We start from the raw sequence: 113,769 nt of genomic DNA, 5'->3' as shown, positions 1-113,769 counted from the left end.
GGTTCATCGCCGTAGCTGCTGCTGTTGCCCAGACCGGACAGCGAAATGCCGTCCGACTGTTTTTGCAGCCCGTACTGCAACAGGCCGACGCCTGTCGAGTAGATCGGGTTGCGCACGACATCAGCGAGCCCCTTGATGCTATGCGGCACGCCAAGGCGTACCGGCATGTGGAAGATTTCCTCGGCCAGTTCGACCGCGCCTTCCATTTTCGAGGTACCGCCGGTCAGCACGATGCCGGCCGGGATCAGGTCTTCATAACCGCTGCGGCGCAATTCGGCCTGGATCAGGGTGAACAGCTCGTCGTAACGAGGTTCGACCACTTCGGCCAGGGCCTGACGCGACAGCTCGCGAGGTGGACGGTCGCCCACGCTCGGTACTTTGATGGTTTCCCCTGCACCGGCCAGTTTGGCCAGGGCGCAGGCATAACGAATCTTGATTTCTTCGGCGTACTGGGTCGGTGTACGCAATGCCATGGCGATGTCGTTGGTGACCTGATCGCCCGCGATCGGGATCACGGCGGTGTGACGAATGGCGCCTTCCGTGAAGATCGCGATATCCGTGGTGCCGCCACCGATGTCCACCAGACAGACGCCCAGTTCCTTCTCGTCATCGGTCAGGACCGAATAGGCAGACGCCAGTTGTTCGAGAATGATGTCATCCACTTCCAGGCCGCAGCGACGGACGCACTTCTCGATGTTCTGGGCGGCATTCACCGCGCAGGTCACCACATGCACCTTGGCTTCCAGGCGAACGCCGGACATGCCCAGAGGCTCGCGCACGCCTTCCTGGTTATCGATCACGTAGTCCTGGGGCAAGGTGTGCAACACACGCTGGTCCGCAGGAATCGCAACGGCCTGTGCGGCGTCGAGAACCCGCTCCAGGTCCGCAGAGCTGACTTCACGATCGCGAATCGCAACAATGCCGTGGGAGTTCAGGCTGCGGATGTGATTGCCCGCCACACCGACGAATGCCGAGTGAATGCGGCAGCCAGCCATCAACTGTGCCTCTTCGACCGCGCGCTGGATCGATTGCACGGTCGACTCGATATTCACCACCACGCCCTTCTTCAGGCCACGGGATGGATGGGTACCGATACCCACGATTTCCAGCGAGCCATCGGCCGCGACTTCGCCTACCAGCGCCACCACCTTGGAGGTACCGATATCCAGCCCGACGATCATTTTGCCGCTTTGCACATTTGCCATGGTCCAGCCTCTTATCAATTCTTCGCGACGGCGGGTTTATCCACCGTCGGCGCTACCTGCTCACGCCATCCGACCGCAAGGCCGTTGGCGTAACGCAGATCGATGCGCGCAATATTCGTGATTTGTTCTTTAAGCGTTCTGTCGTAAATCGCGATGAAGCGGCGCATTTTTTCCACAAGGTGATCGCGTCCCAGCAACAACTCGATACCCGGACCGGCACTGCCGGCACCGGTGGTCAGGAACCAACTGCCACGCTCACGTAACTCCAGGCGTGCGATGGAGAACCCCATGGGGCGCAACATCTGGCTCAACACCTGGTACTGCTGCATCACCTGCTGCTGAGCCCGCTGCGGGCCGAACAACTGGGGAAGGTGTTCATAATTGGACAGCTCACGCGGCGTGAAGGCCTGACCCTGGTTGTTCAACAACGCCTCATCCCCCCAGCGTGCGACCGGCAGTTGCTCTTCCAGGCGGATCACCACCTGATCGGGCCACACACGCCGAACTTCGGCATGGGCGATCCAGGGCATCTGCTCCAGTTCGGTACGCATGCCGGCCAGATCGATGGTGAAGAAGCTGGCCGCCACATACGGAGCGATTCGCTGCTGCACCGCTTGCTGGCTGATGTAACTCAAGTCGCCCTGCACGTTGATCCGGGTGATCGGACGGTCGACATACGGCAACAGGCGTTGCGCGCCTTCATAGGTGCCGAACCCCAGAACCACCAGCAGCACCGGCCAGAACAGGCTTTTCAGGAAACCGAAGCCTGGCTTGGGCAGCCGCGACGACAGGGGTTCCTTGGCCACCATTCGACTGGCACCACGCGGCACTGGCTTGCGACCAGGAGCAGGTGGCTGATGACGTGCCGATGCGCCGTACATGCTTAACCTCTCACCTGAACGCTGTCGGCCAGAATCGCCAACACCAGTTGCTGGAAGTCCAGCCCGGCCGCACGAGCGGCCATGGGCACCAGACTGTGATCGGTCATGCCGGGCACGGTGTTGACTTCCAGCAGCCAGAATTTGCCCTCGGCATCCTGCATGACATCCGTGCGGGCCCAGCCGGCGATGCCGATGGCCTCGCAAGCGCTGGCTGTCAGTTGCTTGAGTTCCTGTTCCCGGGCATCACTGAGCCCACACGGAATCCGGTACTGGGTATCGGAAGCCAGGTACTTGGCATCGTAATCGTAGAAACTGTGAGGAGTGCCCAGGCCTATGGGCGGCAACACCTGGCCACGCAGGCACGCGACCGTGAACTCCGGACCCTGGATCCATTGCTCGACCAACACTTGCGAATCGTAGGTACTGGCTGCTTTCCATGCGGCGATCAATTCGTCGACGCCGGTCACCTTCGCCATACCGATACTTGAACCTTCATGGGCCGGTTTGACGATCAAAGGGAAGCCCAGTTCCGTCGCCGCAGAAATACAATCGGCCTCACTGCACAGGACGGCATGCCGTGGCGTCGAAAGACCCAGGCTCTGCCAGACCTGCTTGGTGCGCAGCTTGTCCATTGCCAGCGCAGAAGCCAGCACACCGCTGCCGGTGTAAGGAATGCCCAGGCACTCCAGCAGGCCCTGCATCGTGCCGTCTTCACCGCCACGGCCATGCAGCACGATAAAGGCACGATCGATCCTTTCGCTGACCAGGCGTTGCAGGAAGTCATCGCCGACATCGATGCCGAATGCATCCACACCGGCGTCGAGCAATGCTTCCAGCACCGCACGTCCCGACTTCAACGAAACCTCCCGCTCAGCGCTCTTGCCACCGAAGAGCACGGCAACGCGGCCGAAGCTTTTCGGCTCAAGTGTCGAGCGCAGGGAAGATTGCGAAGTCGCTGTCATTTGAGCTTCCCTTCGGTCGGGGCTGCAACGGCGCCAGCGAACAGCGGGCTCTTGAGCAGTTGCGGGGCCAGGCCACCGATGTCACCGGCACCCTGACACAGCAGAATGTCGCCGGCGCGCAGCAGCGGTTTGACCAGCGGTGCCAGCTCGGCACCACGCTCGATGTAGATCGGGTCCAGTTGCCCGCGCTGACGAATGCTGTGACACAGGTTGCGACTGTCCGCACCCGGGATCGGCTCTTCGCCTGCCGGATAGACTTCCATCAGCAGCAGTACATTGGCGTCGGCCAGCACCTGCACGAAATCGTCGTACAGGTCACGGGTGCGGCTGAAACGGTGCGGCTGATAGACCATGACCAGACGGCGATCCGGCCAGCCGCCACGCACGGCGTTGATGACGGCAGCGACTTCACGCGGGTGGTGACCGTAGTCGTCGACCAGCATCACGTTGCCACCTTCGACCGGCAGCTCACCATAGACCTGGAAGCGACGTCCCACGCCCTGGAAGCCAGACAGGCCCTGAACGATGGCCTCATCGCTGATGCCTTCGTCCGTGGCGATGGCGATGGTTGCCAGCGAGTTGAGCACGTTGTGGTTGCCCGGCATGTTCACGGACACGTCCAGCGGCTCACGGTCACGACGCAGAACGGTGAAGAAGGTCTGCATGCCGTCCTGACGCACATTGATCGCACGCACGTCGGCCGATTCGTTGAAGCCATAGGTCATGGTCGGACGCTTGACCAGCGGCAGGATTTCACGCACCACCGGATCGTCGATACACATCACGGCCAGACCGTAGAACGGCAGGTTGTGCAGGAATTCGACGAAGGTTTTCTTCAGCTTGTTGAAGTCGCCTTCATAGGTGGCCATGTGATCGGCGTCGATGTTGGTGACGACAGCGACCAGCGGCTGCAGGTGCAGGAAGCTGGCGTCGCTTTCATCGGCTTCGGCGATCAGGTAACGGCTGGTGCCCAGTTGCGCGTTGGTACCGGCAGCGTTGAGACGGCCACCGATCACGAACGTCGGGTCCAGGCCACCGGCCGCAAACACGGAGGCGATCAGGCTGGTGGTGGTGGTCTTGCCATGGGTACCCGCAACGGCGATGCCATGGCGATAGCGCATCAGCTCGGCCAGCATCTCGGCACGTGGCACCACAGGAATACGACGTTCCAGCGCTGTCGCCACTTCCGGGTTGGAGGTGTTCACGGCGCTGGACACCACCAGCACGTCGGCTTCGGCGGCATTCTCGGCACGATGGCCAATGAAGATATGTGCACCGAAGGATTTCAGACGCTCGGTGACAGGCGAATCCTTCAGGTCCGAACCCGACACTTCATAACCGAGGTTCATCAGCACTTCGGCAATGCCGCACATGCCGACCCCGCCGATACCGACGAAGTGGATACGACGGATGCGGCGCATTTCAGGTTGCGGCATGGCACGCTGGCTCTCAACCATGGGCCACCTCCACACAGGCATCGACAACAGTGTTGGTTGCATCGGGCCGGGCCAGCCTGCGGGCGGTACGGGCCATGTTGTTCAATTGCTCGGGTTGCATCAAAACCTCTTTCAGACGTTCGGCCATTTCGGCTACGCCAGTTGTCGCTTGCGGCATGACGAAGGCTGCGCCTTCGCGGGCCAGATAGTCAGCATTACGGGACTGGTGGTCATCGATCGCATGGGGCAGCGGTATCAGCAGCGACGGCAAGCCGGCAGCCGCCAGCTCACTCACGGTCAATGCGCCTGCACGACAGACCACCAGATCGGCCCAGCCGTATGCCTGGGCCATGTTCTGGATAAAGGGCGCGACTTGCGCCTCGACACCGGCACTGCGATAGCGCTCGGCGGTCACTTCGTCATGTTTCTTGCCAGCCTGATGGAACACCTCGGGACGAATCTCCTGAGGCACTTGAGCCAGGGCTTCGGGCAACAGCTTGTTCAGGGGTTCGGCCCCCAGGCTGCCGCCCAGGACCAGCAGACGCGCCTTGCGTCCGGCCAACGCCTGACGGGGTGTTTCAAGAAACAGTTCGACCCGCACCGGGTTACCCGTGGTCCGACGCTTGGCGGACGCACTGAAGGTGTCCGGAAATGCCTCGCAGATACGGCTGGCAAAGGACGCCAGACTACGGTTGGCCGTGCCGGCAACGGCGTTCTGCTCATGAATGATCAGAGGCACACCCGCCAGCTTCGCAGCCAGCCCGCCCGGACCGGTGACATAGCCTCCAAAGCCCACGACACAGACCGGCTTCAGGTCGCGCACAATTCGGCGTGCCTGCCTCAGAGCCTTGAGCAGCATGAAAGGTGCCTTGAGCAACGACAGCTTGCCCTTGCCGCGCAAACCGGTGGCGTCGATCAGGTGCAGCGTCAATCCGGCCTGCGGCACCAGTTCGTTTTCGATACCGCGAGGCGTACCGAGCCAGTGAACCTTGTAGCCACGCGCCTGGAACTCCTGCGCACAGGCCAGTGCCGGGAAGACATGACCACCAGTCCCGCCAGCCATGATCAGCACATTAGCGTCCATAAGGCGGCTCCTCGGCGAAGTCGCTCTCTTTGAATTCTGTTTCCTCACTGCCCATGTTGTTGCGCGACTCCCATTCGATCCGCAGCAGCAAGCCGAGGCTGGCACAGCAGATCACCAACGAACTGCCGCCGTAACTGAGGAATGGCAGAGTCAGGCCCTTGGTAGGCAGCAACCCCACGTTTACACCGATATTGATCAGGAACTGGCCGATCCACAGGAAAGAAAGACCGTAGGCAACGTAAGCACCAAAGAACTGTTTGGCCCTTTCTGCCCACATACCTATGTACATGCCACGAATACTGACGAACAGGAACAAGGCGACCGTGAGCAAAGACCCTACGACACCCAGCTCTTCGGCCAGAACCGAGAACACGAAGTCGGTATGAGCTTCCGGCAGATAGAACTGTTTCTGGACGCTGTTGCCCAGACCGACGCCGAACCATTCGCCGCGACCGAAGGCGATCAGCGCCTGGGTCAACTGGTAACCGGAACCGAACTGGTCGGCCCACGGGTCGGTAAAGTTGGTCAGACGTGCCATCCGGTAAGGTTGTGCCTGTACCAGAACGACCACGGAGACCACTGCAAGCACCACCATCAAGGAGTAGCGGAACAGGCCGACACCACCCAGGAACAACATCGCAGCAGCCGAGCCCATCATCACAACCGTGGCACCGAAGTCAGGCTCCATCAGCAACAGGCCCGCCATCGGCAGCAGCACGATAAATGGCTTGAAGAAACCCATCCAGCTTTCACGGACCTCTTGCTGGCGACGAACCAGATAGCCCGCCAGGAAGATCACGACGAAAACCTTGGCGATTTCAGACGGCTGTACGTTGAACGCACCGAAGCCGATCCAGCGCATCGAACCGTTTACCTCGCGCCCGATACCGGGCACCAGCACCAACAACAGCAAACCGAAGGCCCCGGCCAGCATCAGCCAGCCCATGCGTTGCCAGGTCGCGACCGGAATCATCATCGTCGCGCCACAGGCACCCAGGCCGATCAGCAGGTAGATCAGGTGCCGGGTCATCATGTACAGCGTATTGCCCGACTGCACGGCCGCCACTTCCGACGAAGCGGAAGTGATCATCACCAGCCCCAGCCCCAACAGTGCCAGGCAACCGGCCAGCATCGGGAAATCGAGGTCTATGCCACGGCCGCTGATCAGCGGCGACGGGTAAGGCTTGATCACGCCAAAGATCATGACAAGCCCTCCACGGCCCGGGCAAACAGATGCCCGCGCTCTTCGTAGTTCTTGAACATGTCCAGGCTCGCGCAGGCTGGCGAGAGCAGTACCGCATCGCCTTCCCGGGCCAGCTCTGCGCTGCGTTGTACGGACTCTTCCAGCGTATTGACCCGAACCAATGGCACGGCATCGCCCAGTGCCTGGGCAATACGTTCGGCATCGCGTCCCAACAGGACCACAGCCCGGCAATGTGCAGCGACGGCCGCACGCAGATCACTGAAGTCTGCGCCCTTGCCGTCGCCACCGGCAATCAGCACCAGCTTGCCGGAGATATCAGCCCCCAGACCTTCGATAGCCGCCAGAGCAGCGCCAACGTTGGTGGCCTTGGAGTCGTTGTAGTAATCCACACCTGCAAGCTCGCGCACCCACTGGCAGCGATGCTCCAGGCCGCTGAACGTGCGAAGAGTGGCCAGCATGGCCGCGAACGGAAGACCAACGGCACGCCCCAGCGCCAGTGCAGCCAGGGCGTTCGCCTGATTGTGTGAGCCCCGGATTTTCAGCTCGCTGACCGGCATCAGGTTGTCGAACTGGAAGGCCAGGTATTTTTCGCCGTTGTCTTCACGCAGGCCAAAACCGTTGAAATCCGGTTTATTGAGGCCGAAGGTCCAGCAGGGCAAGCCCTCACCGATCAGCGGCCTGGACAGTGCATCCTGACGATTGACCACCACTTGCCGGGCCCCCCGGAAAATCCGGTGCTTGGCCAGATGATAAGCAGGCAGACCGCTGTAGCGATCCATGTGGTCTTCGCTGACGTTCAGCACGGTGGCGACTTCGGCGTTGAGCCCGTCAGTGGTCTCGAGCTGGAAGCTGGACAGCTCCATCACGTACAGATCGACATTGTCATTGAGCAGATCCAGCGCTGGCATGCCAAGGTTGCCGCCGACGGCCACACGTTTCCCTGCGGCCTTCGCCATCTCGCCGACCAGCGTGGTCACGGTGCTTTTCGCATTGGAGCCGGTGATTGCAATGATCGGTGCCTTCGCGTAACGCGCGAACAGGTCGATATCACCGGACATCCTGACGCCACGGGCATGAGCCTCTTGCAGGGCAGGCGTCGCCAGGGCCAGGCCGGGGCTGACATACAGCTCGTCGGCCCGGCAGAGAAACTCCACGTCCAGCTCGCCACAACGCACGTCCACCTGAGGGTAATCGCGACGCAAGGTCGCCAGCTCAGGGGGATTCTCCCGCGTATCGGCCACGGCAAACGCAACGCCCCGCTTCGCCAGGAAGCGAACCAGGGACATGCCACTTTTGCCAAGACCGACAACGATACGGAAGCGGTCGGAAACGATCAGAGACACTCGTTTTACCTCAGTTTCAGCGTTGCAAGGCCGATCAGCACCAGAATGACGGTGATGATCCAGAAACGGACGATCACACGCGGCTCCGGCCAACCCTTGAGTTCAAAGTGGTGATGGATGGGCGCCATGCGGAACACACGGCGACCGGTCAGTTTGAATGAGGCCACCTGAATGACCACTGAAAGGGTTTCCATCACGAACACACCGCCCATGATGAACAGCACGATTTCCTGACGGACGATCACCGCCATGGTGCCCAGCGCCGCACCCAGCGCCAGCGCACCGACGTCGCCCATGAACACCTGGGCCGGATAAGTGTTGAACCACAGGAACCCGAGCCCCGCGCCAATCAGCGCACCCGAGAACACGATCAGTTCACCCGCCCCCGGGACATAGGGAATCAGCAGGTATTCGGCAAATTTCACGTTACCCGACAGGTAGCAGAAGATACCCAACGCCCCGCCCACCATGACAGTCGGCATGATGGCCAGGCCGTCCAGGCCGTCAGTCAGGTTGACCGCGTTGCTGGAGCCGACGATGACGAAATAGGTCAGGACAATGAAACCGACCATGCCCAGCTGGATCCGGACATCCTTGAGCATCGGCACGATCAGCGTGGTTTCAGTTGGTGAAGCCGCAGTCGTATAAAGGAAGATCGCCGCGCACAGGCCGAATACCGACTGCCAGAAATATTTCCAGCGGCTCGGCAGCCCACGGGAGTTCTTCTCGATCACCTTGCGGTAATCGTCCACCCAGCCGATGGCACCGAACAGCAGCGTGACGAGCAGGACAACCCAGACATAGCGGTTGCTCAAGTCAGCCCACAGCAGGGTGCTGATACCGATGGACGACAGAATGAGCGCGCCCCCCATGGTCGGGGTACCGGACTTGGAAAGATGCGATTGCGGACCATCGTTGCGTACGGCCTGGCCGATCTGGCGAAGCTGCAGGGTACGAATCATCCAGGGGCCCAGCCACAAAGACAGGGTCAAGGCCGTCAGCACGCCGAGAATCCCGCGCAACGTCAGGTATTGAAAGACCGCAAAGCCTTTGTAGAACTGTTGTAAAAACTCGGCCAACAGCAGCAGCATCAATGTTTCTCCAGGCTAGAACCGCATAAGGCAGCCACGACGTTTTCCATCGCGGCACTACGCGAGCCCTTGATCAGTAAAGTGGTGTTTGGTTCTTGCTCGGCGCCCAGCGCCGCAATGAGTTCGGCCTGACTGGCAAAATGGCGCGCATGCTCGCCGAAGGCGTTGACGGCGTGAACCATCAGCGGACCAACGGCATACAACGCCGAAACCTTGCCGGCGGCATAAGCGCCCACATCGTGGTGGCCCTGCTCGGCCCAGTCGCCCAGTTCACCGATATCGCCCAGCACCAGAACGGTACGGCCCGGGAAATCGGAAAGCAGATCGACAGCAGCATTGATGGAAGAGGGGTTCGCGTTGTAGGTGTCATCGATCACCCGCACGCCATTGCTGGCGATGTGCGCAACGGTGCGCCCCTTGACCGGCTGCACATTGCTCAGGCCGGTCACGATGCCTTCCAGCGTAACGCCCAGTGCATGGGCTGCTGCCGCAGCGGCCAGCGCATTGGTCACGTTATGCTGGCCCAGCAGATTGAGTTGCACACGGGCAGTACCCAACGGGCTGTGCAGGGTAAAGGTCGGGCATCCACGAGCATCTCGCCCGAGGTCACTGGCATACAGGTCGGCCAGGGTGTTGGTCAGTGCAAAGCTGACGATTTTCCGCTCACCGACACGGGCACGCCAGACAGGGAACGCCTTGTCATCCAGATTCAGAACGGCAACGCCGCTGGCATCGAGCCCCTCAAGGATTTCGCCCTTGGCTTCGACGATTCTGTCCGGGCCACCGAACTCACCGACGTGAGCGGTTCCGGCGTTGGTAATCACCGCAACATGGGGTTTGGCCAGGCTGACCGTGAAGGCGATTTCTCCGACACGCGAAGCGCCCAGCTCAATGACCGCCGAGGAATATTCCGGAGCCAGTTCCAGCAGGGTCAGCGGAACACCCAGCTCGTTGTTCAGGTTGCCACGGGTCGCCAGGACAGGCCCGCGCGTGCGCAGGATACTGGCCAGCATTTCCTTGACCGTGGTCTTGCCGCTGGAACCGGTCACGGCTGCGACCGGCCTGTCGACAAAAGCGTTACGGTTGATGGCCCCCAGTTGTGCCAGAGCCTTGCGGGTATCGAGCACCACCAGTTGCGGCAAGTCAGAGCCTTCCACTTCGCGCTCGACCAAAGCCCCGACCGCCCCTTTGGCCGCGACCTGATCCAGGTACTCGTGACCGTCGAAGCGAGGTCCGGTCAGGGCCACGAACAACTGGCCCGGCAAAATGCCGCGGCTGTCGGTACTCACGCCGGTAAAACTGCAATCGCCCACGCGACGGGCATCCAGTGGCGCAACCAGTTCGCTGAAGGTCAATGCTTTAAGCATGTTTGGGCTCCCATGCGTTCAAGGCCCTGGCGGCTTCTTCCAGATCGGAGAACGCGTGACGCTGGCCGTCTATTTCCTGGTAATCCTCGTGCCCCTTGCCCGCCAGCACCACAACATCGGCTGCGTCGGCACCGGCGATCAGTTCGGCAATCGCCTGGGCACGCCCTTCGACGAAGTGCGCAGCTTCAGGCCTGGCAAAGCCCGGACGAATGTCATCGAATATCCGGGCAGGGACTTCTGTCCGCGGGTTGTCATCGGTCACCCACACGCCATCGGCAAGACGCTCGACCACTTCGGCCATCAGCGGACGCTTGCCACGGTCACGATCGCCACCGCAACCAAACAGGCACAGCAAGCGGCCTTTGGCATGCGGACGCAATGCATCGAGCACTTTTTCCAGCGCATCGGGGGTATGAGCGTAATCGACGACCACCAATGGCTTGTCGGCGCCGCCCAGGCGCTGCATGCGACCGACCGGGCCTTCCAGCTTTGGCAGCACCTTGAGAATTTCGTCCAGCGCATACTCCAGACCCAGCAAGGCGCCAATGGCGGCCAATACGTTGCTCAGGTTGAAGCGGCCCAACAGACGACTGCGCAGCAGGTGCTCGCCCTGCGGCGTCACCAGCGTGGCCCGCACGCCATCGTCATCGAACTTCGCATCGCGGCAATACAAGGAAGCGCTGCTGTCCTGGAGGCTGTACGTCACAAGACGCGACGTGTGCCTGATCGCAGCCAGTTCACGACCGAATTCGTCGTCCAGGTTGATGACCCGGCAACGCAGCTCTGACCATGCAAACAGTTTGGCCTTGGCGGCCGCATAGGCCTCCATCGTCCCGTGGTAGTCCAGATGGTCGCGGGACAGGTTCGTCAATACCGCGACATCGAAATCCAGGGCCGTGGCACGTCCCTGATCCAGACCGTGGGACGAGACTTCCATCGCCACTGCCCGAGCACCGGCCTTCTTCAGGTCGGCCAGGGTTGCCTGTACGGAAATCGGATCGGGCGTGGTGTGGCGACCACTTTGCAGCGCGCCATAGAAGCCTGTGCCCAGGGTGCCGACAATGCCGCAGTGCTGCCCCAGCAGATCAAGGGCCTGAGCCACCAGCTGGGTAACGCTGGTCTTGCCGTTGGTACCGGTCACACCCACCAGATTCAGGCCGCGGCTCGGCTCGCCATAGAAACGACCGGCAATGGCTGACAACTGCCCGGCCAGCCCCTTGACCGGAATCAAGGGCACATCGGTGATCGGCAGCACGGTCGCGCCTTCGGCTTCATAAGCCACGGCCGCTGCGCCACGTTGCAGCGCATCGGCGATGTGCGCACGGCCATCGAGCCGGATGCCGGGTACGGCCAGAAACAGATCGCCCGGACGGACGTTGCGGCTGTCGAGGGTCAACTCGCGAATCAGCGGATCGCGATCGGTTTGCGCGAAAATCTTGCTCAGATTGAATGCCATCAGCCACGCCCTCCTTTCACTACTGGGGCAACATTGACCTGCTCTTGTGGTGTGGCAGAGAGGTTGTCAGGCGTTACGTTCATCAGACGCAACGTACCGGACATGACCTTGCTGAATACCGGGGCAGAAACCAGGCCACCGAAATAGCCACCCTTGCTCGGCTCGTCGATCACGACGACGATCGCGTAGCGCGGGTTGCTCATCGGACCGAAACCGGCAAACAGGGAGCGATAGGAGTTTTCCGCATAGCCCTTGGTGCCAATCGAGGTCTTGCGCGCCGTACCGCTCTTGCCGCCGACGTGATAGGACGGCACACGGGCGCGATAAACACCACGCGGGTCCTCGATCACTTGCTGCAACATGCCTTGCAAGGTCTTGGCAGTGTTTTCCGGAATGGCCTGCACCGCCGTCGGCGGCGTATCGCTTTTCAGAATCGTGAGCGGCACGATGCGGCCATTATTGGCCAGCGCGCCATAGGCATGCACCAGTTGCAGAGCCGTCACCGACAGACCGTAGCCATAGGACAGGGTCGCCGTTTCGGCCTTGCGCCATTCACGGTAGTTCGGCAGGTTGCCGACACGCTCGCCCGGGAAGCCCAGGCCGGTGTACTGACCGAAACCGACACGCTGCATGGTGCGGAAAATGGCTTCGCCCCCCACATCGAAGGCGATCTTGCTCATGCCCACGTTACTGGAGTTGATCAGGATTCCCGTCAGATCGAGGATCGGCCCTTCGGTCTTGGTCACGTCGCGAATGGTGTATTTGCCGATCTGCAAGGTGCCCGGATAGACCTCGACCTTGTCGGTCGGCTTCCAGCGGCCGCTGTCCAGCGCTGTTGTCATGGAAATCGGCTTCATGGTCGAGCCCGGCTCGAACACGTCGATGATCGCCCGGTTACGCATGGCGGCAGGCACCATGGTGCGGCGGTTGTTCGGGTTGTAGGTCGGCTGGTTGACCATGGCCAGCACTTCGCCGGTCTTGACGTCCATGATCACCAGGCTACCGGCCTTGGCTTCGTTCTCGACAATGGCGTTGCGCAGTTCGCGGGTCGCCAGGTACTGCAGGCGCAGATCAATAGACAAAGCCAAGGTCTTTCCAGCCTTGGCGTTTTTGGTGACCTGGACGTCCTTGATCAGCCGCCCTCTCCTGTCCTTGATGACCTGCCGCTTGCCGGGCACCCCGGCGAGCCAGTCGTCATAGGCCAGCTCGACCCCTTCGCGACCATGATCATCGAGGTCGGTGAACCCCACCATATGAGCCGTTACATCACCGGCCGGATAGAAGCGCCGGAACTCCTCGATGCCGTAGACCCCCGGCACTTTCAAGTCCAGCACCGACTGCCCCTGCTCCGGCGTCAGGCCGCGCACCAGATAGATGAACTCCTTGGTTGCCTGAGCGTCCAGACGCTCGGTCAACGCCTTGAGGTCTTGCCCCAGCGCAGCAGCCAGCACAGGCCACTTGGATTTGTCCTGCTGCATTTCACGCGGATTGGCCCACAGCGTGGTCACAGGCGTACTGACGGCCAGCGGCTCGCCGTTACGGTCGGTGATCAGGCCACGGTGAGCCGGAATGGGAATATGGCGGACGCTACGAGCATCACCCTGTTCCTTGAGGAACGTGTGATCGATGACCTGCAGATCGACGATGCGCCAGCAAATGGCAAGCACCAGCAGGACGAGCAGCCCCACCACCACGCGGAAACGCCACGGATACAGGGCACCCTCGAGCTTCATCATGGCGCCACCATCCGCACTTCGGCAGCGTTGGGGATGCGCATTTTCAGCTGTTCGGTGGCCAGGTTCTCGATACGGCTGTGGGCTGTCCAGGTGCTTTGTTCAAGAATCAGGCGCCCCCACTCGGCCTGCGCCTTGTCGCGCACGCTCATTTCTGAATAGAGGGAGTTGAGCAACTGCCGGTTCCAGTGGGCGCTGTAGGACACACCGATTGCCGAAATCAGGACGGCAATGAACAACAGCAGCATGATGAAACTGCCGCCGGGCAGAGGCTTGAGGAACACACGGCTCACCTGAGCTTCTCCGCCACACGCATGACCGCACTGCGCGAGCGTGGATTGGCACTGGTTTCGGCGTCAGAGGCAAATTGCGCCTTGCCGATGAGCTTGATCTTCGGCTCGAAGGCCTTGAACTGGATCGGCAGATTGCGCGGCATGTTGTCGGCTTCGCCCTTGACGAGCTTGCGCATGAACAACTTGACGATACGGTCTTCCAGGGAGTGGAAACTGATGACCACCAGACGGCCACCCACTTCCAGAGCATCCAGTGCCGCTTCAAGGCCAGCTTCCAGATCACCCAGTTCGTTATTGACGTGAATGCGCAGCCCCTGGAAGGCGCGCGTCGCCGGGTTCTTGCCTTTCTCCCACGCGGGGTTGGCCACCTTGAGCACTTCCGCCAGATCGGCCGTACGCTCGAAAGGCTGAACCTCACGACGTTGAACCACGGCATTGGCCATGCGTTTGGCGAAACGCTCTTCGCCGTATTCCTTGAATACCCGGGCGATCTCTTCGGCAGGAGCCGTGGCAATGAACTCGGCGGCACTCATACCGCGAGTCGGGTCCATGCGCATGTCCAGCGGGCCATCATTCATGAAACTGAAGCCACGCTCGGGGTCGTCCAGCTGCGGCGAAGAAACGCCCAGGTCCAGCAGAACACCGCTGACCTTGCCCGCCAGACCACGCTCCTGAGTCTCGGAACCCATCTCGGCAAAGCTTCTCTGCACAATGACAAAGCGGCCGTCTTCGGCCGCCAGCGTTTGCCCGGTGGCAATCGCTTGTGGATCCTTGTCAAAACCCAGCAGCCGGCCATCCGGCCCCAGATGTTGCAATATCAACCGACTGTGCCCGCCACGACCAAACGTGCCATCCAGATAGCAGCCATCGGCGCGCACGGCGAGAGCCTCGACGGCTTCTTCGAGCAGCACGGTGATGTGGGTAAAACTGCTATTCATAGTCACAGGATCAGGTCACGTAATTCGTCGGGCATCGCGCCAGGTTGTTGAATGGCTGCAAGGTCGGCATCGGCAAGAGCGTTCCAGGCATCCTCGTCCCACAGTTGAAACTTATTAAGCTGTCCAACCAACATCACACGCTTATCCAACCGGGCATATTCACGAAGACGCGGCGGAACGAGAAAACGCCCGCTGCCATCAAGCTCCAGATCGACAGCATTACCAATCAGAAGCCGTTGCAGCCGGCGGTTCTCTTCACGAAACGTGGCGAGCTCACGGAGCTTCGCCTCAATCAATTCCCACTCGGACAGCGGATAAAGACACAAGCAGGGGTCAACGGCATCAATGGTCACGATAAGTTGGCCAGCGCTACGCGAATCGAGCTCGTCACGGTACCGGCTCGGCATAGCGAGACGGCCCTTGGCATCGAGATTGATTGCGTTTGCACCACGAAACACAGGCGCACTCTCCGAATATTATCTTTTTGCGCTAAAAAAACCCACTTCGTGCCACTTTCTGCCACTTGCGCACACTATAGGAATGCGCCCACCACACCGTCAAGGCACGGTCTTAAGGAAACCCCTTACATTTCGGAGATTTAGGAGTGGTATTGGAGGGCGCGGGATAAATTCACGAAGGTTTTGACGAGCAAACACGAAGTCGCTCAAATGATTGCGACACGAACTTAAAGTAATTTATTAACTGTAAGATTTTTTTTGCATTACGGAGGGGAAAAACAGCTGCAGATAGAGCAGAAGAGAAAAAGGTGGAGAGTCGATCTGTAAGCCGGGTTCTGTCGAGGACAGTCATTCCTCTACGACGGCCATCACTGGACGTCTTTAGCAACCTACCCGGTTCCAGCGCGGGCCACGCCTAGGAACCCTATTTGGTCTTGCTCCGAGTGGGGTTTACCTTGCCACGACCTGTTGCCAGACGTGCGGTGCGCTCTTACCGCACCTTTTCACCCTTACCGGCACCGAAGTGCTTAGGCGGTTATTTTCTGTGGCACTTTCCGTAGGCTCGCGCCTCCCAGGCGTTACCTGGCACTCCGCCCTATGGAGCCCGGACTTTCCTCCCCCCCCTGTTGCGGAACAACAAGAGGCAGCGACTGTCCAATCGACTCTCCGGCGCCAAGGTTAGCGGTACGAGCCCTCAAGAACAAGCATTAAAAGCCCGAGAGGCGTATGCCCATCATGCAAAAAGGGGTCTATTCACCCTTCTGTTTGTCCAATGCGACCTGATAAAGCAGGTTCTTGCGCACCCCGGTAATTTCCGCCGCCAACGCTGCGGCACGCTTGAGCGGCATTTCCTGCAGCAGCAGATCCAGAACCCTGCGCGCCTCCGCCCCGATGACATCCTCTTCTTCCGACTGGGTCCAGCCCGCCACCAGCACCACGCATTCCCCCCGCTGCTGATTGCTGTCCCCTTCGACAAACGCACGCAACTGAGCCAGTGGCAGCCCCTTGAGCGTTTCAAAGGTCTTGGTCAGCTCTCGTGCCAGCAAGGCTGGCCGGTCAGGCCCGAAAACCTGTTCCATATCTTCCAGACATTCGAGAATGCGGTGCGGCGCCTCATAGAAGATCAGCGTGCGCGGCTCTTCCCGCAACATTTCAAGGCGCCCTCTGCGCCCGACAGCCTTGGCCGGCAGAAAGCCTTCAAAGATAAAACGATCGGAAGGCAGCCCTGCCGCCGACAAGGCCGCAATCAATGCACAGGCACCCGGCACAGGAATCACCTGCACACCGGCAGCTCGCGCCTGCCTGACCAGGTGATAGCCAGGATCGGAGATCAGCGGCGTACCGGCATCGGAAATCAGCGCAACGTCATCGCCCGCCAGCAAACGGGTGATGAAGCGACTGCCCTCATCCCGTTCGTTATGTTCATGGCAGGCAGCCAGAGGTGTCGTTATTCCAAAGTGCTGCATCAGACGCGCCGAATGACGCGTATCCTCGGCAGCGATCAGTGCCACTTCGCGCAACACTTTCAAGGCCCGAACGCTCATGTCATCCAGATTGCCGATAGGGGTCGCCACGACATAAAGCGAACCCATGGTGGAATTCGAAACAACCGGAGCAGTCAAAGCGCAGACCTCATTTCTGATAGTTGAAAGTCTGCATTGTACAGACTACGACCCTGACGAATGGGTTAACGCATTCCGGGACGGTGATAAAAAGGCAGTAAAAGCATGATTCAACCTTACAGCAAGATACTGAAACACTCTCGAATCAGGCGTACAGGCCGATAGAACCCCGTATCGAGATCAATATCACTGCTTTGAACACCTTCGAAGTCGCACCCCGGCCAGTGCTTGGGTACAATTCCCCGCTAACTTGCTTGAGTATCAGGAACACATCAATGATCGCCTGCCTGCGGCTGTTCTCTGCCCTCTGCCTCGCTGCCCTGCTTGCAGCCTGTGCCAGCTCGCCCTCATCCAGTCTTGGCGAGCTTCCTCGCACTCCCGACGCCAGCATCGAGCAACTGCTCGAACAGGCGGCGGCCGCCAAGATGCCGGATCAGGCCGCCACCCTGCGCCTGAGCGCTGCCGATCTGGCCAACCGCCAGAATAACCCCGGGCGTGCAGCCCAGATCCTGGCGCAAGTTCCGCTGGATCAACTGAAGCCCGGCCTGCAGGTATTTGCCAGCACCCTGAGCGCAGAACTGGCCATGGGCCGCAACCAGCCGAAGGCCGCGCTGACCGCGTTGAATCACCCAAGCCTGCAACGTCTGGGCGAGCTTTCGGTGGAACAACAGGTCCGCACCCACAAGGTTCGTGCCCGCGCCCTTGAAGCCGACGGTCAAACCATGGCCGCCGCCCGCGAACGCGTATTTGCCGGCCCTCTGCTGCAAGGCACCGAAGCCAGCGCCAACAACGACGCCATCTGGGCACTTGTTTCCTCGCTGCCAGCCGACCAGTTGCAAAGCACCACCACCGACGAAATGGGTGGCTGGCTGAACCTGGCCCGCTCGGTCAAGACCGCCGGTACCCTGGAGCAGCAACAGGCCGCGATCGACACCTGGAAAGCGCAGAACCCGCAACACCCTGCCGCCTTGCAACTGCCAACGGCACTGGCCCAGCTTCGCGCCCTGACCAGTGAACCTCTGACCCGGATTGCCCTGCTGCTGCCACAGGATGGCCAACTGGCTTCCGTGGCCAAGGCCTTGCGCGAAGGTTTCATGGCGGCCCACTATCAGGCCCAGCAAGCCGGCCAGAACCCGCCTGCCATCCAGTTGTTCGACAGCTCCCGTGTCACCTCCATGGACGAGTTCTACCGTCAGGCCAAGGCCGCAGGCGTACAGCTGGTCGTCGGCCCGCTGGAGAAGAATCTGGTCAAACAGTTGAACAGCCGCCAGCAACTGCCGATCACCACACTGGCCCTGAACTACAGCGACTCCAGCGCCGAAGGTCCGGCAGAGCTGTTCCAGTTCGGTCTCGCCGCCGAAGACGAAGCCCGCGAAGTGGCCCGTCGCGCCTGGGCCGACGGCAAGCGCAGCGCTGTCGCCATGGTGCCGAAGGGCGAATGGGGCGACCGCGTACTGGATGCATTCCGTAAAAGCTGGCAGGCCAAAGGCGGCAAACTCATCGCTGCCGAACACGTCGACCAGCCTGTAGCCCTTGCCCAGCAAATTGCCGACCTGTTCCAGCTGCGCAATAGCGAAGGCCGCGCCCAGCGCCTGCAGAGCACTGTCGGCTCGCAGGTCGCCGCACAGCCGACCCGCCGTCAGGATGTGGACTTCATGTTCCTGGCCGCGACGCCTCAGCAAGCCCAGCAGATCAAGCCGACCATGGTGTTCCAGTACGCAGGTGACGTGCCCGTCTATGCGACCTCGCACCTGTTCACCAACAGCAACGATCAGGCCCAGTACATGGACCTGAACGGCGTGCGCTTCTGCGAAACGCCCTGGCTGCTGAATGCCAACGACCCTCTGCGCCAGCAAGTCACCGCTCAATGGCCACAGGCGTCCGGTAGCCTGGGCCGCCTTTACGCCATGGGCATCGACGCCTATCGCCTGGCACCCCGCCTTGGCCAGCTCAAGACACTGCCCGAGAGCCGTATCGACGGCCTGTCCGGCAGCCTGAGCATGGGGCCTGGCCGCCGCGTCGAACGCCAGCTGCCATGGGCTGAATTCGTTGACGGCAAAGTCCAGCGCCTGCCGGACACCAGCCATTGATGCAAGGCGTTTCCCGGCAACAGGCAGGGCGTGAAGCCGAAAGCTACGCCCTGCTGTACCTGCAACAACAAGGCCTGCGTCCCGTTGCGCAAAACTGGTCATGCAAGCGCGGCGAGCTTGATCTAGTCATGCTCGACGGCGATACAGTAGTATTCGTCGAAGTTCGCTACCGCCGCCATTCCGGTTGGGGCGGCGCCATGGAAAGCGTCGACTTTCGCAAACAGGAAAAGCTCATTGCCGCCGCACAGCTTTTCCTGCAACAAGAGTCACAGTGGGCCAGTTATCCCTGCCGTTTCGATGTAATAGCTATAGAGGGAGAGCCCGGCAAAGCCGCTCCCCTGAACTGGCTCAAGCATGCATTCGACAGTTGATTCGCCAGGAGCACAGGCACCGGCAATCAAAACCCTGACGGGCAGTAACACCCTTTATTACCCATTTTGCTATTTGCTTTGCGGGCTGCACATTCAGTGTGCGGGGAGCCGCCGGGAAGACCCGAAGCGCCCTCGACCAGCCGCCGTACGCTCTCATTAAGGTCACATTGATGGACATGCAATCCCGAATTCGCCGGCTTTTCCAGGCCAGCATCGACACCAAGCAACAGGCGATGGACGTGCTTGCACCGTTTATCGAGGAGGCCAGCCAGGTGATGGTCAACGCCCTGCTCAACGAAGGCAAGATGCTGGCTTGCGGCAACGGCGGCTCCGCTGGCGATGCCCAACACTTCTCCTCTGAGCTGCTGAACCGTTTCGAGCGCGAAAGACCCAGCCTGCCGGCCATCGCGCTGACCACGGACAGCTCGACGATCACCTCGATCGCAAACGATTACAGCTACAACGAAATCTTCTCCAAGCAGATCAGAGCCCTGGGGCAACCCGGCGATGTGCTGCTGGCCATTTCCACCAGCGGCAACTCGGCCAACATCATTCAAGCCATCCAGGCCGCACATGATCGAGAAATGATTGTCGTAGCATTGACGGGACGCGACGGTGGCGACATGGCATCGCTATTATTGCCGGAGGACGTGGAGATCCGCGTTCCCGCCAATGTCACGGCACGTATACAAGAAGTCCATCTGCTGGCGATCCATTGCCTTTGCGATCTGATCGACAGCCAATTGTTCGGGAGTGAAGAATGACCCCTAATCGCCTCAGCCTATTGGTTCTTACACTGTGCCTCGGCATCAGTGGATGCAGTTCGGTTCTGACAGCCACTCGTGACACACCGATTGAGGATGACCGCGGAACAAGGACTTTCGGCAGCAAGATCGATGACTCGCTCATCGAAACCAAAGCCGCCGTGAACATCTCGAAAGCACACCCTGATCTCGCCGAAGGCTCGCATATCGTCGTGACCAGCTTCAACGGCATCGTCCTGCTGGCAGGCCAGACACCTCGCGCAGACCTCAAGGCCATCGCCGAACAGGCCGCCAGCTCCGTGCAGCGGGTCAAGAAGGTCAATAACGAACTTCAGGTCATTGCGCCATCGTCCCTGCTGGCACGTAACAACGATGCCTGGCTGACCACCAAGATCAAGACCCAGATGCTGGCGGACAACTCGATCCCCGGCTCGCGCATCAAGGTCGTGACCGAAAACGGGATCGTCTTCATGCTGGGTCTGGTGACACAGGATGAAGCCAATCGCGCCACCAATCTGGTGCAAGGCGTATCCGGCGTTCAGAAGATCGTGAAACTGTTCGAGTACATCGACTGACGATCGATTCAGGCCCGCCGCAAAAGACGGCAGTCATGCGCTCAGGACTTGAAGGTCCTGGACGCATGCTCCGGCATTGATTGACGCGACGAGCCAGATCAGCTCGCCGCGCAACCCAAGACAGAATCAATACTTCCAGCTCACCGACGCGGTCAGGTTACGCGGCGCGCCATAACTGGCGGTGGTGGCATTGTTATAGAGAGACAGCAGGTATTTGCGGTCGGTGACATTGTTCAGGTTCAGCGATGTGCTCCAGTGGCTGTCAATGTCGTAGCTGGTCATCAGGTCAACCAGGCCATAGGCATTCTGATGAATCGCGCTGTTGGTGTCGTTTTCCACAGCGGTCTGCCAACTGACACGAGCCCCCACCTTCATCTGCGGAATGCCTGGCAGGCGGTAGGTAGCCATGCCGCGGAAACTGTGAGTCGGTACGTACTTGCGTGCTCTCTCACCATCGTTATCGTCGATAGTCACATAGGTATAGCCGCCGAGCAGATCGAGGCCGGGGGCCAATTCGCCAGAGGCTTGCAACTCTACGCCACGGCTCTTGAAATCACCCGGAGTGTAGACTTGCTGAACCCCGTTGAAGCCTGCACTCACGGCCACATTGCGCTGCTCGGTCTTGAATAGCGCTGCGGTCACGTGAAGACGCTCGTCCATCACGCTGCCCTTGATGCCGAGCTCCATGCTCTTGCCTTCCAGCGGATCAAGCAGTGAACCATCGGTGCCGACCACGTTGTATTGCGGGTTGTAAATCTTGGTCCAACTGCCGTAAACGCTCCACACATTACTCAGGTCGTAAACCAGCCCCGTGTAAGGCGTGACCTTTCCGTGGACGCGGGTGTAGCGCTCGGCACCGTAGCTGTTCCCGTCGCTGTCAGCACTGAGCATACGCGCACCGGCAATCCAGTGCAGGTCATCGGCCAGGCTGAAACGGCTCCCCGCAAACACACTCTTTTGCGTGTCCTGATAGTTCTGCGACAGGCTTTCGCTGGTAACGCCAAAGGTTGGCATCGGCGCAATACCCGCCAGAATGCCCGAGAACGAGGTATTGAAGGCGCTGTTATTCACTAGGTCTTCGTCGTACTCATGACCTTTCTGGTGAGTACGCCCATAAGCCGCACCGAAGGTCAGCTCATGTTCACGACCGAACAGACTGAAAGGACCTTGAACCTTGGCCTCTCCTAGAAGGTGATGGGCCTCACTGCCGGTATGGTTAGCGTACGCCAGGGCATCGTCGCCGGTGACGGAGCCGACGTAAAGCATATTGGTGCTCTGCTTTTCCTGAACACCGGTGGCGGTGATCGTGGCGTTCCAGTCATTGCCGAAATCATGCTTGAGTTCGACGAAAGTACGCTGTGTGTGCAGGTTCCAATACGTCCACGGCTGGCCGATGTTATTGCTGCGGCTACTGTAGTGAATGGCATTGCCGTCACTGTCTACCAGCGGCAGGTTACCCCAGGTACTTCCGTTGGAGTCACTGTTGTGCTGAGAGAACCCAACAGTCACGGTATCTGCGTCAGACAGATCGAACGCCAGCAGCCCGCTTACAACGTTGCGTTCGTGGCTGTACCGGTCCATCCATGAGTTGCCTTTATCGTGGGAGTAGATAAAACGGCCACGCACATTGCCGGTATCGCTCAACGGGCCTGCAACGTCGACATCTACGCGACGGCTATCCCAGGAACCGACACTGGTGCCGATCTTCGCCTGAAAGGTCCTGGTCGGGCGCTTGCGCACGAAGTTGACCGTGGCGGAAGGGTTTCCGGCGCCACTCATCAGGCCATTGGCACCGTGAAGCACGTCAATCTGCTCATACTCGGCCAGATCCTGATCGCCAACCAGCGCGCTACCGACCAAGGGCATGCCCATACCGTCGAATTCAAATGTGTTGATGTCGAAGCCGCGCGAGGTGAATTCGGTACGGTCGGTCTCTGTCTGCTCAACCGTCACCGACGGTGCCGCACGCAGGGCATCCTTGATGCCGGTGATCTTGAAATCGTCCAGCCCCTGCCGGGTTATGGTGGTCACTGCCTGAGGTGTCTGCTTGTCGGTCAGCCCCAGCTTGGTTGTGCTGGACGACGCCTTGCCTTCATAGCCCTGGCTTACGCCATCATCACTTTCGATGCTGCTCTCGATCTGGGTAGCGGGGAGCGTAAGGTCTTCGGCCGCATGAGCAATGGGCATGGCGCAGCAAACGCCGGTCTGCAAAAGGCCGACAAGGATGTGACGTTTCAAGGGAATGTCCTATAAGAAGAAATAGTAACAAGATGTGTTTCGTAATATAAATGAGAATCTAACTCATTACATGTGCGAGTTTCGACATTTTTTTCACATTTCTTCACATTCTTTATCTCCCCCCCTAGCGAGACATGTGCCAGGCAGAAGAAAAACCGAGAGATTGTGGCCATGAAGAAGGATGGCGGAGGGAGGAGGCAGGACAATTCGGATGAAAAAAAATAGCCCTCGAATTGAGGGCTATCAGTAAGCTTTGTGCATGAGCCTAAGCTGCACTTTTTATTTCACCACTTTCAAACTCGGCCTGCCGCTAGGGCGCGGTGGCTCGCTGTCTGGTGGCGGCGCATCGTCTTCCATTTCGATCTCGTCATCCTCCTCGGCAGGAGGCTCCAGATCGAAAACCATTCCCTGACCGTTTTCCCGGGCATAAATACCCAGAATGGCACCAATGGGAACATACAACGCGTGCGGCACACCGCCGAAACGACCTTCAAAACTGACCGCATCGTTGTCCATGTGCAAATGACGCACGGCACTGGGCGAAACGTTCAGGACAATCTGCCCATCATTGGCAAAGCCCTGGGGGACCTGCACCGAGGGGTATTCCGCATTGACCAGCACATGCGGTGTGCAATCGTTATCGACGATCCACTCATAGAGAGCACGAATCAGATAAGGGCGACTGGAGTTCATCAACGGCTCCTTAAGCCTTCAGCGCATTTCACGTTCAGCGGCAGACAGACTTGTCTGAAATGCCTCGCGCGCAAATTGGCGCTCCATGTAATCAAGCAACGGCTTGGCAGGCCGTGGCAATTCGATACCCAAGATCGGCAAACGCCAGAGTATGGGCAGTAGACAGCAATCGACAAGGCTTTGCTCGTCACTCAGGAAAAAAGGCTTTTCCGCGAACAGCGGAGAAACCCCGGTCAGACTCTCGCGCAGCTCCTTGCGGGCCTGTACGCGGGCTGACTCCTTGGTGCGCGAATCCAGAATCAGATCCACGAGACCACACCAGTCACGCTGAATACGATGGATCAGCAGACGACTGTTGGCACGCGCCACAGGGTAAACCGGCAGCAAGGGCGGGTGCGGGTAACGCTCATCCAGATATTCCATCACCACCGTTGACTCGTACAACGCCAGATCGCGATCGACCAGTGTTGGTACGCTGCCATACGGGTTCACCTCGATAAGCTGAGGCGGATGGCGATCCGCAACAACATCGATGATCTCGGCGCTGACACCTTTCTCTGCGAGCACGATGCGCACGCGGTGGGAATAGTGGTCGGCGGGGTCGGAGTAACAGGCCAACCGATTGGTCACGCCCATGGCGATCCTCCTCGCTTGTTGAAATTTATAGGACAGACAAACGAACGCGCCCCAGTGGCGCCTCCAACAATGACAGAAAAAAGGCAGGTCATCGTCGCGGGCGACAAGATAGCTCATTTACGCGAAGTAAATTCTGCAATCTTGCGCCGCCACTATACCCGCCTCGCAATCACTGTCCGAATGGAGATACCACTGGAGCGCTTGTGTCAGGGCGAAACTACAGCCCTATCAATGAACATCCTTCCAGTATTCGCGCTTGAGCAGGTAAGCGAACACGAAGAAGAAGGCCAGATAGAGCAACACATAAGCGCCTATGCGCTGATGCTGCAGTTTAACCGGATTGGCTGAATAGGCCAGAAAGGTCACCAGATTCTTGACCTTCTCGTCGAACTGCTCTTCGGTCAGGCTGCCGGACTTGGGCACGATCGTCAGTTGATCACAGGCTTCATGAGTCAACGGCGAACCGGTCAGCGGGTCATATTGCTTCTTGCCGTCTTCGACCACCTGAACCTGTTTGCACCCAACCACCTGGCGCCCCTGAAGCCCGACCAGCACGTTCGGCATGCCGACGTTAGGGAAGACCTTGTTGTTCACACCCCATGGGCGCGCCGGATCTTCATAGAACGAGCGCAGGTAGCTATACAGCCAGTCGGTACCACGAACACGCGCCACCAGGGTCAGGTCGGGCGGAGCCGCGCCGAACCAGGCCTTGGCGTCGTTTGGCTGCATGCCGATGCTCATGTGATCACCGATCTTGGCACCGGTGAACACCAGCTTATCCAGCATCAGTTCATGGGGGATGCCCAGATCGTCGGCCACTCGCTCATACCGTTGGTACTTGGCGCTGTGACAGCCCATGCAGTAGTTGGCGAACGTCCGTGCGCCGTCTTGCATGGCTGCCTTGTCGGAAACGTCGATATCAACCTTGGCCAGCTCTGGGCCACCATGGTCGGCGGCAAACGACAAAGCAGGCAGAATCGCGAGAATCAATACAGCAAATAGCTTTTTCATCAGCCAGTCACCCTTTCTGGAACCGGTTTGGTCTTCTCTAGCCGGGTATAGAACGGCATCAGAATGAAGTAGGCGAAGTACAGAAAGGTGCAGATCTGCGACAGCAGTGTGCGCTCGGGAGTCGGAGCAAGAACGCCCAACACACCCAGGATCACGAAAGCCACACAGAACAGCAGCAGCCATATCTTGCTCAACCATCCCTTGTAACGCATCGATTTGACCGGGCTTCGATCCAGCCACGGAAGCACGAACAGCACCGCGATGGCCGCCCCCATGGCAATGACGCCCATGAGCTTGTCCGGAATCGCCCGCAAGATCGCGTAGAACGGCGTAAAGTACCAGACAGGCGCGATATGCTCAGGCGTCTTGAACGCGTTGGCCGCCTCGAAGTTGGGTTTTTCGAGGAAATAGCCGCCCATTTCCGGGAAGAAGAACACAATCGAGCAGAAGACGAACAGGAACACCACCACGCCGACAATGTCTTTCACGGTGTAGTACGGGTGGAAAGGAATGCCATCCAGAGGGATGCCGTTTTCGTCCTTGAGCTTCTTGATATCCACACCATCGGGGTTGTTGGAACCCACTTCGTGCAGCGCCAGGATGTGCAACACCACCAGCCCCAGCACCACAATCGGCAGAGCCACGACATGCAATGCGAAGAAGCGGTTCAGGGTGATGCCGGAAATCAGGTAGTCACCGCGAATCCACTGGGTCAGGTCATCACCGATCACCGGGATGGCACCGAACAGCGAAATGATCACCTGCGCGCCCCAGTAGGACATCTGTCCCCAAGGCAGCAGATACCCCATGAACGCTTCAGCCATCAAGGCCAGGTAAATCAGCATGCCGAATACCCAGACCAGTTCGCGCGGCTTCTGATATGACCCGTAGAGCAGGCCACGGAACATATGCAGATAGACCACGATGAAGAAGGCAGAGGCACCCGTGGAGTGCAAGAGACGCAGAATTGCGCCGTACTCGACATCCCGCATGATGTATTCGACAGAAGCGAACGCCTCTTCAGCCGACGGCGTGTAGCTCATGGTCAGCCAGACGCCGGTGAGGATCTGATTGACCAGAACCAGCAGCGCCAGGGAACCGAAGAAATAGAAGAAGTTGAAGTTTTTTGGAGCGTAATACTTGCTGAGATGGTCTTCCCACATCTTGGTGGCGGGGAAGCGGGCATCGACCCAATCCATGAACTTGCTCATCACGCACCCTCCTTATCGACGCCAATGACAATGACACTGTCCGACTCATAGGAATGCGGGGGTACTGGCAGATTCAAGGGGGCGGGTTGCGACTTGTAGACCCGACCGGCCAAATCGTAATGAGAGCCGTGACAAGGACAGAAATAGCCCCCTACCCAGTCCTTGCCAAGATCGACAGGTGCCACTTCAGGACGGAAAGTTGGAGAGCATCCCAAGTGAGTGCACAAACCGACCAGCAGCAGGATTTCCGGCTTGATCGAGCGCATCACTGGGTCAACATAGGCAGGCTGAACAGAAGCCTTGGATTCTGGATCGGATAGCTGGCCAGTGATCTTGCCCAGGTTATCCAGGATTTCTTTGGTGCGACGAACAATGAATACCGGCTGTCCACGCCATTCAGCAATCATCTGCTGTCCGGCTTCGATCTTGCTGATATTCACCTTGACCGGTGCCCCCGCGGCTTTCGCCTTGGCACTGGGGAACCATGACCCCACGAACGGGACCGCAGCCCCCACCGCTCCTGCTGCACCAACCACGGATGTGGCTGCCACGAGGAAGCGACGCCGGCCTGCATTCACGCCGTCATTGCTCATTCCGTCCTCTCCCATCAGCTATATGTGGCCTGTTTGGTCAGGCATCTACTTAATATCAATCTAGCTGTTATAGATTTGGCCGGATGGTAAATAAAAACCCTTCAATTAACAAGGTAATAAGACCGCACAAAAAGTAGGAAACCTTGTAAATCAAGGCTTCCAGCCGTGTGTCACGTTGTCACACATATTTAACGCCCATAAAAAAACGCCCAGTTCCACAAGGGAGCTGGGCGTTCTTTTTGAACGAAGAGCGAATTAACGCTTCGAGTATTGCGGACGCTTACGCGCTTTACGCAGACCGACTTTCTTACGTTCAACTTCACGAGCGTCACGAGTAACGTAACCGGCTTTACGCAGGGCGCTACGCAGAGTTTCGTCGTATTGCATCAGAGCGCGAGTGATACCGTGGCGGATTGCGCCAGCCTGACCACTTACACCGCCACCGATAACGGTGACATAGATGTCGAATTTCTCAACGGTTTCGGTCAGTTCCAGTGGCTGACGAACTACCATGCGGGCAGTTTCGCGGCCGAAGAACACGTCCAGAGAACGGTTGTTGATGGAGATGTTACCAGTGCCCGGACGCAGGAAAACGCGTGCGGTTGCGGTCTTGCGACGGCCAGTGCCGTAATTTTGAGTCGCCGACATAATGAACTATTCCGTTAAAACTTCAGTTCTTGGGGCTGCTGAGCAGTATGAGGGTGTACAGCGCCCGCATAGACTTTCAGCTTACGATACATGTCGCGACCCAGCGGGTTCTTAGGCAGCATGCCTTTGACCGCGGTCTCGATCACGCGCTCGGGAGCTTTGTCGATCAGCTTTTCGAAGTTGATCGATTTGATCCCGCCCGGAAAACCGGAGTGAGAGTAGTAGATCTTGTCGGAAGCTTTAGCACCGGTAACACGGATTTGCTCAGCGTTGATAACGACGATGTAATCGCCAGTATCGACATGCGGAGTGTATTCCGGTTTGTGCTTGCCACGCAGACGGCTCGCGATTTCGGTGGCCAGACGACCCAGGGTCTGACCAGCAGCGTCGACGACGAACCAGTCGCGCTTAACTGTTTCCGGTTTAGCAGTAAAAGTTTTCATTCTTTATAGCCTCAGGGGCCGCCTGAAAATGAGACGGCGGATCTTACTGAATAGTGCGTACTTTGACAAGTCAAAGGCAGCCGGAAACAGACGCTATCGGGGGCTCGGGTCAGCGCGTCCGTTATACGGCAAGATTCTTCGGCAGACGGCGCATCACTTCCACTGCAAAGAGCTGGCGGATTATACAGGCTGACAAAATAACCTCAACCTGATTTTTGACTCATGCCACCGTTCATCCCCCATGAGAAACAGACGGTAAGGCTTTCAGCCCTCCGAAGCGCCCCCAAGGCTGGACACACCTTAAAAAAAATAAGACGATTCAGCCGTTGATTGACCACTATTCCCTATAAGAACAAAAGATTATGCCGATCCAGAAAACCGCCCTGTTGCGGCGCGTGAGCATTCTTGCCACCGATAAAGTGTTTGCCTCCACCCTGATGCAAGCCAAGGACTTCTTTCACCTGGCCAGCCTGCGGTACAGCAAACAGCTTGGCCATGGCCTCAAGCCAGCCTTCGAGATCCGACTGGTGAGCCCGGACGGGCTGCCCGTCAACAGTTTCAGCGATGTCACCCTTCCCGTAGACGGCCCGCTTTGCCAAAGCGACATCATTGTCCTTCCTGCCTTCTGGGACGATTTCGACACCCTGCTCCAGCACTATCCACAAGTGTTGCCATGGCTGCGCGAGCAGCATGCCAACGGAGCTGTCCTGTGCGGCGAAGCCACTGGGGTTTTCTGGCTTGCCGAAGCCGGCCTGCTGGATGGCAAGGAAGCCACGACCTACTGGCGCTTCTTCAATGCATTTTCCGAGAGGTTTCCCAATGTCCTGCTCAATCAGGAAAAACACCTGACAGATGCGGATAATCTGTACTGCGCAGGCGGAACCACCTCGGCCTGCGACCTCTACATTTATCTGATCGAACGTTTCTGCGGCTCGAACGTGGCCCAGGCCGTGGCACGCGACATTCTTTATGAAGTACGTCGCAGCTATTCACCGGGAAGAATCGGCTTTGGCGGTCAGAAACTGCATCAGGACGTCATCATCCTGCAGATCCAGCACTGGCTCGAAGAACATTTCGCGGACAAGTTCCGCTTTGAGGATGTGGCGCGAAACCATGGCATGAGCATCCGCAACTTCATGCGCCGCTTCCAGGCCGCAACCGGAGACAAACCGCTGCACTACCTGCAACGGCTGCGTATCGAAACCGCAAAAGGCCTGCTTTCGGGAACCCGAAAAAGCATCAAGACCATCAGCTACGAAATCGGCTACGACGACGCCAGCTTCTTCGCCCGCCTGTTCCGCCAGCACACCGAACTGTCACCGAATCAATACAGGCAGCAGTTTCAGCAGGCTGCGTAGCAGCCTGCTGAAAAGCTACAAGCTACAAGCTACAAGCTACAAGCTTTAAGCAAGATCAAAAGCAGAACGCGATCTACCCTTATCTTGCAGCTTATAGCTTGCCGCTTGCAGCCTCGCTCTTACGGCTTATGCGCCCGCGCCAGGAATTCGTGGGATTGCATTTCCAGCAGACGGCTCAGGGTCCGTGCGAACTCGAACGTCAGACGCCCGCCCGTATACAGATCCTTCAGCTCCACTTCAGATGAAATGATCAACTTGACGTTGCGATCGTAGAATTCATCGACCATGTTGATGAAACGGCGGGCAATGTCGTCGGTGGTCACGCTCATCTGCTCGACACCGCTCAGCAGCACGGCGTGGAAGATCTTGCCCAGTTCGATGTAATCGTTCTGGCTACGCGGGCCGTCGCACAGTTCACGGAAGTCGAACCACGCCACGTCGTCACAGGTACGCAAGGCACGAATCTCGCGGTTCTCGATGATCAGCACATCGTTTTCGACGGTCTGTGCACACTCGGGCGTCAAGGCCTTGAAGCTTTTGCGCATGCTGTCCTGAGCCGCCTCGTCGAGCGGGAAGTGGAACAGTTCAGCCTGCTCCAGATGGCGCAGACGATAGTCGACGCCACTGTCGACGTTGACGATATCGGTGTTCTGTTTGATCAAGGCAATGGCCGGCAGGAAACGGGCGCGTTGCAGACCATCCTTGTACAGGCCATCGGGCACGATGTTGGACGTGGCAACCAGGGTCACGCCGTTCTTGAACAGCTCTTCCATCAGCGTGCCGAGAATCATCGCATCCGTGATATCGGACACGAAAAACTCATCGAAACAGATCACCCGCGCCTCTTCGGAGAAACGCTTGGCGATGATGGTCAGCGGGTTCTTCTCGCCCTTGAGGGTTCTCATTTCCTCGTGCACACGCTTCATGAAGCGGTGGAAGTGAGTCCGCACCTTCTGCTTGAACGGCAGGGCATCGAAGAAGGTATCGACCAGATAGGTCTTGCCCCGGCCCACACCGCCCCAGAAATAAATCCCCTTGACCAGCGTCGGCTCTTTCTTGCCGAACAGCTTGCCGAACATGCCGGGTTTGCTGTCGCTTGCCGCGATCAGATCCTCATAGAGACGCTGCAGGTGACGCACAGCGTTTTCCTGCGCAGCATCATGGAAGAAGTCAGGGCGTTTCAGATCTGCTTGATATCGTTCTAGAGGCGTCATATTCGCTAACAAGGCAACAAAAAAGCGGGCCGTCACTGTAGCGACGGCCCGGGGGAATGGCAATTAGTCCTGCAAGGCTTTAAGTTCAGCCTTCAAGCGCTCCATACCGGCCTTGACCGCTTCAGAACTCTCGAATTGAGGGCTTTCAGCCTTGGCATCGCCAAACACCACTTCAAAGTGGAAGTCACATTCGACGATGAGAGGCTCACTGCCCCCCATCAGGTTTTTGCTGGCCACGCCAGCCGACTTGCCATCGGCAAACCGGCTCGACAGCAACAATTGCTCGCCATCGGTCGCCAGTAAACGGAAGCGGAAGCTGCCGTCGTCCTCACGGAAACTGACAATGCGTGCGCCCTTGGCCGCTTTCTTCTTGCCAGCCTCGACATTCTGCACAACCGTGCGGAACGAACGCAGGCCCACTGCCTCGCGCAACGCTTCAAGGAATGGCGTAGCAGCACGACGAGCTTTCTGGGCACCGGCAAGCAGGATGTCTTCCAGGTCCGCAGGACGCTCGATCAGCGACAGGTACTTCTCGCGTGCTTCGCTCAGCTCGCCATCCAGCAGGGTGAACAGGCGATTCTTGGCCTCGCCCCAACCCAGCCCCTGCAACAGATCGGAGCGGAATTCGGCAGACTGCTCAGCCGTCGCGAAAGCCTGATAGAGCGTGAACAGGTGGGAGTTGTCCGGGTCCTTGGCTTCACCGGGAGCCCGGGAGTCGGTCACGATGCGCGAGATCGCGTCTTTCATGTCCTTGGCGCTGCTGAACAACGGGATGGTGTTGTCGTAGCTCTTCGACATCTTGCGGCCATCCAGACCTGGCAGCGTCGCAACGCTTTCCTCGATCAGGGCCTCAGGCATGACGAAGAATTCCTTGCCCTTGCCAAACAGGTGGTTGAAACGCTGACCGATATCCCGCGCCATTTCAACGTGCTGGATCTGGTCGCGGCCGACCGGCACCTTATGGGCGTTGAACATCAGGATGTCGGCAGCCATCAGCACGGGGTAGCTGTACAGGCCCATGGTGATGCCGGCATCCGGGTCCTCGCCCGCCTCGACGTTCTTGTCCACGGACGCCTTATAGGCATGCGCACGGTTGAGCAGCCCCTTGGCCGCCACACAGGTCAGCAACCAGGTCAGTTCAGGGATTTCCGGGATATCGGACTGGCGATAGAAGGTCACGCGCTCGACATCCAGACCGGCCGCCAGCCAGGTCGCCGCGATTTCCAGGCGCGAGCGCTGGATGCGCTGCGGGTCATCGCACTTGATCAAGGCATGGTAGTCAGCCAGGAAGTAGAACGAATCGACATCCTTCTGGCGGCTGGCGACGATGGCCGGGCGAATCGCGCCCGCATAGTTGCCCAGATGAGGAGTGCCGGTCGTGGTGATACCGGTCAGGATACGAGTAGTCATGGCGGTTCGCTTATTCTATGGCTGCAATCAATTCGAGAGTCGCGGCAGGACCAGATCCTTGAGGTCAGTCAGCTTGCCGTGGAAAAAGTGTCCGCATTCTGCCACTTTCAGCAGCTCATGGGGGCGTTGCAGAAGCGCAGACCATGCATAGACCATTTCAGGGTCCACCACTTCGTCGGTTTCAGGCTGAATGACGGTCAATGGACAGTGCTGAGGCAGGACACTTTGATCCTTCAGGCGCGACGCGGCGGCGGCAATCAAAAACAGGTGTTTCAGCTTTTCACCCTGCGCCTCCAGACGGCCGCCCAGCGTGGCAGCCACAAAACCGCCAAATGAAAACCCCAATAGCGTCAGGGGCAGATCCGGTTGCTGCTCACGCAGCCACTGCGCCGCAGCCACGGCATCCTCCACCTCTTCCGGACCGGCAACCGAAGTGCCTGCGCTATTTCCGACGCCGCGATAATTGAAACGCAATGTCACCAGCCCGGCATCGCGTGCGGTACGCTGCAACGTGGAAACCACTTTATTGAGCATCGTCCCGCCCTGGATCGGGTTAGGATGGCAGATCAGCGCCACGCCCACCGCATCGGGCAGATCCTGATAAAGCGCTTCCAGCGGGCCTTCGGGGCCATCAATGAATACGGGGGTTTCACGCATGGACAAAATAAACTCCGTGACCTCGAAATGGATCGACTCGTCTAGCTGATTGTCTGTAGCTGACATATAAGCGACGTGTCGCGGGTATACAGCGCAGGTTAGAGCCGTTAACGTAAAGCAAAGCCGTTTATAGAGGAAGGACTCGTGGAACACTCGCTCTTAGTTTGGTTGTTGCCGACTCTTGCCCTGGTTGCCGGTGTCGTCATTGGTTTCCTGGTCGCACGTCTGCTGCCTAACACCGTTCCGAATAACACCCAGCGCCAGCTGGAGAGCATTCAGGAACGCTTCGATACCTATCAGAACGAGGTGGTCACTCACTTCAACAGCACGGCTAACCTGGTACAGAAACTTTCGCAAAGCTATCAGGAAGTCCAGGAACACCTCGCCGAAGGTGCCAACCGCCTGGCCCTTGACGAACTGACCCGTCAACGCCTGCTGGCTGCCTTGCACCCGGAGGCCAACCAGGCTCCTCGCGACCGCCTGACACCGCCACGTGACACCGAAGCACCAAAGGACTATGCCCCCAAGGCACCCAACACCCCCGGTATGCTGGATGAGCATTACGGCCTGAAAAAGCCGTAAGCGACCGATAAATAAAAAGCCCGTCATTCGGATCGAATGGCGGGCTTTTTTGTGTCGTTTTTTCGCGAATGAATTCGCTCCTACGGGCGCAGGAGCGAATTCATTTTGAAAGGGCTTAGATCGCGCCGCGGCTACGCAGCAGATCCAGCACCAGCTTGACGCCTTCTTCCACGCTCAACGTCTGTGTGTCGATGGTGAGATCGGCATCCAGCGGTACGTCGTACGGGAAGGATTCGCCCGGGATATTGTCGCCATCGGCGGCATAGAGGCCCTGCGGATCGCGTTCGCGGCAGACCGTTGGCGAAGCCTGGACATAAACGGTCAGCAAGCGATCCTTGCCGATCAGCGCCTTGACGCGCTCGCGACCTTCCGCATCCGGCGCAACGAAGGCTGCCAGAGTCAGCAGGCCGGCTTCGTTGAACTGACGAGCGACGTGAGCGGCACGGCTCCAGTTCTCGGTACGACCGGCACGGTTCTGTGGCAAGCCCTTGTTCAGGTCGTGACGCAGGTTCTGGCCATCCAGTACATAGACCGCACGCCCCATGTCGAACAGCTTGCGCTCGACCGCATAGGCCAGCGTGCTCTTGCCTGCACCCGACAGACCGCTGAACAACACGGTGGCAGGTTGCTGACCGAAGCGCTGGGCACGCTCCTGGGTCGATACATGAGCCTGATCGCCATGATGGTTCGAGCCACCTGCGCTGACTGGCTTGGCGATGATCATGCCCGCCGCAACGGTACCGTTGGTCAAACGGTCGATCACGATGAACGCGCCAGTGGTGCGGTTGCTTTCGTAGCCGTCCAGAGCGATAGGCGCATCGAGACTGATCTTGACCCGGCCGATCTCGTTCAACTGCAAGGCACTGGCCGGGCCTTCAACCAGCGTATTCACATCGACGCGATGCGTGATGCTGGCAATCGACCCCGGCACATAGCTGGTCGCACGCTTGATGTCGTATTTCTTGCCCGGCAGCATCGGCTCTTCAGCCATCCATACCAGCATGGCATCGAACGCATCGCTGACTTGCGGGACGTTGTCGGCATGCACCAGCAGGTCGCCACGGGAGATATCGATCTCGTCTTCCATGGTCAGGGTAATGGCCTGACCCGGACCGGCATGCTCCAGCTCGCCCTCGAAGGTGACGATGGATTTCACCCGGCTGCTCTTGCCCGACGGCAGCACGACGACTTCATCGCCCTTGTGCACGATACCGCTGGCCAGAGTACCGGCGAAACCACGGAAGTTCAGGTTCGGACGGTTGACGTACTGCACCGGGAAACGCAGGTCCGCGTAATTACGGTCGTTGGAGATTTCAACGGTTTCAAGAATTTCCATCAAGGACTGACCGGTGTACCAGGGCGAACGCTCGCTCTTGTTCACCACGTTATCGCCCTTGAGCGCCGACATCGGCACGAATGCCATGGTGGTCGGCTTGAAGGCCAGGCCTTCGGCGAACGTCAGGTAATCGGCCTTGATCGACTCGAACACGCTCTCATCGAAGCCATTGAGGTCCATCTTGTTGATGGCCACGACAATGTGCTTGATGCCCAGCAACGAAGCGATAAAGCTGTGACGGCGAGTCTGGGTCTGCACGCCATAACGGGCGTCCACCAGAATGATCGCCAGATCGCAGGTCGACGCACCGGTCGCCATGTTGCGGGTGTACTGCTCATGGCCAGGCGTGTCGGCAATGATGAACTTGCGCTTGGCGGTAGAGAAATAGCGATAGGCAACATCGATGGTGATGCCCTGCTCGCGCTCGGCCTGCAAACCATCGACCAGCAGCGCCAGGTCAACGTCATCGCCGGTGGTGCCGGACTTCTTCGAGTCACGGGTAATGGCTTCCAGATGATCCTCGTAGATCATCTTGGAATCGTGCAGCAGACGCCCGATCAGCGTGCTCTTGCCGTCATCGACGTTGCCACAGGTAAGAAAGCGCAGCATTTCCTTGCGTTCGTGCTGGCCCAGGTAGGCGAGGATGTCCTCGCTGATCAATTCAGATTGATGGCTCATTGGGTTTAAGCTCCAAGCTGTAAGCTTCAAGCGGCAAGCTTGTCGGCGTACAGCTAGTCAGAAATTTTGTTGATCAACCCGCTCAGCATTCTTGAAAGCTCACGAGTCTCAGTAATCCAGCCACTCGACAAAGATTCGGGTAAGTACCCTATCTCTTCTCCAATGATGATTTGCGTACGCAACTCACCACAGGAAGCTTTGGCAATCCACAGAAACCGGACCTTTTCCTTAACCGATCCACGCTCCATGCCTTCAGCGATATTCGATGGTACAGAGAGCGCGGATCGCGTGACCTGGTCCTTAAAACCAAAATCCCTGCACGTATGAAGTCCTCTGTACACCGCCACTGCCAGGCTTTTGCTTCTTTGCCAAACAACCAGCTTCTCAAAATCCATTGCGAGCACTCACATACGCCCACAAGGGGCGGCAATCTGCAAAACCCTGAAGCTACGCAATGCGCCTCCAGCTTGCAGCTTGCCGCTTGTAACTTGAAGCTTAGAAATAACCCTGACGTTTCTTTTCTTCCATCGAACCTGCGCCATCGTGGTCGATGACCCGGCCCTGGCGTTCGGAAGTTCGCGTCAGGAGCATTTCCTGGATGATGTCGGTCAGGCTCGTGGCCTCGGACTCGACGGCACCGGTCAGCGGGTAGCAGCCGAGGGTACGGAATCGCACTTTCTTTTTGACGATGCGTGCCTTTTCCTCGTCGGTCAGGTGCTCGAGGATGCGATCGTCGTCGATCATGATCAGGGTGCCGTTCTTCTCGATCACATCACGTTCGGCCGCGAAGTAGAGCGGTACGATCGGGATGCCTTCAAGGTAGATGTACTGCCAGATATCCAGCTCGGTCCAGTTGGACAGCGGGAATACGCGGATCGACTCGCCCTTGTTGACGTTGCCGTTATAAACGTTCCACAGCTCGGGACGCTGATTCTTCGGGTCCCAGCGGTGCTTGCTGTCACGGAACGAGTAGACGCGCTCCTTGGCGCGGGATTTTTCCTCGTCGCGGCGTGCGCCACCGAAAGCGGCGTCGAAACCATGCTTGTCCAGTGCCTGCTTGAGGCCCTCGGTCTTCATGATGTCGGTGTGCTTGGCACTGCCGTGAGTGAAGGGGTTGATACCCTGGGCAACACCGTCAGGGTTGACGTGGGTGATCAGGTCCAGGCCCATTTCCTCGACCATCTTGTCGCGGAACCGATACATTTCCTGGAATTTCCACCGGGTATCGACGTGCATGACCGGAAATGGCAGCTTGCCCGGAAAGAAAGCCTTGCGTGCCAGATGCAGCATCACGGCCGAGTCCTTGCCGATCGAGTACAACATCACCGGGTTGTCGAACTCGGCGGCGACCTCGCGGATGATGTGGATGCTTTCCGCCTCCAGCTGTTTCAGATGCGTCAGTTTATCAACCATGGCTACTCACGGATTGCATTCGTTGTGGGCCGGGAAGAATCCCTCCCGGGCGGCCAGCGGGCCGTATTCGAGGGGCGCACTTTATCATGACGCTACCGTCTAATCAGTGCACTGGATAGATCGAAACGATCTATCCATATAGCCCCTCGTTTGGATCACCTGTGTTCGCTCCCGACCTCAGATCGGATTCGGGCAATCGATGAAAACATGCTCAAGCGCAAAACGCCGCGCCAGATAGTCGCCCAGCGCCTGGACACCGTACCGCTCTGTCGCGTGGTGTCCGGCAGCGATAAAACTTATGTCATTCTCGCGGGCACTGTGAAAAGTCTGCTCCGAGGCTTCACCGCTGAGGAACAGGTCCACACCCTCCAATACCGCCTGATCGATATAGCCCTGCCCTCCACCACTGCACCAGCCGACCCGACGAATCATCTGACTGCCCTCGATCAGCAACGGCTCTCGTCCCAGGGCATCCTGCACCCGGCGGGCGAAGTCACGCGCCGTGACAGGCTCGGAAAGAGAACCCACCAGACCGACGACCCGCGAGTTCTCGGGGTCCAGTGGCCCCTCGACCGTGATATCCAGTTGACGAGCCAACTGCACGTTGTTGCCCACTTCCGGGTGTACATCCAGAGGCAGGTGGTAGGCCAGAAGGCTGATGTCGTGTTTGAGCAGGGTCTTCAGGCGACGCTGCTTCATGCCCACGACACAAGGGTTTTCGCCCTTCCAGAAATAGCCATGATGGACAAGGATCAAGTCGGCCTGAACTTCGACCGCCGCATCCAGCAGGGCCTGACTGGCCGTCACGCCACTGACGATGCGCATGACTTGCGGGCGCCCTTCGACCTGCAAGCCATTGGGGCAGTAATCCTGGATGCGGGCACTGTTGAGATAGCGGTCGGCCTCTTCGACCAGGGTGCTCAGGGCAACTGCCATAAAAGACTCCTAAATATATGCGGTTCAGAGCGGCTCTGTGCTCGTATAATGCCCGCCATTATGGCGCACTCGCGAACAAATCTTTGCGCCTGTAACCACCAGGACTTGCTCAATGTTAAAGGCACTGCGCTTTTTCGGCTGGCCATTGCTGGCTGGCGTGCTCATCGCCATGCTGATTATCCAGCGTTATCCGGAATGGGTCGGCTTGCCCAGCCGGGATGTCAACCTGCAACAGGCCCCCAAGGCCACCAATGTGATGCAAGGTCCGTCCTCCTACGCCGACGCCGTGAGCGCTGCCGCACCCGCCGTGGTCAATCTCTATACCACCAAGCTGGTCAACAAGAGCAATAACCCCATGTTCGAGGACCCGCAGTTTCGGCGGTTCTTCGGCGACAACGCCCCCAAGCAGAAACGCATGGAGTCCAGCCTCGGCTCCGGTGTCATCATGAGCCCCGAAGGCTATCTGCTGACCAACAACCATGTCACCACCGGTGCCGACCAGATCGTCGTCGCCCTCAAGGACGGCCGGGAAACCATCGCGCGCGTTATCGGCAACGACCCGGAAACCGATCTGGCTGTCCTGAAGATCGACCTGAAAAACCTGCCTGCCATCACCATTGCCCGCTCCGACAGCATTCGCATCGGTGACGTGGCACTGGCTATCGGCAACCCGTTCGGCGTCGGCCAGACCGTCACCATGGGCATCATCAGTGCGACCGGTCGTAACCAGCTGGGCCTCAACACCTACGAAGACTTCATCCAGACCGATGCCGCCATCAACCCCGGTAACTCGGGCGGTGCGCTGGTCGATGCCGTCGGCAACCTGACCGGCATCAATACGGCGATCTTTTCCAAGTCTGGCGGATCACAGGGCATCGGCTTTGCGATCCCGACCAAACTGGCCATGGATGTCATGAAGTCGATCATCGAACACGGTCAGGTCATTCGTGGCTGGCTGGGCATCGAAGTTCAACCCTTGACGCAGGAACTGGCCGACTCCTTCGGTCTGAAGGATCGTCCAGGCATCGTGGTGGCCGGCATTTTCCGCGACGGCCCGGCACAGAAGGCAGGCTTGCAGTTGGGTGATGTGATCCTGAGCATCAATGGCGAGCCGGCAGGCGATGGCCGACGTTCGATGAATCAGGTGGCTCGCACCAAGCCCAAGGACAAGGTTGCGATCGACGTGATGCGCAATGGCAAGGAGTTGCGCCTGAGCGCCGAGGTAGGTCTGCGTCCGCCGCCAGCGCCAACACAGGCTGCGAAAGAACAGTAATAAATGAACTCGCTCCTGCACGCGCAGGAGCGAATTCATTCGCGAAAGGATCTAGATCCCGCTCAAACCGTCCAGCAAAGCCTGGTTCTGCTCAGCCGTACCGATGCTGATCCTCAGGAACTGGGCAATCCGCTCCTGCTTGAAGTGACGCACGATCACGCCCTGCTCACGCAGCTTCGCCGCCAGCCCCGCCGCATCGTGTTTCGGATGACGGGCAAAGATGAAGTTAGCCGCCGATGGCAGAACTTCAAAACCGATACCTTCCAGTTTCTCGATCAGAGACTCGCGACTGGCAATCACGGCCTTGCGGGTAGAGTCGAAATGCTCACGGTCTTCAAAGGCCGCTGTCGCGCCAACAATCGCCAGACGATCCAGCGGATAGGAGTTGAAGCTGTTCTTGACCCGCTCCAGTGCCTCGATCAAGTCCGGATGCCCGACCGCAAGCCCGACGCGCAGGCCAGCCAGAGAGCGGGACTTGGAGAGCGTCTGGGTGACCAGCAGGTTCGGGTAACGATCGACCAGTGCAATCGCCGTCTCGCCACCGAAGTCGATATAAGCCTCATCGACCACGACGACCGAGTCGGGGCTGCCCTTGACGATCTGCTCGACCGCTTCCAGGGTCAGCAGGCAGCCTGTAGGGGCGTTCGGGTTCGGGAAAATGATCCCGGCATTCGGCTTCGCATAATCGGCGACACGGATCTGGAACTGCTCATCCAGCGCAATGGCGTCGTACTCGATACCGTACAGGCCGCAATACACGGGATAGAAGCTGTAACTGATATCCGGGAACAGCAGCGGCTTGTCGTGCTGGAACAGCGCGTGAAAGATATGCGCCAACACTTCATCGGAACCATTGCCCAGAAACACCTGATTGGCCTGTACGCCGTAATAACCGGCGACCGCCTGCTTGAGCAGGTCGCTGTTGGGGTCCGGGTACAGACGCAGATCATCGGTCAACGCAGCACGCATCGCCTCGAGCGCTTTGGGCGAAGGGCCGTAGGGGTTTTCATTGGTGTTGAGCTTGACCAGTTTGGTCAGCTTCGGCTGCTCACCCGGCACATAAGGCACCAGGCTGCTGACGAAAGGACTCCAGAATTTGCTCATTACTTGCCTTCCTCTGTACTGCCTGCTTTCCAGTCGGGGTCAGTGATACGGTATTCGGCACTGCGGGCGTGCCCGCTCAACGACTCGCCACGGGCCAGGACAGAAGCCGTCTTGCCCAGATCGGACGCGCCCTGCGGCGAGCAGTAGATGATCGATGAACGCTTCTGGAAGTCGTAGACGCCCAGCGGCGAGGAGAAGCGTGCCGTGCCGGATGTCGGCAGGACATGGTTCGGACCGGCGCAGTAGTCCCCCAGCGCCTCGGAGGTATGACGGCCCATGAAAATTGCACCGGCATGGCGAATCTGCGGCAGCCAGGCCTCGGGATCGGCAACCGACAGTTCCAGGTGTTCCGGCGCAATGCGATTGGCGACATCGATGGCCTGCTGCATGTCGGCCACCTTGATCAGGGCACCACGGCCATTGATCGAAGTTTCAACAATGGCAGCACGCTCCATGGTCGGCAGCAGCCTGGCGATACTGGCGGCCACCTTGTCGAGGAATTCGGCATCGGGGCTGACCAGGATCGCCTGAGCATCTTCGTCGTGTTCGGCCTGGGAGAACAGGTCCATGGCAATCCAGTCCGGATCGGTCTGGCCATCACACACCACGAGGATTTCCGAAGGTCCGGCGATCATGTCGATACCGACCTGACCGAATACGTGGCGCTTGGCGGTGGCGACATAAATGTTGCCGGGGCCGACCACTTTATCCACCTGAGGCACGCTTTCGGTGCCATAGGCCAAGGCTGCAACGGCCTGTGCGCCACCGATCGTGAAAACACGATCGACACCGGCAATACAAGCCGCAGCCAGCACCAGCTCATTGATTTCGCCACGCGGCGTGGGTACGACCATGACCACTTCGGCCACACCGGCCACTTTCGCCGGAATCGCATTCATCAATACCGACGATGGATAGGAAGCCTTGCCGCCCGGGACATAGAGACCGGCACGGTCCAGCGGCGTGACCTTCTGGCCCAGCACCGTGCCATCGGCCTCGGTGTAGCTCCAGGAGTCCTGCTTCTGCTTTTCGTGATAGCTGCGCACACGTTCGGCCGCTTTTTCCAGCGCCTGACGCTGGGCCGGGGTGATGCGTGTCAGTGCCAGCTCCAGACGCTCGCGGGGCAGGATCAGGTCAGCCATCGACGCCACTTCAAGGCCATCGAAACGCTGGGTGAACTCGACCAGCGCCGCGTCTCCCCGCTCACGCACCGCCTTGATAATGTCGAGCACACGCTGATTGACCGAGTCGTCAGACACACTTTCCCAGCTCAGCAGATGATCCAGATGTCGTGCGAAATCCGGATCAGTAGCATCGAGTCGGCGTATTGCAGTGGAAGTGGTCATAGCGAATATCTCAATAATGGGCGGATGCTCAGGTGCCATAAGCTACCAAGCTATCCGCGCAGGCACCTGAGAATTTTGGCTATGACACGGATAGCTGGACGCAACTCGACGTTGCGCAATCAAATCAGCCGCGGTGTCGCGACTCCACTGCCTTGCGCAGGGTGTCGATGAGCGCCTGGATGCGCGCATGCTGCATTTTCATGGAAGCCTTGTTCACCACCAGACGCGAGCTGATGGTTGCAATCAGTTCCTGAGGCTCCAGGCCGTTGGCCCGCAAGGTATTGCCGGTATCGACGACGTCGATGATCTTGTCGGCCAGACCGATCAGCGGTGCCAGTTCCATAGAACCATACAGTTTGATGATGTCGACCTGACGGCCCTGCTCGGCGTAATAACGCTTGGCAACGTTCACGAACTTGGTCGCGACCCGCAGACGCCCCTTGGGCTCAGCAGCCCCCACGGCCCCAGCGGTCATGAGCTTGCATTTGGCGATCTGCAGATCCAGAGGTTCATACAGACCCTGGCCGCTGTACTCCATCAGCACATCCTTGCCTGCGACACCCAGATCGGCAGCGCCATGCTCGACATAGGTCGGCACATCGGTAGCGCGCACGATCAACAGACGGACATCGTCCTGGGTCGTGGGAATGATCAGCTTGCGGCTCTTGTCCGGATTCTCGGTCGGCACAATGCCAGCTTCAGCAAGAAGCGGCAGGGTATCGTCGAGGATACGGCCCTTGGACAGTGCGATGGTCAACATGGAAAACGTCAGTCCTTATCAGGAAACCTTTGCCCAGGGCAGACGGCCCTGAACAACACTTGAGCCCGACAGGACGAGCTCAAGGTGAAACGAATCAGAAAATCACACCGACAACTCCACTGCCCCGAAAGGCAGTGGAAGCATTGGCTACTAGCCCGGAACGCGGCGGATTTTAGCGCCCAGCATTTGCAGCTTCTCTTCGATGCACTCGTAACCACGGTCGATGTGGTAGATACGATCGATCATGGTATCGCCCTGGGCAACCAGAGCCGAGATCACCAGACTGGCCGATGCACGCAGGTCGGTCGCCATGACCGGAGCGCCCTTGAGCACTTCGGTACCGGTAACGATGGCCGTGTTGCCTTCGACTTGAATGTGCGCGCCCATGCGATGCATTTCATAGACATGCATGAAACGGTTTTCAAAGATGGTTTCGATCACTGCCCCGGTGCCTTCCGCGATGGCATTGAGCGAGATGAACTGCGCCTGCATGTCGGTCGGGAACGCCGGGTAAGGCGCGGTACGCACGTTGACCGCCTTCGGGCGCTTGCCGTGCATGTTCAGCTCGATCCAGTCGTTGCCGCTGGTGATTTCGGCACCGGCTTCCTGAAGCTTCAGCAATACGGCTTCCAGGATGGTCGGATCGGTGTCCTTGACCTTGACGCGACCGCCGGTAGCGGCAGCGGCAACCAGGTAGGTACCGGTCTCGATACGGTCGGGCATGACCTTGTAAGTGGCGGAACCCAGGCGCTCCACACCATCGATGGTGATGGTGTCAGTACCGGCACCCTGGATTTTCGCACCCATGGCGATCAGGAAGTTTGCCAGATCGACCACTTCAGGCTCGCGAGCGGCGTTTTGCAGAACGCTGCGGCCTTTTGCCAGACTGGCAGCCATCATGATGTTTTCGGTACCGGTCACACTCACGGTATCGAAGAAGAAGTTGGCACCACGCAGGCCGCCTTCAGGAGCCTTGGCCTTGATGTAGCCGCCTTCGACATCGATGATTGCGCCCATGGCCTCAAGGCCACGGATGTGCAGGTCGACCGGACGCGAACCGATGGCACAGCCACCTGGCAGAGCGACTTCAGCCTCACCGAAACGGGCAACCATCGGGCCCAGCACCAGGATCGACGCACGCATGGTTTTCACCAGCTCGTACGGTGCAACCAGTGTCTTGATGGTGCGCGGGTCGATTTCGACGCTGAGCTTCTCGTCGATCACAGGCTCGATGCCCATACGACCGAACAGCTCGATCATGGTGGTGATGTCGTGCAGGTGCGGCAGGTTCTGAACGGTAACCGGACCGTCAGCCAGCAGCGTTGCCGAGAGGATCGGCAGGGCGGAGTTCTTTGCCCCGGAAATGCGAATTTCGCCATCAAGACGAACGCCGCCGGTAATAATCAATTTATCCATTAGAATCTCGACACCAATTGGCTCAGGTGCGCTCGGCCCAGGCAGCGCGGCTGAAAAATTTCATAGTGACCGCGTGGATACTGCCATCGGCAATCCAAGGGTTCAGATGGGCATAGATGTTTTGTTGACGCTTGACGGGGCTCAGGCTGGCCATCTCGTCACTGATGATGTTCAGCTGGAAATTGCAGCCCTGGCCTTCAACTTCCACCTGGATTTCGGGCAGCTTTCCTTCAAGGAAGCTCTTAACTTCTACAGCCTGCATGCTTAACCTCGATCGGCGCCCTGTGCGCGCGGGTCGGCCATCATACAAAAAAGCCCATGCTATGCGAACCCCAACGACGGGGTGCCAGACAAAGGGCTTTTCCGATAATAGCTATTAATGAATATCCAAAAGCTCGGTCAATCCGGATACCTGAGCGATTTCCTGCATATCTTCGGGCAATGCCTGCACGCTGACCGACTTGCCTGCATCACGGGCATCACGCATGAACGCCAGCAGGAGAGCCAGCCCCACGCTGCTGGACTTCACCACGCCGGAGCAGTCGAGCGTCAGGCTCGAGGCATCGCTGGACTTGATAAGGGCCGCGCCCTGCTTGCGCAGTTGCGGCCCCGTGCGATAGTCCAGTACACCCATCAGCTGCAATTGCCCCGAAGAACTGAAGCGGACGGAAGCCTCACTCATTGAGCAGCCTTCTGTGCCGCTTCATTGGTCACTTCCTTGGCCTTGGCCACTTCGCCAGCCCAGCCATCGATGGTCTTGTCCAGATCGTTGCCATTACGCTGCATGGCGTCGGCGAACTGATCACGGAACAACTTGCCGATGTTGATGCCATTGATGATGACGTTACGGACTTTCCATTCGCCATTGAGTTTTTCAAGGGTGTAGGACACAGGATAGACCGCGCCGTTATTGCCCTTGACCTGCATGTCGACGCTGGTACGGTCCGCACCTTCGTCCTTGGCAGGCGAAACGGTGATGCCCTGGTTGTTGTACTCAAGCAACGCATTGCCATAGAACTGCATCAGGCTGCGCTTGAAGTTTTCCTGGAAGCGCTGCATCTGCTCGGGCGAAGCCTTGCGCGAGTACTTGACGGTCATGATGCTGCGGGAAATGCCATCCGCATCCACCACCGGACCGACGATACGGTTCAGGGCGTCGTAGAACGCCCCCGGGTTGCTCTTGTACTGCTCCTTGTTGCTGGCCAGATCGCTCAGCAACTCACGGGTCGTGCGATCCACCAGATCATGTGCGGACGGTGTGGTCGCCGCACTGGCCATCATGGGCAGCACGGCCAGCAATACCAGCAGGCCACGGCGCAGGATAGAGATCATTTAAAGCTCCTCATTTAGCGTCTTTACTCACGGTATTGAGCAGGAATTTCCCGATCAGGTCTTCCAGCACAAGCGACGACTGCGTGTCATGGATCGTACTGCCATCCTTGAGCAGGGTTTCATCCCCGCCCACGCTGATGCCGATGTACTTCTCACCCAGCAGGCCGGCTGTCAGGATCGAAGCCGTGGAGTCCGAAGGCAGGTTATCCACCTTCTTTTGTATCTCCAACGTTACACGACCGGTGAACGTATCGCGATCCAGATCAATGGCTGTCACCCGGCCAATCGGGACACCTGCCATGCTTACCTTGGCTCTGACAGTCAAACCGGCGATATTGTCGAAGTAAGCGTAAAGTTTATAGCTGTCATTGGTCGCACTGGCGCTCAAGCCACTGACACGCAGGGCGAGCAATAGCAAAGCCAGTATGCCCGCCAGCAGGAACAGGCCGACACCGGTTTCGATGGCACGGTTTTGCATCAGAAATCTCCAAACATCAAGGCGGTCAGAATAAAGTCAAGGCCCAGCACTGCCAGCGAGGCATACACAACCGTACGGGTCGTAGCGCGGCTGATCCCTTCTGAAGTCGGTTCACAGTCATACCCCTGGAAAACAGCGATCCAGGTCACCACGAAAGCAAAGACAACACTTTTGATAACACCATTGAGCACATCGCTGGTGAAGGAAACGCTGCTCTGCATGTTCGACCAGAAAGAGCCCTCATAGACCCCCAGCCAGTCGATGGCGACCCACGAACCGCCCCAGATTCCGACCACGCTGAAAATGATCGCCAGCAGCGGCAGGGAAATGAACCCCGCCCACAGACGCGGCGCAATGATGTACTTGAGAGGATCGACACCGATCATCTCGAGGCTCGACAATTGCTCGGTGGATTTCATGTTGCCGATTTCAGCGGTCAATGCCGAACCGGCACGCCCGGCGAACAGCAGAGCCGTGACCACAGGCCCCAACTCACGCAGAAGGGTCAGCGCGACCATCTGGCCCACCGCCTGCTCCGAACCGTACTTGGTCAGAATGCTGAAACCCTGAAGCGCCAGCACCATGCCGATGAAGATCCCGGACACCACGATGATGACCAGAGACATCACGCCGACGGAATACAGCTGCTTGATCAGCAGCGAAAAACTGCCGCCGATCCCGCCGCGCCCCAGCAAGGCGTGGCTCAGGAATATGCCGGATCGACCCAGCACGGTAACGATATCGATGGCGGCACGCCCAAACAGGCGAATCCGCTCCAACAATGACTTATTGCGCATCAGCGCTTCCCCAAAAGGTCTTCGCGAAAATCCGGTGCCGGATAATGAAACGGCACAGGACCGTCCGGTTCACCGGTCATGAATTGACGAATACGCGGATTATCCGAGGACATCAGTTCCTCTGGAGTCCCCTGCCCCAATACCTGCCCATCTCCGACGACATACAGGTAGTCGGCGATACTGGCCGTTTCGGTCAGATCATGGGACACCACGATGCTGGTGATCCCCAGGGCATCGTTGAGCAACCGGATCAGGCGTACCAGAACCCCCATGGCAATGGGGTCCTGCCCGACAAAGGGTTCGTCGTACATAAGGATCTGCGGATCGAGGGCGATGGCACGGGCAAGCGCCACGCGACGCTTCATGCCCCCGGACAATTCGTCGGGCATCAGCTCCAGCGCGCCACGCAGCCCCACCGCCTGCAATTTGAGCAGAACGATGTCGCGAATCATTTCTTCCGGCAATTGCGTGTGAACGCGCAAGGGGAAAGCGACGTTCTCGAACACGTCCAGATCGGTGAACAACGCGCCGCTCTGGAACAGGACTCCCATGTGCTTGCGGGCATCGAACAGATCGCTGCGCGACAGCGTCGGCAAGTTCTGGCCATTGACCCAGACTTCGCCTGCGCTTGGTCGCAATTGCGCGCCCATCAGGCGCAGCAAGGTCGTCTTGCCACAACCGGAAGGCCCCATGATTCCGGTGACCTTTCCCTTGGGGATACGGATATCGACATTACTGAATATGCTGCGCGTACCGCGTTTGAAGGACACTCCTTTCAACTCGACCGCGTAGGCGTCATCGGCGCTCATCTAAACTCCTTGCGATACAGCCTCTCCCTTCTTGCACCGGCCTCTGAATTGGAGACAAGCGGCACGGGCTGGCCGAACAAGCGGCGAACTATATCACCGCAGCAGCGCACCACCCAAGAAGAGAACCTGCCTGATTAGATGCCTCGAAAAAGGCTGCAGACACCCTTTACACGGCGAAATCGTCGCCGGAACAGCCTTGCGTGCCCCTCGGCGACCCGCTGCAAAGCGCCTTGAATGCAGCACCACGACGATCAGACGTGAGGGAATCGTACATTACCGCTATAATCGCCGCCTTTCAGCAAGCCGACCATTTCAAGACATGAACCAATCCCGCGACCTGATTCAATCCGCGCAACGAACCATCCGCCTCGAAATAGAAGCCATACAAGGCTTGCTGGGCCAGCTCGATGCAGATTTCGTGCGGGCGTGCGAAATGATTCTGGCCAGCCAGGGGCGTGTCGTGGTGGTCGGCATGGGCAAGTCCGGGCATATCGGCCGGAAGATCGCCGCCACCCTGGCGAGCACCGGTACAACGTCCTATTTTGTTCATCCCGCCGAAGCCAGCCATGGCGACATGGGGATGATTACCCGCGACGACATCATTCTGGCCCTGTCCAACTCCGGCACGACCAATGAAATCGTCACACTCCTGCCGTTGATCAAACGCCTGGGCATCAAAATGATCAGCCTGACAGGCAATCCGGCCTCGGTTCTGGCCAGGGCGGCCGACGTCAACCTGAACGTCCAGGTGGATCAGGAAGCGTGTCCGCTGAACCTGGCCCCGACGTCCTCGACCACCGCCGCCCTCGTCATGGGTGACGCGCTGGCCGTTGCCCTGCTCGAATCACGCGGCTTTACCGCCGAAGACTTCGCCTTTTCGCACCCCGGCGGCGCGCTCGGCCGACGCCTGCTGCTGAAAGTCGAGAATGTCATGCACAGCGGCGACACACTGCCCAGGGTGCTGCGGGGCACCCCGCTGCGCGACGCGCTGCTGGAAATGACCCGCAAGGGCCTGGGCATGACGGCAATCACCGATGTCGACGGCAAGCTGGCCGGGATCTTCACCGACGGCGACCTGCGCCGCACACTGGATCGCCCGATCGATATCCGCGAAACCACCATCGATGAAGTCATGACCCTTCACGGCAAGACAGCGCGTGCCGACATGCTCGCCGCCGAAGCCCTGAAGATCATGGAGGATCACAAGATCAGCGCCTTGATCGTCGTCGATGAAAACGACCATCCGATCGGTGCATTCAACCTGCAGGATCTTCTGCGTGCAGGAGTCATGTAATGACTACTACCCTATTTCTGAAAGTCCTGAATACGGGCCATGAATATGCTCACTAAAAAAATCCGTACATTCCTGCTTTTCGGAGTGCTGGGACTGCTGCTTGCCGCCGCCGGTTACTGGAACATCAGCCCGGAAAGCTTCATGGACCAGCCCGTCGCAACCGCCGACGACACCGCCATCGACTACTACGCCATCAACGCCCGCAGCGTGCAGTACCTGCCGGACGGCAAGCTTCAGTATGAAATGACGGCAGACAAGGTCGAACACATCAAGGCCACGGACGTGACCCTGCTGACCACGCCCGACCTGCAGATGTACCGCGGCACCCTGTTCCCCTGGCACGTCCAGAGCAAGCGGGGCGAGGTCTCGCCGGGTGGTACAGAGGTTGAACTGATTGACTCCGTGCGTGTTGCACGTACCGATGAAAAGAAGCGTACGACTATCATTACCAGCAGTCGTATGACCGTATTCCCACAGAAGCAATATGCGCAGACCGAGCAAATCGTTAGAATCGACGCCGCTGGCGGTGTAACGACAGCCAAGGGAATGAAAGCGTATTTGAACGACGGCAGGATGGACCTGCTGTCCAACGTAAGAGGACAGTATGAGTCTCGTTAAAACTCTTCCTTTTTTGCTCGGCCTGGGCGCAGCACTGGGAAGCCCGAGCGCCTGGTCCCTGCCAACCGACCGCGATCAGCCGATCCATATCCAGTCGGACGATGCGCAGCTCGATGACAAGAAAGGCGTGGCCACCTACAAAGGCAACGTCATCATCACTCAGGGCTCGATGAAGATCACCGGCAACACCGTGACCATCACTCGCAATGCACAGGGCGAAGTCGACGTATTCACCTCCGTCGGCAACCTGGCCTATTACGAGCAGAAGCCGTCCGTGGACAAGCCGATCGTGCAGGCTTACGGCGTGACCATTCAGTATTACGCGGCACAAGACCGCATCGTGCTGATCGACAAGGCCAAGGTCATCAACGACGGCAACACTTCCGAAGGCGAAAAGATCGTCTATGACACCGTGAGACAGGTTGTCACCGCAGGCCGGGCCAATGGCGCCGCCAAAGTGACCGCGCCGCGCCCACGGATCGACATGGTCATCCAGCCCAAAAAGAAAACCGAACAGCAGAAGGCCCAGTAAATGGCGACGCTTAAAGCCCAGCACCTGGCCAAGAGCTACAAGAGCCGTCAGGTCGTACGCGATGTAAGTCTGTCCATCGACAGCGGTCAGATCGTAGGCTTGCTGGGCCCCAACGGTGCCGGCAAGACGACCTGCTTCTACATGATTGTCGGTCTGGTACAGGCCGATCAGGGCCGCGTCCTGATCGACGACCTGGATGTCAGCCATCAGCCGATGCACGGCCGCGCACGCGCAGGCATCGGCTATCTGCCTCAGGAAGCCTCGATCTTCCGCAAGCTGTCCGTGGCCGACAACATCATGGCAATCCTTGAAACCCGCAAGGAACTTGACGGCGCAGCACGCCGCAAGGAGCTGGAAAGCCTGCTGCAGGAATTCCACATCAGCCACATCCGCGACAACCTGGGCATGAGCCTCTCGGGCGGTGAACGCCGCCGGGTCGAAATCGCACGGGCACTGGCCACGGCTCCCAAGTTCATCCTGCTCGACGAACCGTTCGCAGGCGTAGACCCCATCTCGGTGGGCGATATCAAGCAGATCATTCATCACCTGAAAGCCAAGGGCATCGGCGTGTTGATCACCGATCACAACGTCCGCGAAACCCTGGACATCTGTGAAACCGCCTACATCGTCAACGATGGCCAACTGATCGCCGAAGGCGACTCAGAGACCATTCTGGCAAACCAGCTGGTGAAAGAAGTCTATCTCGGCCACGAGTTCCGCCTGTAAGTCGATGCAGTGTTCCAGCTCTTTTGACCCGAGCATTGTCTGAGCACCCTGTTGACAATTCATTATTTGTCATGACGCTCTAGGCAAACACTTCAGATTCAGGCATATAACTTGCTTAAGTTTGGCGCTTCGGCGCCCTGTAGTGGATGGCGCATGTGCGCCGGCGAATAAGGTGTTTAGCCCCTGCCATGAAACCATCGCTAGTCTTGAGAATGGGCCAGCAGCTGACGATGACGCCGCAGCTGCAACAGGCTATCCGCTTGCTCCAGTTATCGACCCTGGATCTCCAGCAGGAAATCCAGGAGGCGCTGGAGTCGAACCCTATGCTGGAACGCCAGGAAGAAGGCGACGACTTCGACAACTCCGATCCCCTGGCCGACAATATCGAGCAAAAGCCCAATACAGAGGTTCAGGAGCCCACCTACCAGGAATCCACGCCGACCGTGGACAACCTGGAGGACGGCGAGTGGAACGAACGCATTCCCAACGAACTCCCTGTCGACACCGCCTGGGAAGACGTTTATCAGACCAGCGCCAGCAGCCTGCCCAGCAACGATGACGATGAATGGGATTTCACCACCCGCACATCCGCCGGCGAGAGCCTGCAAAGCCATCTGCTCTGGCAACTGAACGTCGCGCCGATGTCGGACAAGGACCGGCTGATTGCCGTGACCCTGATCGACTGCATCAACAACCAGGGCTATCTCGACGAGACCCTGGAAGAGATTGTCGAGGCATTCGACCCTGAACTGGATATCGAACTCGACGAAATCGAAGCCGTTCTGCACAGAATCCAGCAATTCGAGCCCGCCGGTATCGGTGCCCGCAACCTGAGCGAATGCCTGTTGCTGCAACTGCGCCAACTGCCGGCAAAAACCCGCTGGCTGAGCGAAGCCCAACACTTGGTCACCGACTACATCGACCTGCTGGGCAGCCGAGACTACACACAGCTCATGCGTCGCATGAAGCTCAAGGAAGACGAACTTCGCCAGGTCATCGAGCTGGTCCAGAGCCTGAACCCGCGTCCGGGCTCACAGATCGAATCCACCGAAGCCGAATACGTTGTACCGGACGTGATCGTGCGCAAGGACAACGAGCGCTGGCTGGTCGAGCTGAACCAGGAATCGGTGCCACGCCTGCGCGTCAATCCGCAATACGCCGGTTTCGTACGCCGGGCCGACACCAGCGCCGACAACACCTTCATGCGCAACCAGTTGCAGGAGGCTCGCTGGTTCATCAAGAGCCTGCAAAGCCGCAACGAAACCCTGATGAAGGTCGCGACCCAGATCGTCGAGCATCAACGCGGTTTCCTTGAATATGGCGACGAAGCCATGAAGCCGCTCGTCCTGCATGACATCGCCGAAGCCGTGGGCATGCATGAATCGACGATCTCCCGCGTCACCACCCAGAAGTTCATGCACACCCCAAGGGGTATTTACGAGCTGAAATACTTCTTCTCCAGCCACGTAAGCACCTCTGAAGGCGGCGAATGCTCCTCGACGGCAATCCGCGCAATCATTAAAAAACTGGTTGCCGCCGAAAATCAGAAAAAGCCGTTGAGTGATAGCAAGATCGCTGGTTTACTGGAGGCACAAGGCATTCAAGTCGCCCGTCGCACAGTTGCCAAGTACCGCGAATCACTGGGGATTGCACCTTCGAGTGAGCGCAAGCGACTGATGTGATGCAGGCAGAGCCACAGCGTTCCAGCGGCAGGAATAACCCCCTGCCTCTTTATGCACTGGCAAAGGAGAAAGCTGTATGCAAGTCAATATCAGTGGACACCAACTGGAAGTGACCAAGCCCCTTCGCGAATACGTGGAGCTCAAGCTCAAGAAGCTCGAAGGGCATTTTGACAAGATTACTAACGTGCAGGTCACGATGGCTGTCGAGAAGCTGAAGCAGAAAATCGAAGCCACGCTGCACATCCATGGTGGAGAGGTGGTGGCCAATGCCGAGCATGACGACATGTACGCAGCCATCGACCTTCTCACTGATAAGCTCGACAGACAATTGCTCAAGCACAAGGAGAAGCAGCAGAACATCCTTAAAGGTGCGACAGCTCGCTAACACTCATCCAAATGATCCGACTTGAAAATATCCTGACCCCCGGCCGTTCATGCGTGAACGTGCCGGGCGGCAGTAAAAAGCGTGTACTCGAACAAATTGCCAACCTGATCGGCCGCGAAGTGCCGAGCATGGATCAGCAAACCGTGTTTGAAAGCCTTGTTGCCCGTGAAAAACTGGGATCGACCGGTTTTGGAAACGGCATCGCCATTCCCCATTGCCGCCTGCCAGGCTGTGAAACGCCGGTCAGCGCGGTTATCCGTCTGGAATCCCCTATCGATTTCGATGCCATCGACGGTGCCCCGGTCGACCTGCTGTTTGTCCTGCTCGTCCCGGAAGCTGCCACCGATGAACACCTGGAGCTGCTGCGCCAGATCGCCAGCATGCTCGACCGCACAGAAGTGCGTGATCGCCTACGCAGTGCCGAAAGCGGTGAAACGCTTTATAAAGTGGTACTGGACGTACAGAACGGGCACTGATCATGCGCATGATCGTCGTCAGTGGTCGCTCGGGTTCAGGCAAGAGCACGGCTCTGGATGTGCTGGAAGACAACGGTTTCTACTGCGTTGATAACCTTCCTGCCGGCCTGCTCCCGGAACTGGCCGAGCGTGCCCTGATCAACACGGAACTGGCCGAGCCCCTGCTGGCGGTCTCCATCGACGCACGCAACCTGCCCAGTCACCTGACGCGTTTCCCGCAGATGCTTGCAGAAGTACGTGCGCGCAATATCCAGTGCGACGTTCTTTACCTGGATGCCGATGAAGCCACCCTGCTCAAGCGTTTCTCCGAAACGCGCCGTCGTCATCCGCTGAGCACGGCGAACCGCTCGCTGGCAGAAGCCATCCATGACGAAACCACATTGCTGGGACCGATCATCGATCTGTCCGACCTCAAGATCAACACCACGCACCTGAACCTCTATCAGCTACGCGATACCCTCAAGCTTCGCCTGCTGAACAGGCCGGAACCCGGCACGGCATTCCTGATCGAATCCTTTGGTTTCAAACGTGGCATGCCGGTAGATGCGGATCTCGTCTTTGATGTGCGCTGCCTGCCCAACCCGTACTGGAAGCCGGAACTGCGTGATCATTCCGGCCTCGATGCACCGGTTGTCGAGTATCTGGCCGCTCAGCCGGATGTGGAGGAGATGTTTCAGGACATTTTTTCCTACCTCAACAAATGGCTGCCTCGCTTCGCGGCCAGTAACCGGTCCTACGTTACCATTGCCATTGGCTGCACAGGCGGACATCACCGCTCCGTCTACCTGACGGAACGACTGGGTCAGGTCCTGCAACAATCACTCAAGAACGTTCAGGTTCGCCACCGCGACCTAAGCTGAAAGGATTTTCACTGCGATGCCCGCTCGTCAAATCACCATCATCAACAAACTGGGCCTGCACGCCCGCGCTGCCGCCAAGTTCGTGGGTGTCGCCGGCAAGTTTCCCTGCCAGATCAGAGTTGGCCGTTCACCGGACAGCATGGTCGATGGCAAGAGCATCATGGCAGTGATGATGCTGGCGGCCGGTAAAGGCACCGAGATTCATCTGCTGACCGAAGGCGAAGGCGAGCAGGATGCACTGGATGGTCTGGTCGAGCTGATCAATAACCGCTTCGACGAAGGCGAATAAGCCCATCGTCGCCTGCCGCGCCCCGATTCCGGAGCGCGGTTCCCGTCTCAACTGCGCGCTTGACGCGCCAGCCCTTCGATCCACTCCTGATGAGCGTTGAGCATGGGGTTGGGCAGGGTTTTCGCCAACTCACGCGCTGGCGCTCCATTCTGCGTTTCCTGGGTCAGAATCCGCACCCGCCCTCCCGGCAAATCCTCAAACAACCAGGCGTGATGCACGTCCAGTCGGCTCAGCTCATCCCCCTCAACCCAGCCGTGCCAGGCAATCCGTGCAGGCTCACCCGCAACCGGCGGAAGGTATTCCACCACTTGCGCCTCGACGGGAAAGCCAAAGGTCGTGAAGCGAAAACGCGCCTGATCGGATAACTGTGGGCCGGATCCATCATGGAACCGGATATCCGACACGTTGCTGTAAAAGCCCTGCCAGAGTGAGGTGTCGTTGAGACTGGCCCATACCTGAGCCGCTGTCAGGCCACTCACCACGATCTCGTTGGACACATAGTTATCGGTGATACCGGGTGTGTAGCCTTCAGGCCAGATGATCGCGCTCATGAGTAATCCTCGTGGAAATATGCCGTTGTGAGTTGACGGCCCCCATCATGAGCGTCGACTATTCATAAGACCAATCGCGATTCCTGAGCCTATCCATCATGCAGCGTGATATCAGAAGTCTGGACCTCAATCTGTTGAAAGCGCTGGACGCACTTCTCGATGAGCGTAGCGTCACTCGCGCTGCGGCCAGGCTTTCACTGACTCAACCCGCCGTCAGCGGGATGCTGACACGCCTGCGTGAAGCCTTCGGTGACCCGCTCTTCGTGCGAGCACAACGCGGCATTGTGCCGACGACCCGCGCCCTTGAACTGGCCAGGCCGGTAAAGAGCATGCTGGAAGAAATAGAGCGCCTGTTACAACCCGACGGATTCGACCCAGCCACGGCAACGCTGACGGTTTCCATCGCGGCAACGGATTACGCTCTGCGGACCCTGATCGTGCCTTTTCTGGCCGCACTGCGTGTACAGGCCCCCGGGATTCGGCTTGCGGTGCATCCGGTCGACGACCTTCAGGTCAACGCGGCCCTTGAAACCGGCACGCTGGACATGGCCATTCTGACGCCTGAAACCACCTCCCCCGGCCTGCACAGCCATCCCCTCTACGACGAGCAGTATGTGTGCGCCCTGCGGCACGATCATCCGGCCCTGGCGGACGGAACGCTGACACTGGAACACTTCTGCGCCCTGGAGCACGCCATGGTGTCCTACGCTGGAGGGGGGTTCAGAGGTGTCACTGATGAGGCTCTGGCACGTATAGGCCGCGAGCGACGCGTCACGGTATCGGTCACCAGCTTTCTGGTGCTACCGGAAATTCTGAGGGAGAGCGATCTGATTTCCGTCGTCCCCAAACGGCTGATCAAGCCATCGGAAGGCCTGACGCTGGTAAGCCCGCCGCTGGACATAACAGGCTTCAGCAAGGTCCTGGCCTGGCATGAACGCACACACCGCGACGCAGCCCGGATCTGGCTGCGTACGCTTCTGACACAGAGCCTCTGAAAAGCGGCCCCGTGCCCATGGCGATCAAACCAGCGCGGTGTCCATCGCCATCATCATGCAAAACCCCACAATCAATCCCAGACTGGCAATCTTGTTATGCCCGTTCAGGCGTGATTCCGGGATGATTTCATGGGTGACCACCAGCAGCATTGCACCTGCCGCCAGGGCCAGACCGAACGGTAGCAATTGCTCGGCAATTCCCACCAGCCAGGCCCCCAGCACGGCAAACAGCGGCTCGACCAGACCGGAGGCGGCCCCGATCAGAAACGCCTTGCCCCGCGACATGCCCGCACCGGCCAGCACCATGGCAATGACCAGCCCTTCAGGCACGTCCTGCAGGGCAATACCGATGGCCAGGCTGTCGGCCTCCGACAAGCCGCCGCCTGCCGAGACACCAATCGCCATCCCTTCCGGGATGTTGTGGGCCACGATGGCTATCACGAACAGCCAGATTCGTGGGGCAATCGCCGGGTGCTCCGCCGTACCGCCTACGGGCGAGCCTTTGGACACGCTGTAATCGACCATGAACAGGCACAACGCACCGAGAACGATGCCTGAACTGACCAGACCTGCCGCACCCCAGGATGAAAAACCAAGACCTTCGGCCGCCTCAAGCCCCGGAACGATCAGGGAAAACGCCGTCGCAGCCAGCATGACGCCAGCACCGAAGCCGAGCAGCCCATCGGACACCATGATGGGCATGCTCCGGATCACCAGCACCGGAACCGCTCCAAGCGCCGTTCCCAGCGCGCAGATGGCGCCGCCCTCCAGCGCACGCATGAGACGTGGCTCCAGATTGAGCCAGGCCAGCCCCTGCGCGACCAGCAACGCCATACCGGCCAGCAACAGCACTGTCCCGATCGCGAGACGGAACAACCGCACACTGCTGATCGTGAGTATTTCCGAACGCATAAACTGCCTTAGGTCTTGTTATGGGGAAGTCAGGCCAGAGCGGCCTGATAACGCCGGGATACTTCATCCCAGTTGATCACGTTGTAGAACGCATTGATGTATTCAGGGCGACGGTTCTGATACAGCAGGTAGTAAGCGTGCTCCCAGACGTCCAGGCCCAGAATCGGCGTATTGCCATTCATCAACGGGCTATCCTGGTTACCGCTGCTTTCAACCACGAGTTTTTTCTCGGGCGTCACGCTCAGCCAGGCCCAGCCGCTGCCGAAACGAGTCAGGGCCGCCTTGGTGAAGGCCTCCTTGAAGCTGTCGAAGCCACCCAGTTGCTCGTCGATCGCCTTGGCCACTGCCCCGGAAGGCACGCCACCACCGCCTGGCACCATCACCGTCCAGAACAGGGAATGGTTGGCGTGACCGCCGCCCTGATTGATCACGGCCGGACGCAGTTTTTCAGGCAGTTGCTTGACGCTGGCGACCAGTTTCTCGATGGGCCACTCGGCGAACTCGGTCCCCTCGACGGCCGCGTTGAGGTTATTGATGTAGGTCTGGTGGTGCCTGGTGTAGTGAATTTCCATGGTCTGCGCATCGATGTGCGGTTCCAGGGCATCGTAGGCATAAGGCAGTGCAGGCAAGGTGTAAGGCATATCAATGTGCTCCGTAGAAAAGGCCAGGAGTGGCAGCCGAACTTCGCTGCAACGATGAGCGCGTATGCTCACTGTTGCTGTTCAGCAATCGATGAGTCCTCGGGTATTCGCCGTGTTCGCTGATAAAACCCAGCAGTTCGGCATAGGTCTTGTTGCTGTGACGCAGCGCGGCTTCGCGCAAGGCCTTGGGCAGACGGGAATCCTGCATGGCTTGCAGCAGGCACTGGTGGATTGCGCACAGATACTCGGCGCTCTCCTCCGGCTGCCCCAGGCTCAAGTGCAGATCGGCCAGGTTGTGATGGGAAATGACGCAGGCCGCCACCGCTTCGTCGGCATCCGGCCAGCGCTCGAACAGCACTTGAGCCAGTGCCAGCGCCTGAAGGTAAAGCTCGCGGGCCTCGACCCACTCGCCCAGATTGAAACAGCGATTGGCCTGTTCGATGATGCGTTTCCAATGCTGCATGACATACCTCCAGGCGGGCTTGTATCAGATGCCGCCAGCAGTGAGTTTTTCGGGATTGAGCAGCACTTCCAGCTGACTGCGCTGCAAATCGGTGTGTTCAAGGGCGACATCGATGATCGGACGCCCTTCCTGGTACGCCTTCTTGGCGATTTCGGCCGCCTTCTGGTAGCCGATGATCGGGTTGAGCGCCGTCACCAGAATCGGGTTGCGCGACAGCGCTTCCTTGAGCTTGGCTTCGTTGACCTTGAAGCTGGCAATCGCCTTGTCGGCCAGCAGACGGCTGGAGTTGGTCAGCAACTCGATGCTGCTGAGCAGGTTCTGGGCGATGATCGGCAACATCACGTTCAACTCGAAATTGCCGGACTGCCCCGCCACGGTAATGGCCGCATCGTTGCCGATGACCTGTGCGGCCACCATCGCCGTCGCCTCAGGGATCACCGGATTGACTTTGCCCGGCATGATCGAAGAGCCCGGCTGCAAGGCTTGCAGCTCGATTTCGCCCAGGCCGGCCAGCGGCCCGGAGTTCATCCAGCGCAGGTCGTTGGCGATTTTCATCAGCGAAACGGCGGTGGCCTTGAGTTGACCGGAAACGGCAACGGCGGTGTCCTGGGAACCGATCAGGGCGAACAGGTCCTTGCCCGGTACGAACTGCACGCCACTCAGGGCGCTCAGGTGTTTGCTGAAACGTGCGGAAAACTCAGGGTGCGCGTTGATACCGGTTCCCACCGCCGTACCGCCCTGAGCCAGCGCTTGCAGGCTCGGCTGCAAGGCTTGCAGGTGTTCGATATTGGCGCGAATCTGCTGCGACCAGCCGTTCAGAACCTGGCTCATGCGGACCGGCATGGCGTCCATCAAGTGAGTACGACCGGTCTTGACGAAGTCATGCACCTGCACGGCCTTGTGCTCGGTGACCTGCACCAGATGAGTCAGGGCCGGCAGCAGTTGCTCATGCAGCGCCAGCGCAGCGCTGACATGAATGGTGGTCGGAATGATGTCGTTGCTGCTCTGGCCGCAGTTGACGTGATCGTTCGGGTTGACCGTTTCGCCCAGCACGCGGGTGGCGAGGGTCGCAATCACCTCGTTGGCGTTCATGTTGGTGCTGGTGCCGGAACCAGTCTGGTAGATGTCCACCGGGAAGTGAGTCATGAAGTCACTGGCCAGCAGGTCCTTCACGGCACTGACGATGGCTTTGCTCTGGCCTTCGCTGATCTGTTCCAGCTCAAGGTTGGCCTGAGCCGCTGCCGCCTTGGCCAGCAGCAGGGCACGAATGAACTGCTTTGGCATGCGCTGCTGGCTGATCGGGAAGTTATCCACCGCACGCTGAGTCTGTGCGCCATACAAGGCCTCGGCCGGGACCTGCAGTTCGCCCATGCTGTCGCGTTCGATACGGGTATTACTCATCGGAATGTCCTTGCACCAGTTCAGTGAGAGAAATCGAAGGCTGTAAGACGCAGGAGGCCAATTGATGCACGCAGGCTTCCCAGCGCTGATGCCGTGCGGGGGTGGAGGCCAGCGCTTTTACATCGCGCAGCGGCCGCCATGCCTGATCAAGACACAGACAGCGCCAGTGCCACGGCAAGACCGTGTCACGCGCCGTGTCCATCAGCAGGCGAAATGTGGTTTCGGCAATAAGCATCTGTGGAGTGGCCGTAAAACGTGCCAGGTAGCGACCTTCGGCCAGGTAATGCTCGATCAGGCGGGGTTCGTCAGGCTCGAGGGCACAACGAATCCGCAGGCTCAACCCGCGCCAGTTTTCCAGGTAAGGCAGCTCGTGCAACACAGACCCCATGACCGCATCTCATTTTAGAAATGATATTCATTATTGAATGAGATTAAGAATCAAAACAAGAGTGGAGTTTAAAGTGGGGACGGGAAAGGAGGATTGAGAAGGGATATGGGGGGATGGTTATTCGCGGATGAATCCGCTCCTACGGCGTCTGTAGGAGCGAATTCATTCGCGAAGGGGTTCAGCTACCCGCAACCATCATCCGCTCGATGAGCACCGAGCCTGTACGGATGTTGCTGCGTAACTCAAGATCGCTGCCAACGGCGACGATCTGCTTGAACATGTCACGCATATTGCCTGCAATGGTCACTTCCTGAACCGGGAACTGGATCTCGCCATTTTCGATCCAGAAACCTCCAGCGCCACGGGAATAATCACCGGTCACCATGTTCAGGCCGCTGCCCATCAGTTCGGTGACCAGCAGGCCACGCCCCATGCGCCGGATCAGTGCTGCCTGGTCTTCGCTGCCATGGGTGACGAACAGGTTATGCACGCCACCGGCGTTCGCCGTGCTGGGCAGACCCAGTTTGCGACCGGAATAGGTGCTCAAGACGTAGGAAACCAGCGTACCGTTTTCCACGAACGGCTTGGCGTAGGTGGCCAGACCATCACTGTCGAAAGCGGAACTGCCCATGGCGCGCATCAGGTGTGGGCGCTCGTCGATGGTCAGCCACTCAGGGAACAGGCGTTGCCCCAATGCCCCCTCCAGAAAGGAGGACTTGCGATACAGGTTGCCACCGGCAATCGCCGACAACAGGCTGCCGAACAGACCTCCGGCCATTTCTGCCGAAAACAGCACCGGCACTTCACACGTCGGTACAGGGCGTGCGCCCAGACGGCTCGCGGCACGCTGGGCCGCCTTGCGACCAATGCTCTGGGCATCGGCCAGTTGCGGTCCGATGCGATTGACGTCATACCAGTAATCGCGCTGCATCTGGCCTTCACCTTCCGCGATCATCACGCAGCTCAGGCTATGGCGTGTCGAGGCGTAGCCACCGATGAAACCGTTGCTGTTGCCGTAGACGCGGCAGCCTTGATGGGTATTGAGCGTGGTGCCATCGGCGTTCTTGATCCGGCTGTCGGCATCGAATGCCGCAGCTTCACAGATCAAAGCCTTTTCGATGGCCTGCTCGGGCGTGATGTCCCAGGCATGGAACAGATCGAAATCCTTGTTCTCCCTGGCCATCAGCGCGGCGTCGGCAAGACCGGAGCTTTCGTCTTCGGAAGTATGCTTCGCAATCGCCAGTGCAGCGGCCACGGTTTCGCGGATGGCATCGGCCCCGCTGGCCGAGGTACTGGCCGAGCCTTTGCGCTGACCGACATACAGGGTGATACCAAACCCCTGATCGCGGTTGAACTCCACGGTTTCCACTTCCCGCTGGCGAACCGACGTCGACAGCCCCTGCTCCAGCGACACGGCGACCTCACAGGCACTGGCGCCCTGACGCCTGGCCTCGGCAATGATCTGCTCGACCTGTTCCTGCAGCTCGGGCAAGGCCTGTGGGCCGACGCTTTGGGTTGCACTCATGATTTTCTCCATCAAATTCTGCTTTCGGCACACGCCGAATACCGAGCGGGCCGGACAAGCGGCCCTCGACTGGTTATCATGGCGGCGTTTATTTGCGGACGGCCCCCATGGTTGATTCTTACGACGACTCCCTCGACGGGGAGAAAAGCAAAAGCCAGGTCAAACGTGAGCTGCATGCTCTGGTTGATCTTGGCGAGCGACTGACAACACTCAAGCCCGATGTGCTGGCCAAGCTGCCGCTGACCGACGCCTTGCGCAAGGCGCTGGCCGAAGCTCACAAGCACACGGCTCACATTGCACGAAAACGCCACATCCAGTTCATTGGCAAGCTGATGCGTGACCAGGACCAGGAAGCCATCCTGGAACTGCTGGACCAACTCGACGCCTCCACTCGCCAGTACAACGAACGCTTCCACGCCCTGGAGCGCTGGCGTGATCGCCTGATCTCAGGCAATGACGGCGACCTCGAAAAGTTCTTCAACGATTACCCCGAGGCCGACCGCCAGCAACTGCGCTCCCTGATCCGTCAGGCCCAGCACGAAGTGGCACGCAACAAACCGCCGGCCACCAGCCGCAAAATCTTTAAATACATCCGTGAGCTGGACGAGGTTCAACGCGGCCTGCGTTGATCACGACCGATCGGGGCTGATCGCTGGCGATCAGCCCCGACTCACATTCAACCGCCAGTACCACCGACCGTGATCGCATCGATCTTCAGCGTCGGCTGACCGACACCGACCGGCACCGATTGACCATCCTTGCCACAGACACCGACGCCGCTGTCCAGCGACAGATCATTACCCACCATCGACACCCGACTCATGGCTTCCGGGCCATTGCCGATCAGGGTCGCACCTTTGACCGGAGCGGTAATTTTCCCGTCTTCGATCAGATAGGCTTCGCTGGTGGAGAACACGAACTTGCCACTGGTGATGTCGACCTGACCACCGCCCAGGTTGGCGCAATAGATACCTTTCTTCACCGAAGCGATGATTTCCTGCGGATCGCTCTGGCCCGCCAGCATGTAGGTATTGGTCATGCGCGGCATCGGCAGGTGCGCATAGGATTCACGACGACCGTTACCAGTACGGCCCACGCCCATCAGACGGGCATTGAGCTTGTCCTGCATGTAGCCCTTGAGCACGCCATTCTCGATCAGGGTCGTGCATTCGGTCGGCGTACCTTCGTCGTCCACGCTCAATGAGCCACGACGTCCGGCCAGCGTGCCGTCATCGACGATGGTGCAGAGGCTGGAGGCGACCTTCTCGCCAATCCGTCCGCTGTAGGCCGAACTGCCCTTGCGGTTGAAATCGCCTTCCAGACCATGCCCGACCGCTTCGTGCAGCAACACACCGGACCAGCCGGAACCCAGTACCACAGGCAGGGTTCCCGCCGGAGCAGGAATCGCTTCGAGGTTAACCAGTGCCTGGCGCAACGCCTCACGGGCGTAGCTCATGGCACGGTCTTCAGACAGGAAATAACGGTAGTCCGTACGACCGCCGCCACCATGACCGCCACGCTCGCGGCGACCGTTCTGCTCGACGATGACACTGACGTTGAAACGCACCAGAGGCCGCACATCGGAGGCCAGCGTGCCATCGGCCGCCGCGACCAGAATGCGCTCCCAGACACCAGACATGCTGACCGATACCTTCTGGATACGCGGGTCCAGGGCTCGGGTAGCCACATCGACACGCTTGAGCAGCTCGACCTTTTCAGCACGGCTCATCACTTCCAGCGGATTATCCGGCGCATACAGTTGAGCGACATCCTGAGTGGTAAAAGCCTGAACCCGGCCATTCTGACCCGCACGGGAAATGGAACGGGCAGCACGGGCCGCCGAGGTCAAGGCTTCCAGAGTGATTGCATTGCTGTAGGCAAAGCCGGTCTTTTCGCCGGACTGGGCACGTACACCGACGCCCTGATCCAGGTTGAAACTGCCTTCCTTGACGATGCCGTCCTCCAGAGACCAGGATTCGGAAATCAGGCCCTGGAAATACAGGTCGGCCGCATCGATGCCCGGGCCGGCCAACTCGCCCAATACCGATTGCAGGCTGTCCAGGCTCAAGCCACCGGGCGCCAGAAGATGTTCACTGACAGAGGACAAGCCACTCATATTCACTCCGAAGCAGGCCGCACGGCGTCCTGCGAAAAAAAGCGCCGGTGACTGGACACCGGCATCCGCGCCCGTATGGACGCCTGTTCTTCACTGTCTCGTTCGGCCAGCAGCACGGCTTCCCCTTGCTCCTGCCGTGCCAGCACCCGCCCCCATGGGTCGACGATCGCTGCATGACCGTAGGTTTCCCGAGGCCCTGGATGAGTTCCGCCTTGTGCGGCCGCCAGCACATAACACTGGGTTTCAATGGCGCGCGCCCGGACCAGAATCTCCCAGTGTGCAGCGCCGGTCACCGCCGTGAAGGCCGAGGGGGCTGTAATCAATTCCGCTCCGGCTTCACGCAGGGCGGTGTAAAGCTCAGGGAAGCGCAAGTCGTAACAGACACTCAGGCCCAGACGCCCTACAGGTGTGTCAGCCACGACAATGTTGTTCCCATGAGCATAGTCATCCGATTCACGATAGCGACCGCGATTGTCAGCGACGTCGACATCGAACAGATGCAGCTTGTCATAGCGGGCCACCTGTTCACCCTGATCATCCACCAGCAACGAACAGGCCGTCACCTTGCCGTCAGGCTGGCCATCGGGCGGCAACGGCAAGGTCCCGGCCACGATCCATAACCTGAGGTCGCGGGCCGCCTGTTTCAACCATGGCAGGATGGGACCATCTCCCCGTGCTTCGGCACGCCCGATATCAGCGATATCCCGGCGGCCCATCGCTGCGAAGTTTTCGGGCAGAACTGCAAGACGCGCTCCGCTTTCGGCAGCTTGTTCCAGAAGCCTGCGGGCCTGGGCAAGATTGCCCGACACGTCGCTCTGACTGACCATCTGAATCACGGCAAAAGACATGGCACTTCCCTTACATGACATGTGGCCACTGTACTCCATGACACGCTATTGAGGCTTTTCAAAAGGCTTGTCGAACGTGATTTTCGGCTCTTTCCACGGACCTTCGACCTTGTACTGCACACTGGCAAACCGTGCGACGCGATCCCCCAGCAACTTGTCCACAAGGAACAACGCCCCGCCAATGGCTGGCGCACCGACAATCAGCGCCGCAATCGGCAGGTTGTTGGTCACCGGCAAGGTCACCAGCAACTTGGCATCGACACGATCACGGACCATGTCCAGCGTGCCATTGAGCTCCAGATTGCTGGACGGCCCGGTCAGGGTAATCGGGGTGCGCGTGACATACACGCCATCGCTGGCCACCAGCAGCCCCTTGACCCGGTCATAGCTCAGGCCCTTGCCCAGCAGGTCGGAGAAGTCCAGGCGCAGTCGGCGACCGATGGAGTTGAAGTTCAACAGGCCGAACACCCGCAAGGCCTGCGCCCCGCCTTCCACTTCAACGAACTGCCCCTGACGCAAAGTCGCATCCAGGCTGCCCGAGAACCGCTTGAGCCCGACCCAGGCAGGCGAACCGGGCCAGCGGCCATCGACATCCATCTCGAAGCTTTCACTGGTCACGGTAGGTGCAAAGCCCCAGTCCTTCAGGACATCGGCCAGATTCTGACCACTGAGCCGCCCCTTGAACCAACTGCTGCTCGCTCCCGGTGGGCCTTCCCAGCTGCCATCCCCCTGCAACGACATGCCCTTGAGCTCAAGATTCATGTCGGACAAACGTATCCCGGTCGCCGAAGGCCTGACCTTCAAGGCCCAGCCTCCCAGCAGTTGCTCACCCTGGAACAACTGGGCAATCCTGATATCCGTGGCCGGAATCCTGCTCGGGTCGATATCGGCCAGAGGATCGGGCGGGTTCTCCACCACGGCGGCCTTCGGGTCAGGCGCAGGCAAGCGAACATAAAGCAGGTCGATACCAATCGGGGCCGTCTTGCTATCGGGCAGCGAAGCCGTGCCCTTGACCAGATCGCTGTCCAGGGAAAGTGCCCAGGCAGAAGCATTACGCTGCAACTGCACCCGCACCTGATCCATCGTCATGCCCATGGCCGTCAACTTGCCGACCTTCAGGTCGACACCGCTGAGCAACTGTCTGGCGCTGCCGCCCGGATCGCTGCCGGTGTAACGCTGTGCAATGGCCTGCCAGGGAGCCACATCCAGTTCAGACAGACTGCCTCTTATCCGCAGCCCCTTGGCATCCGGAACAATGGCTCCACCCTGCCCGAGAAACAGTTCGCCACGCCCTTCTGCCAGCTTGCCGGCCGGTGCGGCAAAAGCCAGGTTCGCCAGATCGCCATAGGCCGCACCGAAGCGCCTCTCAGGTCCCTGAAGGGTCATGCGAAATTCGCTGGCTCGCTCTTCCTCGGCACTCTTGCCGAACGGGGCAGGCAGATCGACTGCCACGCCTTTAAGAGTGGAGTTGATGACCAGAGGACTGTCGGTGCCGTTAAGCGTGAGCTGCATGCGATAGGGCAACTCACCCGACACCGGCAGTGGCTGGGTCATGCCCAGCCATTCGGTCAGCCTCTTCAGCGTAATCTGCCCATTGGCCACGACCCGGGTCACGTTGGCTCCGGGCTTGCCCTCGGCAGCGACTTCCGCCGTCACCGGACGCTCGAATACCTGAGCGCGAACGCCCTTGGCGCTCACGCCCCTGGCATTATCGAAACGGAAATCGCCCTTGAGCTGGGTAATATCCAGCACCGGATCAGCGATCTTCAGGCGTGCGCCCTCGGTGCTGAAATCCACGGCGATCTTCGGCTCACCTTCCCTGGCCAGCGGAATATCCAGCTTCAGCTTGCCCTTGAGCGGCCCTTCACCCTGCCAGCCCGCGAAGGTACTGGCGGTGCCGATCGGAGCGTCCTGAAGGATTTTCAGCCCATCGACCAAGGTGCCGGCAAAGTCGCCATCCACCAGCAGGTGACTCGACTGACCGCTCGGCACATGCGGAATATTCACCTGCACATTGCTGACCAGGGTATCGAGCAACTGCCCTTTGCTGGCCTTGATGCGCACACCGCTGTTTTCGACATACACCTTGCCGTCAACGCCGTTGAGCGACGGCCAGCCCGGCTGGAAGGCCAGGGTGGCATCATGCACATCGAAAAACAGGCTGATGACCTGAGCGGTATCCGGTGAGTTCTTGTTCAGGGAACCCTGATACTGGAAAAAACCCTGATTGACTGCGCCACTGACAACCGCCGTGCGCAGCCACTTATCCAGCTCGGGACTCAACACGGCAGGCAGATACTTGCTGGTGTAGCGCCCGTCGCCATCGACCATGCCGACCCGAAGGTCCATATAGTCTTCCTGGTCATGACTGAAGTGCAGGCGGATCAGGAAGTCGGCAGCGATCTTGCCCTCTTCTCCCAGCACCTTGATGTAGGGGGCAATCAGGGTGAAACCCTGATCATCCAGCTTCCAGGTCAGGCGGGCATTGGCCTTCAGGTAGTGCCAGGGGTTCTTGAAGATCGGGTCCAGATGCAACATGAAGTCATCGGTGGCCAGACGCAGCTCGCCCTGTCCCAGATCGCCACTGATGGCGCCGCTGACATTTCCGGCAGCTGGCGCACCGTGATAGGCATTGAAGCCGACCTGGTCCAGATTGGCCGCAAAGCTCAGACGCTTGTCACCCGTTTCCCGAGGCCGATAGTCGAGCAGGACATTGCGCAGGCTGCCGGTTGCCTTGAGGTTGTTGAGCACGGTCCTGAAACCGTCCGGCAAGGGCGCAACGGAATCGAGCAGCGGTGTGAGAGGTGTCAGGTCCAGCCTGTCGGCCTGCACATGCCAAAGGTCTTCTCGGTCCGCCGTGCCCGTGGTTCGGGTCAGCTTCAGTCGACTTTCCCAACGGTCCTTGCCCAGGCTTACAGCCAGAGAGTCCAGCGTCAGGTCGAAACCGCTCTCGTTACGCTCGAACCAGGCATTGAGGGCCAGATTGTCGAGGGTTGCAGGCTTGTGCTCGGCGTACCCGGCCTTGATCGTCGGTGCATTGAGCCGTGCAACCGCACTCTGGACAGTCCCCTTGCCCCAGCTCAGCCAGAACTCGCCACCGGCCTTGAGCGCGGGCACCGTCCATTGTCGGGTCAGCTCTTTGGGCAGCCACTTGGCCCAATCGCTCTGCGGCAGGCTCACATACAGATCGGCTTCCCCGTCCTGCCAATGGCTGGCCTGGACTCGTGAGCGCAGGTTCAGTGCCAGTGGCTGGCCATCCGGCAAGGTCATGCGCGCATCCAGGCGCTGATGATAGCTACCGGTCATCAGGCTGAAGCTGACATAGGTAAGCGTCAACGGCGACTCGTCATAAGGGTGCAGGGTGACCTGGCTGTCGAGCAGCGAGAGGCGTGACACCTTTTGCATATGGGTCAGCAACTGCTCGGGATCAAGCGGTGCATTTTCCTGAACCGGCAGCCCCTGAACCGCCCAGAGCCCTTCCTGATCCTGCTTGAGGATCACTTGCAGGCCACCGACTTCAAGGTGAGCGATACGCACATCACGTGCCGCCAGACTTTCCCAGAGATCAGGCAGAACCTTGACCTGATCCAGCCGCAAGGCATTGGCCCCCTCGCCCACCATCACATCATGGGCCAGCAGCACCGGAGAAAACCCGCTCCAGCTTCCTTCCAGGCTGCCAATGGTCAACGGCATGCCCAACGCGGCACTGGCCCTGGTCTCCACATCGACCCGATACTCAGCCACCATCGGCATCAACTGGCGACCGACGCTGACATACAGGGCAGCCAGTATCAACAGCAGCGCACAAAGACCAAGCCCCCAACGGGTCAAGGCAGAAAAGAAACGGGGCAGACGCTCCATATCAGAGAGCCCTCCGCAATGAAGTCCGCCAACCAGTCTTTTTGAAGTGAACCCGACTCACGTGTGCAGGTACGACCCGGTACAGGTTTTGCTCATTTACCACGCATCATTCTCGTTATTAAGACATACGGCTCGTCAGCCCTCGGATCAGGCTTTCACAAAGCGAGCAACTTCAGAGCAGAACCACGTCATATTGTTCCTGCGAATACATGGTTTCTACCTGAAAACGAATGGTGCGACCGATAAAGCTCTCCAGTTCCGCCACATTGCCCGACTCCTCATCGAGCAGCCGATCCACAACTCGCTGGTTGGCCAATACACGATAGCCCAAGGCCTGATAAGCCCGGGCCTCTCGAAGAATTTCACGGAAAATCTCGTAACAGATGGTTTCCGGCGTCTTGAGCTTGCCGCGCCCCTGACAGCAGTGACACGGCTCGCACAGCACCTGCTCAAGGCTTTCACGGGTGCGCTTGCGGGTCATCTGCACCAGCCCCAGCTCGGTAATGCCGATGATGTTGGTCTTGGCGTGATCGCGCTCCAGCTGTTTTTCCAGCGTACGCAGGACCTGCCGCTGATGCTCACCGTCCTCCATGTCGATGAAGTCGATGATGATGATGCCACCCAGGTTGCGCAGGCGCAGTTGACGCGCAATAGCCGTTGCCGCCTCCAGGTTGGTCTTGAAAATCGTTTCTTCCAGATTCCGGTGACCGACGAATGCACCGGTGTTGACGTCGATGGTCGTCATCGCTTCGGCCGGATCGACCACCAGATAACCACCGGACTTGAGCGGCACCTTGCGCTCCAGCGCTTTCTGGATTTCGTCTTCGACGCCATACAGATCGAAAATCGGGCGCTCGCCGGGGTAATGTTCCAGACGGTCGGCAATTTCCGGCATCAGTTCGGCCACGAAGTGAGTGGTTTTCTGAAAAGTTTCCCGCGAGTCGATACGGATCTTCTCGATACGGGGGCTGACCAGATCACGCAGGGTGCGCAACGCCAGGCCCAGGTCCTCGTAAATGACACTGGGCGGACTGATGGTCTTGATCTGCTCTCCGATCTGATCCCAGAGCCGACGCAGGTAACGGATGTCCATGAGGATTTCGTCCGCCCCAGCCCCTTCGGCCGCTGTGCGCAGGATAAAACCGCCCGCTTCCTTGATGCCCTCCAGCGCCACGCAATCGCTCACGACCTTCTTCAGACGCTCGCGCTCGCTTTCGTCCTCGATCTTCAGGGAAATACCCACATGGGCGGTGCGTGGCATGTACACCAGATAGCGCGACGGAATCGACAGCTGGGTGGTCAGACGCGCCCCTTTGCTGCCGATCGGGTCCTTTGTCACTTGCACCACCAGGCTCTGGCCTTCGTGTACCAGAGAACTGATGCTCTCGATGGCAGGGCCTTCACGCATGGAGATTTCCGAAGCATGAATGAACGCGGCGCGGTCCAGGCCAATGTCGACGAACGCGGCCTGCATACCCGGCAGCACCCGCACCACCTTGCCTTTGTAGATGTTGCCGACAATGCCCCGACGCTGGGTCCGCTCGACATGGACCTCCTGCAGAACACCGTTTTCCACCACGGCCACCCGCGACTCCATCGGGGTGATATTGATCAGGATTTCTTCACTCATGGCTTTTCACCTTCCAGGCATTGCCAACAGGGTATGCCGAAACGCCCCAGCAGTTCTGCGGTTTCGCACAGAGGTAGCCCAACGACTCCAGAATAGCTGCCATGCAGCGCCTCGACGAAGATCGCTGCCAGCCCTTGAACCGCATAACTGCCCGCCTTGTCCTGCGGCTCGCCGCTGGCCCAGTAGGCCCGTGCTTCGTGAGGTTGAATCGAACGAAAACGTACGCGGCTGGCCACGACACAGGCTTCACTGCGCTGCCGGTCGACAAGCGCAACGGCCGTCAGGACTTCATGCTCACGCCCCGACAATCCGGCCAGCATAGCCAAGGCATCGGCCTCATCCACAGGCTTGCCCAGGATACGGCCATCGAGCACCACGGCCGTGTCCGCCCCCAGCACACAGGCATCCCGGTCGCCCAGCAATGCCAGACCGGCCGCTGCCTTGCCGCGGGCCAGACGCTCGACATAAGCCGCAGGGGCTTCGTTATTCAGAGGGGTTTCATCGATTTGCGCACTCAGCACCGTGATAGGTACGCCGATCTGTGTGAGCAGTTCACGGCGGCGCGGTGAGCCGGAGGCCAGATAGAGCAAGGGCATAAGGACATCTCCGTGTCTGTGACGATGAGCGCAGCACGGATGTCCGCGCTCACGTTGCGCTTAATTGATTTTCAAACGCTTGCGCAATCCACGTAGTCCATAACTGACCCACGGCCACAACAAGGCGCTGACCAGTGCTGGCAGAACGAGCGCCAGCGTGGGTTGACGACTGCCGCTCAGGGCGCTGATCCACAACTGTGCCAGCTGCGCCAGACCGAAGACCACCAGCAGCACAAGGCATTGCTGCCACATGGGGAACATGCGCAGACGCTGTTGCAGCGACATGACCAGAAAGGTGATCAGGCTGAGGATCAGGGCATTCTGGCCCAGGTAATTGCCATACAGCACGTCTTCCATCAGCCCCAGCAGCCATGCGGTGGTCATCCCGACCTTGTGCGGCAAGGCCAGCACCCAGAAGGTCAGCAAGAGCGCCATCCACAATGGGCGAAAGTTTTCCATGAACTGCGGCAGCGGCGAGACGCTCAGCAACAGGCCTATAGCGAATGTGAGCCAGACAACCCAGCCGTTGCGCCCGGAAACATGACTAACCATCGATTCGCTCCCGGGAACTGGAAGGTGAAGGCACCGAAGGTTGAGGCGCAGCAGGCCTTGCGGCTGGTCGGGCTGGCGCTGGCTGCGTTGCCGGAGCGGCAGCCGGGGCCGAAGTGCCGTGAGCGGCTGGCCTGGCATGCGTGGTGCCGGTCGGGAAAGAAGGCACCAGGGTAGTCGGCACCATCGGGAAAGCCGGGGAAAGCGATGGCGCCGCCGGTACGACGTTCGGCTCGCCGCCCTTTTCAAGGGACTCCTGGGCCTGTGCCGCCTCGGCAGCCCGCTCTTCCGGCGAACGACCATCGGAGAACACCAGCAACAGGTAACGACTGCGATTCAAGGCCGCCGTGGGAATGGCGCGAACGATAGCAAAGGGCTGGCCGGAGTCATGAATGACTTCCTTGACCGTCGCCACCGGATAACCAGCCGGGAAACGCTGCCCGAGGCCGGAACTCACCAGCAGGTCGCCTTCCTTGATGTCAGCGGTATCCGCCACATGACGCAGCTCCAGACGCTCCGGGTTGCCGGTACCGCTGGCAATGGCGCGCAGGCCGTTTCGGTTGACCTGGACGGGAATGCTGTGGGTGGTGTCAGTCAGCAACAGGACACGCGAGGTATACGGCATCAGCTCGACCACCTGCCCCATCAGGCCACGGGCATCGAGTACCGGCTGGCCCAGGACTACACCGTCGCGCTCACCCTTGTTGATGATAATGCGATGAGTGAAGGGGTTCGGGTCCATGCCGATCAGTTCGGCCACCTCGACCTTCTCGTTGACCAGCGCCGAAGAGTTGAGCAACTCGCGCAGGCGAACGTTCTGCTCGGTCAGCGCCGCCAGCTTTTGCAGGCGACCTTGCAGGAGCAGGGCTTCGGTCTTGAGTTTTTCATTTTCGGCGATCAGCTCGGTACGGCTGCCGAACTGGCTGGCAACGCCCTGGAACATGCGCTGCGGCAGATCGACGATCCAGTAAGCCTGCATCAATACCAGGGACATCTGGCTGCGCACAGGCTTGAGCAGCGTGAAACGTGCGTCAACCACCATCAACGCGACCGACAACACGACCAGCACAAGCAGGCGTACGCCCAGCGATGGGCCTTTTGCGAAAAGCGGTTTAATAGGCCGCTCCTTCGGGGCATGCGATCAAAGGATCGTGCTTCAATTGGCTGTTATTCATGCGGTATGGAACCGGCCTGGACAGATGAAAGAAATAGGCACCTTGTTTCGGCGTCAGCCTAACGCATACAGGTAGCACACGCGCTACCTGTATACAAAAGGCTCCATGAACAGCGCTCCGGCGAATTACTCGCTGGAGAGCAGATCCATGGTGTGCTTATCCATCATTTCCAGCGCACGGCCACCGCCACGCGCTACGCAGGTCAGCGGATCTTCGGCCACGATGACCGGCAGACCGGTTTCCTGTGCCAGCAGCTTGTCGAGGTCACGCAGCAGTGCGCCACCGCCGGTCAGCACCAGGCCACGCTCGGCGATATCGGACGCCAGCTCCGGCGGAGACTGCTCCAGCGCGCTCTTGACGGCCTGAACGATGGTCGCCAGAGACTCTTGCAGCGCTTCGAGCACTTCATTGGAGTTGAGGGTGAAAGCACGTGGAACGCCTTCAGCCAGGTTACGGCCGCGAACGTCGACTTCACGGACTTCGCCGCCCGGATAAGCGGTGCCGATTTCCTGCTTGATGCGCTCAGCGGTGGACTCACCGATCAGGCTGCCGTAGTTACGACGCACGTAAGTGATGATCGCTTCGTCGAAACGGTCGCCACCGACACGTACGGATTCAGCGTAGACGACACCGTTGAGCGAGATCAGAGCGATTTCAGTGGTACCGCCACCGATATCGACGACCATCGAACCGCGAGCTTCTTCGACCGGCAGACCGGCACCGATCGCAGCAGCCATTGGCTCTTCGATCAGGAAGACTTCACGTGCGCCAGCGCCCAGGGCCGACTCGCGAATGGCGCGACGCTCAACCTGGGTGGACTTGCACGGAACGCAGATCAGCACGCGAGGGCTAGGCTGCAGGAAGCTGTTTTCGTGAACCTTGTTGATGAAGTACTGCAGCATCTTTTCGCACACGCTGAAGTCGGCAATGACGCCATCCTTCATGGGGCGAATGGCTGCGATGTTGCCTGGAGTACGGCCCAGCATACGCTTGGCTTCGGTACCGACAGCCACGACACTCTTCTGGTTGCCATGAGTACGAATTGCAACGACAGAAGGCTCATTCAGAACGATACCGCGCTCACGCACGTAAATAAGGGTGTTGGCAGTGCCCAGGTCGATGGAAAGATCACTGGAAAACATGCCACGCAGTTTCTTGAACATGGGATATGGGACCCTAGGGAACGCGTGGGTAAAAAAGTGCGGCAAACTCTAACAACGACAGGGATTTTGGGCAAGGAGCCAATATGTTAAATTGGCGGTTTTCTGAACACGCCCCCCGACGTTTGCGGCTTTAAGACCATACAAACGCGGTGGTGTTCCGCAATTTGCTGACAGAGCCGATTCGTCAGCATTCCACTGGAGATACCCCATGGCGCTTGAACGCTCCGACGTGGAAAAGATCGCCCATCTGGCCCGACTGGGTCTCGATGATGCCGATATCCCGCGTACCACCGAAGCACTTAACAGCATTCTTGGGCTGGTCGATCAGATGCAGGCGGTCGATACCACCGGCATCGAGCCTCTGGCTCACCCGCTGGAAGCCTCTCAGCGCCTGCGCGAAGACGCCGTGACCGAGTCCAATCGTCGCGACACGTACCAGGCCATCGCACCAGCGGTCCAGGACGGTCTTTATCTGGTTCCGAAAGTCATCGAGTAAGGGAAAGAGCCTGCATGCATCAAATGACTCTGGCCGAGATCGCCCGCGGACTCGCCGATAAAAAGTTTTCTTCCGAAGAACTGACCCGTGTCCTGCTGGCGCGCATTGCGCAGCTCGACCCTCAGATCAACAGCTTCATCACCCTCACCGAAGACCTGGCCATCACCCAGGCCCAGGCCGCCGACGCACGCCGCGCCGCCGGTGAGAGCGGCGCCCTGCTGGGTGCGCCTCTGGCTCACAAGGACCTGTTCTGCACCCAGGGCATCCGGACCAGTTGCGCCTCGCGCATGCTCGACAACTTCAAGGCACCGTACGACGCCACAGTGGTTGCGAAACTGGCGGCGGCTGGCACCGTGACGCTCGGCAAGACCAACATGGACGAATTCGCCATGGGTTCGGCCAACGAGTCCAGCCACTACGGCGCAGTAAAGAACCCGTGGGGGCTTGAACACGTTCCCGGCGGTTCGTCCGGCGGTTCGGCAGCAGCCGTTGCCGCACGCCTGTTGCCTGCGGCTACCGGCACCGATACCGGCGGTTCGATTCGCCAGCCGGCAGCCCTGACCAACCTCACCGGTCTGAAACCGACCTACGGTCGCGTTTCGCGCTGGGGCATGATCGCCTACGCCTCGAGTCTCGATCAGGCTGGCCCCATGGCCCGCACGGCTGAAGACTGTGCCCTGCTGCTGCAAGGCATGGCCGGCTTCGATCCACAGGACTCCACCAGCATCGACGAGCCTGTGCCGGATTACTCCGCCAGCCTCAATACCTCGCTCAAGGGCCTGCGCATCGGTTTGCCGAAGGAATACTTCAGCGCCGGTCTGGACCCGCGCATCGCGCAACTAGTCCACGAAAGCGTCAAGGAGCTGGAAAAGCTCGGCGCAATCGTCAAGGAAATCAGCCTGCCGAACAACCAGCACGCGATTCCGGCCTATTACGTCATTGCCCCGGCAGAGGCTTCGTCCAACCTGTCGCGTTTCGACGGCGTGCGCTTCGGTTATCGCTGCGAAGAGCCCAAGGACCTGACCGACCTGTACAAGCGCTCCCGCGCCGAAGGCTTCGGCCCTGAAGTACAGCGCCGGATCATGGTCGGTGCCTATGCCCTGTCGGCAGGCTACTACGACGCCTACTACCTGCAGGCGCAGAAGATCCGCCGCCTGATCAAGAACGATTTCATGAACGCCTTCGCTGAAGTCGACGTGATTCTCGGCCCGACCACGCCCAACCCGGCCTGGAAGATCGGTGCCAAGAGCAACGACCCGGTCGCTGCCTATCTGGAAGACTTCTACACCATCACCGCCAACCTCGCGGGTCTGCCTGGCCTGTCCATGCCTGCCGGTTTCGTCGATGGTCTGCCGGTCGGCGTGCAACTGCTCGCCCCGTATTTCCAGGAAGGCCGTCTGCTCAACGTCGCGCACCAGTATCAGCAGGTTACCGACTGGCACACTCGCGCACCTGAAGGCTTCTGAGGAGAACTGTAAATGCAATGGGAAGTCGTCATCGGGCTGGAGATTCATACCCAGCTTTCGACCCAATCGAAGATTTTCTCCGGTAGCGCCACCACGTTCGGCTCCGAGCCCAACACCCAGGCCAGCCTTGTAGACCTGGGCATGCCGGGCGTATTGCCTGTGCTCAACAAGGAAGCCGTGCGCATGGCCGTGATGTTCGGTCTGGCGGTGGATGCCGAAATCGGCCAGCACAACGTGTTCGCCCGCAAGAACTACTTCTATCCGGACCTGCCGAAGGGCTATCAGATCAGCCAGATGGAATTGCCCATCGTCGGTAAAGGGCATCTGGACATCACTCTGGAAGACGGCACCGTCAAGCGTGTCGGCATCACCCGTGCCCACCTGGAAGAAGACGCCGGCAAGAGCCTGCACGAAGACTACAGCGGCATGACCGGCATCGACCTGAACCGTGCCGGTACGCCGCTGCTGGAAATCGTTTCCGAACCGGACATGCGCAGCGCCAAGGAAGCCGTGGCTTACGTCAAGGCGATCCATGCGCTGGTTCGTTATCTGGGCATCTGCGACGGCAACATGGCCGAAGGCTCCCTGCGTTGCGACTGTAACGTTTCGGTCCGTCCAAAAGGCCAGACCGAATTCGGCACCCGCTGCGAGATCAAGAACGTCAACTCGTTCCGCTTCATCGAGAAGGCGATCAACAGCGAGATCCAGCGCCAGATCGACCTGATCGAAGACGGTGGCAAGGTTGTCCAGCAAACCCGCCTGTACGATCCGAACACCAATGAAACCCGCGCCATGCGCAGCAAGGAGGAAGCCAACGACTACCGTTACTTCCCCGACCCGGACCTGTTGCCGGTGATCATCGAGGATTCCTTCCTCGAGGCCACCCGCGCCACCCTGCCGGAGTTGCCACCGCAGAAACGCGAGCGCTTCCAGAGCCAGTTCGGGCTGTCGACCTACGACGCCAGCGTGCTGGCTTCCAGCCGCGAGCAGGCCGATTACTTCGAGCAAGTGGTCAGCATCGGTGGCGACGCCAAGCTGGCAGCCAACTGGGTCATGGTCGAACTGGGCAGCCTGTTGAACAAACAGGGGCTTGAGATCGAAGAGTCGCCGGTCAGCGCCGAGCAACTGGGCGGCATGCTCAAGCGCATCACCGACAACACCATTTCCGGCAAGATCGCCAAGATGGTGTTCGAGGCCATGGCCAATGGTGAAGGCAGCGCAGACGAAGTCATCGAGAAGCGCGGCCTGAAGCAGGTCACCGACAGCGGAGCCATCGAGTCGATGCTCGACGAAATGCTGGCAGCCAACGCCGAGCAGGTCGAACAGTACCGCGCCGCTGACGAAGCCAAGCGTGGCAAGATGTTCGGCTTCTTTGTCGGTCAGGCGATGAAAGCCTCCAAAGGCAAGGCCAACCCGCAGCAAGTAAACGAACTGCTCAAGGCCAAGCTCGAAGGCTGACCCGAGCCGTAGGAGCGAATTTATTCGCGAAAGATCCGAATACGGTCTTCGCGAATGAATTCGCTCCTACATGGTTAAACAGGATTTGACCCATGCGCCGACTTCTCATTGCCTGCTCCCTGCTTACCTTGCTGGCCGGTTGCGCCAGTCATGACATCGATCCCCACGGCTACGACGAAACCGGTCGAGCTTCGTATTACGGTGCCCGGCATCACGGTAAACGTACCGCCAGTGGCGAACCTTTCAATCAGAATGCATTGACCGCTGCCCATCGCGAATTGCCGTTCGGGACTCGCGTCAAAGTCACCAACCTCGACAACGACAAAAGCGTCGTCCTGCGTATCAACGATCGCGGTCCCCATGTCCGGGGCAGGCTGATCGATGTGTCACGCGAGGCCGCCGAACAACTGGGCATGCTGCGCAGCGGCACCGCGCCAGTACGTGTCCAGAGCCTCGACTGAGGGCTCTCCGAATTCTCCAGCTATCGACCCTTCCCGCCCCGGCCCTCATCCAGTTGGTGAGCGGCCTTCTGCTTCTGTTGATCGGAGCCGAGTTATCGGTACGCGCCGCCGTACAGCTGGCTTCGATCCTCAGGATTCGCCCACTGATCATTGGCCTGACCGTCGTTGCCCTGGGCAGCAGCGCACCGCAGATGGCGGTCGGCCTGCAGGCAGCGTTTTCCGACAGCACCGACATTGCCGTGGGCAGCGTGATCGGCAGCAACATCTTCAATGTGCTGGTCACACTGGGCGTGTGTGCGCTCATCATTCCACTGCGCGTTCCCCTTCAAGTCGTGCGCATTGATATCCCTCTGATGATCGTGGCCAGCGTGCTGGTCATCGGCCTGTCCTGGAATGGCGAATTCAGCAGGCTCGATGGTGTGCTGTTACTGGGCGGGCTGCTTGTCTGCCTGTTCATCGTGCTACGCCAGTTCAGTCATGGCGCACGTCACGGTCATGCGGACACGTCAGACACACCCCGCACACTCACCGGTGTTTTCATGTTGATCGGAGGTTTGCTGCTACTGGCCTTCGGCGGACACTGGCTGGTGAGTGCCGCCGCCGTGGTCGCACTCAATCTGGGACTGTCCGAACGCATCATCGGCCTGACGCTGATTGCCATTGCCACCTCGCTGCCCGCCTTGATGACCTCCCTGATCGCAGCCCTGCGCGGCGAGCGGGATATCGCGGTGGGCAACGTGATCGGCAGCAACCTGTTCAACCTGCTGGGCGTGCTGGGCCTGACCGCACTGATCGCTCCGGCGCCCTTGTCAATTTCACCCAATGCACTGGTGTTCGATCTGCCGATCATGCTGGGTGTCGCAGTGTTGTGCCTGCCACTGCTCTACGCCGGGTATCGCATTACCCGTCTCGAAGGATTGCTGCTGTTGGCCTTGTACCTGACCTATGGCCTGCATATCGTGTCATTCAGCACCGGCATGTTACTGGCCGAGCGACTTGAACACCTGATGCTTCAGTTCATCCTGCCGCTGTTGGGGATCGCAGTTGCCTTCGGCATCGTGAAGGTCTGGCGGCGCCAACATTAAGGCGACGCCTGCCAGACAATCGATCAGATCCAGCCGCCCCACTGCAACAGGAAAATCCCGATATTGGTCGTCACCGCCGCCGCCAGGGTGGTGATGACGATGATCGCGGCGGCCAGCTCATAATTGCCATTGGCGGTACGGGCCATGATGTAGCTGGCCGCCGCCGTCGGGCTGCCGAAGTACAGAAACAGAATCCCCAGCTCCGCTCCACGGAAGCCCGCGAGCCATGCGGCAAACGTACAGATCAGCGGCAGCCAGACCATCTTCACCATACTCGCGCTGATTGCCAGCTTGCCGCTTTGACGCAAGGACGCCAGCGACAACGTCCCCCCGATACAGATCAGCGCCAGCGGCAGGGTCATCTGCGCCAGATAACTGCCGGAGGTTTCCAGCCAGGTGGGCAGGCCGATGCCGAACCCGGCAAAAGGCGAAGCGACAATGACGCTGATGATCAGTGGATTGGCCAGCACACTCTTGAAGACGCTCCACGGATCGGACTTGATGACCGGGCTGTAGACGGCCAGCACGATGGTCGAAAGCGTGTTGTAGAACACGATGACCAGCGCCGCGAGAATCGCCCCCAGCGAGATACCGTATTCGCCATACATGCTGGCAGCCAGCGCCAGACCAACCACACCGTTGTTACCCCGGAACGCGCCTTGAACATACACACCGCGCTCTTCACGAGGGCAACGCCAGATCGCCCAGCCCCATGTGGCCGCGAAGCTGATCAACGTCGCCAGGCCGAAGAAAATCAGCAGCCTGGGCTGTAGAGCCTCGGACAGGTCGGCATGAATGATCCCCAGAAACAGCAGCGCCGGCATGGTGACGTTGAACACCAGACTGGACGCCACCACGATAAAACCGTCGTTGATCGCATGAATACGCTTGAGGATCACGCCCAGAAACAACATGGCGAACACGGGCGCGGTGATGTTCAGGGTTTCAAGAAAAATAGCCAGCATGCCGCAGACCCGGTCCTGTCGTTAGGTCCTTCCATCATAAGCCAGCCGGGACAAACCTGTTGCAAGGAATTTCAGCCACTCCCGTAGGAGCGAATTCATTCGCGAAAGCATCGCCGATCGTACAGGCTTCTTCGCGAATGAATTCGCTCCTACGGGGTTTGTGAAAGCGTTAAACCAATCGACGAGGCTCGTGTAAGGGCTGCAACTTGCGCTCAAACACCGACACGCCATCCAGGTCTCGAAGGGTCACGGTCATTTCTGCCGTCTGGCCATCGATGTTCACCTCCCCGAAAAACTGAAACCCGGCAAAGGGCGAGGTGTTCTGTGCAGGCGGGGCTTTCTGGAAGACCAGTTCAGGGCCGAAAGTCTTGTCCAGCGGGTTGGGGCCGAAGCTTCCGGCATTGAGCGGCCCGGCCACAAACTCCCAGAACGGGTCGAAATCCTGAAAGACGGCACGATCCGGCTGATAGTGATGGGCTGCGCAGTAATGCACATCGGCGGTCAGCCATACGCAATCACGGATCTTCTGCGCCCGCATGAACGTCAGCAGCTCGGCCACTTCCAGTTCGCGCCCCAAGGCCGGGCCGTCGTTGCCGTTGGCAATGGCTTCCCAGCGCCCCACGCCAGGGCTGACTTCGCCATCCGGTACGCCAAGGCCGATGGGCATGTCAGCGGCAATGACCTTCCACTGAGCCTGTGAAGCCTGGAGTTCGCGCTTGAGCCAGTCCAGTTGTTCTCGGCCCAGAAAGGCAGTGGTCGGCCCCGGCTTGTCGGCCAGGTTGGCGTCATTGCCATCACGGTAGCTGCGCATGTCCAGCACGAACACGTCGAGCATCGGGCCGTAAGGAATCTTGCGGTAGATGCGTCCGCCGTTATCGGCCTGCTGCAAGCGCATGGGCGCATACTCCAGAAAGGCCTGCCGCCCACGGGCCGACAGCAGCTGGATATCCTTGATCTTGTAACGGTCATCCAGTTGCTTGCTGGGCGACCAGTTGTTGGTGACCTCATGGTCGTCCCATTGCCAGATCTGCGGAACCTCGGCATTGAAACGGCGCAGGTTTTCGTCCATCAGGTTGTAACGGTAGTTGCCGCGATACTCATCCAGCGTTTCGGCGACCTTGCTTTTCGCTTCGCTGGTGATGTTGCGCCAGATGCGCCCGCCTTCGGTGGTGATCTGCTCCGGAATCGGACCGTCGGCGTAAATCGTATCGCCGCTGTGGATAAAAAAGTCCGGCAGGCGCAAGCGCATGGCTTCGTAGATACGCATCCCGCCAATGTCCGGGTTGATGCCGAAACCCTGGCCTACCGTATCGCCACTCCACACGAACCGGATGTCGCGACGCTGTTGCGGCATGCTGCGCAAATGGCCGAACCAGGGCTCGCTGGCGACACCCGACTGGGCATCCTCGAAATGAACACGGTAGAAAATTGCCTGGTCGACCGGCAAACCACTCAACTCGACCCTGGCCGTGAAGTCGGTACGCTGATCGGCCAGTGCCGACACCAGACGCCGCGGGTTGGTGAACATGCTGCGGGTGTCCCATTCCACCACCATGCGCGAGGGCCGGTCGCTGCGGCTCCAGACCATCGCCCGATCACCCAGCAAATCACCCGACTGCACACCGTCGGTCATTTTGGGGCGGTCCTGCACTGAAGCGATGACGGCAGGTGCCAGTCCCGGCAACAGGAAACCTGCACCGACAGCCTGAATGACACGACGACGCTTGAGATCGAACTGGCTCATGGCTAACCCCTTTCGGAAAGGAAAGGGGAAACCTAACAGGGGAATGTTGGCGAGATATGACAGCTACCCGGCAAACGCTGCAGGACCGGATTTATCCGGGAAGGCATTCTTTCTGGCGATGCAGCTGCCATGAATGTAAAAACTTCTTCGCGGATGAATCCGCTCCTACAAAGTGTGTTTCAAGCCTTGGCTGATGTCAGCTCCATCTCCACCACTTCAGGGCGTTTGAGCAGTGCATAGATCACACCGGTTGCCACGCTGCCCAGAGCGATCGCCAGCAGGTACAACAACGCATGGTTGATCGCATTGGGGATCAGCATCACGAAAAGTCCGCCATGCGGAGCCATCAGCTTGCAACCGAAGTACATCGACAAGGCTCCGGTCAACGCGCCACCCACCACACTGGCAGGAATCACCCGCAGCGGGTCCTTGGCCGCGAACGGAATTGCGCCTTCGGAGATGAAGCACAATCCCAGCACGAACGCAGCCTTGCCGGCCTCACGCTCACTTTGTGCGAACTTGCGACGCGCCAGGAGTGTGGCAATGCCCATGCCGATCGGCGGCACCATGCCCGCTGCCATCGCAGCAGCCATCGGTGCATAACTTTGCGACGCCAGCAAGCCTACCGAAAAAGCGTAAGACGCCTTGTTGATCGGCCCCCCCAGGTCCACACACATCATCGCGCCGAGCAATATGCCCAGCAGAATGGCATTGGTGGTCCCCATGCTGTCCAGGAAGAGCGTCAGGCTGGCAAGCATGTCCGCCACCGGCTTGCCCACCACGTAGATCATCACCAGACCGGTAAACAGACTCGCGAGCAGCGGAATGATGAGAATCGGCTTGAGCGCTTCGACACTGGCCGGCAAACGTGCGTAACGATTGATCAATTGCGCACTGTAACCGGCGAGAAAACCCGCCACGATGCCGCCGATGAAACCGGCACCCAGCGTACTGGCCAGCAGACCACCGATCATGCCCGGAGCCAGCCCCGGGCGGTCAGCGATGGAATAGGCGATGTAACCGGCCAACAGCGGCACCATCAACTTGAAGGCCGCTTCACCACCAATCTGCATCAAGGCGGCCGCCAGTGTGCCCTGCTCCTCATAGGCCTTGATGCCGAACACGAACGACAAGGCAATCAGCAAACCGCCTGCCACCACCATCGGCAGCATGAACGAAACGCCAGTCAGCAGGTGTTTGTAGACACCGGCCCCCTCTTTCCTGGCCGGGGATTTGGTCGCACTGCCTGCCGATTCGACCTGCCCTTCTGCCAAGGCTTTCTTCAGCGTCGCCTCGGACTGTTTGAGCGCAATGCCGGTGCCGCAACGATAGATTTTCTTGCCCGCAAAACGGTCAGTGTTGACCTCGATATCCGTCGCCAGCAGCACCACATCCGCATCGGCAATCGCTTGCGCACTGAGCGGGTTACGCGCGCCGACCGAGCCTTGGGTTTCCACTTGCAGGTCGTAGTTCAGACGTTTGGCCGCCTGCTGAATCGCCTCGGCGGCCATGAACGTGTGGGCAACACCTGTCGGACAGGCCGTAATGGCAACCAGACGTGGCTGACGAGCCGAGTCGCTGACAGCGCTGGTTTCATCGGCCACATGAGTCTGAGCCTGTTCGGCGGCTCGCTTCAGGAAGCCGTCGACATCCTGAAGGGCATGGGACGGCGAGCTCTGGAACAGACGCTTGCCGACAAAACGGCTCAAATCCAGAGGGCCGGTGTTGACCACCAGCACCAGATCCGCGGCTTCGATATCCCGCTCTGAAAGGTGCTCGCCGGACTTGTTCGGATCGACGACCTCAACACTGGTTTCCCAGCCCTGACGCTGAGCCGCCGCCTCGAGCAGTCGCGCACTGAGGACGCTGCTGACCTTGCCGTTCGGGCAGGCCGTTACAATGGCTAGTTTCATCACGATCCTCTCTTATTGTTCTGTCAGGCCGCGCACTGTGACGCCACCCTCAAGCCGTTTGAGTTGCGCGGCATCGGTGATGCCGAAACCGATCTGGGTCACGGCCATGGCGGCAATCGCCGTTGCCGTGCGCAAGGTTTGCGAAGGCGTCCGCCCTGTGAGCAGGCCATGAACCATCCCGGCCAGCAGTGAGTCGCCAGCCCCCACGGTGCTGGCGACCGTCACTTTCGGTGGCAACGAGTGCAGCGCGATGTCCGGACCGAACCAGTGCACGCCTTCGGAACCCTGGGAAATCACCACATGCTCGATGCCCTGGGCATGCAGGCGAGTTGCCGCCTCAGCCTGGGCCTCGATGGAAATGATCGGCGCGTCCAGCGCGTCAGCCAGCTCTTCGGTATTGGGCTTGATCAGCCAGGGACCGGCGGCAAGCCCGGCACGCAAGGCCAGGCCGCTGCTGTCCAGCGCCACCTTGAGGCCGTGCTTCTTGAGCATCAACAAGAGCGTTTGCAGCCACCCGGGCGTCACGCCACGGGGCAAGCTGCCAGCGACCACGACCGCGTCAAAACCGGATGCAATCTGCTCGACTCGGGAAAACAAGGCACTCTGCGCCTCGTCACTGACCTGCGGGCCGGGGCCGTTCAAGTCAGTGATTCGGCCACTGCCTTCGGCCAGCTTGATGTTGCTGCGGGTTTCTCCCGGCACACGCACGAACTCATCGACAAAGCCACGTCGCTCGAACAACGCCTCAAAAGCCTGCTGATTGTCGATGCCGAGAAACCCGGCCACGGTCAGTTCATGCCCAAGGTCGGCCAGCACCTGAGCCACGTTCAGGCCTTTGCCCGCCGCATGGCTGAGCATCGCATCGCTGCGGTTGACCTGCCCCAGTTCCAGCTTGTTCAACTGTACGGTCAGGTCCAGCGCCGGGTTCATGGTCAGGGTAAGAATCTTCGCCATTACAAGGCCTCCACGAGCGCACGCACTTCAGCGGCGCTGCCTGCCGTCAGCGCGTTTTGCGCCAGTTGTCGGGCAGTGCTCAATTCCAGTTCCCGCACGCACGCCTTGACCTCGCCAATGCTGCGCGCCGAAACACTCAGTTCATCCACACCCAGGCCGACCAGCACCGGTACCGCCAGCGGGTCCGCCGCCAGCTCACCGCACACACCGACCCATTTGCCATTGGCATGGGCGGCACGCACGGTCATGTCGATCAGTTGCAAGACGGACGGGTGCAAGCCGTCGGCCTGGGCCGAAAGGGTGGGATGGCCGCGGTCGATGGCCAGGGTGTATTGCGTCAGGTCGTTGGTGCCGACGCTGAAGAAGTCCACTTCCCTGGCCAGCACCGGAGCCAGCAAGGCCGCCGAAGGCACTTCGATCATGATCCCCAGTTGCAGATCGCTGACCGGAATTTCTTCACGCAGGCGCTGGGTCATGTCCCGCGCCTGACGCCACTCCTCAACCGTGCCGACCATGGGGAACATGATGCGCAGCGGCCCGCTGTCGGCTGAACGCAGCAAGGCACGCAACTGGCTTTCCATCACCTCGGGACGCTGCAGGGTCAGACGAATGCCGCGCACGCCGAGAAAAGGGTTTTCTTCCTTGTCGATGGGCCAGTACGGCAACGGTTTGTCGCCGCCGACATCCAGGGTGCGGACCACCAGAGGACGCCCGCCCAGGTCCGTGAGTACGCGACGGTATTCGGCTTCCTGGGTCGCTTCATCCGGCACCTGGGAATGGGCCATGAACAACAGCTCGGTGCGCAACAGGCCGATGCCTTCGGCCCCCTGCTCTACCGCTGCCGGCGTGCCCGTGCTGTCACCGATATTGGCAAACACTTCAACCGCATGACCATCGCGGGTCACGGCAGGCTCCATACGCGCAGCCGACGCAGCCTTGAGGCGCTGCTCACGGGCATCGCGGTCCTGCAGCGCACGCTGCACGGTCGATTCGTCCGGGGCAACCGTCAAACGGCCGCGCTGACAATCGAGCAACAGAAGCGTACCCGGCTTGAGCAGCAGCACCGCTTCACCGGCACCGACCAGCGCTGGAATCCCCAGGGCGCGGGCCACAATGGCGCTGTGCGCCGTGGCCCCGCCACGAGCGGTCAGAATACCCGCGACATGGGCCGGGTCCAGCCGCGCCACATCGGACGGGCCGACTTCGTCCATCACCAGAATGTACGGTTCGTCCGGGGCAGCCACGGTTTCGACGCCACAGATCTGCGCCAGTACACGACGCCCCACGTCACGCAGATCCGCCGCTCGCTCGGCCAGCAGCGCATCGTTCAATTGTTCCTGCTGAGACGCCGCGGCATCGATCACACCCGCCCAGGCAGCTGCGGCACTTTCCCCCTTGTTCAGGCGCAGCTCGACTTCGTTGCCCAGTTCCGGGTCATCGAGCATTTCCTGATGGGTGATGAAGATTTCGCGGATGGCCTTGGCCTTGCTGCGCTGGATCAGGCTTTCGATATCACGACGCACCTCGACCAGCGCTTGTTGCAGACGCTCACGCTCGGCCGCAACCGACTCGCCCTGCGCCGGATAATCGAACGCTTGCAGCACCTGAATATGCGCAGGTCCCATGGCGATACCCGGTGAAGCCGAAACGGCTGTCAGCACGGCACCGTCAAGCGGCGCGGCCACAGCCTTGGCTGTTGCAGCCTTTTGTGGCGCAGACGGCTCGGACGTGACCGGCAAGGGCTCAACGTCCTCACCCAGACCTTGTTCCACGGCAGCCAGCAAGGCTGGCAAGGCGTCTTCGGCGATAACCGGCTCGGCAATGAATTCCAGCGTCTGACCACGACGCGCACCGAGGCTGAGCAGCTTGCTCAGGCTCTTGACCGATACGGCCGCTTCGCCAGTCTCCAGCACACGCACGCGAATCTCGCCGTCAAATGACTTGGCCAACTGTGCGAGCACCTTGGCCGGTCGGGCATGCAAGCCATGGGCATTCGCCAGGGCAATCTGCCGGGTCGGCCACTCGGCAGGCAACTCACCGCCCAATGCCTGCAAGACCACACGGCTGTTGGTGGCCTGCCCCAATTCATGACCTCGCCCTTCGATCAACAACAGGCACAAACGCTCAAGCAAGGCCTGGTGCGCTTCGCCAAGGCTGGCCAGACAGAACAGCCCGGTCAAAGGCTGCCCCAGGTAGCGCAGGGGTTTGTCCGGTGTGATAAACGCCAGCCCCGGACGTTTGACCGTTTGTTCGCTGTGCAACCACCACAGGCCATCGCCCAGCGGCAGCGCTTCGACTTGCTGGAGAATCGCGGCAAAGCCGTTATTGACGCAGTCCGCCTTGCGCAACAGACGAGCGCCACGCCAGACCAGCTCTTCAAAGTCATCGGCCGACACGCCGAGGCTGATCATCTGGGCATCGAGCGCCAGTTCCTGAGGCGCTCCCTGCAACAGGCCAAGCAGATCCTCCGGCGTTTTGGCTTCGCGCAGGGCCTGGCCCAGATCCGCTTCGCCCAGTGCCCGGGTCAGCAGTTGCAGAAGCCGTAAATGTTCATCTGACTTGGCGGCGATGCCAATGGCCAGATAGACCATCTGGCCATCACCCCAATCGACCCCTTCGGGAAATTGCATCAGGCGCACACCCGTGCTGAATACCAGGTCGCGGGTTTCGGGTGTACCGTGGGGGATCGCAATGCCTTGGCCCAAAAACGTCGAGCCTTGCTGCTCGCGATTCATCAGGCCGTTGAGATACCCCTCTGCAACCAGACCGTCGGCGACCAGATGATCGGCAATCAGTTGCAATGCGCCAGACTTATCCACAGCCGACTGGCTCATGGATATCTGCTCCAGAGAGAGTTCGAGCATGTCTTGACTCCTGTGCAGCACCGAGGCGCTGCCTGATTCTTGTTTTAATGACGACCACGGGTGATCGACAGCTTAGGCGATGAAAGGGATGCCCGCCGGGGGTATCGATTTCACCTTGATTACAGCCAATATAGGTGTGCTGAATCGTTTAATCTACAATTGATCGGCACGTTACTCGATTATGAGGATTCCTTGAAGCCCAGCCGGTCCGATAGCTGTAGGAGACTTCTCGAATTCACCGAAGCACTTGGGTATATCTAATGGTCTGGTGTAAAGATGCTCGGCTATCAGCGAAAATCCCTGCTTGATCCGAGACAAACCTGGAAAAGGAACTTTTGGTGTGAAACTCAGCGATATTGCGCGTCTGGCCGGTGTTTCCGTCACCACAGCCAGTTACGTAATCAACGGCAAGGCCGAACAGCAACGCATCAGCCCCGCTACCGTCGAGCGCGTAAAGGCCGTGGTCGAACAACATGATTTTCGACCCAACCCTCAGGCCGCCGGCCTGCGCAGCCGCCACAGCCGCACCCTGGGTTTCATCCTGCCGGATCTGGAAAACCCCAGTTATGCCCGCATCGCCAAGTTGCTGGAACAAGGGGCCCGCGCCCATGGTTATCAATTGCTGATCGCCAGCTCCGACGACGATCCTGCCAGTGAACTGCAACTGCTTCAGGTCTTCCATGCACGTCGCTGCGATGCCTTGCTGGTCGCCAGTTGCCTGCCCGTCGGGGACGACAGCTATCGAGAGCTACAGGACAAGGGCCTGCCGATCATTGCCATCGACCGGGAAATGAATCCCGACCATTTCTGCTCGGTGGTCAGTGACGACCACGATGCCAGCCTGCAACTGACGCACAGCCTGTTACAAACTCACCCCGAGCATATCGCCCTGATCGGAGCACGCCCTGAACTGAGCGTGAGCCAGGCCCGCGAGGAAGGGTTCAGGCATGCGCTCGACGGATTCACAGGCAGCGTCATCGTTGAGCACGGCGAGGCATTCAGTCGCGAGTGCGGTCAGCGCCTGATGACCGGCATGCTGGAGCGTCTGGGGCACTTGCCCAATGCACTGATCACGACCTCCTACGTCTTGCTGCAAGGCGTTTTCGATGTCCTGCAAAGCCAGACGCTCAACCCGACACAGCTGCATCTGGGCACTTTTGGCGATACCCAGTTGCTGGACTTCCTGCCGTTGCCGGTCAATGCCATGGCCCAGCAGCATCAGTTGATTGCCGAAAAGGCGCTGCAACTGGCCCTGGCCGCCATCGAGCAAGATCACTATCAACCCGGCGTGCATGCCATTGCACGGACCTTCAAGCAACGCATACACGAGGCCTGAAGGTGACGCTGATCGACACTCACACCCATCTGGACTTTCCGGACTTCGACGCCGACCGCGTTCAGGTGCTGGAGCATTGCCGCACACTTGGCGTGCAGCGCATGGTGGTACTGGGTGTGTATCAGCGTAACTGGCAACGCCTGTGGGACCTGGCGCTGGAACATCCCGCCTTGCAGGCAGCCTTCGGCCTGCACCCGATCTACATCGACGAACACCGGCCCGAGCACCTGAACGAACTGGGAGACTGGCTGACCCGTTTGAAGGGGCATGCGCAACTCTGTGCAGTGGGCGAGATCGGGCTGGACTATTACGTTGAACACCTGGATCGTCAGCGACAGCAGCAAATGTTCGAGGCTCAACTGCAACTGGCGAAGGATTTCGAGCTGCCAGCACTGCTACATGTACGTCGCAGCCACGCCGATGTAATCGCAACGCTCAAGCGCCACAAGCTCAAGCGCAGCGGAATCATCCATGCCTTTGCCGGCAGCCGGGAAGAGGCGCGTGAGTACATCAGGCTGGGCTTCAAACTGGGTCTTGGCGGTGCCGCCACCTGGCCACAGGCGCTGCGCATGCATCGGGTCATTGCCGAACTGCCACTGGACAGTCTCGTGCTGGAAACCGACTCGCCGGACATGGCTCCGGCGATGTATCCCGGCCAACGCAACAGCCCGGAGCATTTGCCCGAGATCGCCCAGGTACTGGCCGGGCTGTTGAAGATCAGCCCGGAGCAATTGGCGGAGGTGAGTACGCGTAATGCCTGTGAATTGTTTGGGTGGGCCGGACCGAACCTGTAGGACCGGATTTATCCGGGAAGGCAGTATTCCAGCCATTCAATAGCGATTGGATGTCCTGCCCTTCGCGAATGAATTCGCTCCTACTGCTAGATCAATAGCGTCCACAGGGCAAAGCCCGCATACCAGACCACCGCAGCACGGATCAGCAGCTCCCAGAGCATGTCGAGACTGGTCACGCCGTCAGCCCCCATGGCAGGAGCCGGGACCTCGCTGGCAACGCAGCCAATACGAGTCACCAGTTGAGCCGCACTGATATTCCAGTTCAGCAGCTCATGCAGCATGACCCGGCTGACCGCAACGAAATTGCCCACCAGCGCAAAGCTGGCGGCCAATAACCTCACCGGCACCCAATCGAAGGCATGACGCAACTGTGTGGCTCGCTCGACCAGCGCCGGGGTCTTGCCGTGTTCGGTCGCCAGGGCCAATAGCCGATAGGCCAGTGCCGCCACAGGCCCCAGCAGGAAATACCAGAAGATGACCACGAAGAAACTCTGATAAGCCTGCCAGAGCATGTAGCCCTGAACACGCTCCAGAAGCTGTTCGCCGTTGTCCGCCAGCACGCCCATGTCTCGTTCGGCCACATGCACGGCGGCCTGCGTATCCTCACGCCGACAGGCATCACGAAACGGCCCCAGCGTAGCAATCAGATCACCCCGCCCAAGGCTGTAGATCAATACCAGCAGGTGGATGGGCAATGCCAGCCAGCCATACGCCACCGAACCGACGATGGTCAGCACCAGTTGCAATACCAGGATCGGCAACAGGATCAAGAGTGCCAGCGTCACCCAGGGACGAGAGGCGGTTCGCGGACTCGATTCCAGCCTGGCCAACTCCTTCAGCCACGGGCCATCACGTTGTACACGCTGACGCAGAGCCGAGAACTTTTCGACCCAGACGGCCAGCAACAACACCAGAAAACTCATTGCTTATCCCTCACTTCAGTCCTGCAGGGCAGCTTGAAAACGACCCCAGTCAAAACAAGGCCCCGGATCAGTCTTGCGTCCCGGAGCGATGTCGCTGTGCCCACATATACGATCCGGCGTGATCGCTGCAAACGCTTGACGCAACTGGCGAGTCAGGTCGATCAGGGCCGTGTATTGCGCATCGGTAAAAGGCTGATCATCCGTGCCCTCCAGCTCGATTCCAATGGAAAAATCATTACAGGCTTCACGCCCCTGAAAACAGGACACGCCGGCATGCCAGGCTCGCTCAAGGCATGAGACGAATTGAATGACATCGCCATCACGCTCGATCAGAAAATGCGCCGAAACACGCAGATCGGCAATGCCTTCAAAATAGGGATGCTCGGTGATATCCAGCTGATTCTGGAAAAACGACTGCACCTTGCCCGTCTTGAACTGAGCCGGTGGCAGGCTGATGTTATGGATCACCAATAGCGAGATTTCGCCTTCGGGGCGCGCATTGAAATTGGGCGAAGGGCAATGCTGTATGCCCTCACACCAACCGCTTGCGGGGTCCAACTGCATGAAAGCTCCTTGAAGGGGACAGATCGGTGCTGCAAGTATGCCCAAACCGGCCGCAGGAGCGAATTCATTCGCGAATGAATTCGTTCTTGTCAGGCGCCCTTGAGCTTGCGCAGGCTGCTGATCACCGAAGCCAGCGCACGGTCGAACAACAGGGCGTCGTCGAGCAGGCGAATGGTGCCACGACGCAGCTCGATGGCCAGCCCCATACGGGACTTTTCCAGCACCTTCATGCCGGTGCGATTGACGAACACATAACGCCCGGTCGGCTCCACGATCGCGGTGAGCTTGCAGCGCAGCTTGTGCTCTTCATCTTCCTGAATCTCGACCCAGCTTCCTACGCGCAGTTTGTCGACCATCTGCAGCCCGGCATCGTCATTGGGCAATTGCAGGACCGCCTCATTGCTCAACGGTTCGTCCGGTGAGGTCAGCACGATTTCCTCGACCACCACCATCATGGCCGGGCCTTCGACCGGTTCGCTCTCCGTCACGGCTTCCGGGCTCTGCAGGTCGTCACCCTGAGTATCCTGAAGGCGCGAGAAATGCTGGAAAGCCTGAACATGTAGCACTTCAAGCTGGCTGAAGAATTCACTGGTGGCGAACGGATCGAAAGCCGCGCTGGCCAGCCCTTCGCGCAGTGACTTGAGCAGGCCCGGCACCAGTTCGAGCAGTTTTTGCCGGGACTCGGTGTCTTCGTGCAGCTCGACACTCCAGATCAGATCGTCCATGGCCTGCAAGCCGGCCTGCCATTCGCTCGAGCCTTCGCCATGCTTGAGGCACGTTAATAGCAGCACCTTGCTCCAGGCCTGTTGCAGCAGCCGCACCACGACCTCCGGCAATGTCTTGCCCAGCAGCCGCTGATTCAGCTCATGCTGCACCTGCTGGCGCGCCAGCTCTGCACGGGTCCGGCCTTCTTCGGCATCGCGGGTACGCTGCTCAAGCAATTCGCTGCGTCGACGCTCGTCACTGGTGAATGCCAGGAAATCGGCCAGCAGCTCGGAAAAGATCGCCGGGTCGTCGACAAAGTCGTTGAGCAGGCGCTGCACGATCTGATCGACACGCATGTAGAGCGAGTCGCGCTGATAATCGTCACGTCCGCCCCAGCCCAATGCGGCTGTCGCAATCTCGTTGAGCAAGCGACGGGCCGGATGGCTGCCGCGACTGAAAAAGCTCTTGTCGATCACGGCCACTTTCAGCATCGGGATCTGCAGGCGCCCGATCAGCGCCCGAAGCGAGTGCGGCAGGTTGCGGTCATCGAGAATGAACTCGAAGAGCATCGCAATCAGATTGATCACATCTTCATCGCCCGCCCCGACACTACGGGACTTGCCGCTCTTGACGCTGACGCGGGTCAGCAGCTGCTCCAGCTGATTGCGCAGGTCGAAATCTTCCGGGGTATCCGATGTCGGCACGTACTGCTGCAAATGTGACAGCAGGCGCAGCAGATCCTTGCTGGAAATGGGCCGGACTTCGGCGTTGGGTTCATGGCGCGGAGCCAGATTGCCACGAACATGAAGCAGCAACTCCTGCAGCGCCGAAAACACTTCCAGCACACCTTTGTCGAGCTTGTCGGCCGCCTCGGCCAGAGCCGGGTCAGACAGCTCGCTCGGACGCGCCTTTTTGGGCGCGGCACGATCGGACGAGCGCCGGGCAGGCAAGGCTTTCATTTCCGGCAGGATGCCGGTAGCGATCAACAACTGGTTGGCTTCGCAGTACAGGTGATCGGTCGTGGCCAGGATGTACTTCTCAAACAGCTTGAGAATGATCAACTTGACCTTGATCTCGACCCCGAGACTGCGACCGGCCTGAAGAAAGAAATGGCAAAGCCTGGCCGGCCCCATGGGGTTGGCCTCGTCCGTAATGGCCTGAGGAATCAGCTCGTTCAGACGTGCCGTCAACTGGCTCAAGGCCACACCATCGCGACTGATGACCTTCGCAACCATCGCATCGACGGCCACGGTCTTTTCCAGCTCGTCGTGGGGCACCAGCGCCAGCTTGTCAAAGGAGACGGACGCCGACAGCACAGGCTCGTTGATCTGATATTGGCCAAGGGCCAGGAACGATTCGTAGAACTTGTCGAGAAAGCCGCGCTCGATGCTTTTGCGCTTGAGGCGCAGATCGCGCATGGCCTCGAAAAAGGTGTTCTGTTCGCTATTGCTCAAGGCCCGGTCGGCCATTTCAAACAGGGTGTCGTCAGCATTGTCGAACAATGCCTGCAGCGCATCCTTGAGCTGTTGTGCAGCCTTGTCACGCACTTGCAACAACACGACGGGCAGGCGAGCCAGAGGCGTACCTGTACCTTGCGCAGGGAGCCCCTTGCTCAATGACACAACGTTTTCGTCGCTTTGCATCAAACCCCCTGACAGGAAACGGCTTAAATCCCATCACAAACGCGGCTTGCAACCTTCGCCTGTGAAGCGATCCCCTTGGTCTTTGCGCAACGTCAAAGCTATGACGTCAAATACAAGTCGGATTATCTTTCAAAACTTGTCTTGAACGCCAGCAAAGTATTTCGTCCTGTAACAGACTCAATACACCAATGGGAGTGTGCAGCGATAGACAACGCCAATCGTGATATATCGCAAAGGAATTTACAAAACCGACCAACAGCACCCATGAAAAGCCATGCGTGGCACAGGTGGGTTACAGAGGTGACGTGCCTTATACTCGTCCGACTTTGTTAGTGGAGCCCGCTATGCCGAATTTACGACTCGCCGACCTGACAGCCGAAATAGAAGCCAATGTGCGTCGCGCATTGCTTGAGGACATCGGCAGCGGCGATATCACCGCCCAATTGATCCCTGCCGAGCGGCTGGCCAAGGCCACGATCATTTCTCGCGATGCGGCGGTGATTGCCGGTACGGCCTGGGTCGATACGGTGTTCCGCCAGCTCGATCCTCGTGTCGCCGTCCACTGGCAAGTCGCCGATGGCGACCGGGTAAGCCCCAATCAGGCGCTGTTTCATCTGGAAGGCCCGGCCCGCTCTCTCCTGACGGGCGAGCGCAGTGCCCTCAACTTCCTTCAACTGCTGTCTGGCATTGCCACTCGCGCCCAGTATTTTGCGGACATTGTCAGCGGCACTCAGGTCAAGTTGCTCGACACACGCAAGACCCTGCCCGGCCTGCGTCTGGCGCAGAAATACGCCGTGACCTGCGGCGGCTGCCACAACCACCGCATCGGCCTGTACGACGCCTTCCTGATCAAGGAAAACCATATTGCGGCCTGTGGAGGCATTGCCCAGGCGGTTGTCGCGGCACACCGGATCGCCCCCGGCAAACCGGTTGAAGTCGAAGTCGAAAGCCTGCACGAACTCCAGCAGGCACTCGACGCCGGTGCAGACATCATCATGCTCGACGAACTGAGCCTCGATGACATGCGTCAGGCCGTTCACCTGACGGCAGGCCGTGCCAAACTTGAAGCCAGTGGCGGCATCAATGACGACACCCTGCGAGTGATTGCCGAAACCGGCGTGGACTACATATCGATCGGCGCGATGACCAAGGATGTGAAGGCCGTAGACCTGTCCATGCGCTTGAGCCTTTGATTGCCCCATCGCTCTCTACAGAGGAGTCGTCATCTTGGAACAATGGTTTGTAGTGAATGCGGGCAAGCAACTTGGCCCCCTGGACGCTGCGGCGGCTCGTCTCATTGCCCGTGAAGCACCGGGTGCCTGGTGCTGGAAGCAAGGCATGCCGGACTGGCAGCCGATCTATCAGGTACAGGAAGTCCGGGCCATGAAAAAGGACGGTGTCACGCCATTTCCTGAGCCGACACCCGACATGATTCAGCCCCGGCCGTCGGCCTTGCCTGCGCACGCGGCTCCGGCTCCGGCTCCGGCTCCGGCTCCGGCTCCGAGCATTCGACGGCCTTCGTTCACCCCCGATTCCAATACCTCAAGCGGCTTTGGCTCGGCTCAGACCACTGATGGCGTGGACTTCAAGCTGTATGGCAACGAAACCCAGTTCGTCGAACTTGAGCTGGACCGTGGCGAAAGTGCCGTGGCCGAGGCCGGCTCGATGATGTACAAGACCTGCGACGTACAGATGGAAACCATCTTTGGGGATGGCAGCCAGCAGTCGTCAGGGCTTCTGGGCTCGCTCTTCGGCGCAGGCAAGCGTCTGCTGACCGGGGAAAGCCTGTTCACAACGGTGTTCTCGCAACAAGGCTCCGGCAAGGGGCGTGTTGCATTCGCGGCCCCCTACCCCGGCACCATTCTGCCTCTGCACCTGCGCGACTTCGGTGGCAGACTGATCTGTCAGAAGGACAGCTTTCTGGCTGGCGCCAAGGGTGTCTCCATCGGCATCCAGTTCCAGAAGAAAATCCTTACCGGCCTGTTTGGTGGAGAGGGTTTTGTCCTGCAAAAACTCGAAGGCGACGGCTGGGTGTTTATTCATATGGGCGGCACCGTTCGCAAGATCGAACTGGCGGCGGGCGAATCTCTGGACGTGGATACCGGTTGCCTGGCGGCCATGACTCAAAGCGTCGATTACGACATTCGTATGGTCGGTGGTATCAAGTCCATGCTGTTCGGGGGTGAAGGCGTGTTCTTCGCCACCCTGAAAGGACCTGGCACGGTATGGCTGCAAAGCCTGCCCTTCTCACGCCTGGCCGGGCGCATGCTGGCTGCGAGCCCCGCTGGCGTAGCAAGAAGCGAGCGCTGAGTGCCCCCTGTAGGAGCGAATTCATTCGCGAGAAGCTCGTGAAGCAGAAGAAAATCCATTGCCTTCAATGACGTATCGCGAATGAATTCGCTCCTACGGGATGCTCATAAAAAAACCGCCATCACTGGCGGTTTTTTAGACGCGGACCGGGTTTAGCCGATCGATACGCCGTGTGCTTCTGCCAGAGGCTTCAGGCCGCCAGCAAAGCCCTGGCCGATGGCCTTGAACTTGAACTCGTCGCCATGACGATACAGCTCACCGAAGATCATCGCGGTTTCGGTCGAGGCATCTTCCGACAGGTCGTAGCGAGCGATTTCCTTGCCATCCGCCTTGTTCAGAACGCGGATGTAAGCGTTGGCCACCTGACCGAAGCTTTGCTTGCGCTCGTCAGCCGAGTGAATGGTGACACCGAACACCAGCTTTTTGACCGCAGCCGCCAGACCCGGCAGCTTGACCAGAACGGACTCGTCGTCGCCGTCGCCAGCGCCGGAACGGTTGTCGCCCAGGTGCTCGACCGAACCGTCGGCCGACTTCTTGTTGTTGTAGAAGATGAAGCCGCTGTCATCCAGAACCTTGCCGTTCTCGCCCACGATGAAAACAGAAGCATCCAGGTCGAATTCGGTACCGTCGGTGACACGAGGGTCCCAGCCCAGACCGATGGTGACTTCGGTCAGGCCCGGAGCCTCTTTGGACAGGGAAACGTTACCGCCCTTACTCAGACTTACAGCCATGTGCGTAATCCTTCTTGAAAAGTGGTGGGGGTATGAATCAGAAATTCATACCGTGAGCGTTGGCCACAGCTTTCAGGCCACCGGCATAGCCCTGGCCTACAGCGCGGAACTTCCACTCACCGTTGTTGCGATACAGCTCGGCGAAGATCATCGCAGTTTCGGTGGAAGCATCCTCGGCAAGATCGTAACGAACGATTTCAGTGCTGGACTTTTCATTCACCACGCGGATGAAAGAACCGCCTACCTGACCGAAGTTCTGCTTGCGGCTGTCGGCTTCGTGAATGGTCACGACGAATACGATTTTCTCGACGTCGGCAGGAACGCGGGTCAGGTCGACCTTCACCACTTCATCGTCACCATCGCCAGCGCCGGTACGGTTGTCACCGGCATGCTCCACCGAGCCATCAGCGCTTTTGAGCTGGTTGTAGAAAATGAAATCGGCTTCGCTACGGACTTTACCGTTAGCGCCCAGCAGGAATGCGCTGGCGTCCAGGTCGAACTCCTGGCCGTCAGTGGCGCGAGGGTCCCAGCCCAGGCCGATCAATACATTGGTCAAGGTCGGGTCGGTTTTGGACAGCGAAAGGTTGCCACCTTTTTGCAGAGTCAAAGCCATGATTCGTTTATCTCCTTTTTCCAGTGTTTACGCTTTTTCTTCAGCCGAGTCGTCCTTTCCGGGGAAGATCAGGCTAGCGACAATACCGATGACCAACACCACCATCACCACCAGCAGGCTGGTGTTGGCGCTGATGCTGTATCCGTGATGGAACAGGTGGTCAGTGGCGTTCAGGCCCAGCTTGATAGCGATGAAGAACAGCAATGCAATCACTGCTTTCTCCAGGTGAACCAGGTAGCGTTTCAGCGCCTCAAGCACGAAGTACAGGGTACGCAGACCCAGAATCGCGAACAGCATGGCCGAGAACACGATCAGCGGCTCACGGCTCACGGCGATGATGGCCGGTACGGAGTCGAACGCGAACAGTACGTCGGAGATTTCAGCCACGACCAGACACAGGAACAGAGGAGTCGCAAACAGCGCGCCTTTGGCTGCCAGTACGATGCCGCTGTTCTCGGGCTTCTTGACTTCCTCTTCCAGGACCGAACGTTTCACGAAGAAATGGCTGCCGTGCAGTTTTGGCCACACAGGGAACAGTTTCTTGGCAAAGCGATACGCCATGTGCTGGGAGTAGTCGATTTCCTCGTCGTCGTCATCGCCCGCCTTGAGCATCATGATCGCCGTCCAGGCCACGATAATCGCGAACACCACTTCGACCCACGGGCCCAGCGCCAGAAGGCCGGTACCAATGGCGACGAAAATGCCGCGGAATACGATGGCACCAATGATGCCCCAGTACAGAACGCGGTGGCGCAGGCCATCAGGGATCTTGAACCAGGCGAACAGGGCCATGAACACGAAGAGGTTATCGACGCTCAGGACTTTTTCCAGTGCATAACCGGTCACGAACAGCGTGGCGACTTCCGAGCCGTGCTGGACGTACAGGAAGCCGGCAAATGCCAGGGAAATGGCTACCCAGAAAATCGACCAGGCCGATGCCTGAGCCAATGTGATCGGCTTGTTTCCCCGGTGAGAAAACATATCGATGGCCATGGCCGTAATGGCCAGGCCAACGAATACGGCCATGGTAAGTGGAGGGAAGCCTAGAGCGGTGCTTTCCATTTAACTGCGTTCCTCAGGGGTAAAATTACAGGTCAAAATCGGACGGGTTCAGGCCAAGCTCTTTGCAGATCGAACGGCAGACGGCCCGTTCGCTCTCGTCAAAGCTTCCATCTGCGCCACCGATGGCACAGCAGACACGTACCAGCAAACGGGCAGCGTCTTCTTTCTTCTTGATCTTGCCGATGGTTTTCAGTGCTTCGGCACGGCCAATCTCGACATCGAACTCGAATTTGGCACAGGCATCCTGAAATGCCTGAATAACGTCTTTCATGTCAAAAACTTTCAGTTCCTGAGAGTTCTGGATGAAACCCGCCATTTTCTGCTTTTCACTGGAGCTGATATCGCCATCGGCTGCGGATACCAGGGCACAGCCTGAAACCACCGCGTCCATGAACTCGCGATTCTTGAACTTCGAGACTTCGGAAGCAAGCTTGTCGCGCGCGGCTGTTGCGTTTGTTTTCAACCAGTCCAGCATTTCAATCCCCTATGGGGCGGCATCGCCACCCCGGACAAATCAATCGTGTTGTTTACTTGGAACCCGCAGCCCAGCGCATGCCCCAGCCGTAGGCCTTGTCCATGTGGCTGTGGCCATTGTGGAAGTCCACGCGGCGAGTGACCTTGACGGCACCGTTGTCGTTTTCCAGCAGTGCGATTGCGCACATGCCCTGACGCCCACCTTCTTCGTTGAGACGAACCTCGATAGGCGGCTGGCCGGGCGCATGAATGGTGACGACGCCATCGGTCTCCTTCCAGTTCGGCGCACCTTCATAAATGAATGCATAAACCAGGATGCGGCGAATCTTGCTCCAGTGAGCGCCGTTGATATGCAGCCACTCTCCGTCGCTGACAGAACCTGTACGGTCATCGCCCATCAACTTGATGAACGGCTCGGTGTTGAGCGACCCGAACGAATCGCCCAAGGCCTGGACAGCCCCTTTGTAGCCGTCCTGCAACTCGAACAGGCAGCCTACATCAAGGTCGATCGCATTGCTCTTCTTCATCGAGAAGAAGCCACCGCCCTTGCTTTCGCTGCGACGGTTCCAGTTCAGGTTGACCCGGATTTCGCCGAAGCCGGCACTGGTCTTTTCAAGGCTGACGGACGCACGCGTCTTGTCCAGTGTGATCTTGCTCAGGCTGACCGTGGATTTGGCCGCAGGTGCAGGTGCAGGTGCAGGTGCAGGTGCAGGTGCAGGTGCAGGAGGCTGGGCCTCCGGGGCCGCGACTTCAACACCGAAGTTCTTCGCCAGAGGCTCCAGGCCACCGGCAAAGCCCTGGGCGACACAACGGAATTTCCACGCGCCCTGACGCAGGTAGAACTCACCCAGAATCAATGCCGTTTCTTTCATGCCGGACGTTGGAATGGCCGCTTCGATCCCGCCGGAAATGTTCAGGACCAGACGCGACACACTGTCGAAGCTGGCCTTGTTTTCATAGATGGTCGCCGTCAATGCAACCTTCTCGACGGCGGCATCCAGACGACCCGGATCAAGGCTGAACACCGCACGGCCCGCCGACGTTTCCGTCAGCTGGACCGCGCCGCCATTCACGCTTTTCTGGCCGTAGAAACACATGTCCTGGTCACCGCGGACCTTGCCTGAACCGGTCAACAGGAACGCGGAGACATCGATGTCCGCGCCCGCTAGAGGGGAATAGCTGACGTCGACCGTCAATGGGCCAGCAGCTACTGGCGCATTGGCGCCTGGGACAAGTTGGGTCATGCGCGTACCGCTCCAATGGCGAGGTCGACCAGATCGTCTGCAGTACGGCCATTGGTGGCCTGACCGACAGCCGTGAAGTCCCAGCCGCTGGAAGTACGTGCCAGATAGGACATCACCACACCGGTGTGCTGACCTTTTTCAGACAGATCGAAACGCCCCAGTTCGTTACGGGTCGTGAGGTCGACAATGCGGCAATAGGCGTTGGCGACTTTTTCAAAGTTCTGGCCGGTAAACGAGTTAACGGTGAACACCAGGTACTTCACCGCAGCCGGCAGTTTCTCCAGATCGACGCTGATGGTTTCGTCATCGCCTGCACCTTCACCGGTACGGTTGTCGCCGGAGTGAAGGATGGCACCGTCACGCGATTGCAACTGGCGGAACCAGACCAGGTCGAGAGGTTTCTTGTCCGCATCGAGCATGATGCAAGAGGCATCCAGATCGATGTCCCCGCCACCGCCACCCAGCAGTTTGCCGAAGAAGCCGCTCGCTTTTTCAGGGTCCCATCCCAGGCCCATGCTGACTTTCTTCAGGCCGGTGCCAGCGGTTTTCTCAAGCGAGATCGTCTGGTTCTTTGCCAAGGTGAGTGCCATTTTTCGCTCCATGTGAACTAAGGGTTCGGATAAAAGTGTTACAGCCTCACCGCGATGGGCCATCAACGCCATCACGATTGTGTAACTTGGCGTTAACAGGGCCTTTGTAGCGCCCTCGTCGCCATGCCGGATGAAACAGACGCCAGTGCGCATCCTGCGCAGCAGCGAGCAATTCGTGATCCCCTCGCGTGTCGCCCCAGGCCCTTACCCGGAACTGGGAAAGCGGCCCGTAAACACCTTCCAGACGCATGACCTTGGAGTCGCAACGGCAGTTGCTGCCTTCGATCAGGCCGGTGAGTTTGCCGTCGATCACTTCAAGATTGGTGCCGATCAGCTCAACTTTCAGGCGATCTGCGAACGGTTGAAGGACCATAGCAGGCGATGCTGAACATAACGTGACAATGGCGCCCTTCTCGATTTCCGCAGCCACGGACTCCAGCGCCGCCGGACGCATCAGGCGAGCCCAGTACAGCTCGCAGAATGCTTCGGCCTTATCCTGAAGCCATTGCACGTCCACACCGCTCAGAAAGGCCTTGATCAGACGTCCCTTGAGTTCATCCCGCGTGACCCGCCGGGCCAGGTAGCCCAGGCTCGGCAGGACCAGCCGGGCCATGCGGACCGAAAATGTGCGCTGTCCGAATGCAAATTTGAGAAAGGGGACAAAGCTGTCGTGTCGGGTCAGTGTCCCGTCAAAATCGAATACCGCCAGCAGGCGTTGTTCCACTTCCACTTCAAGATCAGGCTCTATCATCTAGCTAACTGCCTCAGCGAGTCGAATGCTGGCATCCACGATGGAAGCAGGAGTCGGCAGGACTCCGTGCCATTTGGCGCGCTCCATGATATGGGTTGCCCATTTGTAATGAGTGGCCGGTTCACACATCGCGTCGTTGTACTTGAACACCGCCGGGGCCACAGAGTTCAAAATCATCCGTGCACAATTCATGTCTTCCAGACTGACGCGCAACGCATTCTGAATGATGCTGACCTGCGACGGATGAATGGCCGTCTTGCCGACCAACCCATTGGAAATATCCAGCGCCAGTTCCTGCTCCAGAATATCGGGCGTTGCCAGCTGCTCGAAGACAGGAGCCGTCAAGGCAAAGCCCTGCGCGCCCATGACACCCGCGAGCATCGGAATGACATACCCCATCGGCGTGCCATACAGCGTCATGGCCGGATTGCGACGCAGCCCCAGACATCCCATCAGGTCATTGCCACCAATCCGCAAGGCGATGATCCGCTCCCCCAGATTGGCCTTGAGTGCCTGCCCCAATTCGACCATCGCCGTGGGGTTGAACACTTCGGGCGTTTCCAGTGTAGGCATCAGCGCCAGGGCCGGATTGGTAACGGCGCCCTCCCAGCTTGTCAGACTTTGCAGCGAAAGCTTGGGAACAACGAACCCGTCAACGTGAGACATCAACGGCCAGTCATTGAGGATCGCGGCCATGACCGAATCGCGGGGGCGCACAAACAGCAGCGGGCCATGCTCTGGCCGGCCACCGCGGGCCTGGATACGGGTCAGCACATTGCGCAGGTTGGCCAGCGCAGTCTCCACATCGGTCAGCGCCACGGCATCTTCCAGACACACCACCAGAGAGCGCAGTTCGGGAATCTTTTCGGCGAAGACCACATCGAGGATGTCGTCGCGGGTGGCAGGCATGTACAGCGTTGCCCCCAGAGCATAAGGCGAGAGTATGGCCATTAGCTGAGGCTCCGAATGATGGTGACTGCCCGATAGGGCCCCAGGGCGTCTCCAGCCTCTTCGACTGGAATCCCCGCCCGTTCGGTCAGGTGCATGAGTAATTGCACATCGCTGTCGGCGGTATTGCGCACCAGCACATGCTCGGGAACCCGACGCATGACGGCTCTGGTCGCCTCGGCAATGCCGGGCTTCACGCGGTTGAGATTATTCACCCCGAATCGCCGTGCCAGGTTATCCACAACCTGCAAGGCTCCAGACTGCAGTTCGATCCGTTGCTGTGGCGTCCAGGGAGAAGCCGGAATGACCGCACCAAGACCTTGCCGCTGATGCTCGATCCGCTCGATGAATGAACGGGTCACATCATGCGTCCGCAGGTGGTCATAAACGACGCAACCGTGCAGCCCGCCGTCGGCTGGCCAGATGGAACGCGACACCAGCCCCGACACCGTGGCCCCCAGAATCCCGGACGGGATGACCCAATCCTCCGAGGACGCCGCCAGCCACGCACTCCCGCACGGATCGGCCAGCACGACCAGTCGCGGCTCGCCGGGAAAACGCGAATCGCCTGCCAGGCTGCGCCTGACCTCTCCGGAGATTGCCCCCTTGCCGGTCCAGCCATCCACGAACACGATGTTCTGTGCGCCATGGGCCTGAATGATGGCCTCAAGCGCGACCGAATCGATTCCACGATCACGAATGATGCTGATGCCATAGTGATGCGCGTCACGCCCCAGTCCGCCCAAGGCGCGGCGCAGCAAGACACCCAGGGGCAACCCGGCACGCACGAACGACACCAGAACGATTTCATCACCGCTACAGGCTTGATCGAGTGCCAGCGCCAGCGCCTGCACATCGCTCGCCATTCGTACGCCATTCTGCAGGAGCGCACGCTCGAACAAGGCCTGATGAGCCTCGCCGGGTGCGGACTCCAGGCTGATCATTTCCGAATAATGCTTTTGCCTTGTCTGGATAAGACGCTCTTTTTCCTCGACGTCGGTGGTGTCCATCTCGATGCTGCGCAGCAGGAACTGGACATCATCAGGAAGATAGCTACCGCTGCCCACCGTCTCGAATCCGTGAGCGAAATTACTCATGACCGGCCCCGGCAAACAGACGGGCCAGCTGACTGCGCGCAGGCGTTGCCCACCAGTGACACTCATCCATGAAACCCAGATCAGTGATGCTGTCACCAAAACCCAGCACGGGACGCTCGCCGTTTACAGCCCTGTCGCGACGCAACCATTCCTGAACGGCATACCGCTTGGCCAGGCCGTCGGGCAGGAAAGCCAGATTATTGCCATTGCCGTGGACATGCATGCCTGCAAGCAGTCCGCGCGCCTGAACTTCGGCCTGAACGCGAGTCAGGATGCTGTCGTCGCTTTCGTTGTGCTTGGTCACCACATAATGGAAAAGTTTTGCCTCCTCCACGACCCAACTGCGCAGTGAAACGCCCATTTCCTGACCAATGGTCAGGGTGGCGGCACTCAACTCATGCAGACGCCCTTGATAGGCAGCCAGGGTCTGTTTCATCTGTGCATTCCAGTCGCTGTCCAGACGCCCCGCCACGTCCAGCATGACCCCGCCATGGGAGCAGATCGCGCCAGCACTAAAAGGCAGCTTCACCCGGCTGTAAGCCTCAACGCTACGCGCCGTGACCGGCACCACATCGGAATGAGCCAGCAGCCAGTGCGCAAAGGACTTCTGCACGGGGGTCATGTAGCCATTGGCATTGCCGGTGATGTCGACTGTCGCGACATGTCGTTCGGCACCGGGCGCCATCTTGCGGGCGGTCTGGAACAGGGTATCGTCCAGATCCACGAATATCAGCGGGCGCTCATTACTCATCACAGATGACCTCGGCATTCAGCGCCTCGACCAGCTCCACAGGCACGGCCTGCTGAGGGGTTTCGGTGCAGATCAGCACGCGATCGAACTGACCGGGCCGTACGTTGTAAAGAAAGTTGGGAATGCCCAGGCCGTAGTTGTCGGAGAACGACAAGGCATGATCGATGGCATGCCCCAGGGCAATGGGCGAGCGGCTGGTGGAACTGAAATGCACATCAGCACCGGCCTTTTCAAGGCGTTCGGCCAGCAGGAAAGGACGCCAGACGAATTCACTGGTGCCCACGACCAGAACTCGTTCACCTTTGGCGACCTGAATGTCGGGGCCCAGGGTATCGGCCACGGAACGAACGCCAAGGCGCCCCCAGTCATTGCCTGTAGCCAAAGGCCAGTCTCCCATGGCCACCGTGCCGACTTCCGGCATATCCGGCAGTGGTGCGGACAGGTCTTCAGCGAAGGAATAGGACCCCTGAAGCAATGAAACCTGTTCGGCCACGGTCCCCATCGAGGAGCTGACCGCCCCGGCCGACCAGTCGGTCAGCACACAGGTCACCACCCGCTCGACCTTGCTCAGGCCCGCTTCGACCAGCGCCCGGTAGAGGTTGATGAACGTCTTGCCGGTGGAGGCTTCATCATCGACCAGCACCAGTGAGCGAGCGCTCAGCATCATCTCGCGCAAGGCCGGGTCGGTCGGCAGGTGGATCAGGTGCGCACTGGCATGGCTGTGTTCCTCCTCAAAACGGGCGAACAGCTCGGTACCGGTCGGATGACGGGTGCTGACCAGATACAGCGAGTCAGGGCGCGATTCGCTGTAGGCACGATGCACACCCGCCCCCAGCCCTACCGCCGTCTCGGCCATGCCGATGACCAGCACGGGGCCCGGGAGGTCAGCGGGGATTTTGTGTGCAAGGTCCTGAAAACTCTTGAGCATGACGCCGGGACGCACAGGAATATGCCGTCCCAGCACGCGGGAAACGAAGAGAAATGCACGCTTGGGATTGCGTCGCTCGGCAAAGCCGAACAGAGCGTCAGGGGCAATGGTGGAGGCATCGACCATCACGTCCAGACGCCCGCGCAACAGGTCGGCACGAAGCGTTACAGGGGAAGAAAGAGCCGGGCTGCTGTCCATCGATAGATTCCTGGTTAACGGGGTCAATGCCCCTGGCGTCTGCCTGTCTCCCAGAAGGAAAACCTGTCACGTTCGAGAGGCTTCGAGAAGCCAGAGTGACGACTGGGCAGAGCGTGTAATTTCAGTGGTGCTGTACGTCCGTTCCGGGCGGGCATGGGATGCCGTCACACGACACGCCTCCAGAAAGGACAGCAGCAATGCGGACTTCACCGCGAAATTCATGTTCTGTGCATCCGGCACACTCGAGGTCACCATCCCGATGACCGCACCGCCGTTGTCGAACAGCGGACTGCCACTGGAGCCCGGCTGGATCGGAGCCGTGAACTGGAACAGGCTCGCATCGCTGTGCAAACCGAACAGGCCGGATATTCCGCCTTGCGTCACCTGCAGGCTACCACCGGAAATCGACGCCAACGGATACCCCAGTACCACCACCGTATCGCCCGGCTCGGCCCCCGTACCGTCACGGAAGGTGACCGGCTTGAGCGGCCCGGCCCCTTGCACCCGCAGCAGCGCAATATCGTTTCGACGATCCACCACCACCGGTTCGACCTTGAAGCGTCCTTCCAGCGAACTGATGTACAGCACGCTCATGCCTTCAATGACATGGGCACAGGTCATCACCTGAGAAGGCCCGACCACAAACGCCGTGCCGGTAGCCGATTGATGGTGATCACCCGGCGAGTTGATGGAACTGCGCCGCGGGTGACGATCATCGACCTCCAGACCGATCTTGCGTCCAAAGGCTGCCAGCCCATAGGCCGACCCTTCATGCAGCGCCCGAAACTTCCATTGGTCGTTACGCTGGTAAAACTCGCCGATGACGATCGAAGCCTCACCGTTGTCCCGCAGGTCGGCCTGGACTTCGATGTCCTTGTCGATCACCAGTCGCAAACTGGAAATCTCCCGAATCGGCCCGGTGGCGGCATAGACGTAAACCATCACCAGAACGCGATCACTGCCAGCAGGCAAGCGGTCCAGCTTGAGCGAGCAACCGACCCGCTCCGGGCCATCGCTCCACTCCATCCAGTCCTGCTCGCGATGCAGCAATGCCGGATCGCCCTTGGGCTGCCGTTTTTCGTCGACCGGCAGCAACGCTACCGCCACGTATTCACCGAATACCGAAGCCTTGCCGCTCTCCAGAAGCCAGGAACAATGTGCACTCGCAATAGCCGTGTTCGCGCCTGGCGCCAGCATTTTCATGCCCGATCCTCCCTGATAAGAGCAAGGCAATAGCAAAAAACTATTATCACGATCAAACCGTAGCCAGTACAGCCACGGTAATGGCCTTGACCCGGATATTATCGAGCCAATGTGTTTCCGGTTCTTTCAGACCCAGCCTGCGGGTCGCGAAAATCCCGGGCAGATTGATGCCGGTTTCTCGCGTGTATCCGATGCCGCCGGAGTAGCGCGGATTGATCTCCAGCAAGTGCGGTTTACCGTTGGCGTCGTCGCGCGTCTGCACATTGATCAGGCCATCGCAGCCAAAATGCTCGGCCGCCTGCACCGCCAGCCGAACGGCCTCGCTGTCGCGCTCGAAGGTCTGGTTCATACCCTGCTTGCGCCGACCGACGAACGCCACGGCCTTGCCCTGCTCGCACACCATGTCCACCGAGCACTCGCTGCCCGACATGTAAGGCATGAGCAACATGGGCGGCCTGTCATCCGATTGGCGATAGGCATTGAAGTACGCCTCGAAACTGGTTTCACGGGCATCGGGGTTGGCGAAGCAACGGAAGTCATCGACACCGGTCTTGAAACGCCAGAATCCATGTCCAAAAATCCCTACAGTCGGCTTGATGCAGACCTCGCCGGTGCTGGACAGGGTTTCATAAGCAGCCAGCAGCTCTTCGGCGTTATGCGCGGTCATCCCCGGAATACACGCCAGACCGGCCTGCTCGGCGGCGGCCGTAAAACGGCTCTTGTCGTCTACATTGAGAAAGGTCTGCAAACTGGTACCTCCGGTGACCAGTTCCAAACCTTCAGCCACGAACCGTTCGCGATGCGCCTCGTAAAAACTACCGACACGCCCGGCCAGAATGACGTTTACGCCCAGTTGCCTGGCCGTTTCGATGACCCAGCCAATGCGCTCTTCATTGTTGCGCGGCTCCTGCAAGGCAATATCCGCCTGACTGGTAATTTCGGGGCGATCCTGGCGATGGGAGGCGACTATCCGCACCGATGCAGGCAAGGCCTCACGCGCGCCCATGATGACTTCGCGCTGGCTGGACTGCCCTTCAAGGAACCAGATCATGTGACCTCTCCAGAAAAAAGCTGCTTTCTAATCAGTTTTGTCGAATTTTGTAATAACTGTTTTGCTTCAAAATGTTCGGTTTAAGGCAAAGTCACGCCATTTTTCACAAGGGGACAATGACATGAAGTGGTTAAAACGGTCGATCTGGCTGTTGGTGTTCGTGGTATTCGGAATCGGCGCGCTCAGCCTCTACTACGTCCTGCCCCGTCATGACGTCGTGATGGTGACCGGCGTAGAAGTCAAAAGGATGGATGCCGACGGCGTGATCAACGCCGAAAATCCGGCTGACGGCCCGACCCGCGACGTCTACTTCATCAACACCGAGGATCCGGACACCAAGAAAGTGGTGGTCTACCGCAACGAAGACACCGGCTGGAGCTTCCCGTGGTACTTCAAATTCGACTCGGCCGACGTCCAGGCCAAAGCCCAGGGCTACTCACGCGACGCCCAGCAACTGGCTCTGATCCGCTACTACGGCTGGCGCATTCAGATCCTGTCGATGTTCCCCAACATCACCGACATCGAACTCACCAACAACCGTGATCAACCGTTCCCGATCTTCAACGCCATTTTCTTTGGTGTGTTGGTTTTGCTGGTGCTGGTTGTGGTGATTACGGTCAAACGCCGGTTTCGCAAGCAACCGCGGGTGGATGGGGTGGTGAGGTCTTGAAAGTGTAGGCGCGAATTTATTCTTCCGACCAATAAAGGTGGATCGGTTCAATCCGCCTCTTCGCGAATGAATTCGCTCCTACTGGAAACAAGAAAGCCCGATCAGTGATGATCGGGCTTTCTTTTGTGCTGCCGGAAACATTAACTGTTTCGACAGTGACTCAACGGCAGTTCGCTGGACGGTATTGGGCGATGATGGTGCCAGTATTACATGTCCAGTTGATGGTGGCGTTAGTTGTGCCTGCAGTTACAGGACTCAATACAAAAGTCTGACCGCGAATGGCAACGTTCACAGGCGCGGCGTTACGCGTCGTTGCGGTAATCACACCGTTGGCGATTACAACACTTGCAGTGTATGTGCCTGATGCGCCGCCATATCCCGCAGCAGCGTTGTCGGCAGGAAGCGCACCTGAAGTTTGGAAAGCTTCAGTAACAGCGACCTTAGCACCATCCGTGAGCGCCGCAAGCTCTGTTACCTGAGCACGGATTGTGTAGTCCTGATATGCGGGAATGGCCACCGCAGCAAGAATACCGACGATTGCCACAACGATCATGAGCTCGATGAGCGTAAAGCCTTTTTGTACTGTTTTCATGTACTTCTCCGAGGCGTCAATTTTAGGTGCCTTGCATGAACAAAAGCACAGGCCATGCCAAATACAAATACCGAGCAATTGTTTGACCAAAATCAACCTTGGGCATGCTTTCAACCTTCAGAAACCATCAGAAACTGACAATTTTTGTCACATCCAGCACTGCTATTTGGCAGCACCGCCCGACTGCGCTATAAACCTCACACTGTCTGTGTCTGGTGGTTTTATGTCTGATGTCGTCCTCACCGGCCTGGCCAAGCAATTGGTCGTTGCCGAGCTTCTCACTGAAAAAACTGCGCAGCAGGCTTATCAACAGGCACGGCGCGACAAGATTTCACTGGTCAGCTATCTGGTACAAAACAAGCTGGTAAAAAGTCTGGTGCTGGCGGAGCTGGCATCCGATCAGTTCGGCATCCCCTTTCTCGATCTCAATGCACTGGATAAAGAAAGCCAGCCCAAAGGACTCGTCAGCGAAAAGCTGGTGCGCCAGCACCATGCCCTGCCTTTATGGCGACGTGGAAACAAATTGTTCGTGGGGGTCTCGGACCCCACCAACCACCAAGCCGTCACTGATATCCAGTTCAGCACTGGCCTGAATACCGAGGCGATTCTGGTCGAAGATGACAAGCTTAGCGAAGCCATAGAAAAGCTTTTTGACTCTGGCATGGGCTTGGGAGACATGGCCGATGTCGATCTAGGGCTTGATATCGAACCGGTCGATACAGGAAAAGAAACTTCGCTTACCGGACAAAGCGATGCCGACGACGCGCCAGTGGTTCGCTTCGTCAACAAGATGCTGATGGACGCCATCCGCATGGGATCCTCGGACTTACACTTCGAGCCTTATGAAAAGGTCTTCCGCGTCCGCTTTCGTACCGACGGTATTTTGCATGAGGCGGCCAAGCCCCCCATACATCTGGCGAGCCGTATTGCCGCCCGCCTGAAAGTCATGGCCAGCCTGGATATCTCGGAGCGGCGCAAACCTCAGGATGGCCGTGTCAAACTGCGCGTATCCAAAAACAAGGCTATCGACTTCCGGATGAACACCCTGCCGACACTGTGGGGTGAAAAGATCGTAATGCGGATTCTTGACCCCACCAGCGCCCAGATGGGCATCGATGCACTGGGTTATGAACCGGAACAGAAAGCGCTGTATCTGGAGGCCTTGAAACAACCGCAAGGCATGATTCTGGTCACCGGCCCCACAGGTTCGGGTAAAACCGTTTCGCTGTACACCGGCCTGAATATCCTTAACACCGTGGATATCAATATCTCCACCGCCGAAGACCCGGTGGAGATCAACCTGGAAGGCATTAACCAGGTCAACGTCAACCCACGCCAGGGCATGGACTTTTCCCAGGCGCTACGGGCCTTTCTGCGTCAGGACCCGGACGTGATCATGGTGGGTGAGATTCGTGATCTGGAAACCGCGGAAATCGCAATCAAAGCTTCACAGACCGGTCACATGGTGCTGTCCACCCTGCACACCAACAGCGCGGCAGAAACCCTGACGCGCCTGCATCATATGGGCGTCGCGGCCTTTAACATTGCCACAGCCATCAACCTGATCATTGCCCAGCGCCTGGCACGCAAGCTCTGTCCACACTGCAAGAAAGAACTCGATATTCCACGGGAGACACTGATCAAGGAAGGCTTCCCGGAGTCGGAGATCGGCAAGTTCAAGATCTATGGGCCGGTTGGTTGTGATCACTGCAACGGCGGCTACAGAGGCCGGGTCGGCATTTACGAGGTAGTGAAGAAAACACCGGAGCTGGAGCGCATCATCATGGAAGAAGGCAATGCACTGGAGATTTCAAAACAGATGCGCAAGGACGGTTTCAGTGACTTGCGAACCTCTGGGCTGCATAAAGCCATGCAAGGCATTACCAGCCTGGAAGAAGTCAACCGTGTGACCAAGGATTAAACATGGCCAGCAAGGCAGTCAAAGTCATTGTTTACACGTGGGAAGGCGTAGACAAGAAAGGTACGAAAATGAGTGGAGAGCTGAGTGGCCATAATCCGGCACTCATCAAGGCTCAACTGCGCAAGCAAGGTATCAATCCCACCAAAGTCCGCAAAAAGGCTGCGTCGATATTCGGTAACGGCAAGAAGATTAAACCGCTGGATATCGCCTTTTTTTCAAGGCAGATGGCTACGATGATGAAAGCGGGGGTGCCGCTGCTGCAATCATTTGACATTATCAGTGAAGGCGCAGAAAACCCGAATATGCGCACTCTGGTGGACTCCCTGAAACAGGAAGTATCAGCAGGTAATAACCTGGCCACAGCTCTGCGGCAAAAGCCTGAATATTTCGACGATTTGTACTGCAACCTGGTGGATGCCGGCGAGCAGGCAGGTGCGCTTGAAAGCCTGCTGGATAGGGTGGCCACCTATAAGGAAAAGACGGAAGCCCTCAAAGCCAAGATCAAGAAAGCCATGACCTACCCTATTGCGGTTATGGTTGTGGCAGTGATTGTGACCGGGATTCTGCTGATCAAGGTTGTGCCCCAGTTCCAGAGCATATTTGCAGGTTTGGGTGCTGAACTGCCGACCTTCACGCTGATGGTTATCGGACTTTCGGAAGTCGTACAGAATTGGTGGCTGGCAATTATTGGAGTCTTTATAGCCAGCTTCTATATGTTCAGACGCAGCTATAAGCAATCTCAGACATTCCGCGACAGTATCGACAGACTACTGCTGAGAGTTCCGATTATCGGCCCCTTGATTTACAAATCTTCAGTAGCTCGCTATGCACGGACTCTTGCCACAACATTTGCAGCCGGTGTTCCCTTGGTTGAAGCACTAGACTCGGTCGCAGGCGCAACCGGCAATGTGGTGTTCAAGAACGCGGTCAACAAGATCAAGCAAGATGTATCTACCGGGATGCAGTTAAACTTCTCCATGCGCTCCGTGAATGTTTTTCCGAGCCTGGCGATTCAAATGACGGCAATTGGTGAAGAGTCTGGTGCACTGGACTCCATGCTCGACAAGGTTGCAACCTACTATGAGGATGAAGTCGACAATATGGTCGACAGCCTGACCAGCCTGATGGAGCCGATAATTATGGCAGTGCTCGGTCTTATCGTTGGTAGCCTGGTTGTTGCCATGTATTTGCCTATCTTCCAACTCGGAAACGCCGTCTGACATGTCCCTCCTCGATTTCCTGGCCAGCTCCGTGCTGGCCTTTGTTATTTCAACCTTCGTTCTAGGCCTTTTAGTCGGAAGCTTCCTTAACGTCGTCGTCTATCGGCTGCCCAAAATGATGGATCGCGACTGGAAGATTCAGGCACGTGAAATTCTTGGCCTGCCCGCCGAGCCGAAGCCAGAAACCTTTAACCTGATTCTCCCTCACTCCACTTGCCCGCACTGCGCACACCGGATTCGTCCGTGGGAAAACCTGCCGATCATCAGTTATCTGGTTCTGGGCGGTAAGTGTTCAAGCTGCAAGGCATCGATCAGCAAACGCTATCCACTGGTCGAGCTGACTTGCGGTGTGCTGTCGGCTTACGTCGCCTGGCATTTCGGTTTTGGCTGGCAAGCGGCTGCGGTGCTGGTGCTGAGCTGGGGGCTGCTGGCCATGAGCCTGATCGATGCCGATCACCAGCTACTGCCCGATGCACTGGTGCTGCCTTTGCTGTGGCTAGGCCTTATCGTCAATGCCTTCGGTTTGTTTACCTCGTTAAGCGATGCACTGTGGGGAGCGGTGGCCGGTTACATGGCGCTGTGGTCGGTGTTCTGGCTGTTCAAGCTGATTACCGGCAAGGAAGGCATGGGCTATGGCGACTTCAAGCTGCTGGGGATGCTCGGTGCCTGGGGGGGCTGGCATATCCTGCCGTTGACGATCCTGCTGTCCTCGCTGGTCGGCGCTGTTCTGGGTCTGATCCTGATGCGCGTTCGTCAGGTCGAAACAGGCACTCCGATCCCCTTCGGCCCTTATCTGGCCATTGCGGGGTGGATCGCTTTGCTCTGGGGTGGTCAAATAACCGACTCCTATTTGCAGTTTGCCGGTTTCAAATGATCAACCCTGCTTTCAAACCCTGGATTCTTGGCCTGACAGGCGGCATCGGCAGCGGTAAAAGTGCAGCAGCCCAGTGTTTTATCAACTTGGGCGTCCATACCGTGGACGCCGACCATGTCGCCCGTTGGGTGGTCGAACCCGGTCGTCCGGCACTGACGCAGATTGCCGAACACTTCGGCCCTGAGGTGATTCAAGCCAGCGGCGAGCTTGACCGTGGCGCCCTGCGTGCCCGGATCTTCGAGCATCCTGAAGAACGGCGCTGGCTTGAAGCCTTGTTGCATCCGCTGATCAATCAGGAAATCGTCAGCGACCTGGCCAGAGCCACGTCGCCTTACGCGATTCTGGTTTCGCCACTGCTGATCGAATCCGGACAGTACAAGATGGTGCAGCGGATTCTGGTGATCGACGCACCTGAAAGCCTGCAGATGGAACGCACCCTGCAACGCGACGGCTCCAGCCCGGAACAGGTTCAGGCCATTCTCAAGGCTCAGGCCCGACGAGAAGATCGACTGAGTCATGCCGACAATGTGCTGCTCAATGACCGCGACCCGGCCTGGCTGAAAAGCGAAGTCGAGCGGCTGCATCACTTTTTTCTTACCTTGCGTGGAGGCCAATCGTGAGCCAACCAACAACCGTCCAATGCCCGACCTGTGGCGCCCCGGTGGAGTGGAGCGCAGCCAGTCCGGCCCGCCCATTCTGCTCCGACCGCTGCAAGCTGATCGACCTGGGTGCCTGGGCCTCCGAAGAACATGCAATTCCCGTCAGCCCGGATGCCGAAGACGATCTGTTCTCCGGTGATTTCGATCTACCGCCTCGCGGCCACTGATCGATGTATGCGGCACCTGGAGATCAGGTGTCGTCGCTGGACTTGTCGTTCCAGGGGGCCGAAAGATAGCGGGTGCGATTGAACGTCTCCAGCCACTCAGGGCTGAACACCACCAACGCACTGATGACCATTCCGTTGATGAAGGCCTCCGGAAAGATCAGCAACCACAGATAACCGGCATAGTCGCTCAGCCAGAACGGCATCCCGAAAATGCCCTCCAGCGATAAGACGCCGAGCGCCAGCAGCAGACAGAGCAAAGCCGACAGCGCTGCTGCCAGAAAGCCAGAACAGAAGATATACACAAACGGGCTTCTGGGTTGAGCGCGCTCCACCAGCATCGCGCAGAGCTCTGTCACCAGCACTGGCAACCCGATGAACAACAGCCCGTTGACACCCAACGCTGCCAGATCCTGCCGCCCCAGCGCCAATAACCCCAACTGGGCCACGAACCCACCGATCAGCGCCAGGGGCCAGTCCAGCAGCAGGGTCACAGCGGTCATACCGATGAAGTGATAGGAAACCCCGGTTTCAAAATCACGTCGCACCAGCCAGAGCAGGAACAAGGCAAAGACCGTCCCGAACAGCAGATGCTGACGACGGCTGTCTGTAAACAGCTCTACCCAGGGAGAGCGCCAGACGGCCCAACACAACACAGGCACATACAACAGCCAGCACAGCATCATGCTGGTGGCTGTCAGTACCTGTGCGCCGATCATGGTCTTTCAAGCGCGGTCAGCAACTGCTCTGCACTGCTGAACTGCTGCTGACTGACCAGTTGCCCGTCTCGCAACTGAAGCCACAGCACCTTGTCTTCATCGCCGGCATATTGCGGCACGATACGCGCATCCCGGTCGAGAATGACGCGGTAGGAGTAATCACGCATCTTGGGGATCGCGAACATCTTGGCAATCACGCTGGGCATCTTCTGGATATCCGCCACAAACACGGTCTGCCGTGACTCCAGAAAGCCCTTGGGTTTGTCCTTGAGCGCGACATTGACCAGCTTGGCCGCATCCATGCTGCGAGCCACCAGCAGCGTCTGAGTCTGGTTATTCAGTGTGTAGGGCTGGTCGTACTGATCGAGCAATGTCCAGGGCGTCAGACGATCACCGACTTCCAGGGCCTGAGCGGTCAGCGGCAATAAAGCCAGAAGCAGAATGGGCAGTAGTTTCAATGTACGAGTCCTTGAACATGAAGGGCGATGAGCATGCATGCTTTCACAAACATGCCCCCGGTAGTCAACCGTCCATTGATGCAAAAGGTATCACTCGTCAAAAGACATCACTCACACAGGAGAAATAGTGGCAAGCGCCCCAATCGCGAGTGTCTGTCTAGTCCTGAAATAGGTTTACACCTGTTCAGGTAGACCGACAGACCTCAAAACGCCCGATGCACCGCATCGGGCGTTTTGTTTTTCAGGGCC

At 59.0% G+C, this 113,769-nt stretch carries 112 protein-coding genes and 1 other RNA gene (1 of these 113 only partly in view); 33 read left to right on the top strand and 80 right to left on the bottom strand.

The window, feature by feature from the left end:
• The 16 genes from ftsA to rsmI form a co-directional block, all read right to left on the bottom strand.
• On the bottom strand, nucleotides 1-1,205 hold the 5' portion of the coding sequence (gene ftsA / locus ACIPY9_RS05300) for a cell division protein FtsA (protein WP_400697680.1). Its footprint begins 52 nt before the window's first position; the window shows 1,205 of its 1,257 coding nt (coding positions 1-1,205); its start codon is at nucleotides 1,203-1,205; the stop codon falls past the left edge of the window.
• A 14-nt stretch (nucleotides 1,206-1,219) separates the two neighbouring features.
• A complete protein-coding gene (locus ACIPY9_RS05295; RefSeq protein ID WP_400697677.1) occupies nucleotides 1,220-2,086 on the bottom strand; it encodes a cell division protein FtsQ/DivIB in 867 nt (288 codons plus the stop codon).
• Between the two features lie 2 nt (nucleotides 2,087-2,088).
• Nucleotides 2,089-3,048, bottom strand: a complete 960-nt coding sequence (locus tag ACIPY9_RS05290; protein ID WP_400697674.1) for a D-alanine--D-alanine ligase — start codon at nucleotides 3,046-3,048, stop codon at nucleotides 2,089-2,091.
• Nucleotides 3,045-4,505, bottom strand: coding sequence for a UDP-N-acetylmuramate--L-alanine ligase (gene murC / locus ACIPY9_RS05285; RefSeq protein ID WP_400697672.1), 1,461 nt, complete (start codon nucleotides 4,503-4,505; stop codon nucleotides 3,045-3,047). Before murC ends, ACIPY9_RS05290 begins: the two co-directional genes overlap by 4 nt.
• On the bottom strand, nucleotides 4,498-5,568 hold the full coding sequence (murG, locus tag ACIPY9_RS05280) for an undecaprenyldiphospho-muramoylpentapeptide beta-N-acetylglucosaminyltransferase (protein ID WP_400697669.1): 1,071 nt from the start codon (nucleotides 5,566-5,568) through the stop codon (nucleotides 4,498-4,500). The genes murC and murG overlap by 8 nt, the downstream gene beginning before the upstream one ends.
• The gene (gene ftsW / locus ACIPY9_RS05275; protein ID WP_400697667.1) at nucleotides 5,558-6,772 is read right to left on the bottom strand and encodes a putative lipid II flippase FtsW; all 1,215 of its coding nucleotides are present in this window, start codon (nucleotides 6,770-6,772) and stop codon (nucleotides 5,558-5,560) included. Before ftsW ends, murG begins: the two co-directional genes overlap by 11 nt.
• A complete protein-coding gene (gene murD, locus ACIPY9_RS05270; protein ID WP_400697664.1) occupies nucleotides 6,769-8,115 on the bottom strand; it encodes a UDP-N-acetylmuramoyl-L-alanine--D-glutamate ligase in 1,347 nt (448 codons plus the stop codon). Before murD ends, ftsW begins: the two co-directional genes overlap by 4 nt.
• Nucleotides 8,116-8,120: 5 nt before the next feature.
• Entirely contained in the window at nucleotides 8,121-9,206 is a 1,086-nt protein-coding gene (mraY, locus tag ACIPY9_RS05265; RefSeq protein WP_400697662.1) for a phospho-N-acetylmuramoyl-pentapeptide-transferase, read from the bottom strand.
• Entirely contained in the window at nucleotides 9,206-10,573 is a 1,368-nt protein-coding gene (gene murF, locus ACIPY9_RS05260) for a UDP-N-acetylmuramoyl-tripeptide--D-alanyl-D-alanine ligase (RefSeq protein ID WP_400697660.1), read from the bottom strand. The genes mraY and murF overlap by 1 nt, the downstream gene beginning before the upstream one ends.
• Nucleotides 10,566-12,029: a UDP-N-acetylmuramoyl-L-alanyl-D-glutamate--2,6-diaminopimelate ligase gene (locus tag ACIPY9_RS05255; protein ID WP_400697658.1), complete on the bottom strand. Its 1,464-nt coding sequence runs from the start codon at nucleotides 12,027-12,029 to the stop codon at nucleotides 10,566-10,568. The genes murF and ACIPY9_RS05255 overlap by 8 nt, the downstream gene beginning before the upstream one ends.
• Nucleotides 12,029-13,762: a peptidoglycan D,D-transpeptidase FtsI family protein gene (locus ACIPY9_RS05250; RefSeq protein ID WP_400698299.1), complete on the bottom strand. Its 1,734-nt coding sequence runs from the start codon at nucleotides 13,760-13,762 to the stop codon at nucleotides 12,029-12,031. The genes ACIPY9_RS05255 and ACIPY9_RS05250 overlap by 1 nt, the downstream gene beginning before the upstream one ends.
• A complete protein-coding gene (ftsL, locus tag ACIPY9_RS05245; RefSeq protein ID WP_400697656.1) occupies nucleotides 13,762-14,055 on the bottom strand; it encodes a cell division protein FtsL in 294 nt (97 codons plus the stop codon). Before ftsL ends, ACIPY9_RS05250 begins: the two co-directional genes overlap by 1 nt.
• Nucleotides 14,052-14,993, bottom strand: a complete 942-nt coding sequence (rsmH, locus tag ACIPY9_RS05240; RefSeq protein ID WP_400697654.1) for a 16S rRNA (cytosine(1402)-N(4))-methyltransferase RsmH — start codon at nucleotides 14,991-14,993, stop codon at nucleotides 14,052-14,054. The genes ftsL and rsmH overlap by 4 nt, the downstream gene beginning before the upstream one ends.
• A gap of 2 nt (nucleotides 14,994-14,995) precedes the next feature.
• On the bottom strand, nucleotides 14,996-15,451 hold the full coding sequence (gene mraZ, locus ACIPY9_RS05235) for a division/cell wall cluster transcriptional repressor MraZ (RefSeq protein ID WP_025996300.1): 456 nt from the start codon (nucleotides 15,449-15,451) through the stop codon (nucleotides 14,996-14,998).
• 308 nt (nucleotides 15,452-15,759) lie between these two features.
• Nucleotides 15,760-16,117, bottom strand: an RNA gene (gene rnpB, locus ACIPY9_RS05230) — RNase P RNA component class A.
• An 83-nt stretch (nucleotides 16,118-16,200) separates the two neighbouring features.
• Complete coding sequence (gene rsmI, locus ACIPY9_RS05225; protein WP_400697651.1) at nucleotides 16,201-17,043, bottom strand: 16S rRNA (cytidine(1402)-2'-O)-methyltransferase; 843 nt, start codon at nucleotides 17,041-17,043, stop codon at nucleotides 16,201-16,203.
• 305 nt (nucleotides 17,044-17,348) lie between these two features.
• On the opposite strand from rsmI, the gene ACIPY9_RS05220 reads away from it, so the two are divergent.
• The 4 genes from ACIPY9_RS05220 to ACIPY9_RS05205 all read left to right on the top strand — a co-directional run bounded on the left by ACIPY9_RS05220 (nucleotide 17,349) and on the right by ACIPY9_RS05205 (nucleotide 20,873).
• The gene (locus ACIPY9_RS05220) at nucleotides 17,349-19,163 is read left to right on the top strand and encodes a penicillin-binding protein activator (protein ID WP_400697648.1); all 1,815 of its coding nucleotides are present in this window, start codon (nucleotides 17,349-17,351) and stop codon (nucleotides 19,161-19,163) included.
• A complete protein-coding gene (locus ACIPY9_RS05215) occupies nucleotides 19,163-19,534 on the top strand; it encodes a YraN family protein (protein WP_400697646.1) in 372 nt (123 codons plus the stop codon). Before ACIPY9_RS05220 ends, ACIPY9_RS05215 begins: the two co-directional genes overlap by 1 nt.
• 170 nt (nucleotides 19,535-19,704) lie before the next feature.
• On the top strand, nucleotides 19,705-20,298 hold the full coding sequence (locus ACIPY9_RS05210; RefSeq protein ID WP_400697644.1) for a phosphoheptose isomerase: 594 nt from the start codon (nucleotides 19,705-19,707) through the stop codon (nucleotides 20,296-20,298).
• Nucleotides 20,295-20,873, top strand: coding sequence for a BON domain-containing protein (locus ACIPY9_RS05205; protein ID WP_400697642.1), 579 nt, complete (start codon nucleotides 20,295-20,297; stop codon nucleotides 20,871-20,873). Before ACIPY9_RS05210 ends, ACIPY9_RS05205 begins: the two co-directional genes overlap by 4 nt.
• Before the next feature lie 126 nt (nucleotides 20,874-20,999).
• Here ACIPY9_RS05205 and ACIPY9_RS05200 read toward each other — a convergent pair whose 3' ends face one another.
• The 8 genes from ACIPY9_RS05200 to rplM form a co-directional block, all read right to left on the bottom strand.
• On the bottom strand, nucleotides 21,000-23,060 hold the full coding sequence (locus ACIPY9_RS05200; RefSeq protein WP_400698297.1) for a TonB-dependent siderophore receptor: 2,061 nt from the start codon (nucleotides 23,058-23,060) through the stop codon (nucleotides 21,000-21,002).
• 330 nt (nucleotides 23,061-23,390) lie between these two features.
• Nucleotides 23,391-23,804: a ClpXP protease specificity-enhancing factor gene (locus ACIPY9_RS05195; RefSeq protein WP_400697640.1), complete on the bottom strand. Its 414-nt coding sequence runs from the start codon at nucleotides 23,802-23,804 to the stop codon at nucleotides 23,391-23,393.
• 18 nt (nucleotides 23,805-23,822) lie between these two features.
• Nucleotides 23,823-24,440 (bottom strand): glutathione S-transferase N-terminal domain-containing protein, encoded by a 618-nt coding sequence (locus tag ACIPY9_RS05190; protein ID WP_400697638.1) that lies wholly within the window; start codon nucleotides 24,438-24,440, stop codon nucleotides 23,823-23,825.
• Between the two features lie 228 nt (nucleotides 24,441-24,668).
• The gene (locus ACIPY9_RS05185) at nucleotides 24,669-25,451 is read right to left on the bottom strand and encodes a cytochrome c1 (protein ID WP_400697636.1); all 783 of its coding nucleotides are present in this window, start codon (nucleotides 25,449-25,451) and stop codon (nucleotides 24,669-24,671) included.
• On the bottom strand, nucleotides 25,451-26,662 hold the full coding sequence (locus ACIPY9_RS05180; RefSeq protein WP_117182144.1) for a cytochrome bc complex cytochrome b subunit: 1,212 nt from the start codon (nucleotides 26,660-26,662) through the stop codon (nucleotides 25,451-25,453). Before ACIPY9_RS05180 ends, ACIPY9_RS05185 begins: the two co-directional genes overlap by 1 nt.
• Nucleotides 26,662-27,255, bottom strand: a complete 594-nt coding sequence (petA, locus tag ACIPY9_RS05175) for a ubiquinol-cytochrome c reductase iron-sulfur subunit (RefSeq protein WP_400697634.1) — start codon at nucleotides 27,253-27,255, stop codon at nucleotides 26,662-26,664. The genes ACIPY9_RS05180 and petA overlap by 1 nt, the downstream gene beginning before the upstream one ends.
• A 255-nt stretch (nucleotides 27,256-27,510) precedes the next feature.
• Nucleotides 27,511-27,903 (bottom strand): 30S ribosomal protein S9, encoded by a 393-nt coding sequence (gene rpsI / locus ACIPY9_RS05170; protein WP_025261753.1) that lies wholly within the window; start codon nucleotides 27,901-27,903, stop codon nucleotides 27,511-27,513.
• A 14-nt stretch (nucleotides 27,904-27,917) separates the two neighbouring features.
• On the bottom strand, nucleotides 27,918-28,346 hold the full coding sequence (gene rplM, locus ACIPY9_RS05165; RefSeq protein ID WP_025261754.1) for a 50S ribosomal protein L13: 429 nt from the start codon (nucleotides 28,344-28,346) through the stop codon (nucleotides 27,918-27,920).
• Nucleotides 28,347-28,807: 461 nt separating this feature from the next.
• Here rplM and ACIPY9_RS05160 point away from each other — a divergent pair, with 461 nt between their 5' ends.
• The gene (locus ACIPY9_RS05160; RefSeq protein WP_400698295.1) at nucleotides 28,808-29,704 is read left to right on the top strand and encodes a GlxA family transcriptional regulator; all 897 of its coding nucleotides are present in this window, start codon (nucleotides 28,808-28,810) and stop codon (nucleotides 29,702-29,704) included.
• A gap of 119 nt (nucleotides 29,705-29,823) precedes the next feature.
• On the opposite strand, the gene zapE is transcribed toward ACIPY9_RS05160, so the two are convergent.
• The 3 genes from zapE to ACIPY9_RS05145 all read right to left on the bottom strand — a co-directional run bounded on the left by zapE (nucleotide 29,824) and on the right by ACIPY9_RS05145 (nucleotide 32,985).
• The gene (zapE, locus tag ACIPY9_RS05155; protein ID WP_400697630.1) at nucleotides 29,824-30,918 is read right to left on the bottom strand and encodes a cell division protein ZapE; all 1,095 of its coding nucleotides are present in this window, start codon (nucleotides 30,916-30,918) and stop codon (nucleotides 29,824-29,826) included.
• A gap of 63 nt (nucleotides 30,919-30,981) precedes the next feature.
• Nucleotides 30,982-32,328 carry a tryptophan--tRNA ligase gene (locus tag ACIPY9_RS05150; RefSeq protein WP_400697627.1) on the bottom strand — a complete coding sequence of 449 codons (1,347 nt, stop codon included), beginning with the start codon at nucleotides 32,326-32,328 and terminating at the stop codon, nucleotides 30,982-30,984.
• A 27-nt stretch (nucleotides 32,329-32,355) separates the two neighbouring features.
• Entirely contained in the window at nucleotides 32,356-32,985 is a 630-nt protein-coding gene (locus tag ACIPY9_RS05145) for an alpha/beta hydrolase (protein WP_400697625.1), read from the bottom strand.
• 144 nt (nucleotides 32,986-33,129) lie between these two features.
• Between ACIPY9_RS05145 and ACIPY9_RS05140 the strand changes: the two genes are divergently transcribed.
• Nucleotides 33,130-33,567, top strand: a complete 438-nt coding sequence (locus tag ACIPY9_RS05140; RefSeq protein WP_400697622.1) for a YhcB family protein — start codon at nucleotides 33,130-33,132, stop codon at nucleotides 33,565-33,567.
• A gap of 115 nt (nucleotides 33,568-33,682) precedes the next feature.
• Here the strand turns inward: ACIPY9_RS05140 and cysN are convergent, their stop codons facing one another.
• From cysN to ACIPY9_RS05120, 4 genes are all read right to left on the bottom strand, one after another.
• Complete coding sequence (gene cysN / locus ACIPY9_RS05135) at nucleotides 33,683-35,581, bottom strand: sulfate adenylyltransferase subunit CysN (RefSeq protein WP_400697618.1); 1,899 nt, start codon at nucleotides 35,579-35,581, stop codon at nucleotides 33,683-33,685.
• 53 nt (nucleotides 35,582-35,634) lie between these two features.
• On the bottom strand, nucleotides 35,635-35,976 hold the full coding sequence (locus ACIPY9_RS05130; RefSeq protein WP_400697616.1) for a four helix bundle protein: 342 nt from the start codon (nucleotides 35,974-35,976) through the stop codon (nucleotides 35,635-35,637).
• A gap of 100 nt (nucleotides 35,977-36,076) precedes the next feature.
• On the bottom strand, nucleotides 36,077-36,994 hold the full coding sequence (cysD, locus tag ACIPY9_RS05125; protein WP_025261761.1) for a sulfate adenylyltransferase subunit CysD: 918 nt from the start codon (nucleotides 36,992-36,994) through the stop codon (nucleotides 36,077-36,079).
• Between the two features lie 177 nt (nucleotides 36,995-37,171).
• Entirely contained in the window at nucleotides 37,172-37,930 is a 759-nt protein-coding gene (locus tag ACIPY9_RS05120) for a Nif3-like dinuclear metal center hexameric protein (protein WP_400697612.1), read from the bottom strand.
• A gap of 112 nt (nucleotides 37,931-38,042) precedes the next feature.
• Here ACIPY9_RS05120 and algW point away from each other — a divergent pair, with 112 nt between their 5' ends.
• Nucleotides 38,043-39,203 carry a Do family serine endopeptidase AlgW gene (gene algW / locus ACIPY9_RS05115; RefSeq protein WP_400697609.1) on the top strand — a complete coding sequence of 387 codons (1,161 nt, stop codon included), beginning with the start codon at nucleotides 38,043-38,045 and terminating at the stop codon, nucleotides 39,201-39,203.
• A 51-nt stretch (nucleotides 39,204-39,254) separates the two neighbouring features.
• Here the strand turns inward: algW and hisC are convergent, their stop codons facing one another.
• The 10 genes from hisC to ACIPY9_RS05065 form a co-directional block, all read right to left on the bottom strand.
• Nucleotides 39,255-40,307, bottom strand: a complete 1,053-nt coding sequence (gene hisC / locus ACIPY9_RS05110) for a histidinol-phosphate transaminase (protein ID WP_400697607.1) — start codon at nucleotides 40,305-40,307, stop codon at nucleotides 39,255-39,257.
• Nucleotides 40,307-41,653, bottom strand: coding sequence for a histidinol dehydrogenase (hisD, locus tag ACIPY9_RS05105; RefSeq protein WP_400697604.1), 1,347 nt, complete (start codon nucleotides 41,651-41,653; stop codon nucleotides 40,307-40,309). Before hisD ends, hisC begins: the two co-directional genes overlap by 1 nt.
• Before the next feature lie 124 nt (nucleotides 41,654-41,777).
• Entirely contained in the window at nucleotides 41,778-42,413 is a 636-nt protein-coding gene (gene hisG, locus ACIPY9_RS05100; protein ID WP_400697602.1) for an ATP phosphoribosyltransferase, read from the bottom strand.
• Between the two features lie 150 nt (nucleotides 42,414-42,563).
• Complete coding sequence (murA, locus tag ACIPY9_RS05095; protein ID WP_400697599.1) at nucleotides 42,564-43,829, bottom strand: UDP-N-acetylglucosamine 1-carboxyvinyltransferase; 1,266 nt, start codon at nucleotides 43,827-43,829, stop codon at nucleotides 42,564-42,566.
• A gap of 22 nt (nucleotides 43,830-43,851) precedes the next feature.
• Nucleotides 43,852-44,091 (bottom strand): BolA family protein, encoded by a 240-nt coding sequence (locus tag ACIPY9_RS05090; RefSeq protein ID WP_025261768.1) that lies wholly within the window; start codon nucleotides 44,089-44,091, stop codon nucleotides 43,852-43,854.
• A 114-nt stretch (nucleotides 44,092-44,205) separates the two neighbouring features.
• Complete coding sequence (locus ACIPY9_RS05085; RefSeq protein WP_400697596.1) at nucleotides 44,206-44,511, bottom strand: lipid asymmetry maintenance protein MlaB; 306 nt, start codon at nucleotides 44,509-44,511, stop codon at nucleotides 44,206-44,208.
• Nucleotides 44,508-45,161: a phospholipid-binding protein MlaC gene (locus tag ACIPY9_RS05080; RefSeq protein WP_400697593.1), complete on the bottom strand. Its 654-nt coding sequence runs from the start codon at nucleotides 45,159-45,161 to the stop codon at nucleotides 44,508-44,510. Before ACIPY9_RS05080 ends, ACIPY9_RS05085 begins: the two co-directional genes overlap by 4 nt.
• Nucleotides 45,162-45,171: 10 nt before the next feature.
• A complete protein-coding gene (gene mlaD / locus ACIPY9_RS05075) occupies nucleotides 45,172-45,639 on the bottom strand; it encodes an outer membrane lipid asymmetry maintenance protein MlaD (protein WP_400697590.1) in 468 nt (155 codons plus the stop codon).
• Nucleotides 45,639-46,436: a lipid asymmetry maintenance ABC transporter permease subunit MlaE gene (gene mlaE, locus ACIPY9_RS05070; protein ID WP_400697588.1), complete on the bottom strand. Its 798-nt coding sequence runs from the start codon at nucleotides 46,434-46,436 to the stop codon at nucleotides 45,639-45,641. Before mlaE ends, mlaD begins: the two co-directional genes overlap by 1 nt.
• The gene (locus ACIPY9_RS05065) at nucleotides 46,436-47,245 is read right to left on the bottom strand and encodes an ATP-binding cassette domain-containing protein (protein ID WP_400697586.1); all 810 of its coding nucleotides are present in this window, start codon (nucleotides 47,243-47,245) and stop codon (nucleotides 46,436-46,438) included. The genes mlaE and ACIPY9_RS05065 overlap by 1 nt, the downstream gene beginning before the upstream one ends.
• A gap of 319 nt (nucleotides 47,246-47,564) precedes the next feature.
• On the opposite strand from ACIPY9_RS05065, the gene ACIPY9_RS05060 reads away from it, so the two are divergent.
• From ACIPY9_RS05060 to ACIPY9_RS05020, 9 genes are all read left to right on the top strand, one after another.
• A complete protein-coding gene (locus ACIPY9_RS05060; protein ID WP_400697585.1) occupies nucleotides 47,565-48,539 on the top strand; it encodes a KpsF/GutQ family sugar-phosphate isomerase in 975 nt (324 codons plus the stop codon).
• A 45-nt stretch (nucleotides 48,540-48,584) separates the two neighbouring features.
• Nucleotides 48,585-49,157: an LPS export ABC transporter periplasmic protein LptC gene (gene lptC, locus ACIPY9_RS05055; protein WP_400697583.1), complete on the top strand. Its 573-nt coding sequence runs from the start codon at nucleotides 48,585-48,587 to the stop codon at nucleotides 49,155-49,157.
• Nucleotides 49,144-49,689, top strand: coding sequence for a lipopolysaccharide transport periplasmic protein LptA (gene lptA, locus ACIPY9_RS05050; protein WP_400697580.1), 546 nt, complete (start codon nucleotides 49,144-49,146; stop codon nucleotides 49,687-49,689). The genes lptC and lptA overlap by 14 nt, the downstream gene beginning before the upstream one ends.
• Nucleotides 49,690-50,415: an LPS export ABC transporter ATP-binding protein gene (gene lptB, locus ACIPY9_RS05045; RefSeq protein WP_400697578.1), complete on the top strand. Its 726-nt coding sequence runs from the start codon at nucleotides 49,690-49,692 to the stop codon at nucleotides 50,413-50,415.
• 188 nt (nucleotides 50,416-50,603) lie between these two features.
• Entirely contained in the window at nucleotides 50,604-52,097 is a 1,494-nt protein-coding gene (locus ACIPY9_RS05040) for an RNA polymerase factor sigma-54 (protein WP_400697576.1), read from the top strand.
• Between the two features lie 76 nt (nucleotides 52,098-52,173).
• Nucleotides 52,174-52,482: a ribosome hibernation-promoting factor, HPF/YfiA family gene (gene hpf, locus ACIPY9_RS05035; RefSeq protein ID WP_122317084.1), complete on the top strand. Its 309-nt coding sequence runs from the start codon at nucleotides 52,174-52,176 to the stop codon at nucleotides 52,480-52,482.
• An 11-nt stretch (nucleotides 52,483-52,493) separates the two neighbouring features.
• Nucleotides 52,494-52,958, top strand: a complete 465-nt coding sequence (gene ptsN, locus ACIPY9_RS05030) for a PTS IIA-like nitrogen regulatory protein PtsN (RefSeq protein WP_400697574.1) — start codon at nucleotides 52,494-52,496, stop codon at nucleotides 52,956-52,958.
• Nucleotides 52,959-52,960: 2 nt separating this feature from the next.
• The gene (rapZ, locus tag ACIPY9_RS05025; RefSeq protein ID WP_400697571.1) at nucleotides 52,961-53,818 is read left to right on the top strand and encodes an RNase adapter RapZ; all 858 of its coding nucleotides are present in this window, start codon (nucleotides 52,961-52,963) and stop codon (nucleotides 53,816-53,818) included.
• 16 nt (nucleotides 53,819-53,834) lie between these two features.
• Nucleotides 53,835-54,107 (top strand): HPr family phosphocarrier protein, encoded by a 273-nt coding sequence (locus ACIPY9_RS05020; protein ID WP_073168369.1) that lies wholly within the window; start codon nucleotides 53,835-53,837, stop codon nucleotides 54,105-54,107.
• Between the two features lie 47 nt (nucleotides 54,108-54,154).
• Here the strand turns inward: ACIPY9_RS05020 and ACIPY9_RS05015 are convergent, their stop codons facing one another.
• On the bottom strand, nucleotides 54,155-54,658 hold the full coding sequence (locus ACIPY9_RS05015; protein ID WP_400697567.1) for an SRPBCC domain-containing protein: 504 nt from the start codon (nucleotides 54,656-54,658) through the stop codon (nucleotides 54,155-54,157).
• Between the two features lie 98 nt (nucleotides 54,659-54,756).
• Here ACIPY9_RS05015 and ACIPY9_RS05010 point away from each other — a divergent pair, with 98 nt between their 5' ends.
• A complete protein-coding gene (locus ACIPY9_RS05010) occupies nucleotides 54,757-55,653 on the top strand; it encodes a LysR family transcriptional regulator (RefSeq protein ID WP_400697565.1) in 897 nt (298 codons plus the stop codon).
• A 24-nt stretch (nucleotides 55,654-55,677) separates the two neighbouring features.
• Here the strand turns inward: ACIPY9_RS05010 and ACIPY9_RS05005 are convergent, their stop codons facing one another.
• The 6 genes from ACIPY9_RS05005 to pmbA all read right to left on the bottom strand — a co-directional run bounded on the left by ACIPY9_RS05005 (nucleotide 55,678) and on the right by pmbA (nucleotide 60,983).
• On the bottom strand, nucleotides 55,678-56,565 hold the full coding sequence (locus ACIPY9_RS05005) for a ZIP family metal transporter (protein ID WP_400697562.1): 888 nt from the start codon (nucleotides 56,563-56,565) through the stop codon (nucleotides 55,678-55,680).
• A 29-nt stretch (nucleotides 56,566-56,594) separates the two neighbouring features.
• Nucleotides 56,595-57,206: a superoxide dismutase gene (locus ACIPY9_RS05000; protein WP_400697559.1), complete on the bottom strand. Its 612-nt coding sequence runs from the start codon at nucleotides 57,204-57,206 to the stop codon at nucleotides 56,595-56,597.
• Nucleotide 57,207: 1 nt separating this feature from the next.
• Nucleotides 57,208-57,669 (bottom strand): hypothetical protein, encoded by a 462-nt coding sequence (locus ACIPY9_RS04995; RefSeq protein ID WP_400697557.1) that lies wholly within the window; start codon nucleotides 57,667-57,669, stop codon nucleotides 57,208-57,210.
• 24 nt (nucleotides 57,670-57,693) lie between these two features.
• Nucleotides 57,694-59,070, bottom strand: coding sequence for a class II fumarate hydratase (locus tag ACIPY9_RS04990; protein ID WP_400697555.1), 1,377 nt, complete (start codon nucleotides 59,068-59,070; stop codon nucleotides 57,694-57,696).
• Nucleotides 59,063-59,458 carry a FagA protein gene (locus ACIPY9_RS04985; RefSeq protein WP_400697553.1) on the bottom strand — a complete coding sequence of 132 codons (396 nt, stop codon included), beginning with the start codon at nucleotides 59,456-59,458 and terminating at the stop codon, nucleotides 59,063-59,065. The genes ACIPY9_RS04990 and ACIPY9_RS04985 overlap by 8 nt, the downstream gene beginning before the upstream one ends.
• Before the next feature lie 178 nt (nucleotides 59,459-59,636).
• Complete coding sequence (gene pmbA, locus ACIPY9_RS04980) at nucleotides 59,637-60,983, bottom strand: metalloprotease PmbA (protein WP_400697550.1); 1,347 nt, start codon at nucleotides 60,981-60,983, stop codon at nucleotides 59,637-59,639.
• A gap of 107 nt (nucleotides 60,984-61,090) precedes the next feature.
• Between pmbA and yjgA the strand changes: the two genes are divergently transcribed.
• Entirely contained in the window at nucleotides 61,091-61,612 is a 522-nt protein-coding gene (yjgA, locus tag ACIPY9_RS04975) for a ribosome biogenesis factor YjgA (protein ID WP_400697548.1), read from the top strand.
• A gap of 47 nt (nucleotides 61,613-61,659) precedes the next feature.
• Here yjgA and tldD read toward each other — a convergent pair whose 3' ends face one another.
• From tldD to mreB, 8 genes are all read right to left on the bottom strand, one after another.
• Nucleotides 61,660-63,099, bottom strand: coding sequence for a metalloprotease TldD (gene tldD / locus ACIPY9_RS04970; protein WP_400697545.1), 1,440 nt, complete (start codon nucleotides 63,097-63,099; stop codon nucleotides 61,660-61,662).
• Between the two features lie 2 nt (nucleotides 63,100-63,101).
• Nucleotides 63,102-63,947: a carbon-nitrogen hydrolase family protein gene (locus ACIPY9_RS04965; RefSeq protein WP_400697543.1), complete on the bottom strand. Its 846-nt coding sequence runs from the start codon at nucleotides 63,945-63,947 to the stop codon at nucleotides 63,102-63,104.
• A gap of 45 nt (nucleotides 63,948-63,992) precedes the next feature.
• A complete protein-coding gene (locus ACIPY9_RS04960; protein ID WP_400697542.1) occupies nucleotides 63,993-67,808 on the bottom strand; it encodes a YhdP family protein in 3,816 nt (1,271 codons plus the stop codon).
• Between the two features lie 172 nt (nucleotides 67,809-67,980).
• Nucleotides 67,981-69,438, bottom strand: coding sequence for a ribonuclease G (gene rng, locus ACIPY9_RS04955; RefSeq protein ID WP_400697539.1), 1,458 nt, complete (start codon nucleotides 69,436-69,438; stop codon nucleotides 67,981-67,983).
• Entirely contained in the window at nucleotides 69,435-70,034 is a 600-nt protein-coding gene (locus ACIPY9_RS04950; protein ID WP_400697537.1) for a Maf family protein, read from the bottom strand. The genes rng and ACIPY9_RS04950 overlap by 4 nt, the downstream gene beginning before the upstream one ends.
• A gap of 60 nt (nucleotides 70,035-70,094) precedes the next feature.
• Nucleotides 70,095-70,586, bottom strand: coding sequence for a rod shape-determining protein MreD (mreD, locus tag ACIPY9_RS04945; protein WP_400697534.1), 492 nt, complete (start codon nucleotides 70,584-70,586; stop codon nucleotides 70,095-70,097).
• A complete protein-coding gene (mreC, locus tag ACIPY9_RS04940; RefSeq protein WP_400697531.1) occupies nucleotides 70,579-71,652 on the bottom strand; it encodes a rod shape-determining protein MreC in 1,074 nt (357 codons plus the stop codon). Before mreC ends, mreD begins: the two co-directional genes overlap by 8 nt.
• A 231-nt stretch (nucleotides 71,653-71,883) precedes the next feature.
• Nucleotides 71,884-72,921: a rod shape-determining protein MreB gene (mreB, locus tag ACIPY9_RS04935; RefSeq protein WP_002555108.1), complete on the bottom strand. Its 1,038-nt coding sequence runs from the start codon at nucleotides 72,919-72,921 to the stop codon at nucleotides 71,884-71,886.
• 208 nt (nucleotides 72,922-73,129) lie between these two features.
• Between mreB and gatC the strand changes: the two genes are divergently transcribed.
• The 5 genes from gatC to ACIPY9_RS04910 all read left to right on the top strand — a co-directional run bounded on the left by gatC (nucleotide 73,130) and on the right by ACIPY9_RS04910 (nucleotide 77,887).
• Complete coding sequence (gene gatC, locus ACIPY9_RS04930) at nucleotides 73,130-73,417, top strand: Asp-tRNA(Asn)/Glu-tRNA(Gln) amidotransferase subunit GatC (protein WP_400697528.1); 288 nt, start codon at nucleotides 73,130-73,132, stop codon at nucleotides 73,415-73,417.
• A gap of 14 nt (nucleotides 73,418-73,431) precedes the next feature.
• Nucleotides 73,432-74,883, top strand: coding sequence for an Asp-tRNA(Asn)/Glu-tRNA(Gln) amidotransferase subunit GatA (gatA, locus tag ACIPY9_RS04925; protein WP_400697526.1), 1,452 nt, complete (start codon nucleotides 73,432-73,434; stop codon nucleotides 74,881-74,883).
• A gap of 12 nt (nucleotides 74,884-74,895) precedes the next feature.
• Complete coding sequence (gene gatB / locus ACIPY9_RS04920; RefSeq protein ID WP_400697523.1) at nucleotides 74,896-76,341, top strand: Asp-tRNA(Asn)/Glu-tRNA(Gln) amidotransferase subunit GatB; 1,446 nt, start codon at nucleotides 74,896-74,898, stop codon at nucleotides 76,339-76,341.
• A 92-nt stretch (nucleotides 76,342-76,433) separates the two neighbouring features.
• Nucleotides 76,434-76,802, top strand: a complete 369-nt coding sequence (locus tag ACIPY9_RS04915) for a septal ring lytic transglycosylase RlpA family protein (RefSeq protein ID WP_400697520.1) — start codon at nucleotides 76,434-76,436, stop codon at nucleotides 76,800-76,802.
• A 53-nt stretch (nucleotides 76,803-76,855) separates the two neighbouring features.
• Nucleotides 76,856-77,887, top strand: coding sequence for a calcium/sodium antiporter (locus ACIPY9_RS04910; protein WP_400697517.1), 1,032 nt, complete (start codon nucleotides 76,856-76,858; stop codon nucleotides 77,885-77,887).
• Nucleotides 77,888-77,910: 23 nt separating this feature from the next.
• On the opposite strand, the gene ACIPY9_RS04905 is transcribed toward ACIPY9_RS04910, so the two are convergent.
• The 5 genes from ACIPY9_RS04905 to ptsP all read right to left on the bottom strand — a co-directional run bounded on the left by ACIPY9_RS04905 (nucleotide 77,911) and on the right by ptsP (nucleotide 86,327).
• A complete protein-coding gene (locus tag ACIPY9_RS04905) occupies nucleotides 77,911-78,852 on the bottom strand; it encodes an AEC family transporter (RefSeq protein ID WP_400697515.1) in 942 nt (313 codons plus the stop codon).
• Nucleotides 78,853-79,021: 169 nt separating this feature from the next.
• Nucleotides 79,022-80,596 (bottom strand): alkaline phosphatase D family protein, encoded by a 1,575-nt coding sequence (locus ACIPY9_RS04900; protein WP_400697512.1) that lies wholly within the window; start codon nucleotides 80,594-80,596, stop codon nucleotides 79,022-79,024.
• A gap of 179 nt (nucleotides 80,597-80,775) precedes the next feature.
• Nucleotides 80,776-82,509 carry a PTS fructose-like transporter subunit IIB gene (locus tag ACIPY9_RS04895; protein ID WP_400697509.1) on the bottom strand — a complete coding sequence of 578 codons (1,734 nt, stop codon included), beginning with the start codon at nucleotides 82,507-82,509 and terminating at the stop codon, nucleotides 80,776-80,778.
• A 12-nt stretch (nucleotides 82,510-82,521) separates the two neighbouring features.
• Entirely contained in the window at nucleotides 82,522-83,463 is a 942-nt protein-coding gene (gene pfkB / locus ACIPY9_RS04890; RefSeq protein ID WP_400697507.1) for a 1-phosphofructokinase, read from the bottom strand.
• Nucleotides 83,463-86,327, bottom strand: a complete 2,865-nt coding sequence (ptsP, locus tag ACIPY9_RS04885) for a phosphoenolpyruvate--protein phosphotransferase (protein ID WP_400697504.1) — start codon at nucleotides 86,325-86,327, stop codon at nucleotides 83,463-83,465. The genes pfkB and ptsP overlap by 1 nt, the downstream gene beginning before the upstream one ends.
• 340 nt (nucleotides 86,328-86,667) lie before the next feature.
• Here ptsP and cra point away from each other — a divergent pair, with 340 nt between their 5' ends.
• Both cra and ACIPY9_RS04875 read left to right on the top strand, forming a co-directional pair.
• A complete protein-coding gene (gene cra, locus ACIPY9_RS04880; protein WP_400697502.1) occupies nucleotides 86,668-87,663 on the top strand; it encodes a catabolite repressor/activator in 996 nt (331 codons plus the stop codon).
• Nucleotides 87,660-88,457, top strand: a complete 798-nt coding sequence (locus ACIPY9_RS04875) for a TatD family hydrolase (RefSeq protein ID WP_400698293.1) — start codon at nucleotides 87,660-87,662, stop codon at nucleotides 88,455-88,457. The genes cra and ACIPY9_RS04875 overlap by 4 nt, the downstream gene beginning before the upstream one ends.
• A gap of 86 nt (nucleotides 88,458-88,543) precedes the next feature.
• On the opposite strand, the gene ampE is transcribed toward ACIPY9_RS04875, so the two are convergent.
• From ampE to ACIPY9_RS04860, 3 genes are all read right to left on the bottom strand, one after another.
• Entirely contained in the window at nucleotides 88,544-89,380 is an 837-nt protein-coding gene (gene ampE / locus ACIPY9_RS04870; RefSeq protein ID WP_400697500.1) for a regulatory signaling modulator protein AmpE, read from the bottom strand.
• Between the two features lie 15 nt (nucleotides 89,381-89,395).
• A complete protein-coding gene (gene ampD / locus ACIPY9_RS04865; RefSeq protein ID WP_400697497.1) occupies nucleotides 89,396-89,944 on the bottom strand; it encodes a 1,6-anhydro-N-acetylmuramyl-L-alanine amidase AmpD in 549 nt (182 codons plus the stop codon).
• Between the two features lie 89 nt (nucleotides 89,945-90,033).
• Nucleotides 90,034-92,292 (bottom strand): DUF1631 domain-containing protein, encoded by a 2,259-nt coding sequence (locus tag ACIPY9_RS04860; RefSeq protein ID WP_400697494.1) that lies wholly within the window; start codon nucleotides 92,290-92,292, stop codon nucleotides 90,034-90,036.
• A gap of 344 nt (nucleotides 92,293-92,636) precedes the next feature.
• Here ACIPY9_RS04860 and nadC point away from each other — a divergent pair, with 344 nt between their 5' ends.
• Nucleotides 92,637-93,485 carry a carboxylating nicotinate-nucleotide diphosphorylase gene (nadC, locus tag ACIPY9_RS04855; RefSeq protein ID WP_400697491.1) on the top strand — a complete coding sequence of 283 codons (849 nt, stop codon included), beginning with the start codon at nucleotides 92,637-92,639 and terminating at the stop codon, nucleotides 93,483-93,485.
• Between the two features lie 34 nt (nucleotides 93,486-93,519).
• On the top strand, nucleotides 93,520-94,602 hold the full coding sequence (locus tag ACIPY9_RS04850; RefSeq protein ID WP_400697489.1) for a TIGR00266 family protein: 1,083 nt from the start codon (nucleotides 93,520-93,522) through the stop codon (nucleotides 94,600-94,602).
• Nucleotides 94,603-94,754: 152 nt separating this feature from the next.
• Here the strand turns inward: ACIPY9_RS04850 and ACIPY9_RS04845 are convergent, their stop codons facing one another.
• The 13 genes from ACIPY9_RS04845 to ACIPY9_RS04785 all read right to left on the bottom strand — a co-directional run bounded on the left by ACIPY9_RS04845 (nucleotide 94,755) and on the right by ACIPY9_RS04785 (nucleotide 106,243).
• The gene (locus ACIPY9_RS04845; protein ID WP_400697486.1) at nucleotides 94,755-95,333 is read right to left on the bottom strand and encodes a TerD family protein; all 579 of its coding nucleotides are present in this window, start codon (nucleotides 95,331-95,333) and stop codon (nucleotides 94,755-94,757) included.
• Nucleotides 95,334-95,370: 37 nt separating this feature from the next.
• Entirely contained in the window at nucleotides 95,371-95,946 is a 576-nt protein-coding gene (locus ACIPY9_RS04840) for a TerD family protein (RefSeq protein WP_400697483.1), read from the bottom strand.
• Nucleotides 95,947-95,973: 27 nt separating this feature from the next.
• Nucleotides 95,974-97,008: a TerC/Alx family metal homeostasis membrane protein gene (locus ACIPY9_RS04835; protein ID WP_400697480.1), complete on the bottom strand. Its 1,035-nt coding sequence runs from the start codon at nucleotides 97,006-97,008 to the stop codon at nucleotides 95,974-95,976.
• A 25-nt stretch (nucleotides 97,009-97,033) separates the two neighbouring features.
• The gene (locus ACIPY9_RS04830) at nucleotides 97,034-97,483 is read right to left on the bottom strand and encodes a tellurite resistance TerB family protein (protein WP_400697477.1); all 450 of its coding nucleotides are present in this window, start codon (nucleotides 97,481-97,483) and stop codon (nucleotides 97,034-97,036) included.
• Nucleotides 97,484-97,535: 52 nt separating this feature from the next.
• Nucleotides 97,536-98,726 (bottom strand): TerD family protein, encoded by a 1,191-nt coding sequence (locus tag ACIPY9_RS04825; RefSeq protein WP_400697475.1) that lies wholly within the window; start codon nucleotides 98,724-98,726, stop codon nucleotides 97,536-97,538.
• Entirely contained in the window at nucleotides 98,723-99,316 is a 594-nt protein-coding gene (locus ACIPY9_RS04820) for a TerD family protein (RefSeq protein WP_400697472.1), read from the bottom strand. Before ACIPY9_RS04820 ends, ACIPY9_RS04825 begins: the two co-directional genes overlap by 4 nt.
• A 46-nt stretch (nucleotides 99,317-99,362) precedes the next feature.
• A complete protein-coding gene (locus ACIPY9_RS04815; protein WP_400697470.1) occupies nucleotides 99,363-100,067 on the bottom strand; it encodes an HAD-IB family hydrolase in 705 nt (234 codons plus the stop codon).
• Entirely contained in the window at nucleotides 100,068-101,018 is a 951-nt protein-coding gene (locus tag ACIPY9_RS04810; protein WP_400697467.1) for an HpcH/HpaI aldolase/citrate lyase family protein, read from the bottom strand. It abuts the gene before it with no gap.
• On the bottom strand, nucleotides 101,018-102,112 hold the full coding sequence (locus ACIPY9_RS04805; protein ID WP_400697466.1) for a cysteine protease StiP family protein: 1,095 nt from the start codon (nucleotides 102,110-102,112) through the stop codon (nucleotides 101,018-101,020). The genes ACIPY9_RS04810 and ACIPY9_RS04805 overlap by 1 nt, the downstream gene beginning before the upstream one ends.
• Nucleotides 102,105-102,863, bottom strand: coding sequence for a trehalose phosphatase (locus ACIPY9_RS04800; protein WP_400697463.1), 759 nt, complete (start codon nucleotides 102,861-102,863; stop codon nucleotides 102,105-102,107). Before ACIPY9_RS04800 ends, ACIPY9_RS04805 begins: the two co-directional genes overlap by 8 nt.
• On the bottom strand, nucleotides 102,856-103,989 hold the full coding sequence (locus ACIPY9_RS04795) for a phosphoribosyltransferase domain-containing protein (protein ID WP_400697460.1): 1,134 nt from the start codon (nucleotides 103,987-103,989) through the stop codon (nucleotides 102,856-102,858). Before ACIPY9_RS04795 ends, ACIPY9_RS04800 begins: the two co-directional genes overlap by 8 nt.
• 66 nt (nucleotides 103,990-104,055) lie before the next feature.
• Nucleotides 104,056-105,192, bottom strand: coding sequence for a trypsin-like peptidase domain-containing protein (locus tag ACIPY9_RS04790; protein ID WP_400697458.1), 1,137 nt, complete (start codon nucleotides 105,190-105,192; stop codon nucleotides 104,056-104,058).
• Nucleotides 105,193-105,244: 52 nt separating this feature from the next.
• On the bottom strand, nucleotides 105,245-106,243 hold the full coding sequence (locus ACIPY9_RS04785) for an ATP-grasp domain-containing protein (RefSeq protein WP_400697455.1): 999 nt from the start codon (nucleotides 106,241-106,243) through the stop codon (nucleotides 105,245-105,247).
• Between the two features lie 121 nt (nucleotides 106,244-106,364).
• On the opposite strand from ACIPY9_RS04785, the gene ACIPY9_RS04780 reads away from it, so the two are divergent.
• Nucleotides 106,365-106,913, top strand: coding sequence for a DUF1523 family protein (locus ACIPY9_RS04780; protein ID WP_400697452.1), 549 nt, complete (start codon nucleotides 106,365-106,367; stop codon nucleotides 106,911-106,913).
• 160 nt (nucleotides 106,914-107,073) lie between these two features.
• Here the strand turns inward: ACIPY9_RS04780 and ACIPY9_RS04775 are convergent, their stop codons facing one another.
• Nucleotides 107,074-107,505, bottom strand: coding sequence for a pilin (locus ACIPY9_RS04775; protein WP_400697450.1), 432 nt, complete (start codon nucleotides 107,503-107,505; stop codon nucleotides 107,074-107,076).
• A 223-nt stretch (nucleotides 107,506-107,728) separates the two neighbouring features.
• On the opposite strand from ACIPY9_RS04775, the gene pilB reads away from it, so the two are divergent.
• From pilB to yacG, 5 genes are read left to right on the top strand one after another with little or no spacing between them, the layout of a single operon-like run.
• Nucleotides 107,729-109,426 carry a type IV-A pilus assembly ATPase PilB gene (gene pilB, locus ACIPY9_RS04770; protein WP_400698290.1) on the top strand — a complete coding sequence of 566 codons (1,698 nt, stop codon included), beginning with the start codon at nucleotides 107,729-107,731 and terminating at the stop codon, nucleotides 109,424-109,426.
• Nucleotides 109,427-109,428: 2 nt separating this feature from the next.
• Nucleotides 109,429-110,646 (top strand): type II secretion system F family protein, encoded by a 1,218-nt coding sequence (locus tag ACIPY9_RS04765; protein ID WP_400697447.1) that lies wholly within the window; start codon nucleotides 109,429-109,431, stop codon nucleotides 110,644-110,646.
• A gap of 1 nt (nucleotide 110,647) precedes the next feature.
• Nucleotides 110,648-111,520 (top strand): prepilin peptidase, encoded by an 873-nt coding sequence (locus ACIPY9_RS04760; protein ID WP_400697445.1) that lies wholly within the window; start codon nucleotides 110,648-110,650, stop codon nucleotides 111,518-111,520.
• Entirely contained in the window at nucleotides 111,517-112,140 is a 624-nt protein-coding gene (gene coaE, locus ACIPY9_RS04755) for a dephospho-CoA kinase (RefSeq protein ID WP_400697443.1), read from the top strand. The genes ACIPY9_RS04760 and coaE overlap by 4 nt, the downstream gene beginning before the upstream one ends.
• Nucleotides 112,137-112,346: a DNA gyrase inhibitor YacG gene (gene yacG, locus ACIPY9_RS04750; protein WP_400697441.1), complete on the top strand. Its 210-nt coding sequence runs from the start codon at nucleotides 112,137-112,139 to the stop codon at nucleotides 112,344-112,346. Before coaE ends, yacG begins: the two co-directional genes overlap by 4 nt.
• Before the next feature lie 23 nt (nucleotides 112,347-112,369).
• Here the strand turns inward: yacG and ACIPY9_RS04745 are convergent, their stop codons facing one another.
• Both ACIPY9_RS04745 and ACIPY9_RS04740 read right to left on the bottom strand, forming a co-directional pair.
• Nucleotides 112,370-113,062: an energy-coupling factor ABC transporter permease gene (locus ACIPY9_RS04745; RefSeq protein ID WP_400697439.1), complete on the bottom strand. Its 693-nt coding sequence runs from the start codon at nucleotides 113,060-113,062 to the stop codon at nucleotides 112,370-112,372.
• A complete protein-coding gene (locus ACIPY9_RS04740; RefSeq protein ID WP_400697437.1) occupies nucleotides 113,059-113,520 on the bottom strand; it encodes a hypothetical protein in 462 nt (153 codons plus the stop codon). Before ACIPY9_RS04740 ends, ACIPY9_RS04745 begins: the two co-directional genes overlap by 4 nt.
• Nucleotides 113,521-113,769: the final 249 nt, after the last annotated feature.

This window comes from Pseudomonas sp. NPDC089734 (assembly GCF_044748865.1).
Classification (GTDB): domain Bacteria; phylum Pseudomonadota; class Gammaproteobacteria; order Pseudomonadales; family Pseudomonadaceae; genus Aquipseudomonas.
Note: the sequence above shows the minus strand (reverse complement) of the source record. Positions and strands in the feature narration are given on the sequence as shown.

Coding starts and splice junctions, on each gene's coding strand:
- ACIPY9_RS04915 (WP_400697520.1), top strand. CDS start 76,434: ATGCGCCGACTTCTCATTGCCTGCTCCCTGCTTACCTTGCTGGCCGGT.
- ACIPY9_RS05195 (WP_400697640.1), bottom strand. CDS start 23,804: ATGAACTCCAGTCGCCCTTATCTGATTCGTGCTCTCTATGAGTGGATC.
- pilB (WP_400698290.1), top strand. CDS start 107,729: ATGTCTGATGTCGTCCTCACCGGCCTGGCCAAGCAATTGGTCGTTGCC.
- gatB (WP_400697523.1), top strand. CDS start 74,896: ATGCAATGGGAAGTCGTCATCGGGCTGGAGATTCATACCCAGCTTTCG.
- zapE (WP_400697630.1), bottom strand. CDS start 30,918: ATGACGCCTCTAGAACGATATCAAGCAGATCTGAAACGCCCTGACTTC.
- ACIPY9_RS05130 (WP_400697616.1), bottom strand. CDS start 35,976: ATGGATTTTGAGAAGCTGGTTGTTTGGCAAAGAAGCAAAAGCCTGGCA.
- ACIPY9_RS04845 (WP_400697486.1), bottom strand. CDS start 95,333: ATGGCTGTAAGTCTGAGTAAGGGCGGTAACGTTTCCCTGTCCAAAGAG.
- pmbA (WP_400697550.1), bottom strand. CDS start 60,983: ATGAGTGCAACCCAAAGCGTCGGCCCACAGGCCTTGCCCGAGCTGCAG.
- algW (WP_400697609.1), top strand. CDS start 38,043: ATGTTAAAGGCACTGCGCTTTTTCGGCTGGCCATTGCTGGCTGGCGTG.
- ACIPY9_RS05040 (WP_400697576.1), top strand. CDS start 50,604: ATGAAACCATCGCTAGTCTTGAGAATGGGCCAGCAGCTGACGATGACG.
- ampE (WP_400697500.1), bottom strand. CDS start 89,380: ATGAGTTTTCTGGTGTTGTTGCTGGCCGTCTGGGTCGAAAAGTTCTCG.
- ACIPY9_RS05005 (WP_400697562.1), bottom strand. CDS start 56,565: ATGCGTTCGGAAATACTCACGATCAGCAGTGTGCGGTTGTTCCGTCTC.
- ptsP (WP_400697504.1), bottom strand. CDS start 86,327: ATGCTCGAACTCTCTCTGGAGCAGATATCCATGAGCCAGTCGGCTGTG.
- mraY (WP_400697662.1), bottom strand. CDS start 9,206: ATGCTGCTGCTGTTGGCCGAGTTTTTACAACAGTTCTACAAAGGCTTT.
- rpsI (WP_025261753.1), bottom strand. CDS start 27,903: ATGTCGGCGACTCAAAATTACGGCACTGGCCGTCGCAAGACCGCAACC.
- murC (WP_400697672.1), bottom strand. CDS start 4,505: ATGGTTGAGAGCCAGCGTGCCATGCCGCAACCTGAAATGCGCCGCATC.
- ACIPY9_RS04805 (WP_400697466.1), bottom strand. CDS start 102,112: ATGAGTAATTTCGCTCACGGATTCGAGACGGTGGGCAGCGGTAGCTAT.
- ACIPY9_RS04820 (WP_400697472.1), bottom strand. CDS start 99,316: ATGGCACTCACCTTGGCAAAGAACCAGACGATCTCGCTTGAGAAAACC.
- ACIPY9_RS05080 (WP_400697593.1), bottom strand. CDS start 45,161: ATGATCTCTATCCTGCGCCGTGGCCTGCTGGTATTGCTGGCCGTGCTG.
- ACIPY9_RS04950 (WP_400697537.1), bottom strand. CDS start 70,034: ATGCCCTTGCTCTATCTGGCCTCCGGCTCACCGCGCCGCCGTGAACTG.
- ACIPY9_RS04825 (WP_400697475.1), bottom strand. CDS start 98,726: ATGACCCAACTTGTCCCAGGCGCCAATGCGCCAGTAGCTGCTGGCCCA.
- tldD (WP_400697545.1), bottom strand. CDS start 63,099: ATGAGTGGCTTGTCCTCTGTCAGTGAACATCTTCTGGCGCCCGGTGGC.
- rsmI (WP_400697651.1), bottom strand. CDS start 17,043: ATGGGTTCGCTTTATGTCGTGGCGACCCCTATCGGCAATCTGGATGAC.
- gatA (WP_400697526.1), top strand. CDS start 73,432: ATGCATCAAATGACTCTGGCCGAGATCGCCCGCGGACTCGCCGATAAA.
- rsmH (WP_400697654.1), bottom strand. CDS start 14,993: ATGAATAGCAGTTTTACCCACATCACCGTGCTGCTCGAAGAAGCCGTC.
- hpf (WP_122317084.1), top strand. CDS start 52,174: ATGCAAGTCAATATCAGTGGACACCAACTGGAAGTGACCAAGCCCCTT.
- ACIPY9_RS04775 (WP_400697450.1), bottom strand. CDS start 107,505: ATGAAAACAGTACAAAAAGGCTTTACGCTCATCGAGCTCATGATCGTT.
- ACIPY9_RS04990 (WP_400697555.1), bottom strand. CDS start 59,070: ATGAGTAATACCCGTATCGAACGCGACAGCATGGGCGAACTGCAGGTC.
- ACIPY9_RS04830 (WP_400697477.1), bottom strand. CDS start 97,483: ATGCTGGACTGGTTGAAAACAAACGCAACAGCCGCGCGCGACAAGCTT.
- ACIPY9_RS04810 (WP_400697467.1), bottom strand. CDS start 101,018: ATGGCCATACTCTCGCCTTATGCTCTGGGGGCAACGCTGTACATGCCT.
- petA (WP_400697634.1), bottom strand. CDS start 27,255: ATGAGCAATGACGGCGTGAATGCAGGCCGGCGTCGCTTCCTCGTGGCA.
- ACIPY9_RS04795 (WP_400697460.1), bottom strand. CDS start 103,989: ATGGACAGCAGCCCGGCTCTTTCTTCCCCTGTAACGCTTCGTGCCGAC.
- ACIPY9_RS05020 (WP_073168369.1), top strand. CDS start 53,835: ATGCCCGCTCGTCAAATCACCATCATCAACAAACTGGGCCTGCACGCC.
- rapZ (WP_400697571.1), top strand. CDS start 52,961: ATGCGCATGATCGTCGTCAGTGGTCGCTCGGGTTCAGGCAAGAGCACG.
- ACIPY9_RS04815 (WP_400697470.1), bottom strand. CDS start 100,067: ATGATAGAGCCTGATCTTGAAGTGGAAGTGGAACAACGCCTGCTGGCG.
- ACIPY9_RS04840 (WP_400697483.1), bottom strand. CDS start 95,946: ATGGCTTTGACTCTGCAAAAAGGTGGCAACCTTTCGCTGTCCAAAACC.
- murG (WP_400697669.1), bottom strand. CDS start 5,568: ATGGACGCTAATGTGCTGATCATGGCTGGCGGGACTGGTGGTCATGTC.
- ACIPY9_RS04895 (WP_400697509.1), bottom strand. CDS start 82,509: ATGAAACTAGCCATTGTAACGGCCTGCCCGAACGGCAAGGTCAGCAGC.
- yjgA (WP_400697548.1), top strand. CDS start 61,091: ATGGTTGATTCTTACGACGACTCCCTCGACGGGGAGAAAAGCAAAAGC.
- nadC (WP_400697491.1), top strand. CDS start 92,637: ATGCCGAATTTACGACTCGCCGACCTGACAGCCGAAATAGAAGCCAAT.
- ACIPY9_RS05150 (WP_400697627.1), bottom strand. CDS start 32,328: ATGACTACTCGTATCCTGACCGGTATCACCACGACCGGCACTCCTCAT.
- ACIPY9_RS04835 (WP_400697480.1), bottom strand. CDS start 97,008: ATGGAAAGCACCGCTCTAGGCTTCCCTCCACTTACCATGGCCGTATTC.
- gatC (WP_400697528.1), top strand. CDS start 73,130: ATGGCGCTTGAACGCTCCGACGTGGAAAAGATCGCCCATCTGGCCCGA.
- ACIPY9_RS05220 (WP_400697648.1), top strand. CDS start 17,349: ATGATCGCCTGCCTGCGGCTGTTCTCTGCCCTCTGCCTCGCTGCCCTG.
- ACIPY9_RS04745 (WP_400697439.1), bottom strand. CDS start 113,062: ATGATCGGCGCACAGGTACTGACAGCCACCAGCATGATGCTGTGCTGG.
- ACIPY9_RS05000 (WP_400697559.1), bottom strand. CDS start 57,206: ATGCCTTACACCTTGCCTGCACTGCCTTATGCCTACGATGCCCTGGAA.
- lptA (WP_400697580.1), top strand. CDS start 49,144: ATGAGTCTCGTTAAAACTCTTCCTTTTTTGCTCGGCCTGGGCGCAGCA.
- hisD (WP_400697604.1), bottom strand. CDS start 41,653: ATGACCACTTCCACTGCAATACGCCGACTCGATGCTACTGATCCGGAT.
- ACIPY9_RS04900 (WP_400697512.1), bottom strand. CDS start 80,596: ATGAGCCAGTTCGATCTCAAGCGTCGTCGTGTCATTCAGGCTGTCGGT.
- ACIPY9_RS05215 (WP_400697646.1), top strand. CDS start 19,163: ATGCAAGGCGTTTCCCGGCAACAGGCAGGGCGTGAAGCCGAAAGCTAC.
- ACIPY9_RS05145 (WP_400697625.1), bottom strand. CDS start 32,985: ATGCGTGAAACCCCCGTATTCATTGATGGCCCCGAAGGCCCGCTGGAA.
- ACIPY9_RS05250 (WP_400698299.1), bottom strand. CDS start 13,762: ATGAAGCTCGAGGGTGCCCTGTATCCGTGGCGTTTCCGCGTGGTGGTG.
- mreB (WP_002555108.1), bottom strand. CDS start 72,921: ATGTTCAAGAAACTGCGTGGCATGTTTTCCAGTGATCTTTCCATCGAC.
- murA (WP_400697599.1), bottom strand. CDS start 43,829: ATGGATAAATTGATTATTACCGGCGGCGTTCGTCTTGATGGCGAAATT.
- ACIPY9_RS05090 (WP_025261768.1), bottom strand. CDS start 44,091: ATGCAGGCTGTAGAAGTTAAGAGCTTCCTTGAAGGAAAGCTGCCCGAA.
- coaE (WP_400697443.1), top strand. CDS start 111,517: ATGATCAACCCTGCTTTCAAACCCTGGATTCTTGGCCTGACAGGCGGC.
- ACIPY9_RS05255 (WP_400697658.1), bottom strand. CDS start 12,029: ATGGCATTCAATCTGAGCAAGATTTTCGCGCAAACCGATCGCGATCCG.
- ACIPY9_RS04790 (WP_400697458.1), bottom strand. CDS start 105,192: ATGAAAATGCTGGCGCCAGGCGCGAACACGGCTATTGCGAGTGCACAT.
- ACIPY9_RS05015 (WP_400697567.1), bottom strand. CDS start 54,658: ATGAGCGCGATCATCTGGCCTGAAGGCTACACACCCGGTATCACCGAT.
- ACIPY9_RS05065 (WP_400697586.1), bottom strand. CDS start 47,245: ATGAGCGCCGATGACGCCTACGCGGTCGAGTTGAAAGGAGTGTCCTTC.
- rplM (WP_025261754.1), bottom strand. CDS start 28,346: ATGAAAACTTTTACTGCTAAACCGGAAACAGTTAAGCGCGACTGGTTC.
- ACIPY9_RS04760 (WP_400697445.1), top strand. CDS start 110,648: ATGTCCCTCCTCGATTTCCTGGCCAGCTCCGTGCTGGCCTTTGTTATT.
- ACIPY9_RS04905 (WP_400697515.1), bottom strand. CDS start 78,852: ATGCTGGCTATTTTTCTTGAAACCCTGAACATCACCGCGCCCGTGTTC.
- ptsN (WP_400697574.1), top strand. CDS start 52,494: ATGATCCGACTTGAAAATATCCTGACCCCCGGCCGTTCATGCGTGAAC.
- hisC (WP_400697607.1), bottom strand. CDS start 40,307: ATGAGCAAATTCTGGAGTCCTTTCGTCAGCAGCCTGGTGCCTTATGTG.
- ACIPY9_RS04965 (WP_400697543.1), bottom strand. CDS start 63,947: ATGTCTTTTGCCGTGATTCAGATGGTCAGTCAGAGCGACGTGTCGGGC.
- ACIPY9_RS05060 (WP_400697585.1), top strand. CDS start 47,565: ATGAACCAATCCCGCGACCTGATTCAATCCGCGCAACGAACCATCCGC.
- ACIPY9_RS04985 (WP_400697553.1), bottom strand. CDS start 59,458: ATGGGGTCTGTGTTGCACGAGCTGCCTTACCTGGAAAACTGGCGCGGG.
- ACIPY9_RS04780 (WP_400697452.1), top strand. CDS start 106,365: ATGAAGTGGTTAAAACGGTCGATCTGGCTGTTGGTGTTCGTGGTATTC.
- mreD (WP_400697534.1), bottom strand. CDS start 70,586: ATGGTTAGTCATGTTTCCGGGCGCAACGGCTGGGTTGTCTGGCTCACA.
- ampD (WP_400697497.1), bottom strand. CDS start 89,944: ATGCAGTTGGACCCCGCAAGCGGTTGGTGTGAGGGCATACAGCATTGC.
- ACIPY9_RS05210 (WP_400697644.1), top strand. CDS start 19,705: ATGGACATGCAATCCCGAATTCGCCGGCTTTTCCAGGCCAGCATCGAC.
- ACIPY9_RS04800 (WP_400697463.1), bottom strand. CDS start 102,863: ATGAGTAATGAGCGCCCGCTGATATTCGTGGATCTGGACGATACCCTG.
- lptC (WP_400697583.1), top strand. CDS start 48,585: ATGCTCACTAAAAAAATCCGTACATTCCTGCTTTTCGGAGTGCTGGGA.
- ACIPY9_RS04860 (WP_400697494.1), bottom strand. CDS start 92,292: ATGCAAAGCGACGAAAACGTTGTGTCATTGAGCAAGGGGCTCCCTGCG.
- ACIPY9_RS04960 (WP_400697542.1), bottom strand. CDS start 67,808: ATGGAGCGTCTGCCCCGTTTCTTTTCTGCCTTGACCCGTTGGGGGCTT.
- cysD (WP_025261761.1), bottom strand. CDS start 36,994: ATGGTTGATAAACTGACGCATCTGAAACAGCTGGAGGCGGAAAGCATC.
- ftsW (WP_400697667.1), bottom strand. CDS start 6,772: ATGATCTTTGGCGTGATCAAGCCTTACCCGTCGCCGCTGATCAGCGGC.
- murF (WP_400697660.1), bottom strand. CDS start 10,573: ATGCTTAAAGCATTGACCTTCAGCGAACTGGTTGCGCCACTGGATGCC.
- lptB (WP_400697578.1), top strand. CDS start 49,690: ATGGCGACGCTTAAAGCCCAGCACCTGGCCAAGAGCTACAAGAGCCGT.
- pfkB (WP_400697507.1), bottom strand. CDS start 83,463: ATGGCGAAGATTCTTACCCTGACCATGAACCCGGCGCTGGACCTGACC.
- ACIPY9_RS04765 (WP_400697447.1), top strand. CDS start 109,429: ATGGCCAGCAAGGCAGTCAAAGTCATTGTTTACACGTGGGAAGGCGTA.
- cysN (WP_400697618.1), bottom strand. CDS start 35,581: ATGAGCCATCAATCTGAATTGATCAGCGAGGACATCCTCGCCTACCTG.
- ACIPY9_RS04785 (WP_400697455.1), bottom strand. CDS start 106,243: ATGATCTGGTTCCTTGAAGGGCAGTCCAGCCAGCGCGAAGTCATCATG.
- mlaD (WP_400697590.1), bottom strand. CDS start 45,639: ATGCAAAACCGTGCCATCGAAACCGGTGTCGGCCTGTTCCTGCTGGCG.
- ACIPY9_RS05295 (WP_400697677.1), bottom strand. CDS start 2,086: ATGTACGGCGCATCGGCACGTCATCAGCCACCTGCTCCTGGTCGCAAG.
- ACIPY9_RS05085 (WP_400697596.1), bottom strand. CDS start 44,511: ATGAGTGAGGCTTCCGTCCGCTTCAGTTCTTCGGGGCAATTGCAGCTG.
- ACIPY9_RS05290 (WP_400697674.1), bottom strand. CDS start 3,048: ATGACAGCGACTTCGCAATCTTCCCTGCGCTCGACACTTGAGCCGAAA.
- mlaE (WP_400697588.1), bottom strand. CDS start 46,436: ATGCGCAATAAGTCATTGTTGGAGCGGATTCGCCTGTTTGGGCGTGCC.
- ACIPY9_RS05120 (WP_400697612.1), bottom strand. CDS start 37,930: ATGGCAGTTGCCCTGAGCACCCTGGTCGAAGAGGCCGACCGCTATCTC.
- ACIPY9_RS05205 (WP_400697642.1), top strand. CDS start 20,295: ATGACCCCTAATCGCCTCAGCCTATTGGTTCTTACACTGTGCCTCGGC.
- ACIPY9_RS05200 (WP_400698297.1), bottom strand. CDS start 23,060: ATGCCCATTGCTCATGCGGCCGAAGACCTTACGCTCCCCGCTACCCAG.
- ACIPY9_RS05180 (WP_117182144.1), bottom strand. CDS start 26,662: ATGAGCAAGTTCATGGATTGGGTCGATGCCCGCTTCCCCGCCACCAAG.
- ACIPY9_RS05010 (WP_400697565.1), top strand. CDS start 54,757: ATGCAGCGTGATATCAGAAGTCTGGACCTCAATCTGTTGAAAGCGCTG.
- ACIPY9_RS04995 (WP_400697557.1), bottom strand. CDS start 57,669: ATGCAGCATTGGAAACGCATCATCGAACAGGCCAATCGCTGTTTCAAT.
- ACIPY9_RS05190 (WP_400697638.1), bottom strand. CDS start 24,440: ATGGGCGTGACCAATCGGTTGGCCTGTTACTCCGACCCCGCCGACCAC.
- ACIPY9_RS05185 (WP_400697636.1), bottom strand. CDS start 25,451: ATGAAAAAGCTATTTGCTGTATTGATTCTCGCGATTCTGCCTGCTTTG.
- hisG (WP_400697602.1), bottom strand. CDS start 42,413: ATGTTGACCATCGCACTGTCCAAGGGCCGTATCCTCGACGATACCCTG.
- rng (WP_400697539.1), bottom strand. CDS start 69,438: ATGAGTGAAGAAATCCTGATCAATATCACCCCGATGGAGTCGCGGGTG.